At 40.9% G+C, this 115,343-nt stretch carries 104 protein-coding genes and 1 tRNA gene (1 of these 105 running past the window's edge); 57 read left to right on the forward strand and 48 right to left on the reverse strand.

All coding sequences use genetic code 11. From position 1 onward, the window contains the following. Position 1: 1 nt before the first annotated feature. Positions 2-75: transfer RNA gene (locus HCZ11_RS06805), tRNA-Pro, on the reverse strand. Positions 76-416: 341 nt separating this feature from the next. On the opposite strand from HCZ11_RS06805, the gene folD reads away from it, so the two are divergent. Next, a complete protein-coding gene (folD, locus tag HCZ11_RS06810; protein WP_130050991.1) occupies positions 417-1,271 on the forward strand; it encodes a bifunctional methylenetetrahydrofolate dehydrogenase/methenyltetrahydrofolate cyclohydrolase FolD in 855 nt (284 codons plus the stop codon). Between the two features lie 47 nt (positions 1,272-1,318). On the opposite strand, the gene HCZ11_RS06815 is transcribed toward folD, so the two are convergent. Both HCZ11_RS06815 and cysS read right to left on the reverse strand, forming a co-directional pair. Continuing rightward, positions 1,319-2,203, reverse strand: a complete 885-nt coding sequence (locus HCZ11_RS06815) for a DMT family transporter (RefSeq protein ID WP_167657985.1) — start codon at positions 2,201-2,203, stop codon at positions 1,319-1,321. 134 nt (positions 2,204-2,337) lie between these two features. Then, a complete protein-coding gene (gene cysS, locus HCZ11_RS06820) occupies positions 2,338-3,717 on the reverse strand; it encodes a cysteine--tRNA ligase (protein ID WP_167657986.1) in 1,380 nt (459 codons plus the stop codon). Between the two features lie 152 nt (positions 3,718-3,869). Between cysS and HCZ11_RS06825 the strand changes: the two genes are divergently transcribed. The 3 genes from HCZ11_RS06825 to HCZ11_RS06835 are packed head-to-tail and all read left to right on the forward strand — an operon-like array spanning position 3,870 to position 5,997. Then, entirely contained in the window at positions 3,870-4,361 is a 492-nt protein-coding gene (locus HCZ11_RS06825; RefSeq protein WP_062569843.1) for a peptidylprolyl isomerase, read from the forward strand. A gap of 54 nt (positions 4,362-4,415) precedes the next feature. Next, positions 4,416-5,162 (forward strand): UDP-2,3-diacylglucosamine diphosphatase, encoded by a 747-nt coding sequence (locus HCZ11_RS06830; protein ID WP_167657987.1) that lies wholly within the window; start codon positions 4,416-4,418, stop codon positions 5,160-5,162. Positions 5,163-5,211: 49 nt separating this feature from the next. Further along, complete coding sequence (locus HCZ11_RS06835; RefSeq protein WP_167657988.1) at positions 5,212-5,997, forward strand: ABC transporter substrate-binding protein; 786 nt, start codon at positions 5,212-5,214, stop codon at positions 5,995-5,997. Here HCZ11_RS06835 and HCZ11_RS06840 read toward each other — a convergent pair. The 3 genes from HCZ11_RS06840 to miaE all read right to left on the reverse strand — a co-directional run bounded on the left by HCZ11_RS06840 (position 5,990) and on the right by miaE (position 11,115). Then, positions 5,990-7,891 carry a sensor histidine kinase gene (locus tag HCZ11_RS06840; RefSeq protein WP_167657989.1) on the reverse strand — a complete coding sequence of 634 codons (1,902 nt, stop codon included), beginning with the start codon at positions 7,889-7,891 and terminating at the stop codon, positions 5,990-5,992. The two genes, HCZ11_RS06835 and HCZ11_RS06840, sit on opposite strands and share 8 nt — an antisense overlap. A gap of 5 nt (positions 7,892-7,896) precedes the next feature. Then, the gene (locus HCZ11_RS06845) at positions 7,897-10,119 is read right to left on the reverse strand and encodes an EAL domain-containing protein (RefSeq protein ID WP_167657990.1); all 2,223 of its coding nucleotides are present in this window, start codon (positions 10,117-10,119) and stop codon (positions 7,897-7,899) included. Between the two features lie 237 nt (positions 10,120-10,356). Continuing rightward, positions 10,357-11,115, reverse strand: coding sequence for a tRNA isopentenyl-2-thiomethyl-A-37 hydroxylase MiaE (miaE, locus tag HCZ11_RS06850; RefSeq protein WP_167658126.1), 759 nt, complete (start codon positions 11,113-11,115; stop codon positions 10,357-10,359). Between the two features lie 230 nt (positions 11,116-11,345). Here miaE and HCZ11_RS06855 point away from each other — a divergent pair, with 230 nt between their 5' ends. After that, positions 11,346-11,945 (forward strand): Yip1 family protein, encoded by a 600-nt coding sequence (locus HCZ11_RS06855; RefSeq protein ID WP_130050971.1) that lies wholly within the window; start codon positions 11,346-11,348, stop codon positions 11,943-11,945. Between the two features lie 55 nt (positions 11,946-12,000). Here the strand turns inward: HCZ11_RS06855 and HCZ11_RS06860 are convergent, their stop codons facing one another. Further along, positions 12,001-12,873: a mechanosensitive ion channel family protein gene (locus HCZ11_RS06860; protein WP_167657991.1), complete on the reverse strand. Its 873-nt coding sequence runs from the start codon at positions 12,871-12,873 to the stop codon at positions 12,001-12,003. A gap of 197 nt (positions 12,874-13,070) precedes the next feature. Between HCZ11_RS06860 and HCZ11_RS06865 the strand changes: the two genes are divergently transcribed. The 5 genes from HCZ11_RS06865 to HCZ11_RS06885 all read left to right on the forward strand — a co-directional run bounded on the left by HCZ11_RS06865 (position 13,071) and on the right by HCZ11_RS06885 (position 18,665). Next, positions 13,071-13,280 carry a hypothetical protein gene (locus HCZ11_RS06865; protein WP_054561957.1) on the forward strand — a complete coding sequence of 70 codons (210 nt, stop codon included), beginning with the start codon at positions 13,071-13,073 and terminating at the stop codon, positions 13,278-13,280. Between the two features lie 217 nt (positions 13,281-13,497). After that, positions 13,498-15,636, forward strand: a complete 2,139-nt coding sequence (locus HCZ11_RS06870) for a M3 family metallopeptidase (protein ID WP_167657992.1) — start codon at positions 13,498-13,500, stop codon at positions 15,634-15,636. Positions 15,637-15,725: 89 nt separating this feature from the next. Next, the gene (locus HCZ11_RS06875; protein WP_130050968.1) at positions 15,726-16,583 is read left to right on the forward strand and encodes a carboxylate/amino acid/amine transporter; all 858 of its coding nucleotides are present in this window, start codon (positions 15,726-15,728) and stop codon (positions 16,581-16,583) included. A 35-nt stretch (positions 16,584-16,618) separates the two neighbouring features. After that, positions 16,619-17,842 carry a glycerophosphodiester phosphodiesterase family protein gene (locus HCZ11_RS06880; protein ID WP_167657993.1) on the forward strand — a complete coding sequence of 408 codons (1,224 nt, stop codon included), beginning with the start codon at positions 16,619-16,621 and terminating at the stop codon, positions 17,840-17,842. 85 nt (positions 17,843-17,927) lie between these two features. After that, entirely contained in the window at positions 17,928-18,665 is a 738-nt protein-coding gene (locus HCZ11_RS06885; RefSeq protein ID WP_167657994.1) for a dienelactone hydrolase family protein, read from the forward strand. On the opposite strand, the gene HCZ11_RS06890 is transcribed toward HCZ11_RS06885, so the two are convergent. After that, positions 18,662-19,573 carry a LysR family transcriptional regulator gene (locus tag HCZ11_RS06890; protein WP_167657995.1) on the reverse strand — a complete coding sequence of 304 codons (912 nt, stop codon included), beginning with the start codon at positions 19,571-19,573 and terminating at the stop codon, positions 18,662-18,664. The genes HCZ11_RS06885 and HCZ11_RS06890 overlap by 4 nt on opposite strands. 134 nt (positions 19,574-19,707) lie before the next feature. Between HCZ11_RS06890 and HCZ11_RS06895 the strand changes: the two genes are divergently transcribed. Further along, entirely contained in the window at positions 19,708-20,394 is a 687-nt protein-coding gene (locus HCZ11_RS06895) for a type 1 glutamine amidotransferase domain-containing protein (RefSeq protein WP_167657996.1), read from the forward strand. A 98-nt stretch (positions 20,395-20,492) separates the two neighbouring features. Beyond that, on the forward strand, positions 20,493-21,083 hold the full coding sequence (locus HCZ11_RS06900) for a rhomboid family intramembrane serine protease (RefSeq protein WP_167657997.1): 591 nt from the start codon (positions 20,493-20,495) through the stop codon (positions 21,081-21,083). Positions 21,084-21,101: 18 nt separating this feature from the next. Here the strand turns inward: HCZ11_RS06900 and HCZ11_RS06905 are convergent, their stop codons facing one another. Then, positions 21,102-22,121 (reverse strand): endonuclease/exonuclease/phosphatase family protein, encoded by a 1,020-nt coding sequence (locus HCZ11_RS06905; RefSeq protein ID WP_167657998.1) that lies wholly within the window; start codon positions 22,119-22,121, stop codon positions 21,102-21,104. Between the two features lie 8 nt (positions 22,122-22,129). Further along, complete coding sequence (locus tag HCZ11_RS06910) at positions 22,130-22,504, reverse strand: STAS/SEC14 domain-containing protein (RefSeq protein ID WP_130050961.1); 375 nt, start codon at positions 22,502-22,504, stop codon at positions 22,130-22,132. A gap of 111 nt (positions 22,505-22,615) precedes the next feature. Between HCZ11_RS06910 and yghU the strand changes: the two genes are divergently transcribed. From yghU to HCZ11_RS06925, 3 genes are read left to right on the forward strand one after another with little or no spacing between them, the layout of a single operon-like run. Further along, the gene (yghU, locus tag HCZ11_RS06915; protein ID WP_130050960.1) at positions 22,616-23,455 is read left to right on the forward strand and encodes a glutathione-dependent disulfide-bond oxidoreductase; all 840 of its coding nucleotides are present in this window, start codon (positions 22,616-22,618) and stop codon (positions 23,453-23,455) included. Positions 23,456-23,491: 36 nt separating this feature from the next. Next, on the forward strand, positions 23,492-24,790 hold the full coding sequence (locus HCZ11_RS06920) for an MFS transporter (RefSeq protein ID WP_167657999.1): 1,299 nt from the start codon (positions 23,492-23,494) through the stop codon (positions 24,788-24,790). A 60-nt stretch (positions 24,791-24,850) separates the two neighbouring features. Continuing rightward, complete coding sequence (locus tag HCZ11_RS06925; protein ID WP_130050958.1) at positions 24,851-25,237, forward strand: hypothetical protein; 387 nt, start codon at positions 24,851-24,853, stop codon at positions 25,235-25,237. 53 nt (positions 25,238-25,290) lie between these two features. Here the strand turns inward: HCZ11_RS06925 and HCZ11_RS06930 are convergent, their stop codons facing one another. Next, positions 25,291-27,213 (reverse strand): S9 family peptidase, encoded by a 1,923-nt coding sequence (locus HCZ11_RS06930; RefSeq protein ID WP_167658000.1) that lies wholly within the window; start codon positions 27,211-27,213, stop codon positions 25,291-25,293. Positions 27,214-27,394: 181 nt separating this feature from the next. Here HCZ11_RS06930 and HCZ11_RS06935 point away from each other — a divergent pair, with 181 nt between their 5' ends. The 5 genes from HCZ11_RS06935 (at position 27,395) to HCZ11_RS06955 (ending at position 31,243) form a co-directional block, all read left to right on the forward strand. Beyond that, positions 27,395-27,994 carry an FMN-dependent NADH-azoreductase gene (locus HCZ11_RS06935; protein ID WP_167658001.1) on the forward strand — a complete coding sequence of 200 codons (600 nt, stop codon included), beginning with the start codon at positions 27,395-27,397 and terminating at the stop codon, positions 27,992-27,994. Between the two features lie 133 nt (positions 27,995-28,127). After that, complete coding sequence (locus HCZ11_RS06940) at positions 28,128-29,624, forward strand: cryptochrome/deoxyribodipyrimidine photo-lyase family protein (RefSeq protein ID WP_167658002.1); 1,497 nt, start codon at positions 28,128-28,130, stop codon at positions 29,622-29,624. After that, entirely contained in the window at positions 29,614-29,766 is a 153-nt protein-coding gene (locus HCZ11_RS06945; protein WP_167658003.1) for a DUF2256 domain-containing protein, read from the forward strand. The genes HCZ11_RS06940 and HCZ11_RS06945 overlap by 11 nt, the downstream gene beginning before the upstream one ends. Before the next feature lie 89 nt (positions 29,767-29,855). Then, on the forward strand, positions 29,856-30,284 hold the full coding sequence (locus tag HCZ11_RS06950) for an OsmC family protein (protein ID WP_167658004.1): 429 nt from the start codon (positions 29,856-29,858) through the stop codon (positions 30,282-30,284). A gap of 167 nt (positions 30,285-30,451) precedes the next feature. Beyond that, positions 30,452-31,243, forward strand: a complete 792-nt coding sequence (locus tag HCZ11_RS06955) for a putative porin (protein ID WP_167658005.1) — start codon at positions 30,452-30,454, stop codon at positions 31,241-31,243. A 67-nt stretch (positions 31,244-31,310) separates the two neighbouring features. Here the strand turns inward: HCZ11_RS06955 and HCZ11_RS06960 are convergent, their stop codons facing one another. After that, complete coding sequence (locus HCZ11_RS06960; RefSeq protein ID WP_130050952.1) at positions 31,311-32,801, reverse strand: dipeptidase; 1,491 nt, start codon at positions 32,799-32,801, stop codon at positions 31,311-31,313. A gap of 156 nt (positions 32,802-32,957) precedes the next feature. Here HCZ11_RS06960 and HCZ11_RS06965 point away from each other — a divergent pair, with 156 nt between their 5' ends. Further along, a complete protein-coding gene (locus HCZ11_RS06965) occupies positions 32,958-33,104 on the forward strand; it encodes a DUF2986 domain-containing protein (RefSeq protein WP_167658006.1) in 147 nt (48 codons plus the stop codon). Between the two features lie 511 nt (positions 33,105-33,615). Beyond that, positions 33,616-34,473: a GyrI-like domain-containing protein gene (locus HCZ11_RS06970; protein ID WP_167658007.1), complete on the forward strand. Its 858-nt coding sequence runs from the start codon at positions 33,616-33,618 to the stop codon at positions 34,471-34,473. A 325-nt stretch (positions 34,474-34,798) separates the two neighbouring features. On the opposite strand, the gene HCZ11_RS06975 is transcribed toward HCZ11_RS06970, so the two are convergent. Together HCZ11_RS06975 and HCZ11_RS06980 are read right to left on the reverse strand one after the other, a co-directional pair. Further along, positions 34,799-36,931 (reverse strand): TonB-dependent receptor, encoded by a 2,133-nt coding sequence (locus HCZ11_RS06975; protein ID WP_167658008.1) that lies wholly within the window; start codon positions 36,929-36,931, stop codon positions 34,799-34,801. A gap of 104 nt (positions 36,932-37,035) precedes the next feature. Next, positions 37,036-37,887, reverse strand: coding sequence for a universal stress protein (locus tag HCZ11_RS06980; protein ID WP_130050948.1), 852 nt, complete (start codon positions 37,885-37,887; stop codon positions 37,036-37,038). 268 nt (positions 37,888-38,155) lie between these two features. On the opposite strand from HCZ11_RS06980, the gene HCZ11_RS06985 reads away from it, so the two are divergent. Beyond that, a complete protein-coding gene (locus tag HCZ11_RS06985; RefSeq protein ID WP_167658009.1) occupies positions 38,156-39,346 on the forward strand; it encodes an MFS transporter in 1,191 nt (396 codons plus the stop codon). Positions 39,347-39,448: 102 nt separating this feature from the next. Here the strand turns inward: HCZ11_RS06985 and HCZ11_RS06990 are convergent, their stop codons facing one another. Both HCZ11_RS06990 and HCZ11_RS06995 read right to left on the reverse strand, forming a co-directional pair. Then, the gene (locus HCZ11_RS06990; RefSeq protein WP_054551820.1) at positions 39,449-39,640 is read right to left on the reverse strand and encodes a helix-turn-helix transcriptional regulator; all 192 of its coding nucleotides are present in this window, start codon (positions 39,638-39,640) and stop codon (positions 39,449-39,451) included. Then, positions 39,637-40,065, reverse strand: a complete 429-nt coding sequence (locus HCZ11_RS06995) for a hypothetical protein (protein WP_167658010.1) — start codon at positions 40,063-40,065, stop codon at positions 39,637-39,639. The genes HCZ11_RS06990 and HCZ11_RS06995 overlap by 4 nt, the downstream gene beginning before the upstream one ends. Before the next feature lie 238 nt (positions 40,066-40,303). Between HCZ11_RS06995 and HCZ11_RS07000 the strand changes: the two genes are divergently transcribed. From HCZ11_RS07000 to HCZ11_RS07020, 5 genes are all read left to right on the forward strand, one after another. After that, positions 40,304-43,558: a winged helix-turn-helix domain-containing protein gene (locus HCZ11_RS07000; RefSeq protein ID WP_167658011.1), complete on the forward strand. Its 3,255-nt coding sequence runs from the start codon at positions 40,304-40,306 to the stop codon at positions 43,556-43,558. Between the two features lie 23 nt (positions 43,559-43,581). Continuing rightward, positions 43,582-43,959 (forward strand): DP-EP family protein, encoded by a 378-nt coding sequence (locus tag HCZ11_RS07005; protein ID WP_167658012.1) that lies wholly within the window; start codon positions 43,582-43,584, stop codon positions 43,957-43,959. Between the two features lie 150 nt (positions 43,960-44,109). Then, positions 44,110-45,090, forward strand: a complete 981-nt coding sequence (locus tag HCZ11_RS07010; protein WP_244926727.1) for a sensor domain-containing diguanylate cyclase — start codon at positions 44,110-44,112, stop codon at positions 45,088-45,090. A 136-nt stretch (positions 45,091-45,226) separates the two neighbouring features. After that, positions 45,227-47,746, forward strand: a complete 2,520-nt coding sequence (locus HCZ11_RS07015) for a TonB-dependent siderophore receptor (RefSeq protein ID WP_167658013.1) — start codon at positions 45,227-45,229, stop codon at positions 47,744-47,746. Between the two features lie 142 nt (positions 47,747-47,888). Next, entirely contained in the window at positions 47,889-48,437 is a 549-nt protein-coding gene (locus HCZ11_RS07020; protein WP_167658014.1) for a hypothetical protein, read from the forward strand. Here HCZ11_RS07020 and HCZ11_RS07025 read toward each other — a convergent pair. From HCZ11_RS07025 to HCZ11_RS07035, 3 genes are all read right to left on the reverse strand, one after another. Further along, positions 48,434-49,339 carry a lipopolysaccharide assembly protein LapB gene (locus HCZ11_RS07025; protein ID WP_167658015.1) on the reverse strand — a complete coding sequence of 302 codons (906 nt, stop codon included), beginning with the start codon at positions 49,337-49,339 and terminating at the stop codon, positions 48,434-48,436. The genes HCZ11_RS07020 and HCZ11_RS07025 overlap by 4 nt on opposite strands. A 67-nt stretch (positions 49,340-49,406) precedes the next feature. Next, positions 49,407-49,583, reverse strand: coding sequence for a hypothetical protein (locus HCZ11_RS07030; RefSeq protein WP_167658016.1), 177 nt, complete (start codon positions 49,581-49,583; stop codon positions 49,407-49,409). Between the two features lie 128 nt (positions 49,584-49,711). Next, the gene (locus tag HCZ11_RS07035; protein ID WP_167658017.1) at positions 49,712-51,355 is read right to left on the reverse strand and encodes an amidohydrolase family protein; all 1,644 of its coding nucleotides are present in this window, start codon (positions 51,353-51,355) and stop codon (positions 49,712-49,714) included. Positions 51,356-51,462: 107 nt separating this feature from the next. Here HCZ11_RS07035 and HCZ11_RS07040 point away from each other — a divergent pair, with 107 nt between their 5' ends. Further along, positions 51,463-52,362 carry a LysR family transcriptional regulator gene (locus tag HCZ11_RS07040; RefSeq protein ID WP_167658018.1) on the forward strand — a complete coding sequence of 300 codons (900 nt, stop codon included), beginning with the start codon at positions 51,463-51,465 and terminating at the stop codon, positions 52,360-52,362. On the opposite strand, the gene HCZ11_RS07045 is transcribed toward HCZ11_RS07040, so the two are convergent. The 3 genes from HCZ11_RS07045 to HCZ11_RS07055 form a co-directional block, all read right to left on the reverse strand. Beyond that, on the reverse strand, positions 52,359-53,711 hold the full coding sequence (locus tag HCZ11_RS07045) for a magnesium transporter (RefSeq protein WP_167658019.1): 1,353 nt from the start codon (positions 53,709-53,711) through the stop codon (positions 52,359-52,361). The two genes, HCZ11_RS07040 and HCZ11_RS07045, sit on opposite strands and share 4 nt — an antisense overlap. A gap of 150 nt (positions 53,712-53,861) precedes the next feature. After that, positions 53,862-54,860 (reverse strand): AraC family transcriptional regulator, encoded by a 999-nt coding sequence (locus HCZ11_RS07050; protein ID WP_130050936.1) that lies wholly within the window; start codon positions 54,858-54,860, stop codon positions 53,862-53,864. Then, positions 54,844-55,761: a GGDEF domain-containing protein gene (locus HCZ11_RS07055; protein ID WP_167658020.1), complete on the reverse strand. Its 918-nt coding sequence runs from the start codon at positions 55,759-55,761 to the stop codon at positions 54,844-54,846. Before HCZ11_RS07055 ends, HCZ11_RS07050 begins: the two co-directional genes overlap by 17 nt. A 284-nt stretch (positions 55,762-56,045) precedes the next feature. Between HCZ11_RS07055 and HCZ11_RS07060 the strand changes: the two genes are divergently transcribed. Continuing rightward, the gene (locus HCZ11_RS07060; protein WP_167658021.1) at positions 56,046-58,346 is read left to right on the forward strand and encodes a TonB-dependent siderophore receptor; all 2,301 of its coding nucleotides are present in this window, start codon (positions 56,046-56,048) and stop codon (positions 58,344-58,346) included. A 58-nt stretch (positions 58,347-58,404) separates the two neighbouring features. Continuing rightward, positions 58,405-60,345, forward strand: a complete 1,941-nt coding sequence (locus HCZ11_RS07065) for a phytase (protein ID WP_167658022.1) — start codon at positions 58,405-58,407, stop codon at positions 60,343-60,345. Positions 60,346-60,403: 58 nt separating this feature from the next. Here the strand turns inward: HCZ11_RS07065 and HCZ11_RS07070 are convergent, their stop codons facing one another. From HCZ11_RS07070 to HCZ11_RS07080, 3 genes are all read right to left on the reverse strand, one after another. Beyond that, a complete protein-coding gene (locus tag HCZ11_RS07070; protein WP_167658023.1) occupies positions 60,404-61,990 on the reverse strand; it encodes an L-lactate permease in 1,587 nt (528 codons plus the stop codon). Positions 61,991-62,084: 94 nt separating this feature from the next. Then, complete coding sequence (locus tag HCZ11_RS07075; RefSeq protein WP_130050931.1) at positions 62,085-62,669, reverse strand: YqaA family protein; 585 nt, start codon at positions 62,667-62,669, stop codon at positions 62,085-62,087. 59 nt (positions 62,670-62,728) lie between these two features. Beyond that, on the reverse strand, positions 62,729-63,637 hold the full coding sequence (locus HCZ11_RS07080) for a GGDEF domain-containing protein (RefSeq protein ID WP_167658024.1): 909 nt from the start codon (positions 63,635-63,637) through the stop codon (positions 62,729-62,731). A gap of 239 nt (positions 63,638-63,876) precedes the next feature. Between HCZ11_RS07080 and HCZ11_RS07085 the strand changes: the two genes are divergently transcribed. Together HCZ11_RS07085 and HCZ11_RS07090 are read left to right on the forward strand one after the other, a co-directional pair. Further along, entirely contained in the window at positions 63,877-65,109 is a 1,233-nt protein-coding gene (locus HCZ11_RS07085; protein ID WP_167658025.1) for a TMEM143 family protein, read from the forward strand. Between the two features lie 141 nt (positions 65,110-65,250). Further along, entirely contained in the window at positions 65,251-67,290 is a 2,040-nt protein-coding gene (locus HCZ11_RS07090; RefSeq protein WP_167658026.1) for a S9 family peptidase, read from the forward strand. Between the two features lie 33 nt (positions 67,291-67,323). Here the strand turns inward: HCZ11_RS07090 and HCZ11_RS07095 are convergent, their stop codons facing one another. Then, positions 67,324-68,454 carry an ROK family transcriptional regulator gene (locus HCZ11_RS07095; RefSeq protein ID WP_167658027.1) on the reverse strand — a complete coding sequence of 377 codons (1,131 nt, stop codon included), beginning with the start codon at positions 68,452-68,454 and terminating at the stop codon, positions 67,324-67,326. Positions 68,455-68,608: 154 nt separating this feature from the next. On the opposite strand from HCZ11_RS07095, the gene fucP reads away from it, so the two are divergent. The 7 genes from fucP to HCZ11_RS07130 all read left to right on the forward strand — a co-directional run bounded on the left by fucP (position 68,609) and on the right by HCZ11_RS07130 (position 76,147). Then, positions 68,609-69,922: an L-fucose:H+ symporter permease gene (gene fucP / locus HCZ11_RS07100; RefSeq protein WP_130050926.1), complete on the forward strand. Its 1,314-nt coding sequence runs from the start codon at positions 68,609-68,611 to the stop codon at positions 69,920-69,922. 59 nt (positions 69,923-69,981) lie between these two features. After that, positions 69,982-70,353: a hypothetical protein gene (locus HCZ11_RS07105; protein WP_175580399.1), complete on the forward strand. Its 372-nt coding sequence runs from the start codon at positions 69,982-69,984 to the stop codon at positions 70,351-70,353. Continuing rightward, positions 70,353-70,733, forward strand: a complete 381-nt coding sequence (locus HCZ11_RS07110; RefSeq protein WP_167658028.1) for a hypothetical protein — start codon at positions 70,353-70,355, stop codon at positions 70,731-70,733. The genes HCZ11_RS07105 and HCZ11_RS07110 overlap by 1 nt, the downstream gene beginning before the upstream one ends. An 84-nt stretch (positions 70,734-70,817) precedes the next feature. Further along, on the forward strand, positions 70,818-71,588 hold the full coding sequence (locus HCZ11_RS07115; RefSeq protein WP_167658029.1) for an ABC transporter substrate-binding protein: 771 nt from the start codon (positions 70,818-70,820) through the stop codon (positions 71,586-71,588). Between the two features lie 211 nt (positions 71,589-71,799). After that, positions 71,800-73,683 (forward strand): acetate--CoA ligase, encoded by a 1,884-nt coding sequence (locus HCZ11_RS07120; protein WP_167658030.1) that lies wholly within the window; start codon positions 71,800-71,802, stop codon positions 73,681-73,683. Between the two features lie 106 nt (positions 73,684-73,789). After that, on the forward strand, positions 73,790-75,457 hold the full coding sequence (locus tag HCZ11_RS07125; RefSeq protein ID WP_167658031.1) for an asparagine synthase-related protein: 1,668 nt from the start codon (positions 73,790-73,792) through the stop codon (positions 75,455-75,457). Between the two features lie 120 nt (positions 75,458-75,577). Continuing rightward, positions 75,578-76,147 (forward strand): DUF2799 domain-containing protein, encoded by a 570-nt coding sequence (locus HCZ11_RS07130; RefSeq protein WP_167658032.1) that lies wholly within the window; start codon positions 75,578-75,580, stop codon positions 76,145-76,147. Here HCZ11_RS07130 and HCZ11_RS07135 read toward each other — a convergent pair. Both HCZ11_RS07135 and HCZ11_RS07140 read right to left on the reverse strand, forming a co-directional pair. After that, entirely contained in the window at positions 76,133-77,815 is a 1,683-nt protein-coding gene (locus tag HCZ11_RS07135) for a sensor domain-containing diguanylate cyclase (protein ID WP_167658033.1), read from the reverse strand. The two genes, HCZ11_RS07130 and HCZ11_RS07135, sit on opposite strands and share 15 nt — an antisense overlap. 111 nt (positions 77,816-77,926) lie before the next feature. Beyond that, complete coding sequence (locus HCZ11_RS07140) at positions 77,927-79,243, reverse strand: DASH family cryptochrome (RefSeq protein ID WP_167658034.1); 1,317 nt, start codon at positions 79,241-79,243, stop codon at positions 77,927-77,929. Positions 79,244-79,481: 238 nt separating this feature from the next. Between HCZ11_RS07140 and HCZ11_RS07145 the strand changes: the two genes are divergently transcribed. Next, entirely contained in the window at positions 79,482-81,119 is a 1,638-nt protein-coding gene (locus HCZ11_RS07145) for a hypothetical protein (RefSeq protein WP_167658035.1), read from the forward strand. On the opposite strand, the gene HCZ11_RS07150 is transcribed toward HCZ11_RS07145, so the two are convergent. Both HCZ11_RS07150 and HCZ11_RS07155 read right to left on the reverse strand, forming a co-directional pair. After that, positions 81,116-81,589, reverse strand: a complete 474-nt coding sequence (locus tag HCZ11_RS07150; RefSeq protein ID WP_130050917.1) for a VOC family protein — start codon at positions 81,587-81,589, stop codon at positions 81,116-81,118. The two genes, HCZ11_RS07145 and HCZ11_RS07150, sit on opposite strands and share 4 nt — an antisense overlap. Before the next feature lie 68 nt (positions 81,590-81,657). Then, a complete protein-coding gene (locus HCZ11_RS07155) occupies positions 81,658-82,914 on the reverse strand; it encodes an MFS transporter (protein ID WP_167658036.1) in 1,257 nt (418 codons plus the stop codon). 247 nt (positions 82,915-83,161) lie between these two features. On the opposite strand from HCZ11_RS07155, the gene HCZ11_RS07160 reads away from it, so the two are divergent. Together HCZ11_RS07160 and HCZ11_RS07165 are read left to right on the forward strand one after the other, a co-directional pair. Further along, positions 83,162-85,531: a TonB-dependent receptor gene (locus HCZ11_RS07160; protein ID WP_167658037.1), complete on the forward strand. Its 2,370-nt coding sequence runs from the start codon at positions 83,162-83,164 to the stop codon at positions 85,529-85,531. Between the two features lie 119 nt (positions 85,532-85,650). Continuing rightward, on the forward strand, positions 85,651-86,583 hold the full coding sequence (locus tag HCZ11_RS07165) for an alpha/beta fold hydrolase (RefSeq protein WP_130050914.1): 933 nt from the start codon (positions 85,651-85,653) through the stop codon (positions 86,581-86,583). Positions 86,584-86,704: 121 nt separating this feature from the next. Here the strand turns inward: HCZ11_RS07165 and HCZ11_RS07170 are convergent, their stop codons facing one another. After that, positions 86,705-88,072: an alkaline phosphatase PhoX gene (locus tag HCZ11_RS07170; RefSeq protein WP_167658038.1), complete on the reverse strand. Its 1,368-nt coding sequence runs from the start codon at positions 88,070-88,072 to the stop codon at positions 86,705-86,707. 255 nt (positions 88,073-88,327) lie between these two features. Here HCZ11_RS07170 and HCZ11_RS07175 point away from each other — a divergent pair, with 255 nt between their 5' ends. From HCZ11_RS07175 to HCZ11_RS07205, 7 genes are all read left to right on the forward strand, one after another. Beyond that, positions 88,328-88,798 carry a DUF4920 domain-containing protein gene (locus HCZ11_RS07175; RefSeq protein ID WP_167658039.1) on the forward strand — a complete coding sequence of 157 codons (471 nt, stop codon included), beginning with the start codon at positions 88,328-88,330 and terminating at the stop codon, positions 88,796-88,798. After that, a complete protein-coding gene (locus HCZ11_RS07180) occupies positions 88,791-89,360 on the forward strand; it encodes a PepSY-associated TM helix domain-containing protein (protein WP_167658040.1) in 570 nt (189 codons plus the stop codon). The genes HCZ11_RS07175 and HCZ11_RS07180 overlap by 8 nt, the downstream gene beginning before the upstream one ends. Positions 89,361-89,827: 467 nt before the next feature. Continuing rightward, entirely contained in the window at positions 89,828-91,372 is a 1,545-nt protein-coding gene (locus HCZ11_RS07185) for an aspartate aminotransferase family protein (protein ID WP_217702828.1), read from the forward strand. Beyond that, positions 91,365-92,657: a lysine N(6)-hydroxylase/L-ornithine N(5)-oxygenase family protein gene (locus HCZ11_RS07190; protein WP_167658041.1), complete on the forward strand. Its 1,293-nt coding sequence runs from the start codon at positions 91,365-91,367 to the stop codon at positions 92,655-92,657. Before HCZ11_RS07185 ends, HCZ11_RS07190 begins: the two co-directional genes overlap by 8 nt. After that, positions 92,654-93,841 (forward strand): MFS transporter, encoded by a 1,188-nt coding sequence (locus HCZ11_RS07195; protein ID WP_167658042.1) that lies wholly within the window; start codon positions 92,654-92,656, stop codon positions 93,839-93,841. The genes HCZ11_RS07190 and HCZ11_RS07195 overlap by 4 nt, the downstream gene beginning before the upstream one ends. A gap of 19 nt (positions 93,842-93,860) precedes the next feature. After that, entirely contained in the window at positions 93,861-96,260 is a 2,400-nt protein-coding gene (locus tag HCZ11_RS07200) for a GNAT family N-acetyltransferase (protein WP_167658043.1), read from the forward strand. Continuing rightward, the gene (locus tag HCZ11_RS07205; protein WP_167658044.1) at positions 96,235-96,936 is read left to right on the forward strand and encodes a (2Fe-2S)-binding protein; all 702 of its coding nucleotides are present in this window, start codon (positions 96,235-96,237) and stop codon (positions 96,934-96,936) included. The genes HCZ11_RS07200 and HCZ11_RS07205 overlap by 26 nt, the downstream gene beginning before the upstream one ends. A 24-nt stretch (positions 96,937-96,960) precedes the next feature. Here HCZ11_RS07205 and HCZ11_RS07210 read toward each other — a convergent pair whose 3' ends face one another. Together HCZ11_RS07210 and HCZ11_RS07215 are read right to left on the reverse strand one after the other, a co-directional pair. Next, on the reverse strand, positions 96,961-97,770 hold the full coding sequence (locus tag HCZ11_RS07210) for a hypothetical protein (RefSeq protein ID WP_167658045.1): 810 nt from the start codon (positions 97,768-97,770) through the stop codon (positions 96,961-96,963). 97 nt (positions 97,771-97,867) lie between these two features. Beyond that, positions 97,868-98,317: an Lrp/AsnC family transcriptional regulator gene (locus tag HCZ11_RS07215; RefSeq protein WP_167658046.1), complete on the reverse strand. Its 450-nt coding sequence runs from the start codon at positions 98,315-98,317 to the stop codon at positions 97,868-97,870. Between the two features lie 99 nt (positions 98,318-98,416). Between HCZ11_RS07215 and HCZ11_RS07220 the strand changes: the two genes are divergently transcribed. Next, positions 98,417-99,007: a LysE family translocator gene (locus HCZ11_RS07220; RefSeq protein WP_167658047.1), complete on the forward strand. Its 591-nt coding sequence runs from the start codon at positions 98,417-98,419 to the stop codon at positions 99,005-99,007. Positions 99,008-99,066: 59 nt separating this feature from the next. Here the strand turns inward: HCZ11_RS07220 and HCZ11_RS07225 are convergent, their stop codons facing one another. The 5 genes from HCZ11_RS07225 to HCZ11_RS07240 all read right to left on the reverse strand — a co-directional run bounded on the left by HCZ11_RS07225 (position 99,067) and on the right by HCZ11_RS07240 (position 102,616). Then, the gene (locus tag HCZ11_RS07225) at positions 99,067-100,248 is read right to left on the reverse strand and encodes a hypothetical protein (RefSeq protein WP_167658048.1); all 1,182 of its coding nucleotides are present in this window, start codon (positions 100,246-100,248) and stop codon (positions 99,067-99,069) included. Between the two features lie 255 nt (positions 100,249-100,503). Then, positions 100,504-100,806: a hypothetical protein gene (locus HCZ11_RS19620; protein ID WP_254869126.1), complete on the reverse strand. Its 303-nt coding sequence runs from the start codon at positions 100,804-100,806 to the stop codon at positions 100,504-100,506. Then, positions 100,713-101,105, reverse strand: coding sequence for a penicillin-insensitive murein endopeptidase (locus tag HCZ11_RS19625; protein WP_368484044.1), 393 nt, complete (start codon positions 101,103-101,105; stop codon positions 100,713-100,715). Before HCZ11_RS19625 ends, HCZ11_RS19620 begins: the two co-directional genes overlap by 94 nt. A 103-nt stretch (positions 101,106-101,208) precedes the next feature. Then, complete coding sequence (locus HCZ11_RS07235; protein ID WP_167658049.1) at positions 101,209-101,730, reverse strand: cytochrome b; 522 nt, start codon at positions 101,728-101,730, stop codon at positions 101,209-101,211. An 82-nt stretch (positions 101,731-101,812) separates the two neighbouring features. Further along, positions 101,813-102,616 carry a LytTR family DNA-binding domain-containing protein gene (locus tag HCZ11_RS07240; protein WP_167658050.1) on the reverse strand — a complete coding sequence of 268 codons (804 nt, stop codon included), beginning with the start codon at positions 102,614-102,616 and terminating at the stop codon, positions 101,813-101,815. A gap of 167 nt (positions 102,617-102,783) precedes the next feature. Here HCZ11_RS07240 and HCZ11_RS07245 point away from each other — a divergent pair, with 167 nt between their 5' ends. The 3 genes from HCZ11_RS07245 to dps all read left to right on the forward strand — a co-directional run bounded on the left by HCZ11_RS07245 (position 102,784) and on the right by dps (position 105,045). Beyond that, a complete protein-coding gene (locus HCZ11_RS07245; protein ID WP_167658051.1) occupies positions 102,784-103,794 on the forward strand; it encodes a substrate-binding domain-containing protein in 1,011 nt (336 codons plus the stop codon). A 79-nt stretch (positions 103,795-103,873) separates the two neighbouring features. Further along, complete coding sequence (locus tag HCZ11_RS07250) at positions 103,874-104,293, forward strand: HPP family protein (RefSeq protein ID WP_130050904.1); 420 nt, start codon at positions 103,874-103,876, stop codon at positions 104,291-104,293. Positions 104,294-104,526: 233 nt separating this feature from the next. After that, complete coding sequence (dps, locus tag HCZ11_RS07255) at positions 104,527-105,045, forward strand: DNA starvation/stationary phase protection protein Dps (RefSeq protein ID WP_130050903.1); 519 nt, start codon at positions 104,527-104,529, stop codon at positions 105,043-105,045. 223 nt (positions 105,046-105,268) lie between these two features. On the opposite strand, the gene corA is transcribed toward dps, so the two are convergent. The 5 genes from corA to HCZ11_RS07280 form a co-directional block, all read right to left on the reverse strand. Next, on the reverse strand, positions 105,269-106,225 hold the full coding sequence (gene corA, locus HCZ11_RS07260; protein ID WP_130050902.1) for a magnesium/cobalt transporter CorA: 957 nt from the start codon (positions 106,223-106,225) through the stop codon (positions 105,269-105,271). Between the two features lie 121 nt (positions 106,226-106,346). Further along, positions 106,347-107,576 carry a serine hydrolase gene (locus tag HCZ11_RS07265; protein ID WP_167658052.1) on the reverse strand — a complete coding sequence of 410 codons (1,230 nt, stop codon included), beginning with the start codon at positions 107,574-107,576 and terminating at the stop codon, positions 106,347-106,349. Between the two features lie 27 nt (positions 107,577-107,603). Further along, positions 107,604-108,218 carry a hypothetical protein gene (locus HCZ11_RS07270; protein WP_130050900.1) on the reverse strand — a complete coding sequence of 205 codons (615 nt, stop codon included), beginning with the start codon at positions 108,216-108,218 and terminating at the stop codon, positions 107,604-107,606. A 31-nt stretch (positions 108,219-108,249) separates the two neighbouring features. After that, the gene (locus HCZ11_RS07275) at positions 108,250-108,462 is read right to left on the reverse strand and encodes a helix-turn-helix transcriptional regulator (RefSeq protein WP_130050899.1); all 213 of its coding nucleotides are present in this window, start codon (positions 108,460-108,462) and stop codon (positions 108,250-108,252) included. 174 nt (positions 108,463-108,636) lie between these two features. Next, positions 108,637-109,020 carry a hypothetical protein gene (locus HCZ11_RS07280; RefSeq protein WP_167658053.1) on the reverse strand — a complete coding sequence of 128 codons (384 nt, stop codon included), beginning with the start codon at positions 109,018-109,020 and terminating at the stop codon, positions 108,637-108,639. A 182-nt stretch (positions 109,021-109,202) separates the two neighbouring features. On the opposite strand from HCZ11_RS07280, the gene HCZ11_RS07285 reads away from it, so the two are divergent. Further along, on the forward strand, positions 109,203-109,853 hold the full coding sequence (locus tag HCZ11_RS07285; protein ID WP_167658054.1) for a tellurite resistance TerB family protein: 651 nt from the start codon (positions 109,203-109,205) through the stop codon (positions 109,851-109,853). A 45-nt stretch (positions 109,854-109,898) separates the two neighbouring features. Here the strand turns inward: HCZ11_RS07285 and HCZ11_RS07290 are convergent, their stop codons facing one another. Further along, positions 109,899-110,147, reverse strand: a complete 249-nt coding sequence (locus HCZ11_RS07290; protein WP_130050896.1) for a hypothetical protein — start codon at positions 110,145-110,147, stop codon at positions 109,899-109,901. 156 nt (positions 110,148-110,303) lie between these two features. Here HCZ11_RS07290 and HCZ11_RS07295 point away from each other — a divergent pair, with 156 nt between their 5' ends. After that, positions 110,304-111,074: an AraC family transcriptional regulator gene (locus HCZ11_RS07295; RefSeq protein WP_167658055.1), complete on the forward strand. Its 771-nt coding sequence runs from the start codon at positions 110,304-110,306 to the stop codon at positions 111,072-111,074. Here HCZ11_RS07295 and HCZ11_RS07300 read toward each other — a convergent pair. Genes HCZ11_RS07300 through HCZ11_RS07310 form a run of 3 tightly spaced genes read right to left on the reverse strand, consistent with a single transcriptional unit; the run spans position 111,071 to position 112,685 of the window. After that, positions 111,071-111,277: a helix-turn-helix transcriptional regulator gene (locus tag HCZ11_RS07300; RefSeq protein ID WP_130050894.1), complete on the reverse strand. Its 207-nt coding sequence runs from the start codon at positions 111,275-111,277 to the stop codon at positions 111,071-111,073. The genes HCZ11_RS07295 and HCZ11_RS07300 overlap by 4 nt on opposite strands. Then, a complete protein-coding gene (locus HCZ11_RS07305; protein ID WP_130050893.1) occupies positions 111,277-111,834 on the reverse strand; it encodes a DUF2975 domain-containing protein in 558 nt (185 codons plus the stop codon). Before HCZ11_RS07305 ends, HCZ11_RS07300 begins: the two co-directional genes overlap by 1 nt. After that, entirely contained in the window at positions 111,831-112,685 is an 855-nt protein-coding gene (locus tag HCZ11_RS07310) for an alpha/beta hydrolase (protein WP_167658056.1), read from the reverse strand. Before HCZ11_RS07310 ends, HCZ11_RS07305 begins: the two co-directional genes overlap by 4 nt. Positions 112,686-112,948: 263 nt before the next feature. Between HCZ11_RS07310 and HCZ11_RS07315 the strand changes: the two genes are divergently transcribed. Then, on the forward strand, positions 112,949-114,097 hold the full coding sequence (locus HCZ11_RS07315) for a hypothetical protein (protein WP_167658057.1): 1,149 nt from the start codon (positions 112,949-112,951) through the stop codon (positions 114,095-114,097). A gap of 22 nt (positions 114,098-114,119) precedes the next feature. Here the strand turns inward: HCZ11_RS07315 and HCZ11_RS07320 are convergent, their stop codons facing one another. Continuing rightward, positions 114,120-115,343, reverse strand: the 3' portion of a protein-coding gene (locus HCZ11_RS07320; RefSeq protein WP_167658058.1) for a diguanylate cyclase. Its footprint extends 396 nt past the window's final position; 1,224 of the gene's 1,620 nt are visible here — the last part of the coding sequence; its start codon lies off the right edge, out of view; it ends in the stop codon at positions 114,120-114,122.

The following is a 115,343-nucleotide window of genomic DNA, read 5'->3' on the forward strand; positions in this document are numbered from 1 at the left end:
GTCGGCGATGCAGGATTTGAACCTGCGACCCCTTGGACCCAAACCAAGTGCGCTACCAAACTGCGCTAATCGCCGATGCTTACTATTGTTTGCGAGTTACCTCGTTAACAACGGGGTGCATAATAGTGATTTGACCGAGTTAGGTCAAACATTTTTTTAAGAAAATAATTCAATCGGTCACTTTTAGTTCATAATGGTTAAATATTGCAAATATAAGCTAAAATTTGAACTCTTTTTTATAAAGTAGCGCTTTATATAAGATTGCATCTTGGCGCTATGATGCTTTTCTGCGAAAATACGCAATATAAATAAATATGATCAAACAAACATGATTTGTGTATCCACGCCCCCTTCATTGGATAATCATATTTAGATGTATCAGTATCAAGTTAACTAACCCCAATTAAAGGTCACCCATGACGGCAAACATCATCGATGGTAAGGCAATAGCTAAACAAGTACGCAGCAATGTAGCAGAGCGAGTTGCAGAGCGTGTAGCGAATGGATTACGCGCTCCAGGACTAGCAGTTGTGTTAGTTGGTCAAGATCCGGCTAGCCAAGTGTATGTTGGTTCTAAACGTAAAGCATGTGAAGAAGTCGGCTTTATATCTAAGTCTTACGATTTACCTGGCGACACGACTGAGCAAGACTTACTTGCATTAATAGATCAACTAAACGAAGACAAAGAAGTAGACGGTATATTAGTACAATTGCCTTTACCGCAAGGTCTTGATGCTGAAAAAATTCTTGAGCGCATCACACCACATAAAGATGTTGATGGGTTTCACCCTTATAACATTGGTCGCTTAGCTCAGCGTATGCCGGCACTTCGTCCATGTACTCCAAAGGGGATTATTACCCTACTCGACTCTACCGGTGTTCGCTACAAAGGTATGCATGCAGTCGTTGTTGGTGCGTCTAACATTGTTGGTCGCCCTATGTCACTTGAGCTATTACTTGCTGGCTGTACAACCACGGTATGTCATAAGTTTACTCAAGATTTAGAAACGCATGTTCGCCGCGCTGATTTATTAGTTGTTGCGGTTGGTAAACCTGAGTTCATTCCGGGTGATTGGATTAAAGAAGGTGCTATCGTAATCGATGTGGGCATTAACCGTCTTGAATCTGGCAAGCTTGTTGGTGATGTTGAATACGATATTGCTGAACAAAAAGCACATTTCATTACACCAGTACCTGGTGGTGTTGGCCCGATGACAGTGGCAAGCTTAATCGAAAACACGCTTGAAGCTTGTGAAAATTATCACAGCTAAGAAAAATTACTTTAGTAAAAGGGCTGCCAATTGGCAGCCCTTTTTTATTAGCTTGTTTGTTGCTTTAACAATCTTAGCTTTAACATCTGAGGTAGCACTGAAAATATGATCATCAAAAACATCAGTAGGTATTGCCAGTCTTGATACTGTTCGTTTATGAGCACAACAGCACACACTATTCCCGCTATTGGGTTGGCAATGGTGCCAAATGAAAACTCAGCTACACTCATGCGCCCTAATAACCAAACATACAGAGTATAGGCAATGGCTGTATTGGGAACGATTAACCAAAATAGCGCAGTATATTGAAGCGCTGAAATAGGCTCAAATACTACTTGGTATTGCTCTGGGTTTAGCACACTTCCATCAATAAAAGCAGCAAGCAATAATAGGCTGCCTCCAATGATTAATTGCCAAGTAAGTACGACCCACCAATGTATATGCACAGACAAGCTTTGTACTAAGGTACTACCAATTACAATAGTAAGTAAGGCACCAAATAAAGCCGCAACTCCTAATACATTCAATGCCACATAAGCGGGATCAAATAATAGCCATGCAAGCACGACCAATGCCATAGCGCAGAATGCTTGAACTTTTGCTGGGCGCTGCCCTTTAGCAAGCCATGCATATAATAAAGCGACAACAGGCACTGAAACCATTCCCACACCTGCAATTGCTGCTGGAAGGTTGACTGCCATAATAAAAATAAAGGCAAAAAACAGCGCTATATTCACAGCACCTAAAGTCAGTAAACTGGGCCACTGCGAACGAGTCGGCAAACTAGGCTTAAGCAATAAAAGTAATAATCCTGCAGGTAAAGCACGCAATGCGCCTAATAAAAGTGGCGGCCAATCAGGTGTGGCATATTTGGTCACTGCATAGGTGGTGCCCCATAAGAAGGCGGGGATCATGGCAAGTATAATATTCAAAGTCTGTCCTTGTTAATACGAAGAGATGCCAATGTAAAACCTCAAGCAAAGTTGAGGTCAATAGCTATACCATCTAAAAACAAAAAAGGTTGCCACGTTGGCAACCTTTTGATGGGTAATGTCTCAATTGAGGCTTATGCTTTACGCCATGTTGTTTTACCAGCAGAATCTTCTAGTACAACACCAAGCGCATTAAGAGCATCGCGCGCTTCATCAGCAGCCGCCCAATCCTTGCTAGCACGGGCTTCATTACGTTTTGCAATTAACGCTTCGATGTGTGCAACTTCGTCATCAGCTTGACCACCTTGTAAAAAGGCTTCTGGATCTTGTTGTGCCACACCTAGTACCTCTGCAACACTGCGCAATACATAAGCAAGTTTTCCTGCTTGCTCTGCATCGCTATCTTTCACACGATTTAGCTCTTTTGCTAATTCAAATAACACTGGTAGCGCTTCTGGTGTGTTAAAGTCATCATCCATCGCTTTTCTGAATTTAGCCACATATTCATTGCTGGCTAAATCACACTCAATTGGTGCTACGCCACGCAGTGCAGTGTAAATTCGCTCAAGAGAAGAGCGCGCTTGCTCAAGGTTTTCTTGTGAATAGTTAAGCTGACTACGGTAGTGGCCTGAAATTAAGAAGTAACGAACTGACTCAGCATCGTACTCTTTTAATACGTCACGTACGGTAAAGAAGTTGTTTAATGACTTAGACATCTTCTCTTTATTAACCTGAACCATACCTGTGTGGATCCACGTATTTACGTACTTGCCGTTATTTGCACAGCATGACTGAGCAATTTCGTTTTCATGGTGCGGGAACTGTAAATCTGAACCTCCACCATGAATATCAAAGTGTTCGCCTAAGTGCTTAGAGCTCATTGCCGAGCATTCAATATGCCAACCAGGACGACCCTCACCCCAAGGAGATGACCATGAAGGCTCACCTGGCTTAGCTTTTTTCCAAAGCACGAAATCAAGTGGGTCTTGCTTATCTTGAGCAACTTCAACACGTGACCCTGCTTGTAGCATAGTTAGGTCTTGTTGTGACAAAGCACCATATTGCTCAAATGTAGAAACATCAAACAATACATCACCATCTGCAGCAACATAGGCATGGCCTTTAGCAATTAAACGCTCAACCATAGCGATGATTTCATCCATATGGTTTGTCACTGTTGGCTCAACATCAGGACGCAGCATATTTAAGCTGTCGAAATCTTCATGCATCGCTTTAGTCATACGAGTCGTTAAATCATTAATTGACTCGCCATTTTCGTTAGCACGCTTAATGATTTTATCGTCAACATCGGTGATGTTACGTACATATTTTAAATCGTAGCCAATGTGACGTAGGTAACGAACAATCACGTCAAAACCTACAAAAGTGCGAGCATGACCGATGTGACAGTAATCATAAATAGTGATACCACACACGTACATGTCGATTTTGCCATCAACAAGGGGTTTAAACTGCTCTTTTTGTCGCGTAAGTGTGTTGTAAATTTGTACCATTTATAAAATGTCCTTAACGGTGTTTCGAGATTCTCTATGGTAACACTTGCAAAGCCGCCGCTCTAGCGCTTTATCAACTGAATAAGCACTTTGTTAATCCAAGGCAACTACTATAAAATAGCCCCATTATTAAACCAGATATAGGAAACCTCATGGTTGTACTACACACAAACTTTGGTGACATCACTATCAAGATGCACGAAAGCGATGCACCAAACACAGTTAAAAACTTCTTAGAGTATGCAAACTCTGGCTTTTACAACGGTACTATCTTCCACCGTGTAATTGATGGTTTCATGGTACAAGGCGGTGGTTTTGAGCCAGGTATGGTGCAAAAAGAAGTGAACAACCCTATCGAAAATGAAGCAAATAATGGCCTTGCTAATAAAGTAGGTACATTAGCAATGGCACGTACGCCGGATCCACATTCAGCGACTGCGCAGTTCTTCATTAACGTTAACGACAACGACTTCTTAAACTTCAGCAGTGAAACATCACAAGGCTGGGGCTACTGCGTGTTTGCAGAAGTTGTTGAAGGTATGGACGTGGTTAACAAAATTAAAGGTGTTGCTACAGGTAGCGCTGGTTTCCACCAAGACGTACCTCTTGAAGATGTAATCATCGAAAAAGTAACGGTTAGCTAATTTAATCGTTTAGTCATTTTAAGCGGGCCATTGCCCGCTTTTTTGCGAGTAACCATGAAACAAAGTTATTTTATTGCCGATCTCCATTTAACAGAAAACCGCCCAGACATTACTGCGGCATTTTTTAATTTTCTTGATAGTAAGATTATTAATGATGACGTTGATGCGCTGTATATTTTGGGTGACTTTTTTGAAGTATGGGTCGGTGATGACTATCAAACTGAGCTTTCAAAGATTGTTGCCGCACGTTTACGCCAAGTAAGCAAAAGTGGTACTGAGGTGTTTTTTATTCATGGCAACCGCGATTTCATAATGCGCGAAGACTATGCAAAAAGCGCGAGTATGACTTTATTACCTGAGCAGGTTGTTATTGATCTATACGGGACGCCCACAGTTATCCTGCACGGTGATGAAATGTGTACTCAAGATGTTGAGTACCAAAAGTTTCGTAAAAAAAGTCGTGGTTGGTGGTGGCCAAAATTAATGCTCGCTATGCCGCTTTGGTATCGCAAGAAAATTGCCCGCAACGCCCGAGAAAAATCAAAACAAAGCCAAGCTGGCAAAGCGTTAGAAATTCTAGATGTTACTGAGGATGCGGTATTAGCCATGTTCGAAAAACATCAAGTTACGAATATGATCCACGGTCATACCCACCGCCCAAATGTGCACCATTATAATCTAGCCGATAAAACTTTGACGCGCACCGTCTTAGGTGACTGGTATGAGCAAGGTTCATATTTAAGAGTTACGCCCGAGCAACAAAAACTAGTCCACACTCCCTTTAAATCGCTGACATTTTAACTATGCTTTAACTATTATTGTAAAAAACGCATTATCTATGATTAGTCGGTTGAGCCTTTTTTTTTGCTGTTTACTATTTAGTTTTTCAATCAATTGTCAAACTTGGCAATTGGTAACAGAGCCTTATCCTCCTTATTTTATTGATAACTCAAGTAAGCCTGGCTGGCTTCACGAAGTTATAATTGCAGCGCTTAAAACCCAAAAACAAAAAGCCACCATTGAACACACCCATTGGGCTCGGGCATTAAAACTCGCAAAGCGCCATAAACGAGTAGCGGTGCTGGGGGCATTTTATACCGAGCAACGTGCAAGAAATTTTACATATTCGCAATCCTTGGCAACTGCACATACCGTTTTATTCAAGCGTGTTGATAACAAAGTAACCTACACAGGTTCACTATATTCATTAAAGCCTTATACAATTAGTAAAGGTGAAGACTATGTAGTTAGTGAAGAGTTTGAACATCACCCAGAATTGAGTGTGACAACAACAGGAAGCTTAATTGAAAGCTTATTATTATTGAAGCATGGTCGTGTTGATTTAGTAGCAGGCACTAAAGAAGTTGCCTTGTATTGGCTCGAGAATAGCGAACGCTTAAAGCAAGCAAAGCCAACAGAGTTAGAAATAATCACTCCTTACCTTGCAACTCAACAATTGCATGTAATCACCGAAAAAAAACACCCTCAAGGGGAGCTTTTTCAACAAAGTTTATATTTAGGCCTAAAAGCGATTATGGCGTCTGGTAAACTTTTAGAGATACTGGAGCGATATGAGCTGAATGAAAGTGAAATGAGTCATATTACGCAACTATACGAGCAAGCCTACTCTAACTAATCGTGCTCTTCTGCACGATTGGCAAAGTGATTTTAAACTTCGTTGCTATACCCTCAGGTAAGTCAGTATTTGCAACTAGCTGGATTTTTCCGTTTAGAACACTCGTAACCCACTCATGTACAAGGTACAAACCTAACCCTGTGTGGCCATGCTTTCGAGATGTTGTAACAAAGGGATCAAATAAGTTGCTACGTAATGAGTCATCAATACCACAGCCATTATCAGAAATAGTAATACAAACGTCACCTTGTTGATTTAAATAAACATGTAATTGAATCAGTTTGTCATCAAGCTCGTTAAAAGCGTGAGAAACTGCATTAACGATTAAACTCTCGATAACCTGCGAGATAACTCCAGGACGACTCGTGATATCTTTTTTGACATCGATGTAAGTTTCTATTGTTACTTGTGAGGCTTTAAAGCGAGACTTTAAACCAAGTAATAGATCACTGATGACTTTTTCGATATTAAAACTAACGAGCTGATCATTTGAGCGGTCATGTGCCATTTCCTTAAAGCTTTTAACATGAGAGATAGCTTTATCTAAATTAACCCTTGATATCAATAGGTTGTCGTCAATTTTTTCAACGCTAGACTCTAAGAACTGCTTAGTGAAGCCTTCATCTATTTTATCTTTGAGTTGTTGATTAATTAATTGCGCATTCGATAATGAAATTGCAGCACCACCGAGTGGCGTATTCATTTCATGAGCTACACCTGCCACCATTAAACCAAGTGATGACAACCTTTGCGCTTCAATAAGCTCACCTTGTAATTGATGTTGCTGCTTTATATAACGTTGTAATTTGGTATTGGCAGCTAACAGTTCTTGCTGCTCTTGCTCTAGGTGTGATCTGGCTTTTATAATTTTACGCTGATCTCGATAACTACGTTTCAGATACAAACCAGAAATTGATATTAAGGTAACAGCACAAGCTAACGCTATAATAAAAGATCGTAAAATAATCTCGTTTTGCACCGAATCATCAGCCTCTACTAGGACAACAATATCGTTTGTGCCAGCTGCGTTTTTATTGCCTAAATTCATTTTTAAAAAGCTAGTTGCATGACTATGTGATGCAATAAGCTCCTGAGATTTAGGCAGCTGGGTAATTGCTTGCCATAATTGGCTATCTTCATTACCTAATGTCAGCATTGATTTTTCTCGCATGAACCCCCACTCTTTTTCTTTCTGAGGGTGTAATAACCAATAACCTTCACCATTAATTAATTGTATTTGTGCTTGTAAGGTACTGAGTGACTTTATTTGCTGTAAGGTTTTCGATAAGTCAAAGTTGACAACCACTAGCCCATCTAATACAAAGTTATCGCTTGTGGTTCGATAAGATGCTCGCAATGTCGGCTCATGGGGTGTAACAACAGCCCCGCGCTCTACATTTAAATCTATTGGGGAGATATAAACTTCACCCTGACTGTGCTCCATTCCCTCGGTAAAATAATAACGGCTACTTTTATTTTGTAACTGTTGTTTTGGTACTAGCTCTGCTTGCCCTGTTTTAAAGTTAACCCGAACCTTTTCTTGGCCTTTTCTATCTAACCAACGTATTTGCGAAATGTTTTCTGCTGCTAAACCAAAGTTCACAAAATGGATTTGTATCTGTTCCTCAAGTAATGCGATTTCATCACTTTGCTTTAATATGTCATCGGCTACCAGCAACTGAACCACTTTACGTACATCACCAAGCTCACGGCTTAAGGTGTTGTGAGCGGCAAGTAAGGTGTTATCTTGCAAAAGCGTGACACTACTTTTTTGTATTTGATATTGAATTACATAAACCATCAAGCTTAATAATAAGCTAACAGCAGCCATGACCATAAATTTAAAAATCAGACTCTTTTTCAGTGACTTATATTGGCTTGTTACTTCTACCATACTAGTTATTTAGACCTGCCCTTTAGCCATTGCAATGCATCATCATAAAACATGGGTTTTGCATAATAGTAGCCCTGCCCTATGTTACACCCAGCTTCAATAAGCCAGTTATGCTCGGCTTCTGTTTCAATGCCCTCTGCCGTTACTTCAAAGCCAAATTTATCTGCCAACAACATAATCATTTCGATAATGTGTTGGTTGGATTTTGACTCTTGGATGTTAGTCACAAAACAGCGATCTATTTTTATTATTTGCGCAGGTATTTCACTAATATGGGCAAGCGACGAATAGCCAGTACCAAAATCATCAATACTAATTTTTATACCTAACCCCGCAAAACGACATAAGCATGCGTTAATTTTTTCATAGTCAAAAATCGCTTGAGTCTCTGTTACTTCAAGCTCTAATAACGAAGGCGATATATCATACTCTTCAATGCGTGCGGCAATCTCAACAAAGTAATCATCGGCTAACAAATCAAACGTAGATGCATTAAACGCAATTGGCAGGCTAATGCCCTGCTCTGCAAATTGCTTAATCGTTTGCATTATCTTATCGAAAATAAGCTTATCCAACTCACTAATAAGTCCCGCAGTTTCGGCAAGTTCGATAAACTCATCGGGCCTAACAAATGTTCCATCGTCTCTTTGCCATCGCGCCAGTGCTTCAAAACCAACCACTTCATTTGTGGTTAAATTAACCTTGGGTTGTAGCGCTACTTGGAGCTCTTTGCTACGAATTGCGGTGCGCAACTCTTGCATCAATTCATAGCGCCGTGTAATAGCTTTAGTATTGTCTAATGTATAATAAAGAAGTTCAGCTCTCTGTGTGTTTTCTTCGTTAAGGGTGGATTCTGCAAGGTTAAAAATTTGCTCAGCATTATGTTGTTCAAAGGCGATTAGTTGCATAACTAAAATACGCACATCTAAAAACTGCCTTACTCCATCAATTTCAAAAGATTGACGTTTTAAAGAGTCAACAATACTCTCATCTTCAAATGCATGACTTGAAACTAAAACACCTAAACTATCACTTTTAAATACGGCAATACGAGGGTGATACGGCGCCAATGCTTGCAAAATATTCTCGAGCATTTTGAGATGTGTTTTTTTACAAAATTCATGACCAAACCGAAAAGACTTTTCGTCAAACTGGAGTATCTCAAATACCACTAGCTGAGTTTCAGACTGTTCGTATTTGTTCATATTATCGATTTCGCGCTGTAACCAGTTTCTATTGGGTATATTTAGCGTTATGTCGGTATATGCAAGCTCAGTAAGGCGGTTCATCAGTGCGATATTCGAAAAGCCCGTACTGACATTTTCACTAAAAACTTTGAGTAAAAATACATTATGCTCATCAATTGGCGTATCTGATTTTACAATCGTGATGTAGAAGCTAATATCAACATCACTGGTATCAAAGTAAAAAACACTATAATGCTCAGAGAAAACGTGTTCTTTTTTTTCTCTGGCTAAAATATAGGATTGTTGTGCTTCTTCACTGAGCAAATCTGTGCTGAGGTCTTTACCATCAAGCCCCCTAAAGCAGCCGATACTAGTAAGAACTTTAGGATGTTTATCAAAGTGCTTTTCATTACCAACACATAACACGCCGCCTCCCTTAGATAGGTGCAAAATTTTACCTATCTCATCTAGCACCGCATGGGAAAACGCACGTATATCGTGTTTACTATTAATGCTTCTTGCTGCATCGAGTACTAGCTGAAGCCCTTGTTTAGCATTTGAGATTTGCGAAATGTATTGATAAGTACGAAGGTGGCTACTAACGATAGATTTAAGCTTATCTACCGTCATGTCTGACTTATTCCAATACTCGTCGATGTCAAGCGATTGCATGACTTGTGGTTCAGGGGCAAAGCTTGGCTGCCCTGTTAATAGCACTATGCGTATATCGTTGTTACCTAATACATGGCGAATGGTATTCACAAGCCGTAGGCCTGAATCATCTTCTTCCATCACCACATCAAGAAATACAATAGCGATGTCTTTATGTCGGGATAATACAGATGATGCCTCTGACACTGAATTCGCGGTCAGTACCTCCAGTGACTGATTGTCATCGAAAGATATAGCATTAAAACTATTTAATAATGCTTGTTGATAGTTTAGGTCGTCTTCAACCGTTAATATTTTCCATTTTTTTTGAGTATGCGTTTGTTCAGAAGCACTCTCTTTAAACTCGAAAAACTCATTAGAATCACGCATAACGTCTCCTTTTGACAACTTATGATTCTATTTTACGAACATTAATAGATATCTAGGTCAAACGTAGTACAAAATATTTAAAGGTACAAATATTTCCCTGAAGATAAAAATAAGTAAGTCTCGGAAAAGTAATAAAAATTATAAACTACGACAAGGATAAGGCTTAATTATTAAGAAAACGGATTGTATAAGGTAGGATGAAGCAAAAGAGCGCCAAGAAAGCGCTCTTGGTTATTTTTACGCAGGCACACCGCTATGGAACTTAAAATCTTCATCTGGGGTTGAAATAAGATCGGCTTCAAGCTGACCAAAAAATTCAACACGCTCTGTAATATCAAATTCACTGATTTCTTGAGCAAGGGTTAAATAGTCTTGGTAATGGCGGGCTTCAGAGCGCAGTAGTGAAATATAAAAATCACCTAAACGCTTATCTACATGTGGCGCTAATTTAGCAAAGCGCTCACATGAGCGGGCTTCGATATAGGCACCAATAATTAACTTATCAACTAAAGCATCTGGCTCGTAAGTTTTTACATGGCGCAGCATACCTTTTGCATAACGACATGGGGTAATACTTTTATATTCAACACCGTACTCATCCATGATCTCAAGTACTTGATAAAAGTGATGCAGCTCTTCTTTAATCAACATAACCATTTTATCGATGAGGTCTTGCCCATAAGGTGAGTTCGATTTTGGAATCATTGATTTAGTTAGCTTGTTTTTATCTGCAAGCTCACGCCAATCCCCTTCTCGCTTATAAATAAGCGTCTCAAATGGTTTTAGCCACTCAAGTAAAGCGTCACTACTTTGCTTATCAACCGCGTACTTACGAATTAAAAACATCGCACTTTGCGCGGCCTTTAATTCACAAATTAAGTGGTCAATTAGAACTATATCTAAGTTTTCTTTTTTAGTTGCCGCAGCAATCCACTCATCGGGTGTTTCACACTTTAGAAAAGAATGAATGGGTGCTAACAAATCAGAATAAGGCACAGAATAACTTCTCATCAAAAATCTTGGTTTGATTTTACCACATAAATAAGTCCGCATTCCATGACCCACATCAGTGCAAAGTAATTTTCTATATGCACTAAAGAGTTACATTTAATCGACTATTTCGTCTATTTCAGCTTCTTGACAAGACTTAATTACTGAACCATAACTTAATCAAAGCTGTACAAAAATAAAACAGCTCATATTCCTTTTTTACAGGGGCAATAATTATGATTCTAAACCACTTATGGGGCTTGTACGCTCACCCACTCGAAGAATGGCAGACAATTGATAACCGTCACGAAAGCTTGCGCTATAGCTTATCGCATATATTATTAATTGCCTGTATCCCTTCTATTATGGGCTACTATTCATCAGTTTATTTGGGCTGGAGTATCGGTTCAGGTGAGGCAGTATACCTCACCCATGATAGTGCATTACTTATCGCAGTTGCGATGTACTTTGCACTGATTGCGGGCGTTTTTGCTCTTGCTTATTTAGCACATTGGATGGCTGTGACCTTTGGTGCAAAACCTACGTTTACACAAACTCTAGAGCTTGCAGCTTACACAGCAACGCCGGTGTTTATGTCTTCATTTGCCGCATTTTTACCTGAGCTATGGTTTGTGGTATGTGTTGGTCTTGTTGCTTTAGCTTACTCTGTTTACTTGCTTTACACTGGAGTGCCAATTTTAATGCACATTCCTGAAGAGCGAGGCTTCATTTATGCCAGTTCAGTAGTCACTTGTGGGCTAATATTACTGGTAATTATTTTAGCTGCGACGGCTATTTTATGGACTAACGGAATTGTCCACCCTATGTTTACTTAGTTTCATTGTTACTATTCATTCTTTCGATAACAAAAAAGCGGCTGAGCCGCTTTTTTTATTTTTGGCTGTTGCGTCTCGTTAACGCTATCTCGCCATCGATATGAATATCTCTCTGAGGGAAAGCAATGGTAATGTTATTTTCTGCAAATAGTTTATAAATGCTAAAACGCAGCTCACTTCGCACTTGACGAAGCGGCGCTTCTGATTCAGCACACACCCAGAAAATAGCGCTAAAGGTTAGAGAACTATCGGCAAAGTCATCAAATAACACTGACGATGCTGGCGTTTTTAAAATAGCTGGATGCTCATCAAGAATTTGTTTCATTAGCTTCTCAACCAACACAACATCTGAACCATAAGCAACACCAACGTTCACAAAAGAACGTGCATTACGGTCAATCAATGTCCAGTTTGTCACCGTGTTCTCTAATAAGTGACTATTTGGTACAAGCATATGCACGCCATCATTACGGCGGATACGAGTTGAACGAGTATTAATTGTCTCGACGACTCCTTTTGCATTGCCCACTTCTAAAAAGTCGCCAATACGGATTGGTCGTTCCCACATTAGTATCCAACCACTGATAAAATTGTTGATAATGTTTTGCGCACCAAATCCGACGCCTATTGCAATTGCACCAGAAACAAATGCAAAAGCTGTTAGAGGAATATTAAGTACTTCCAGCGAAGTAAAAACGAGAACGGCTATGGTAACGACCAGGTAAATGCGGGTGAATAGATGAACCGTGTCAGGACCTAAGTTTTTTGCCAGTAACGCTTTTTTAATTAATCGACCAATCCAGGTGACCACAAACCACATTAAAAACAGCGCCAAAGGGACTTGAATTACTTTAAGCACAGTAATTTGCACATCATTGTAGGTGAACAAAACAAACGATAGTGCAGATTGCAGATCAGCAAGGGTCATAAATTAACATTCCTAGTAAAAATCAGTTTGGTTCAGTTGTGACTAAGTTTAGCACGGCATAATAGGTGAAAACTTGGTAAATACTAAGTTCTTTATGCGCAATATGCGCTAATTATTAACTATTTTAGTCTACAGCTGCTATATACATAGAGAGAGCTTGAGGTTTCACAGGCTTTGAATAGCACGAGGAGAGCACAATGTCACAAATGACACTCACACAAAAACTTGCCACTTTACAACCTTTGGTTGATCTAAACTTATTTGAATCAAGTTTAGAGTACCGTAACCGCATCTTAAACTTACTTGCTGAGCAAGAGCACTCACTGAATTTAATAAACAAAGAGTTTGGCAACGCCATGCCAGAAAGCTTTGGCTCAGAGAAAAAGTTTGTGTTGGGTTACAACTAACCTATGGTGATGTATTACCAACAAGATTTAAATTGGCAGCTAGTGCCACTTTTTACTTAAGTGAGCCATTAATAAACAATTGATGGCTTTTTACACACCTTTATCCCTTCATTGTCATTATTTGCGTTCAAATTCCCCAATAAAACGACAAACTTGATTGTTTCTAGCCAAAAATTTGATAAGTTAGAAAAGATTTATCCACATTTTTGGAGCTCTCATGCGTAAGACCTTAGTAGCAACTACAATTGCTAGTGTGTTTTTATTATCTGCTTGTAGTTCACAGCAAGCTGACACTCAAACTCAAGTTGAAACTGCCGCTGAAACACAAACAGCCAATGTTGCAAACGTTCTTTTCAAGCCAAGCCCTTTACAATACATGGCCCCTGAGTTTGATAAAATTTCAACCAAAGATTACGAGCCAGCGTTTGAAGCAGGCATCGCACAGCAAAAAGCTGAAATTGCAAAGATTGCAAACAACCCAGAGCCTGCAACATTCGAAAATACCCTTGTTGCAATGGAGTTTTCTGGTGAGTTATTAGACCGTACTTCTGCGGCATTCTTTAACTTATCAGGTTTAATCTCTGACAGTGAGTACCAACGTATCGCCGCGAAAATGGCGCCGATTATGTCAGCTCACACTGATGACATTTACTTAAACAAAGCTTTATTTGCTCGCGTACAAAGCATTTACGACAACAAAGCATCTTTAAATGCTGAAGATCAACGCCTTGTTGATTACTACTACAAAAAGTTCGTTAACGCGGGTGCAAAACTAACTGAAGCTGAAAAAGCAAAAATGCGTGAAATCAATGCAGAACTTGCCAAGCTTTCAACTGAGTTTTCACAAAACATCTTAAAATCATTCAAAGAAGATGTAATTTTAGTTAAAGATAAAAGTGAATTAGCAGGTTTATCTGAAGGTGAAATCGCAAGCCTAGCTGCCGCTGCAAAAAAAGCAGGTAAAGAAGGTTACATGATCACCCTTGTGAACACGACTCGCCAACCTATCTTACAAAGCCTTGAAAACCGTAAGTTACGTGAAAAGATTTGGACTACCTCTTCAACGCGCGCCCAAGCAACAAACGGCCCTATCATCATTAAAGAAACTAAGCTACGTGCGGAAAAAGCCGCATTACTTGGTTATAAAGATTGGGCTTCGTATGTAATGACTAATCGTATGGCGCAAACAACTGAAAATGTTTACGGCATTCTTGATGACTTAGCACCGAAAGCGGTTGCTAAAGCAGAAGCAGAAGCAGAGCAAATCCAACAAGTTATCAAAAAGTCAGGTGAAACTTTTGCACTACAGCCTTGGGACTGGGCGTTTTACGCTGAAAAAGTTCGCCAAGAGAAGTACGACTTAGACCCAGCTTTAGTTAAGCCTTACTTTGAAATGCAGTCAGTGATCCACGACGGCCTATTTTTTGCGATGAATAAACTTTACGGTATTACCTTTAAAGAGCGTAAAGACCTACCTGTTTATCACGAAGACGTAATGGTGTTTGAAGTATTTAACGAAGATGGCAGCGCTATCGGCCTATTCTACATGGACCCTTATGCACGTGAAGGTAAACGTGGTGGTGCGTGGATGAGTGCCTATGTTAGCCAAAGCGGTCTAAAAGACACCATGCCTGTGATCTACAATGCACAGAATATTCCTAAGCCAGCTGAAGGTCAGCCAACATTGATGACTTTCTCTGAAGTAACTACGATGTTCCATGAGTTTGGTCATGCTGCACATGGTCTATTCTCTAATGTAAAATACCCAAGTTTAGCGGGCACAGCAACAGCACGCGATTTCGTTGAATTCCCTTCACAAGCAAATGAAGACTGGAATATTGAACCCACAGTACTTGCAAACTATGCCAAGCACTACAAAACAGGTGAACCGATTCCAAAAGCGTTACTTGCAAAAGTACTAGAATCACAAAAGTTCAACCAAGGCTTCGATACAACTGAATATTTAGCCGCGGCACTACTTGATATGGAATGGCACTCATTTGGTGTTGATGCTGACATTACAGACGTACAAAAGTTTGAACATGATGCGTTAGACAAGCACGGTATTGCTTACTACCCGGTACCACCTCGTTATAAGTCTTGCTACTTTAGCCACACATTTGCCGGCGGTTACTCTGCAGGGTACTACGCTTATCTTTGGACTGAAGTGTTCGCAGCTGATGCGTTTGCACACATGACTGAAGAAGGTGGTTTAACACGTGAAAACGGTGATAATTTCCGTAAAGAGATTTTATCAAAAGGTAACAGCCGCGACTTAATGCAAAGCTACATTGAGTTCCGTGGTCAAAAACCAACAACAGATGCGTTATTAAAGCGTCGAGGTTTGGTTGAATAACCTAAAATTATTCGCAAAATGATGAAAGCCCGCAATTAACGCGGGCTTTTTGTTATAGTGCAATTTTTAAAATTACAAATTAATCAAACATGACCTACTTATTTGCTGTTACCCTGCTTTGGGCCTTTTCGTTTAGTCTTATTGGCGTTTATTTAGCAGGCCAAGTGGATGCATGGTTTAGTGTGTTAATGCGAATTGGCTTGGCAACTTGCGTATTTTTACCATTTTTACAATGGCGTAAGACCCCTAAGGCCCTAGCACTCAAGCTCATGGCAATAGGCGCGGTACAACTTGGTGTGATGTACAGCTTCTACTACCATTCGTTTTTGTACCTCAGTGTGCCCGAGGTACTGCTATTCACGGTAATGACGCCACTTTACATCACTTTGTTAAACGATTTGCTTGAAAAGCGTTTTAATGCCAAGTTTTTATTCGCCGCAATGCTAGCTATTTTGGGCGCCGTCGCTATTCGTTACGAAGGGGTTGATGAGAACTACCTCATTGGTATGTTAATGGTGCAGGCAGCCAATATTTGCTTTGCTACCGGGCAAGTAACCTACAAACGTTTAATGCAAGATGAGCAATTACCTCACTCTCGGGTGTTTGCTTGGTTCTTTATTGGCGCGTTAATTGTCGCACTGATTTGTTACGGTTTATTTGGCAATACTAGTAAGCTACCCACCACAACGACGCAATGGGGCGTGTTAATTTACTTAGGCACGATTGCTTCAGGGCTTGGTTATTTCGCGTGGAATAAGGGCGCGACTATTGTCAATGTAGGTGCCTTGGCTGTAATGAATAACCTACTGATCCCAGCTGGGATCATCGTTAACATTGTGATTTGGAATCGTGATGCCGATATCATCAAGCTTGCCATCGGCGCAGCGATTATCTTATTAGCACTTATTATAAATCAGAAACTTAATAAAACTGCCACGCAGACATGATAGGCTAAACTCTATTCGATTAGAGGAATGCTGATATGCGCGCACTGGTTTTATGTTGTTTAGTTTTCGTTATTCAAGGCTGTAAGAGTCTGCCTGTGGAGCAGGCTGTTCAAGTTGGCGCGCGGCCTTATTATTTAATCGACAATATGGCAGATGGGCCCTTAAAGCAGCAACTTGCGACATGTGGCAATGGCCCTTTTTACAAAACTGACTTTGTAATTGGTCATCGCGGCGCACCCATGCAGTTTCCTGAGCATAGTAAAGAGTCATATTTAGCCGCTGCGAGAATGGGCGCTGGCGTACTTGAATGTGACGTTGCCTTTACTAAAGACAAACAACTCGTGTGCCGTCATTCACAGTGTGATTTACACACCACTACCAACATTTTAGCGATTCCTGAGCTGGCAGCAAAATGCAGCCAACCTTTTACCCCGGCCAAAGACGGCCAACCAGCTCAGGCTAAATGCTGCACCAGCGATATCACTGAAGCTGAATTTTTAACCTTAAAAGCTAAAATGGATGGCTCCAACCCAAATGCCAAAACGGTCGCAGAGTATTTGCAAGGAACACCAAACTGGCGCACTGATTTATACGCAAACAGTGGTACCGTAATGACCCACCAGCAAAGTATTGAGTTATTCAAATCACTGGGTGTAAAAATGACACCCGAGCTAAAAAGCCCAGAAGTCAGCATGCCATTTAACGGTTTTAGCCAGCAAGATTATGCACAAAAAATGCTTGATGAGTATCAGGCCTTAGGGGTGAATAGCCAAGATGTTTATCCACAATCATTTAACCTTGAAGATGTGAAGTATTGGCTAAACAATCATCCAGAATTTGCAAACAACAGTATTTACCTTGATGGCCGAGATGAGCAAGCACACTTTGATGCCATGGATGAAACAACTTGGCAGCCTTCAATGCAGACTCTATATAACGACGGAATACGCATTATCGCACCACCAATGTGGATGCTTTTGAGCCTTGATGAATCAGGTAAAATCGTGCCCTCGCTTTATGCAATTAAAGCTAAACAAGCCGGGCTGAACATTATTACATGGAGTTTGGAGCGCTCTGGGCCATTAAATAATGGCGGTGGTTATTATTATCAGTCGATTGCCAGCGTAATTAAACAAGATGGGCAAATGATGAATGTGATAGATGTTCTTGCTAAGCAAGTGGGTGTGATGGCTATTTTCTCAGACTGGCCTGCTACTCTCACTTATTACGCAAGCTGTATGCAGTACCCTGCTAGCTGAGCATCAATAAATTTCAAGGGCTTTTGCTCGTCCAAAAGGTGGGGCTGAGGTATTATTAACTAAACCGTTTTTTACAAGGATTAACATGATTATTCAGCACCATAGCCACGACATAGCGACTAAAACAGGCGCAATGCGCACCAGTATTTATCGCCCTGTAGAAGAAGGTAAATACCCGTGTGTTATTTTCTATTCTGAGATTTTCCAAGAAACAGCACCGATTGCGCGCTCTGCGGCAATACTTGCTGGTCATGGTTTTGTTGTGTTAGTGCCAGAAGTTTTTCATGAGTTAAATCCTATTGGGACGGTACTCGCCTATGATGATGCAGGTAAAGATAAAGGCAACGCCGACAAATGGGCTAAGCCTCTTGAGAGTCATGACTCAGATACTGAAGCTTTAATTGCATTTGCGGCTCAGCAAGATTACTGCACGGGAAATGTTGGTGCTATGGGCGTATGTATTGGTGGTCACCTTGCGTACCGTGCTGCTTTAAACCCAAATATCAAGGCCGCTTTTTGTTTATATGCGACAGATATACACAGCGATACCTTACCAGCACAAAAGGGGAATAACTCATTTGAGCGCATGGCAGATATCCAAGGTGAGATTCACTTTATTTGGGGCAAGCAAGATCCACATGTACCAAAGGAAGGCCGCCTTAAAATTTACCAACAAGCTGTTGCAACAGGAATTAATTACCAGTGGCAAGAAGTTAACGCACAACATGCCTTTATGCGTGATGAAGGTGAGCGATACGATCCAGCTCTTGCAATAACTATGTATCAACAAGCCGTTGCTTTATTTAATCGAACGCTTATTTAAACCGTCAGTGTGGCAACTTGATTAGTAAAATAATCCTTTAGGTAATCTAATAATACACGCAATTTTTTGCTTCCCGCTGCTCCTGGCGGGAACACCCCATAAAGCTCAATATCAGCAGTCTTGTAATCATCTAATATTGTGCGTAGTAATCCCGCTTTGATCCTTGGCAATGCATCATAAACAGGGATCTTCGCTAAACCATGCCCAGCTTCAACAAAGGCAGTTCGCGCAGCAGCGTTATTTGTACTTATGCCACCACTAACAGCCACCTCAAAGCGGCGTTTATCTTTTTCGAGCGTGACAACAGCACTACTTGGTTGATACACCACCCATGTATGCTCTGCTAAATCGGCAATGCTCTTTGGTATAGGGTATTTTGTAAAGTAATCGACTGAGCCGCATAAGCAGGTCGCCATACTTGCTAGTTTAGTCGCTTGTAAGTTTGAGCTTTCAAGGGCTACGCCTCTAATCGCTAAGTCATAGCCCTCTTTGATGATATCAACCACATCGTCACTGAGCTGTAAATCGATATCAATTTTCGGATACAAACACCTAAACTGAGCAAGTGCAGGTACCACAAGCTGCAAACCAACATTTACCGGACAACTTAGCTTAATAACCCCAACCGGTTCACTCTTTAAGTTCTCAAGATGTAAGTTAGCAGCCTCAGCGTGCTCGGTGATAGCCTGACAACGTTCATAATAAGCTATACCCGCTTCGGTAAGGGTCATGGTACGCGTTGAGCGATTAAGTAACGTAAGCTTTAGTTGTTGCTCTAATTTCTTTAAGTGGTAGCTGACAACAGCCCTTGATAAACCTAGTTGTTGAGCTGCTTTAGTTAAGCTGCCTTGCTGCACAATATGGGCAAACACCACCATGCTTTTTAATTGCTCGAACGATACTTTCATACAGACTCCTAATCTAACCTGAATCATTGTATCAATTATTAAACCAATGAAGTCAAATTTATCTGCGTTGTTTAACTCTATTTTCGCCCCTATAGTGTTATTAACGATATTTAATAAGCAAAAAGGGATTCACTATGTCAGCTAAGAAAATTTTAATGGTACTTACTTCTCATGATGAGCTTGGCGATACCGGCCATAAAACAGGCTTTTGGGTGGAAGAGTTTGCAGCCCCCTACTACGCCTTTATTGATGCCGGGGCAGAGGTAACTTTAGCATCTGTTAAAGGTGGCCAACCACCAGTTGATCCAAATAGCGCAGCGCCTGATGCTGCAACTGATGCGACTAAACGCTTTGAACAAGACAGCGCAGCACAAACATTAATGGCAAATACTAAACCATTAAATGAAGTAAAAGCCGGTGATTTTGATGCCGTTTTCTACCCAGGTGGCCACGGCCCTTTATGGGATTTAGTTGATAACCAAGATTCGATTAACTTAATTGAGCAATTTCTTAACTCAGACAAGCCAGTGGGTGCCGTGTGTCACGCCAGTGCAGTACTGCTTAATGCGAAAAATTCAGCTGGTAAATCTGTAGTATTTGATAAAAAAGTCACAGGCTTTAGTAACTCTGAAGAAGATGCCGTACAGCTTACCAATGTCGTACCATTATTGGTTGAAGATGAGCTCAAAAAGCAAGGCGGGCAATATCAAAAAACCGATGATTGGGGTGTACTAGCCATTGAAGATGGCCTTTTAATCACAGGGCAAAACCCAGCAAGTTCTGAGCTTGCTGCGAAAAAACTGCTTACCAAATTAGGTTAGCCCTAAACCTTAGGTAAATACCTTGTACGTCAAGGTGTTTACCTTCACTTTTAATAAGTTATACTCATTCGGTCAAATTGATTTAAGAGCTTCTCATCATGACTGAAAAAAAAGTTGCCAAACTTCCTCCTATCAGTAGTAAGCGATTCGCAATTTTAGGCATTATGCTTGTGTCCCTTGTACTGCAAATAATTAATAGCCTACCCGGCATAAACTTAAACGGTTTAGGTATTTTGCCACGACAAATGTCAGGCCTATCAGGGGTGTTTTTTGCGCCATTTTTACATGGTGGTTGGGCACATCTTTTCAGTAATCTAGTGCCATTTGCTATTCTCGGGTGGCTAGTTTGCCAATTTAGCGTTAAACGTTTCTGGCTGGTGTTTGCCGGTACAGCAATTATTGGCGGTTTATTAGTTTGGCTATTTGGTCGCAGCAATATTCATGTTGGACTAAGTGGTGTTATTTACGGTTTATGGGGCTACTTAATTTGCTATGGCATTATGCACCGCTCATTCAAAGCCATTTTAATTAGTATTGCGGTTGTAGTGTTATACAGCGGCCTGATTTGGGGTGTCTTCCCGCAGCGCATTCATATTTCATTCGAAAGCCATTTATTCGGCGCAATTAGCGGCGCATTCATCGGTTATATTATGGCAAAGCGTGATAAACAAAAGTACCCTAAGCTTTAAACTGAAAGCTGAGAGCTTCTAGTCTCGCAACTTCATTGTCACCATCACGACACCATGATCCGTACTCTGATCATCATAGGCAAACTGGGGGTTGATTAAATGCTGATCATAGGTGTGATAATCAAATACCTCAAAAAAGCTGCCCTGAAATCCGGCATCAAACTCACGGGATAACAGAATATAATCAAATACTGAGCTGCTACTGCCAAAATAGTGGGTGGCTTCTCTATCGTTCTCGGTGACAACATGGCGCTGATAGAGTTGCCAACTATCTTGTAGTTTGAACTCTGAACGAGATGGGCTATTTTGCCTATGACCGCTAAAACGAAGGTGGTCAGCGATTAAATGGTTAAGCACACCATCGTGTAACTCATTATTAAAGTCCCCCATCACAATCACAGGGTTATTGGTGTGCGCTCTGCGCTTAATAATTTCAACGAGTAACAGCGCTGCTTCACTGCCACGCTGCATACTTGATGCCCAGCGCCCAAGGGCTTGCGATTTTAACTGCATAACTAAGTTTTGCTGTTCGCTGTGGCTTTCATCATCTTGGTGATGGAGCATGCTGCGCTTTGATTTAAAGTGCACCACATAGCAATCGACCTGTCCTAAGTGAGGTACCTCAAGTGTTGCGCGAATAATGCTGCGGCTAAAGTTAAAACGAGCACTCAAGCCCATAGCTAAAACATCGTCTTGTTCTGCCTCAACCTGACTTACATCAACAATTTTATACCGCGAGGCAATGGCAACGACCGGATCGCGATAAATAAAGTCATCAATCACAGTCGGTTCATCAACTACCGCAAAATAGGGATAACCTTGTGCGTTAACTTGCTGTTTAAGTTCATTAATACTGAACACTTCTTGAAAGCCAATAATATCTGGCTGCTGGTTTTTAAGGTAATCGGCCAACCAGCGCTGCTTTTTAGCCCATTGCTCAGCGCTATAAATTCGCTGAAAATCATAAAATGCGTCAGGTGGCGCTAAATAATTATATAAATTAAACGTCGCGACCTTTAATTGATAGTTTTCTATCACACAATTCCTTATTCGTCTAACCACTGTGTGGCAATAATTGGATCTTCAAAATATTTCACTTCGCCACTAATAAACCAGTTGCCCACTTTACTTGCCACTTGTTGCCAGTTTTTGTTGCCAAGCACTGCAATACGGCAAAATTCTTTGTTGTGTTTAAGCCCCAATTTGAAGTCATCCCAAGCGGCTTGCAACTCCCAGCCTTCTAGTTCAGTAATATCAACATAGGCTCTTATTTTTGCACCTGGGACTGCGGCTACTGCATTATCAATGAGAGGGGTGAGGGTTTTGTAATCGTCGTGCGTTAACTTACCCACCACTTTAATAGTGAGATAAAAAGTCGTACCTGTTCGCTCAAGCCCTATAGCTAAACCATGCTTTTTCATGTCATCCTCCTTATTATTCATAATTAATAACTGTACTTCCCTTGATCTATCTGATCAACTAGGATGGTAGTCTCGTAATGACATTCATTAAAGCACAATTTAGGAGTTTCAATGAGTAATACCGACAGTTATACGCCACCTAAAGTGTGGCAATGGGATGCAGAAAACGGTGGTGAATGGGCGAAGACGAATCGTCCGGTCTCAGGTGCGACCCACGAGCAAGACTTGCCCGTTGGTAAACATGATCTTCAACTCTACTCTCTTGCGACACCGAATGGCCAAAAAGTGACTATCATGCTCGAAGAGCTATTAGAGCTTGGTATTGATGAAGCCGACTACGATGCATTTTTAATTAAAATTGGCGATGGTGATCAATTCTCTTCAGGGTTTGTGAGTGTTAACCCTAATTCAAAAATTCCAGCCTTAATGGATCACAGTACTACACCCGTTACGCGCGTGTTTGAGTCAGGCGCAATTTTACAATACCTGGCAGAAAAGTTTGATTCTCTAATACCAAGCGATCATGCCAGTAAAACAGAATGTCGTAATTGGTTATTTTGGCAAATGGGTTCTGCCCCCTATTTAGGCGGTGGCTTCGGTCACTTTTATAGTTACGCGCCTTTCAAAATGCAGTACCCGATAGATCGCTTTACTATGGAAGTTAAACGCCAGTTAGATGTACTAAACCGTCATTTGAGCGACCATGACTACATGGCAGGTAGCGAATATTCGATTGCTGATATAGCGATTTGGCCTTGGTATGGCAATTTAGTGCTTGGTAACCTATATGATGCAGCTGAGTTCTTAGATGTTGAGTCATACAGCCATGTTCTTCGCTGGGCGAAACAAATTGAGCGTCGCCCTGCGGTAAAACGTGGTCGCAGAGTCAATAAAACATGGGGTGATGAAACTGAGCAACTAGCTGAGCGTCACTCTAAGGATGATTTTTAAGGGCTTTACTAGCCCTTTTTTATAACTTTAAACCACATGAATAAACTCAGCAAAGAAGACATTTACCAACGCCTCAGTAACACTGAAGATGCCCGTGCTTGTAAGGCAATTGATGAAGCAGCTTGTAAGGTAGTACCCGGCAATTTTATTACCTTATTAGTTAGCCAGCTATTCAGTAAATTTGCCGATGCTCTATTAAACCCAAAAGTAACCCTGCCCTGGCTTTTACAAAGCATTAATGTACCAACTAGTTTTATAGCATGGCTTGTGCCTATCCGTGAGTCTGGTTCAATGCTGCCACAACTGGCAATTGCAAGTTTAATTCGTCAGCTATCGGTCAGAAAGTGGGTGTGGGTGATTGGTGCGATTGTGCAAGCTTTATGTATTGTTGGCATGCTAGTTTGTGCTTTGACCTTACAAGGCGCAAGTGCTGGTTTTGCTATCATTGCTATTTTGATTGTCTTTAGCCTCGCTCGCGGCTTTAACTCGATTGCCGCAAAAGATGTACTGGGCAAGGTTATTCCTAAACAACAACGCGGCAGCATTAGTGGTCTTGCTGCCAGTTTTGCCGGGTTTGCGACGCTCACCTTTGGTCTTGGTCTGTGGTACCTACAAAGCCTTGGCTATGAAAATGGGGTTTATGTCGCATTAATGTTGGCTGCTTTGATGTGGTTGTTTGCAGCACTCAGTTATAGTCGTATTCAAGAATACAAAGGCGCAACCGAAGGCGCTGAAAACGGCTTATTACATGCCTTATCAAAATTAAAACTGCTTTATCAAGATAAGCAATTTGCACATTTTATTGTCACGCGAGCATTGTTGTTATGCTCTGCTTTGAGTGCACCTTTTTATATTGTCCTTGCCAGTGAACAAGCTTTCGACTTTTCATTGCTTGCTACGTTTATGGCACTTTCTGGGCTTGCCAGTTTAGTCTCTGCGCCTATTTGGGGTCGACTAAGTGATTTATCGAGCCGTAAAGTATTAATGTTTGCTGCTATGCTTGTTACTGTTAATGGCTTCGCGGTGTATTTAGTTGCTTATTTCAGCCCACAAACGCTCAATGAGTTCTGGCTATTACCACTATGTTATTTTTTACTCACAGTAGCTCATCAAGGGGTTCGACTTGGGCGTAAAACCTACCTTGTTGATATGGCTGAAGGTAACAAGCGTACTGACTATGTTTCCGTCAGTAATACGGTGATTGGGGTTATATTATTATTACTGGGTAGTGTCGGCTTACTAAATAGCTATTTAACAACTGCTGAGTTGATTTTTTTCTACAGTATCTTAGGCTTAGTTGGTGCTATCAGTGCGTGGTTTTTGCCTGATGTCTAGATCCTGCCTTAAAAAAAGCGCATAATCGCGCTAATTTTGTTCCCATAAAAAGGATTTACTATGAAAAAGGCAGCTTTTGCACTTCTTACGCTACTTACACTTTCTGCTTGTAGCACCAGTGTGCCTATTCGTAACTTTGACGCTAACCCTGTACCGCAAATGGCCTCTGGCCAACATGACCTTGAAAGTATCAAAACCAATATTTTAAAAGCATGCATGAAACTAGGCTGGACATGTCGTTCAAATGCCGAAGGTCAAATCTTAGGTAAACTTGATATTCGTAAACATCAATTACGTGTTGATATTACGTTTAACGAGCAAGAATACTCTATTGATTACAAAGATTCGATAAACCTTGATTACAATGGTGAAAAGATTCACCGCCAATACATTAACTGGGTTACCAACTTAATGCGCAATATTGACGCTGAATTAGCCTATAAATAAAATTGACGCAGAATCAGTAATTAAAAAAGGCGACCTAGGTCGCCTTTTCTCTGCTAGTTTTTCAAGTTCTTATCGAAGAATTCTAAAAACGCTTTCAATGTTTTAATTCTATATGGCTGGTGCGATAAGTAATGGTCGCCATCTTCGAGCTCAATATAAGTAACATCTTTGCCTTCGTCTTTAAGTTCATCATCCATTTCACGGCTATGATAAACAGGCACCACATTATCATCAGAGCCATGAACCAATAGCACCGGACGATTAATTTGCTTTGCAAAATTAACAGGCGACACTTTTTCTAGTTTGTCGCCATCAGTCCCAAACTGCTTACGCACAATTTCTTTATTAGTGAAATAACGCGCTTTACTAACAATACGCTCAAGATCAGTAACGCCAGCAAAGCTTGCTGCACATTTGAATGTTTCTGGGTGCTTAACCACCGCCATCAATGCGGCATAACCACCATAACTTGCCCCACCAATACAGATTTTATCTTCATTAGCGATACCTTCTTCAACAAGCCAATTCGCCGCATCTTGCAAATCATCTTGCATTTCTTTACCAAAACCTTGAACTGCAGCCATCTCAAATTCATGCCCATAGCCACTTGAACCACGAAAGTTTGGTTGTAGTACTGCATAACCATTATAAGCAAGTAACGCAGTCCAATAGTCAAAACCAGCGTAATCACGAGCCATAGGCCCGCCATGCGGGAACACAATTGTTGGTAATTTATCACCTTCTTTGTAGCCCACAGGCAAAGTTAAATACCCTTCAATAGTTAAGCCATCACGGGCTTTATAACTGATTTTCTTTTTACCGCTGTAAACTGTGTCATCAATATCTGGAAATGCCGAGGCAAATGCAGTTAATTCGTTAGAATCTCGGTCACCCAACATATAGGTACCAGGGATTTGATCACCTGAAACGTAAACCACGTATTGACGCTGTTCTTTACTGGTATCAATAATATCAATATCAAACTTATCTGCTGGCAATACAGCGCGTAAGCCATTATAAAGGTTGTTTAAATCTTCATCCCAGTAACGGATCCCCTCATCTAATTGAGAGTGCGTAAACCCTGCTACTTCACCAGTAAGTGAAGAATAAAAAATATGACCGTCGAAGTCATAATTATCATCGCTGAACACTAACTCTTTCTTCATGGTCGTTAGGTCCATTTTATAAAGCGCATCATAGCCATCTTTAAGAGCTTTGAAATAAAGAATATTAGGGTCTTTATCGAAGCCCAAAACAGTCACTACATCAGGGCTAAATGCTTTATATTTGAATAACGTATTACGGTTATCTCGATCTTCGTCATAAAGAATATATTCAAATTCGTCTTCATCCATTTTAAGGGCAATACGCACATTACCTTGGCGGTCTGCTGTCCAATCAATAACTTTACTGCGTGAGCGCTGAATTTTTTTCTTACGAAGTGTACTTAAATCAAGTTCATACACGCCAGGGGCATTGGCAACATCAAAGTCACCTTGAACTAAAATTTTATCTTTTTTATCGGGTAAAAAGCTGATGACCTGATCACCAAATTGCGGTTGGCGTTCATCACGATTAAAGTTAGGCTTTATAGCCAGTTTCGCCTTTCCATCACCACCAATTTTATATGCATATAAACGCGTAGAGGTATATTTAGGGCCGCCAAATTGGCGTTGAATATAGCGGGCACCTAAAAGTAGTACCTCATCATTTGCCCATTCATACCAATCGAAGAAAATAGTGTGATTATCTGAACGAATAATAGAATCAGCTTCTTTAGTTTTACGGTTATAAACCATTAAAACCAGCTCACCATTTACATTTCGAATAAACGATAAATTTTTACCATTTGGCGAAAATTTTACTTGGCTAAAAGCGCGTAAAGAGGCAAAAGATTCTACAGGGAGTTGTGTGTTTTCAGCAGCACGGGGCATTAAGCTGAGCACTGCAAAAAATGTAAGCAGTAAGTACTTCATAGTAAAGTCCATTTTTATTGTTCCTACAATAATAACATTAAATTACAAAAGATGACCAGCGGGCATATTTAGGCACAGTTTCATTCGTTTAAAACGAATAAACCACTCGATTAATAGCATTATTAATTTATTTATTGCTAATTATAATGACTGCACAACTTCAGTTTTCTTAGGTGACATGATGAAAAAAGTACTTGTGTTAAATTCATCTTTAAATGGTGAACAAGGTAATTCAACCAAGCTTAGCCAACAATTTGTTGAGCAGCTTGCTAACAACCAACAAATTTCAGTAACAACTCGCGATTTAAGCGACAATGCGATTGCCCACTTAACGCAGACAGAAATGGCTGCTTGGATGACTGATGCAAACGAACGTAGCGATGAGCAAAAAGCCCTTGCTGCAATTTCTGACGATTTAATCGCGGAACTTAACGACAACGAACTTATCGTTATTGGTATGCCAATGTATAACTTTGGTATTCCATCAACATTTAAAGCTTGGATTGATCGTATTGCTCGTGCTGGTATTACATTTAAATACACTGAGCAAGGACCTGTGGGTTTAATTAAAGACAAAAAAGTCGTAGTACTTGCAGCGCGTGGTGGTATCTATCAAGGCACCGACATGGATACCCAAACTAAATACTTAAAAGATGTACTTGGTTTTGTGGGTATGACAGATGTTAACTTTATTTATGCTGAAGGCTTAGCGATGCCGGGCGCAGAGGAAAGCTTAGAAACGGCGGCAAATGAGATTAAATCTTTCGCTGCTTCAATCTAAAACGCCAATACCTTAAAGCTAAGCAATAAAGCGGTCATCATGACCGCTTTATTATTATCTGTACTCAACTCTTAGTAATCTAAAACGCTTTATAACCCGTATTGCTGCTCAGAAGTTAAAAGTAGCAATAGTCATGAGTAATTTAAAAAAACAAGCAATTAATATAGTGTGGTTCAAGCGTGATTTAAGGTTTTCTGATCACACACCTCTTGCCAAAGCAGTACAATCTGATCTCCCTTGCTTGTTAGTTTATAACTTCGAGCCTTTGCTGATTGAAGACCCTCATTACAGCTTAAGACATTGGCGCTTTGTTTATCAGTCATTAGTCGATATGAATAAACAACTTAAAAAGTATCAGACTCAAGTTGCTATTTATAATCAAGAAATGATCAGTTTATTTAAAACACTTAATGATGAATTTGAAATAAAGACCGTATACAGTCATCAAGAAATTGGCCTACTAAACACCTACAACAGAGACAAAGATGTTAGGCATTGGCTTGAAAAAAGAGCAATTACATGGAATGAAACACCTCTGGGCGGTGTAATTAGAGCTCGTCCCAAACAATGTGACTGGCAAGATCACTGGCACACAGTGATGAATGAATCCCTTGATAACCCTGACTGGCTCAAGTTTAAAGCAATACTACCTAAAAAATATCAAATACCGAACTACATAAATAAATTAGTATCCCATGATAAATATTTTCAATATGGCGGACCTCATGCTGCTAGAGCTACCCTGAGGAGTTTTATCGAAAGTCGTGCTGCAGGTTATCAAAAAGGAATTTCCAGCCCATCACAAAGTAGGTATGCATGCTCTAGGCTCTCTCCTTATTTAGCATGGGGAAATTTAAGTCTGAGACAAGTTTATCAGACATTAAAGTATTACCTCCCCAAGCAACCAAGAAGCTGGCGTCGTTCATTACATGCTTTTGAGTCTAGGCTTCATTGGCATTGTCATTTTATGCAAAAGTTCGAAACTCAATGCAGTATGGAGTTTGCACCGCAAAATGCAGGCTACCTGCGTTACCCTTATCGCGATGATGAACTCGTTGCAGAGCACTTAAAGCGCTTTGAGCAAGGTCAAACAGGTATTCCTATTATTGATGCTTGCATGCGCTGTCTAGCAGCAACGGGTTACATTAACTTTCGAATGCGCGCTATGTTAGTGAGTTTTATGACCCATCATATGAATATCCATTGGCAATCAGTCAGCTTTATTTTATCGCGTTATTTTTTAGATTTTGAGCCGGGTATTCACTACCCACAAATCCAAATGCAAGCATCGGTCACAGGAACTAACACTATTCGTTTATATAACCCAATTAAGCAATCAAAAGACAAAGATCCTGATGGCTTTTTTATTAAAACCTGGTGCCCTGAGCTTAAAGAATTACCCATAGAGGATCTCCACCAGCCATGGCAACAGCCACCAATGGAAGCCGTGTTTAATAATTTTAAACTCGGCGAGGACTACCCAGAGCCCATGGTCGATATAGAACGCGCTGCCAAGGATGCTCGTGAGCGATTATGGTCATTTCGAGAGCGTGATGATGTGAAGCGTGGCACAAAAGCCGTACTACGCCAGCATATTACAAGCCTTAAAAAGCAACAGCATGGTTCATAAAAAGCTTAATTTACCCAGCAAAACTTGCCCAGTTTGTGACAGGCCATTTATATGGCGTAAAAAGTGGCAGCGTGACTGGGAGCATGTTAAATACTGCTCTGAGCGTTGCAAGCGCGAAGCGAAAAGAAATATTGGCGTTTAAGTTGCACTTATATCGTTAACTCACAGTTTTCGGCACAAAACCCTGAAAGCCTTTCACGGTAGCCGAAAAAATTTACAAAGGAGATGACAATGACGATTAAAAAATCTGCACATACGAGTTGGTCTGGTGATATTAAATCTGGCAAAGGCTATATTTCTAGTCAAAGCGGTGCGCTTGATAAACAGCCATTTGGTTTTAATACTCGCTTTGAAGATAAGCCAGGTACTAACCCTGAAGAACTGGTTGCAGCGGCACACAGTAGCTGTTTTAGCATGGCGCTATCGCTGGCATTAACAGAAGCAGGCTTTGTCGCTGACGACATAACTACCAAAGCAACAGTGAGCCTTGATGAAGTTGATGACGGCTTCGAAGTGAGCCACATTGCACTTGATGTCAGCGCGAAAATAACTGAAATTTCGACCGAAAAGTTTGAGCAACTTTGCGAGCAAACCAAGCAGGGCTGCCCTATTTCTAAACTGATGAATGCCGAAATATCACTCACCACAAAGCTTAATTAATCACACTTGGCCAAGCGTTGCTTGGCCTTTTCATACCAATATGCTTAATTAAGTATTATGGCGATTAGTTATGCGACTCTTACAAACCCACAACACTTTATTACAATGTAAATACCAGCTTGTTGTATTATGTTTCTGAAACAAAACCAAATACAACAAGGATATGTATGTTTAAACAACTAGCCCCTATTGCTCTTGCAACACTTGCTTATTCAAGCTGCTCAATCGCAACAGAACAACAAGTAAATAAACAATGGTTCAATAGTATCGACTATACGCACATCGAGAATAACAGATATAGTTTTAATGCTTACCAATTAGTGAGCCATTACTACTTTGAGGAGCAGCAGAGCTCGGGTGTGCTCGATGATTATGGCTACCTAGATACAGATTCAAACATCCGAGTGAATTACTTTAATAGCGATTACACTGATTATCTTGGCATGTTTGGTGAAGGTTATTATAAAAATTGGTTTGTTACAGGTGAAATTTACGATGTTGATGATACTGATGACTATACCTTAGGAATAGGCTACTTATTTATTGATGCCTTAAAAGTCTCTGTAAATAGGGATGTGCGTGAATATGGTGATGATTATTTTCGCTTAAAAGCCCAGTATAACCTCCAAATCAACGATAAGGATTACCTTGGTTTTAGCGCAGAAACAGATGATGAACTCGACGTTTGGAATGTCTCTGCCAGATACTTTAATCATTTAAGCGGCAGCCATTACATTACCGTCGATGTTGGCCACCAAGACAGCCTTTATGAATCAGCAAGCAATGCCATGATCAGCTACTACTTCGGCGATCACTATGCCATAGGTGCAGGGTTGGATGACTCTGAACTCGTTTTACAAGGTAAGTACTTTATTAACGATCGCTATTATTTAACCGCGAATTACACTGAAAGCGGCTCTGCTGAACTTTATAACCTTAAGTTTGTTGCCCAATTCTAAATAGGAATGAGTCACCAGTTTTAAACAAAAACGCCACTTTAAAAGTGGCGTTTATTAGTATGTAGAATTACATATTACCTAGCTTCATCATCATTGCAGTGTACATCTTTAAGTTCAGTGCTAACTGCTCTTCAGTAATAAACTCATGCTCTGAGTGGCCTGTGTACTTTTTACCTGGCATTGATGGACCGAATGACACCGCATTATCAAATAGCTTAGCATTTGTGCCACCACCGATTGATACAAAGCCCGCGTCTTTATCGCCGGTAAAGTGCTTAAAGATATCGAGTAGCGCTTCTGCATGAGGCGCACCATCTAATAGCATTGGCGTACCAATTACCACTTTAGTGTCTTTTAACGTAACATTATTCGTGGTTTGCCAAGCACTAAGCGCTTCATTAATTTGCTGCCTAAGCACGGTTTCTTGTTTACCCACTGGACGACGCATATTAATCGACAGTTTAATGTCGTTACCGTCGCGGCTTAATAAAGTTGGCGAAACGGTCATCGGACCCATAAAGTCATGCTTGTAACCGATTTCACCGAATTGCGCGCCATATAAATCAAGACCAATTAGCTGATTGATAAACTCAATTGCTTGACCATCGCTATTGTTCTCAAGATCGATGCCTTTGAAGATTTCAGCAAGGTGAGCAATCGCATTTTCACCCGCTTCTGGCTCAGAAGAATGCGCTGAAATCCCCTTCACTTTCACTAACAAACCATTTGCTTGCTCAGTCATCGCCACTTTGACGTTTTTAAGCTTAGCGACATTATCGTGTAATTTAGCCACAGTCGCCGCATCAGCGTTATGCACTAACACACTGGCATCTTCAGGGATTTGGCTAACAAAGGCGCCGCCTTTTAAGTCACTGACATATAAACCTGTTTGTGCTGAGGTTGCTGAGAAAGTCGGCGCAATTAAGCTCCAGCCTTTTTCTGCAACAACCACAGGGTATGAAGCATCAATAGTGACAGCATATTTAGGTTGCTGATAGGTTTTCATGAACTCTTCGAGTGGTGCCCAATCTGATTCTTCAGCAAGGTAAACCATTAATTCAATACGGTTATTTAAAGTAATGCCGTTGTCTTTAATCGCCTTCATTGCATGCAATGCAGTCGCAATAGCACCTTTGTCATCTTCTGTCCCACGGGCTATTAGCTTTCCTGGCTCAGAGGTTTTATCCATTTTAAATGGACTTTGCTGCCATTTACTGGCATCTGCTGGCTGCACATCACCATGGGTTACTATGGTTACTTTGTCAGCTTGGTTACCCATGCCAATTAATACTGTGTAGCCTAAATCTTGGTAATCAAAACCAAACTGCGCCGCTTTCATTTTTAAGAACGACTTAAAGCCAATGAAATCAGGGTTATCAGGAGTCGCTAGACCTTCTTTATTCACTGTTGGGTACGAAACTAAATTCTCTAAGGTATGAATTTGCGCTTGTTGATATTGCTCTACCGCGTAGTTAGCCAGCTTTTCACTTTGCTCAGACACAGCTGCCTGACTAGAGAAAGCACTTAATAAAAATGCAGCAAGTAATGAATGTTTCAAGATAAGCTCCAGAGTTTAAGAAGGTTTTTAGAAAGTCGCCTTGATTGTAACGCTTATAACGCCGACATAACATCTCTAATTCAAGCAAAATAGATCGCTTAAAAATACCAACAAGGTACAATAGCCACTCACCCTATTAATTCGTTTGTTAGACTCATGAACCGCAGAAAAAAGATCTTCACTAAACTTAAGCAAAAAGATAAGCGCGCCAATGCAAAATTGCATAAAAGCAATAAACCGGCATACATCTCAAAAGCAGAACGCGATAAATTAGCACAGCAAGAAACTGAGCAGGAAAGTTAAAATACCTAGCGGTCAGCGGTAAGATTGTAGGCGCGATTTTACATCGCGCAACACGCGAAATAAACTTCACGCTTCTTCAAGACATTTTTTTGCACAAAGAGGTTAAGAGGCGCTGCGCTTTAGAGAAAATAACAAGTAATCAATTGTTTCCCCTCATTATCTTCTCATTCACTTCTCATTCACTTCTCATTGTGCAATTTGTTTTAACGCGAAATAAATTTCACGTCTACATCAAAGATACTTATTGCACAAAGAGGTTAAGAGGCGCTTCGCGCTACACAAAGAAATACTAAACCCCATAAAGAGAATAAGAAGCGCTGCGCTCTAGATAAAAAAGTATTTATTCAATTATCTTACCCTGATTTCTTCAAGGAGCTTCTAACGCTTTCTCTGACTTAAAAGCAGCTGCTACAATTCGTGAATGTTAAGCAAAATGCGCAATTTCAATCAGGTAACGACTTAGGGGCCATGGCAAACTGGCCTCACTTCTGAAAAGCATTAACGAGTAACTATGAAAACGAGGCAACAACAACGCATTGAGCTAGTCTGTGACTATATTAGTCAGCATCTTGATGAACCTTTATCACTGGAGACACTGAGTGAGGTGGCATGTTGCTCGAAATATCATTTTCATCGTTTATTTGTCGCGGGGGTTGGCCTAAGTGTCACCAAATATGCGCAACTTGCGCGCTTAAAGCGGGCCTCATTTCGAATTGCATTTGAGCATCAACTTAAAGTTATTGATATTGCATTAGAAGCGCAATTTGATAGCCCAGAAGCATTTAGCCGTGCTTTTAAGCGCACATTTAAGCAGTCTCCAAGCGAATTCAGAAGCAAACCAAACTGGCCTAATTGGCACTCACAGTTTGAATTTTCATTACCCGATAAAAAGGTTTGCCCTATGAACGTAAACATTGTTGATTTTAAAGCACAGCCTGTGGCGTTACTTACCCACCAAGGCGCTGCAAATACCCTTATGAATACCGCTGCACAATTTATTGAGTGGCGCAAAGAGTCAGGCTTTTCACCCGTTAAAACGAGTAATACTTATGGGATCCCATATAGCGATCCGGCAACGACTGAAGACCATGCATTTCGTTTTGACTTTGCAGGCAGTATCACCTCACCGATTACTGAAAACCCGCAAGGCGTGCGTAATGGTGAAATCCCAGCAGGACGCTGTGCAGTAGTACGTCATAATGGTTCTCATGACACCATTAGCGATACAGTTTACTACTTATACCGTGAATGGCTGGTGCAAAGTGGCGAAGAGGTCCGAGACTTCCCTTGCTTTTTTCATTACCTCAACCTCATCCATGAGGTAGATGAATGTGACCTGCAAACGGATATATATTTGCCGATAAAATGATTGCGAGTTGCGAGTTGCGAGTTGCGAGTTGCGAGATATTGTAGGCGCGATTTTATATCGCGCAATATAAAAAGATAACGCGCGAAATAAATTTCACGCCTACGACAGCTTATTTCACATTTTTATCGGACACGTGACCTGACTCGCTAACTATACTCTCGTAACTAGAAACTCTGGTTTTTAATCTGAAAGCTGACGGCTCGTCATTATCTTTGTGAAGATATTTTCGGCACTAAAGTACCTCCTACGAGCAAGGCATTTGGTAAAGGCCTGTAAGCAACACCGTTCAGCTTCAAACTGACAGCTGAAAGCTGATAGCTTTCCCCTAAAACCTATAACTCACACTGGCATTATACGAGCGGCCTTGTCCGGCAAGTTGCTCAAAGCCATTGCTCATATCTTGCTTGTAATTAGCAATACTTACACCGCCAAGTGGCTGTTGGTAGTATTCATCAAGTAAGTTAGTAATTGCCAACTTAAAGGTTAAATTTTGCCACGTTTTCTGACTTGAGATAGCCAATAGCTGATAGCTGTCGGTTTGGTTTTCTAAACGACGCTCATCAACATTAGTTTTACTATCAACCCACTGCCAGCTCAGTGCGTTTTGCCAGCCTTTGTATTCGTGCTCTAGGCTCAGCTCAGTGCGCAGTGGCATAATTTGATATAAGTCTTCATTGCTATCATCACGCTCGCCATGTGTACTGGTTAGTGAGCCTTTTAACTGCCACTTTCCTGCTTGCTTTGTATTGTAAAGCTCTACCAAGCCTGCCAGTTTTGCACCGTAAAGAGTGGCATCTAGATTCGTAAAGGTAAGAATATTACGCTTGGTATGCGCCATGTCAGTGCGATTAAAACTCTTAGTAACTTCAGCATCAATATAATCATTTACTTGCGTGTACCAAACATTTGTGGTTATTTGCCAGCTATCGTCTTTGGCTAATTTGGTGTAGCTAGAGCTTAATGTGTGGGCTGTTTCGGCTTCTAAATCTGGGTTACCAATATAACCGTTACCATCGCCAAACCAACCAATCATGGTGGTTGCCATCGTGCCGACACCCCAGCTATAACGCTCATATAAATTGGGTGCGCGGTTTTTACGAGCTAAACCAAATTGCAGCTCATCGTTGTTCGATAATTGATAGCGAGCAAGTAAGCTAATATCAACTAAAGTGTCGTCACGTTTACGGTCTAATTGGTTAAACTCCATCGCAGCTTGGGCATCGGTTTTTGACATATCCATCATCGATCCCATATGACCCATGCCGCCCATACCACCTTCGTTATAAGCCTGCACTTCGCCAGTATCTGTGGTTACTTGCTCAACACGAACACCTGCCGATACCCACCATGCTTGGTTTACTTGGTTTTGATACTCAGCAAATGCCGCAAGGCGGTCACGTTTGCCATCATTAATGTTTACGTATTCATTTGGGCCCATCATCATTGACCCTGCAACCGCTGGCCACCAATCATCAATTCGATAACCGTAATATTCTTGCCCTATCATTAGTGACGACTGTTTTGATAAATCAGTGCGCCAGTGAATTTGATAACTGTAATCTTGTGCATCGGTATTCATTGGCATCATGCCGGTTTTCTCATTACTGAAAAAACCCATTTCGTGTTTTACATCATGCGCATTCACTTGCACCTGCAAATCACCATTTTCAAGCTCACGTTGATACTGAGCAACGAAACCATAGCTGGTGTTATCGGTCATATCCATGTATTGATTAGGAAAGCCTTGGTAAGGAATCTTTTGATGCGTCAGTTTAACTACAAGCTGTTGCTTCTCATCACGAATAGCGCCTGTTAAAGCATGATTTTGCACTCGATATAAGGTATCAAGTACACGCTCACCATGCCCATCATCATAGCTGTTAGCATCTTCAAAGCTACCTTGGTAAGACAAGCTAAACTGTTTGCTAGCAAGGCTTGCACCTAGGGCGTATGCTTGGCTGTCGTTAACGCTCTTATACTGGGCAGTAACATAGCCAGCACGCCAGTTAACTGAGTCTGTATCACTAAATTCAGGGGCAATCGTATTTACCCTGATAACACCAGCAATATTATCACCGCCACTGCTTACCGGTGATACACCAGCAACAACACTATAAGAGGCAATTTGGTTTGCCGACACATAAGAGAGTGGCGGGTTCATTTGGTTAGCACACGCTGCTGTGACATCAGCACCATCAACTAAAACTTTAACTCTATCTCCCATCATGCCGTTCATCACCGGCAAGTTAGACACACCTCCGGCTGCTGAAAAATCAACACCTAAATCTTTCAGTAATGAGTCAGCAGAGCCAACTAATTGATGGTTGTTTTGGGCATGACCTTGCACTTCTATCACTTCAATAGAATCATCAGCAAAGGCAGAAATACTTAAAACACAGCTAAGTGCTGCAGCAATTTTAGAAAATAAAAAACCAGGGCGAGAAGATTGTGTGTTCATAACTCTTTTAAAATCAAAGCAAATAATTAATGACGCCGATTATAAAACTCATTAATTAGTCTGAACACGTGACATATTGTCGCACCCTGTCACAGGTAAATAACTTAGCGCAGCACCACTAAAGGAATACGGCTATCTTCAATCATTTTTAAGGTCGTGCTGCCTAAAAAGAATTGCCGCCATTTAGAATGACCAAATGCGCCCATCACCATTAAGTCAACGGCATGGTCACTTTTATATCGCCACAAAGCTTGGTAAACATCGCCATCGAGCATGCGCGCTCTGACATTAAAGCCGTTTTCAGCCAGCCTTGCTGAGGCGGTATCAAGTTTGTCTTGGCTGTGACCATCTTGTTTATCCACCATCACCAAGTGGCAATCTAAGCCAGATAAAATGCCACCATTGATAATTTGTGTAATCGCTTTGTCGGTACTTTCGCTGCCATCATAAGCCAGCATAAAATTTGTAGGCTCATGAAATTGCGGCGGCACAATCGCAACCGGGGTATGCACCTGACGGATCAGCGTTTCAATATGCGAGCCCAGTACTTTAAAATCATCGTAATGGCCTTTACCTGAGCGGCCAATAATCATCACGCGGGCATTGTCTTCATGTTCAAGTAAGGCATCAACAAGACTCATTGAAAGCTGCTGTTGCTCAATCTCGGTTAGGCCTGCATGCTCGGCTTTTTTCATTGCTTCATCAAGCAATAATTGACCATGCTGCGACGCTACTTTGTTGCGCTCTTGTTCAAGTTTTGCCAATTGCTCTAACAATGAGGTTTGCGAGCCTAAACCAATAATTGCGGTTAAATCATCACTGCCCTGCGGCAAAGGTGGCTCTAAAGCATGCAGAAAATTTATCGGATGGCTGGAGCGCTTAGAAATCCAAATAGCCGCTTCTGTCACCGCATCGGTCATGCATGAACCGTCGATACAGGCAAATATCTTTTTCATTGCGCTCTCCTTTAAACCAATTTAATTAACCAAGTATAGTTGGCTTTTCATCTGTATTTAATTTGAACAGCAAAGACTTAAGAAGTTCAGGTTATTTTCTTATAGCAAACAAATATAGAACGTTCCAAAAAGTACTGTATCAACCCCGTTAATTTGTATTACAATAGCGCTGGGCACACATCTCTACTCCAGAACAAAGTATTTGTTACTGGCATTTTCAATTATCAAAAATCTATTTTGTTTTTAAATTTATTTTTAAAGGAATTACATGACTAACGTAGCCAACCCCCAAGGCAACGCAAGCACGTTTACCATTCTGATAGTATTGGCTTTAGGCACATTCATTTTAGGCCTATCAGAGTTTTCTATGATGCCAATGTTGCCCTTGATCAGCGAAACATTTTCGTCTACGCCAGCGCAAAGTGGTTATGCCATCAGTGCTTACGCAATAGGCGTAGTCGTCGGTGCCCCACTCTTTATGATCACAACCGCCAACATGCGTAAGCGCAATGCACTGTTGATGTTTGTCAGTATGATGTTTTTATTCAATGGTTTAAGTGCTTTTGCAAACTCACTTGAGCAACTTATTTTATTTCGCTTTTTAAGTGGTTTACCACACGGTGCCTACTTCGCCGCTGCTATTTTATTAGCCGCCGATATCGCCCCTGCCGATAAACGGGCAAGCTTTATGTCAAAAGTATTTATGGGTTTAACCATTGCTACTATCGTTGGCGTGCCCATGGTCACCCTTGTGGGTCAAAACTTTAGCTGGCGTTATTGTTTGGCGGGCACCGCTGTACTTGCGTTAGTTGCCTTGGTATTGATTGTGAAATACGTACCTAACGTAAAAAATACCGCACCAACATCGATTCTCGATGAGTTAAGTGTATTAAAGAACAAGCTCGTATGGACCATTCTAGGTATCATCATTATTGGTTTTGGTGGTGTATTTTGTGTTTACACTTACATTGCTGACACTATTTTAGAAGTCACCCATACCCCTGCTTACACTATCTCTATTGCCATGATCATGTTTGGTATTGGCTGTACTTTAGGTAACTACGTATTAGGTAAAGCCGCCGACCACTCACCGCTGAAAACAACAGGCGCAGCGCTAATTGGTGCTATAGTATTTGCTGCCAGTTATGTAAGCGCCAGCCACAATATTTGGCTGTTATATGCGGTTATTTTCTTTATTGGCTTTAGCGTGGGTTTAGGTACTGTGATCCAATCGCTATTAATGGATGTATCACCACAAGGCCACGCCATGATAGGCGCACTTGTGCAATGTGCGTTTAATACAGCCAATGCCATTGGCCCTTGGCTTGGCGGCATGGCTATTGCCGAAGGCGCACTGCCAAGTCAAACAGGCTATGTTTCGGCGGCACTATTCTTAGGTGGCTTTTTAATGTGGTCGTTAAGTGCGATGCAGATGAAAAGACAAAGCTGTAAGCCTTAAGCTCTCAAAAATGTAGCAGCGATTTTATATCGCGTAGGATAAGTGGCGTTTAACCTGAATGATTTAACATTCGGCGTTAAAACGCCTCCTACGCTATCAGACTTACTCATCCTGAAATATCTCTTCGATACTCAGGTTAAATAAACGCGCGGCTTTAAATGCTAATGGCAAACTTGGGTCAAATTTACCTTTTTCAATCGCATTAATGGTTTGCCTAGACACATCCAAAAGCTCTGCGAGTTTCGCTTGGGTGTAGTTGTGCTCAGCACGAAGCACTTTCAAGCGGTTTTTCATTCTTCGCCCTCGTCGTTTAACTGCTTATTCATCATTAAAAGACTCACTAAATAGGTTAAGCTCATAAAGATTACGAGGTGCGATATATCTTCTTTAAAGCTTATTAAACCGCTTGATTGCACCACCGAATAAGCTAAACCAAATACCAAGCTTGCACCCAAAGTAATGGCCATTGCATTAAGGTGCACACGCTGCTGAAGCTCATCCATTCCTTGTAGTTGTCGCTTGTTCGATAAAATCATCATGATGCCAACTACGACATTAATTAAGATTGCTACAACACTAAAAACAGCCTGCTCTTGCCATAAAAAATGTGGTCCAAATGAGGCAATTGCTAAAGTAATCACCCATGCTGATGTCCATTTAGCGAGGTTTAGCGTGTTCTGCTTATTACGCTGTTTAAAGGTTAATCCTGTTTGATTCATTATTCTCACCTTAAAAGTAAAGTAAACTTGACTAAAGATTAATCTAGCAACACAAAAAGTCAAACAAACTTTACAAAAAGTTTTATATACACGACATCAATATGATTTTTTAATGTCAGAAAAGGCAAGGTGCTTGCTGTTAATCTCATAATATTGTATTAATCAAAGTATCGCGTAGTCTTATAAAAAATCGGTCCAATCGGACTGCGTTTCTAACAATAACAATGAAGATAACACTATGAATACGGCACTGTTTTTCGTTGGAGAATGGCAAGTTACCCCGGCTACCAACTCAATCCGACGCGGTGAGCAAACAAAGCATCTTGAACCCAAGGCGATGGATGTATTACTGCTGCTATGCGAAAAACAAGGTGAGCTACTAACAAGTGAAGAAATTATCAGCCATTGCTGGCCAAATGTAGCGCTGGGTGACAACCCCCTGCATAAAGTGATCACCCAATTACGTAAAGCCTTTGACGATAAAGCAAGCGATCCGCATTACATAGAAACCATTCGTAAACGCGGTTATCGAGTAATTGCCGAAATCAACTTTCCACTCAACGAAGAACAAAAAGCCAACCAAACCAGTTGGCAAGGTGATTCTCCCTTTGTTGGCTTAAGTGCGTTTGCACCAGAGCAAGCCGATGTATTTTTTGGTCGTAACAAACAAATTGCCACCTTGTTACAGCGAGTGTCGGCTCAAATTGAGTTTGGTCGCGCATTTTGCTTAATTTTGGGAGCCAGTGGTTCAGGTAAATCGTCGTTAGTTAACGCAGGTGTATTGCCCGCTTTAATGTCGAGTAATGGCTACGATGGCATTAGAGTACACAGTTACTGCCAACTCGACTTTGCCGATGTTAGTAAAGAGCGCTTACTGCTTGATTTAGCCTCAACCTTGCTCGATTTAGAAATAAACGACGCACCTGTACTTAGCGATATAAGCGCCGATGCGTTGGCTGAATTGTTATTAACAGATCCAGAACAGGTTATTTCCCGCTGTAAAGCAGCACTTGTAGCGCTAAATGCAGAGCGCACTACGCCCTATCTATTTTTATTTATCGACCGGCTCGAAGTGCTATTGTCATCGCCGCTATTTAGCGATGACGAGCGCAACCAGCTGTTAGCACTTATTGAGCGCCTAGCAACAAGTGGCTGCATGATCATTTTTAGTGCCTGTCGTAATGACTTTTACCCGCAAGTAGTGAGTCAACCAAGTTTAATGGCAGGCAAAGCCAATGGCGCACATTTTGATTTATTAGCGCCAACTCGCTCTGAGCTTAAGCAAATGATCCGTTTGCCAGCACTTGCAGCAGACTTAAGTTGGCAACATCACCCAGAGCATCACACACCGCTTGATGAACAACTTTGTAACGATACTGCCAATAACCCTGATGCATTGCCGATGCTGCAATACACCTTGCAGCAGCTTTATTTACAGCGCAGCCCAGACAACGAATTATTGTTTTCTGAATACCAAGCCCTAGGCACCATCGAAGGAGCCATCGGCAAAAAAGCCGAACAGGTATTTTGCCAATTACCCAAAGACCAACAAACTGAACTTGCCGCAGTCCTTTCTAAGCTGATCACTTTAAGCCCAGATGGCGAAACACTCACTAGCCGTGCAGCGCGTTGGAGCGAATTAACCAGCCCTGCTGCGACCAAGCTTGTTCAGGCCATGGTCGACAGCCGCTTGTTTGTATCGCACCTTAAAAATGAGCAAGCCTGCTTTAGCCTTGCCCACGAAGCGCTGCTACGCCATTGGCAACGCGCCATAGATTGGGTGCAAGAGCACCAACAAAGCTTAGCAATTCAAAGCCGTGTGCAACTAGCTACCGAGCGCTGGCTGACTGAGCATAAACACAGCGACTTTTTATTAGCGCAAGGCAAACCGCTACAAGAAGCACAAAGCCTAGTTAAAAACCCTATGTTTAGCTTATCGAGTGACGAACAAGCGTTAATTAAAGCTTCTAACAACAAAGCCAAACGTAAAAAACGCGTGTTACAAATAACAGCGGCTGCACTTGTGTGCTTAACCTTTATTGCCACATTTATGAGCGTACGCAGCTATCACGCCGAACAAATAGCAAAACAAAAACGCCAAGAGGCCGAAAGTTTATTGGGTTTTATGGTTGGTGAATTTGCCGACAAACTCAGAAGCGTTGAACGTATGGATTTACTTGATGGTATTAGCAATAAAGCCCTTGAGTATTTTACCAACCAAGACGAAGAAACAGCGTCACTGTTTGACTTTAGCGATAAACAAGCCCAGTTTAATAACCGTTTTCAATACGCTCAAACCTTAGAGGCCATGGGCGAAGTGGCGTACTCTCGCGGCAAAACCGACGAAGCCCTCACCGCCTTTGAAAATGCGCGAACGCGCCTAGAATCTTTACTAAAAGTTCAACCCAACAACCTTGATTTACTAATGCTCGCAGGGGCCAATGCCTTCTGGCTTGGTAATTTAACTTATGAGCAAAGTAATTATTTAGCGACTGAGCCAATGTTCAAACGATACTTGGCTTACAGCGAAATGATGTATCAGCTTGCCCCTAATGACTTTAATTCAATTATGGAGCTATCTTACTCACACAATTCACTTGGCTCGCTGTATTTAAAACAGTTTAATTACGCACTTGCAAAACAAAGCTTTACTGAATCCTTAAAACTTAAAAACCAAGCTCTTGAGCTTAAACCTAATAACAAAAATTTATTACGCGATAAGACAGATACTATCAGCTGGATTGCAACCACAGAAGAAAGGCTCGGTAATTTAAACGCTGCACTCGAAATGCTTGAACAAGCTTCTCAACAGCTAGTCAACATGCTTAAAACGTCACCGAATGATGCAAGTTTGCAAAGTCATTTAGCAAACACTTATATGCAGCAAAGCTTTTTATTGAGCTACTTCCCAAGTAAGAGAGCGGCATTTTTAAAAGCAGAAAAAGCAACTAATGCGATTAATCAAGCAAGAATACAAGATCCAAAAAATCAAAACTTTCAACGCACCTTTTATAGAACGCTTGCATACCAATTAATGCTGTTAGATAAAAATAAAACTAGTGAAAGGGTAAAAGATGTTTTGAGTTACATTGATAATCAAGGGTTTTCAAATACAACTTTAATAAACATTCAAATAAGTGTCATTCATTATTTAATAAATAGAAATCTTTTAAGTGAAGCCGAAGTCCATTTATTAAAATTAGAAAGAAACTCAGACTTTATTGAGAGATTGTCTGATACTAAAAAAATAGAAAACAACTCTATTCTAATAAGGGTTAACTTAATTAAAGCAAAGCTTGCTGAAGACAAGATAGCAAGACAACAAGCATGCCAAGAAGCTATTAATGCAATTGAAGAAAATAATAACGGCGATAAAAGTATAAAAAGAACTTACCCACTTATTCAAGCCTACACCTGTTTAAACAAGGAAAGTGAGGTAGGCACAATTAAAAGTAAACTAATAGAGTTAGGTATTACTAACTTTGTTCTATAAAAAACAACTAGAAGGTAATAACAATGAGCGAAAGTCAAACTTACAACTTTACAGTGAATGTTACACTTAACACTGAAAATGAAGCTTTATTCACATACTTCCAAGACGGTCAGCAAGTTTCTGGTGGCGGTACTGTCAATGAAAGAAACAGCCTAGGTATTTATACACTTGATGACGCAACTGTTGATGCTGGCTTTCAATTTACAGGTGCTAAATTTGCAAACCTTGAGGGTGATTGCGAGCAAGACTTTAGCTTTAAAGTCACTAATAATGGTCAAACAATTGAAATAGCGGATACTGATGAAAATAGCGGCACTGCGTGTATGATTTTCATCGTGGAGTGCAATGGCACAAGCTATGAAAGTGCCGACCCGCAAGTAAAAAATGATAAAGAAGACTAAAGACCTCTCGTAAAAAGCTCCTTCTTAGGAGCTTTTTTACATTACAAAACAACAAATTAAAACCAGAAGATTACCAGAAGGTTAATTTGCACTTTTTTAAGTAACTTTATAGACACCAAAATCGTTTGCATCGGCAAAAAGGAAACGAACGTGTCTACTAATAAAAATGAACAACCAAGCACTGCAAAACCAGAAGCGAAAAACGCACTACCGCAGTCTATCAATTCAGAGCAACTTGCACTGATTGCCCAAATGTTTCAGAACATTCCTGAGGGAGTGTTTATCATTAATGGTCAAGGCACGTTTGAATTTGCAAATCCGATGGCGGCACAGCTTTTAGGTGACAATCAAGAAGCGTTAATCGGGCAAAACATTTTACATTACCTACACGACACCGATCGTGATAAATACATGTATACCCTACTCAGTTGGTTAGACCATAAAGACTCGCCGATAAGTCTTGGGCCAAACGAAGTTAAAATAAACCGCGCTGATAATAAAACCCTTGAGGCGGATTTATGTATATCGAGCCTGCCAAAAAACATTGCCGTTGCAGAAAATTTATTTATTTGTGTATTACATGATTTATCATCACATAAAGAACAATATAATCGTTTAATTAAACAGGCTACCACTGACCATTTAACCGGCCTTGCAAATAGATTAACTCTTGAGGAATCATTAAAAGAGCATTGGCAAGAAAGCGTACAAACCAACCAAGCCATTAGCACTATATTAATCGACATCGATTACTTTAAATTATTCAACGACCGATTTGGTCATGTAAAAGGCGATAAATGCTTACAAAAAGTAGCAAGTATAATCGCAGAATCACTCCCTTCTCGCGATTGTTTAGCAGCCCGTTATGGTGGTGAAGAATTCGCCATTATATTACCCCGCTGTCAAAAAGACACGGCCGCCGCCATTGCTAAACATATTCAAATAAAAGTAAATAACATGCCATTTACTGATATAGGTTTACCGAGTGATTTTAGAATAAGTGTAAGCCAAGGAATTGCCTGTGAGTTTAATAATCAATATCGTACTTCAGAGGCATTAATTTGTGCAGCAGATACTGCTTTATACCGAGCAAAAACAGAAGGTAGAAATAAAATAAGCATTAGCGCGTAAACACATAATTAACAACATGAAAAACTAATTAACAAGTCGCGTTAGTTACACATATACTATACTTTTATGTTATTTGTTTGTTCCCATTATGCGTTTTACACTGCGCTAAAATAGATAAGTCAGATGGGAATCAAAAATGGCATTATTCAAAAAATTACCTTTGCAACTTGCAATCGCAAGTACGCTTGCTGCATCAGTGACTGCAATCGCTGCTGAGCAACCTGCTGAAAATACAGCAAAAGATATTGAAGTTATTTCAGTGACGGGCACACGTCGTAGTTTACGTAGCCTATCTGAAAGTACTGTTCCGGTTGATTTATTAACAAGCCGCGATTTAGCAAGCACAGGTCAGCTTGAAATTAGCCAAGTACTTGCCTCTCAATTACCTAGTTTTAACTACCCTAGCGCCACCATTGCTGATGGTACTGACCACGCAAAACCTGCCGTATTACGTGGCCTTGCCCCTGATCACACACTGGTATTAGTCAACGGTAAACGCCGCCATGCGGGTGCCCTATTAAATTTAGGTGGCACAGTGGGTCGTGGCTCAACGGCGGTTGATTTAAATAATATTCCTACCTCAGCAATTAAGCGCGTAGAAGTACTGCGTGATGGCGCTGCCGCGCAATATGGTTCTGACGCGATTGCTGGTGTAATTAACATTGTACTAAAAGATGCCGATGAAGGCGGTAGTGTAAGCTACACATACGGTGAGTACGACACTCAAATGGCAGGCTCTCCTCAGCTACTAAACACTACAACTGATAGCGAAGGCAACCTAAGCTTTGAAACTGGCAGCGACCGTGAAGTAAACGACGGCATTTCGCGCACAGCAAGTGCTAATGCGGGCTTTGCGCTGGGCGATAACGGTTTTATTAACGTGTCGATTGAGTCACGCAATAACGAGCCAACAAACCGCTCTGGTTTTGATGCACGTGAGCAATATAGCCGTGATGAGAATGGCAACTTAGATTCGCGCGAATTTGACTTTGACCGCTATAACCACCGCTTTGGTAAAGCCGCTATCGAAGACTTCGCGCTTTTTTATAACTTAGGTTATGAGTTTGATAACTCACTATCGCTTTACTCATTTGCAAGTTACTCAAACCGTAAAGGTAATTCAGGTGGTTTTTATCGTCGTGCGAAAGACTCTCGTAACTTACCTGAAGTATATCCTGACGGTTTCTTACCACAAATTGATACCGACGTAGATGACTACTCATTTGCGATTGGTCTAAATGGCGAAACTAATGATTGGGCTTGGGATGTAAGCACTAATTATGGTCGTAATGACTTTGGTTTAGGTGTTAGCAATAGTTTAAACACTTCAATGGGCGTAAATAGCCCAACAGAGTTTGATAACGGTGCGCTTGTGTACGAGCAATACCTAGTGAACATGGATGCTAGCAACACGCTAGACTTAGGTTTACCTGATGATGTGTTTGTCACCATTGGTGCTGAGTATCGTCACGAAAACTACCAAATTAAAGCAGGTGAAACAGCCTCTTACCTAACTGTATTAGATGACGATGGCAACCCTGTTGCTGCCGGTGGTGCACAAGTTTTAGCAGGCTTTTCACCTGACAGTGCAACCGATAAAAGCCGCCATAATGTCGCTATTTTTGCTGAGTTTGATACCTACCTTACAAGCGACTGGAATGTGGTTCTCGCTGGCCGCTTTGAAGATTACAGTGACTTTGGTAGTACTTTTACATCAAAACTGGCTTCTCGTTACAGCGTGAATGAATCATTGTCTCTACGTGGTGCTATTAGTACTGGATTTAGAGCGCCATCACTTGCACAAACGTCTTACAAATCGGTAAGCACGGTATTTGAAAATGGTATTCCAAGTGAAGTTGGTTTGTTCCCTGTTGATGAACCTGCGGCGCGTGCACTGGGTGCTCGTGACCTTGATGCAGAAGAATCAGTCAACATGACTGCGGGCTTTATCTTTACCCAAGGTGGTTTTAGCTTAACCCTTGATGCATATCGCATTGAAATAGACGACCGTATTGTATTATCTGAAAACTTAAGTGGCCCAGAAGTTGAAGCGATTTTAGCCGAAGCAGGCGAAGTAAATACACAGCGTGTTCGTTACTTTACTAATGCCATTGATTCACGTACACAAGGTGTTGATATTGTTGCGACTTACTCATTAGGCTTAGAAAGCTATGGTGATTTACGCTTAAGTGCAGCGGTTAACTTTAACGACACCGAAGTGACGAATGTTAAAGAAAATCCAGCAGAGCTAGAAGCCCTTGGTGATAGCTACGAGTATTTCTCTCGTCGCGAAATCACCCGCTTTGAAAAAGGCACACCAGCCGATAAATGGAACCTATCTGCAACATGGGATTATGAAAACTTCCAAACTACATTACGAGCAACTCGTTATGGTGAAGTGGTGGATACATCAAGCACACCTGAAGGTGATGAAGTACTTGATGCTAAATGGATTGCTGACTTAGAAGTGGCTTACCGCCCTGATGAGCAGTGGAAGTTCGCATTAGGCGCTAATAACCTGTTTGATCAGTATCCTCAAGATACTGTAAGTAATATTGGTTATAGCGATTTCAACCAAATTTTCCCTTATAGTGGCTTTGCGCCATACAGCTTAGATGGCCGTTTTATTTACGGTAACATCACTTATAGCTTCTAAAAAAAAGCGGTGATGACCTAGGTCATCACCGCTAGCTTCTGAAACTATAATCTCAAAAATAATTAAAAAAATTTTCGGATAGATAAACTATATGCAAACTTGTTGCGACTAACTAAATAACATAACCCATTAGGACATCATTATGAATTTAGTACGCATCAGCGCAAGTGCACTCTTAATCACAGCCACTACTGCCTGTATTGGCCTCTCAAATGCCAGTACAACAAGCAACCAAAACGATTATCGTGTTATTACTTTTAAAGATTGCAAAAAGGTAAGCGAAAGCACCCTCAATAACGAACAGATTGCTGCATACCTAGAGCTTGAACGTGAGCAGGTAAAACTAGAAGCGCTAGAACAACCAATTAGTGACATAGAACTACAAGTCACTGAGTACTCTGAGCAAATAGAAGCGATCACCGAAGAAGCAGTTATTGAAGACGAGAACCACCTGCGAATTAATAAAAGCTTATTAAAAGAGCAAGATAAGCTGGCTAAAGAACTAAATAAACTTATGGCCGCTCATGATGCTGATTTTAAAGCACTAGAACAGCAAGCAAAGTTAATCGAACATGCCGCTAAACAATTTGATAAAACAATGAAGCCTTTGATGGAACAAGGTGAGTCAACCCATCTACAAATTTTAGCGCCGGGTGAAGACGAAAAACCTGGGTGTTTTTACAATATCTAAAGTACATTAGCGAGATGTGCATAAAGTTTCGCATGTGATTGCCGAATGTCTTCTTTATGCACTTGCTTAAACCATTTTAATGCTTGATCTTGCTTTCCTGCTTGCCAATTGATTTCAGCTAAGCGTAACTTATAAATAGCTATCACATTTCGATCTGAGTCTGAATTCATGTACTTAAGAGACTGTACATAAACTTCATCTGCTTGAGCATAATTCGCCAAAAGTTGATGGGTGCGAGCTAAGTTACCTAAAGCCACAGAGATTTTGCGGTTATGATTGGTTTTTAAAATCCAATCGGCTGCGATTTTTCGGTTTGCAAGCGCACCGTCTACATCACCTAATGAGTGAAAAACATTCGCTTTATTCGACGCAAGTTCAAAGTGAAAAATAGGATCTTTGCTTTTGCCAAAGCGGCGCTCTGCCCTATCAAGAATTTGCAGTGCTGTTTCCTTGTTACCAAACACATATTGCAAATTAGCCAGCTCGACCATGCGCATAGGGTTACCAAAGGAGTCGAAGATTGCTTGCAGTTTTTCAAATGCTTTTTTGGCATATTTACGGCCTGTTTCAAAGTCGCCTAAATAATGCATTGATTTTGCGTAGTAAAAGTAAACTTGAACTTGAAAAACGACTGGTAACTCTTCACTCGCAACAAAAGGCTCAGTGCTATCTTTCAAAATCTCATATTCCATCTTATCGTAGAAATAATCAAACTGATAAGATTTAATCTCATACCAATGCGCAGAGCCAAGCTCACTGCTTGCAAGCTGTTGGTTAATGTAATCTAAGCAACTAATTTGTGACTGTTGCCCACAAAACATTTCATGATCACTAAAGTTTTCAGAGGCGCTGGCATTAAGACTAGATAATCCTAGTAATAACAAAGCTAACTTTTTCTTCATTCACAACTTTCTCAGTGATAATTCACTCAGAAAACTAACAAAATTTAATACTTTATAACAGTATTTTTTAATTAAATTGATAATTGTAACCAAATACTAGGTTTTGATCTGAGCCATAATCACTGTCTTCTGTTGCGGCAAATACCTTGAAACTTTGTTTTTTATCAAATTGATAACTTGCACCAATGGCAGCGAAATAACCTGAATAATCATTAGAGCCTACAGAATAAGCTGCGGCTGCCATTACTGTCCATTTTTCGGACAATGATCTTTAATTAGTAAAGCCTCTTTACCTAACTCTGCATTCCTTTTATCTAACTACAATCAGGTATATAAAGTTAGGTTAAGAGTATATAGTTTTCCTGTGCATCACTACAACGCAGCGATACACTCCACCTCAACCTTTGCGCCCAGTGCTAAGCCACTGGCTGCAAATGCGCTTCTAGCAGGTAATTTAGTAAAAAATGGCGTGTAGGCTTGATTGGCTAAAGGCCAGTCTTGTATATCTGCCAACATAAGGGTGCATTTAACAACATCGTTAAAATCTAAATTGTGATCTTGCAAAACAAAGCCAATGTTTTTCATCGCCTGCGTCATTTGGGTGCTGATGTCATTGCCAGCCAAAGCCATAGTGGTTGGCAAGTTGCCTAATTGCCCCGATAAAAATAATAACCCCGCCGCTTCACGGGCCATCACAAACGGTAATTTTTCATTATCACCCAAGTGGATAAATTGACCATTTTTAATAACATGAACAATGTTTTGGCTATTGGTAATCTCGTTACTTGGATCTCTGCTAAGCACTACAAGATTCGCCGTTTTACCTGCCTTTATCGAACCTGTTTTTTTCTCAATGCCAATCACTTTTGCACCATTAATGGTTGCAGCCTGTAGAGCTTCTAAAGGCGTTAAACCTGCCCGTTCAACTAATAACTGCATTTCATGGTGGACCATAGGCGTTTCAGTATTAAACCTGTCACTAGTCACATCGGTACCTGCTGCTATAGCCACACCTGCTTGATGAGCCAACTGTGTAAACAGCCCGCCCCACTCATTGAGCAATAACCCTTTTTCACCACGAGAGGCTTTGGTTTTATCAAATACCGTTAGGGTCGAGTCTAGAATAGTGCCCTTTTTTTTCATCTGCTTTATTAATGTTTGATAAGCTTCTAGTTGCTTTGCATCGCTTTTTTGCTGTTCTGTTAAGGCAACATTTTTACGGCGCATATCATAGAAATTTTCAATAACTTGCGCAGCAAAATCAGCAGCATGCGAAATTGTTTCAACCCCACCATTAACCGCTTCAAGCGGAGTTGCTGGGCCAATAAAAGCATGCGACCACACCTTAAGGCCATGTTTTTTAGCAGCTTTTGATAACTTTGCTACCACTGACCCTGGCACATTTGCATAAATTTTGATGCCGGTTGCCCCCAGCCCTTTGCTACGCAGCATAATGGCATCAAAGTCACTGTTTTCATCAACGGCTCGCATCCAATCCACAGTGCCCGGGATTTCACCTTTTGCAGAGGCGACTGTGCGGGGGTCAGAAAAGAACGCTTTACCACCAATAATCACAGAATAATAAATATCCGGTGATTGAATAATATCGTTATCGGCTCGTCTTTTAAGTGAGCTCAAAGCGCGGGTATCGCCGCCCATATCGCGCACACTTGTCACACCACCCTGTAAAAGCTGACGCAAGCGAGTGCGCGTGATTTCATCGTTATCTGAATCATCAGGTGATGTAGCATGGTGCACATGCGTATCGATTAAACCGGGTATTACATACTTACCTGCTAAATCGATTTTAATGACATCGTCGGCAAAGCGACGATAGCTTGCAGGAACAATTTGTTTGATTTTGTCATCTTCTATGATGATGGTTTGTGCTTCATTAACCGACAGTGCTTCCACGTCGATTAGATTAACATTTTGTAATGCAATGGTTTGAGCCACCACCGACGACGATAAACCCAATGCAATGCTGGCAAGTAATGTGTTGATACCCGATTTCATGATCACCTCTTATTCTTGTTTTAGCTATCAACTTACACCTGAATTGCTTGGTTTTACATCTCACAAAAGTTTATAGTGTATAAACTTATAGTTTAAAAATAATAACAATGAACAAACTAGAAGCCGTCAGAGCCTTGTGCTTAGTCGCTGAATATCAGAGCTTTACTCAAGCTGCTAAGCAAATGCAGCTCTCTACCACCATGGTTAGCCGCTATGTAAAACAGTTAGAGCAAAACTTAGGCTGCTTGCTGTTAAAGCGGAACACCCGCAAAGTGTGTTTAACCGATGCAGGCCAGAGTTATGTACTGCAAATGAAGCCTTTACTTAATAAATTTAATGAAGTTGATGAAGAGCTTAGTGCGCTTAGCCAAGTGCCTAGCGGCAAGCTTGCTATTTCAACTAGTATAGAGTTTGGCTGTCAATATTTAGCACCTTTAGTCAGTCAATATCAGTGCGCTTTTCCCGGTGTGAAATTAGATATTGTACTGTCTAATACGCCTGTTGATTTATTTGATAGCCAAATTGACTTAGCATTTAGAATTGCCCCTTCATTACCAGATGCCAGCCACATAGCGCAAACTGTTTGCCACTCATCATTATCTTTGTGGGCAAGCCCTGCATATTTAAAAAACCATGGCGCTCCAAAAGATATAGCAGCCTTATCTGAGCATAGATTACTGTTTTTCAACCATCATATTCGTAATGAACAATGGATATTTTGGGTAGATGGCCAGCATGTTTGCCGCAAGTTTAATTGGGCAATGACCTCAAATAATGGTCGATTTTTAAATGAAGCAGCGGCGGCCGGTGATGGGATAATTCAAGCACCCCGTTATTCAGTAGCCCCGTTTATAAAATCAGGTCAATTAGTTGAAGTGTTAGCAGAGCACACTTTAAAACCATTAACGATTGCTGCGGTTTATCCACATAGGTATGCGCTGTCAAATCGAGTTAAAACATTTGTTGAGCTGGCTAAACAGTATTTTAGCCAGCATCCGATCCCTTAAAGAAGTAGCAAGCTACCTAAACCTAGGAAGGTGACAAAGCCGACGATGTCGGTGACTGTGGTAAGGATCACAGAGCCAGAAAGGGCTGGATCGATTTTAAGCTTATCTAAAATCGATGGGATCACTACTCCTGATAACGAAGCAGCAACTAAGTTAAGTAAGATAGCGATAGTAATGGTCACACTTAACATGCCATCGTTGAACCAGAAATAAGTGAGTACACCAATTACAAAGGCCCAAACACAGCCATTTAGCGCGCCCACTCTAAGCTCTTTTTTCAACAGCGCTCTACGGTTGGAGTCGGTAACCTGACCAAGCGCTAAACCGCGCACAATCACCGTTAACGTCTGACTACCCGCAATACCTCCCATAGAAGCGACAACAGGCATTAGTACCGCCAGCGCAACCACTTGTTCGATAGTTGCACCAAACAAACCGATAAACCAAGAGGCTAAAAATGCCGTTGCTAGGTTAATACCAAGCCAAATACCGCGGTTTTTTGCCGACTTAGTGACGCTTGAGAACAGATCCTCGTCTTCACGTAGACCACCGGCTTTTGCAGCGGCTTCGTCGGTGACTTCTTGACGCAATTCATAAGCTGATGACACTGATAATCGGCCTAATAGTTTGTTGTCGGCATTCACAACTGGCATCGCCATTTGTTCACTATGAATAACCACTTCAGCCGCTTCGTATAGGTCGTCATCAGCATGCAATGCCGACACATCAAGGTTCGCGTAATCCAGCAGGCTGTCGCTATCATTGGCTTTAAATAACGCATTAATTGCCACTTCACCAATGAGAGTGCCCTTACGGCTGACTAGATAAATCACCTCGGTATACTGCGGTAAACCTTTTTGAAAAATTTTACGCGCGCCAGCCACGGTGAGTTTTTCTGACACTTTTAGCGCATCAAAATCGAGCCAGTGACCTAACTGCTCTGGATTATATTGCTGTGCAAGGTCGTACTGCTTTGTTTGAACTTCATCAAGTTGTCTGCGTGCATAATCAACAAAGCGCTCAGGAATAATTTCTTCAAGTTCAAGTAGCTCTTCTACACTGACTTCGTCAAGTAGCTTAAAGCCAGCGGCTTCTTCTAGACTTTGCAATAACCAGCGGCAACTATCCCCCCCTAAGTTAATGAAGATTTCATGCTGGGTATCTTCATCAAGTAATTGCCAAATTTCTAAGCGCTGCTCTTTGGGTAACGCTTCAAACAATAACGATAAATGCTCGGTAGAAAGCTTTTCTTTAGCATCAGCAAGTAACTTATTTTTGCGCGTTGTGGTGTCACACTGAAGCAAGTCATCAATTAACTGGGGAAGTTGGTCAACAGGATACTCAATCATTTGAGACCTCGGTTAATTACATCAATAACAATAGTCTAACGCAGCTTGAGAAAAATAACTGCCTAGGAATTGATATATTTTTATCTACACTTCATCCGTAATAAAGATGTACATAAAACCTTTTCTCCCTAAGTAGAGAATAAAAAATAATTACCCCTTTAATTGACTTGGCGTAAGCCCAGTCCAGCGTTTAAACGCTCGTCTGAAATTAGCAATATCATAAAATGATAAGCGCATGGCGACTTGCTCATTGCACTGCTCACGCATGGCAAGCAGGTAAATCGCTTTACGCTTACTTTGCTCATCATACAAAGTAGAAAAACGCACGCCATGAGCTTTTAGTTTACGCTTGAAAGTTGCGGGGCTCATGGCAAATTGACTGGCTACTTGTTCTAAATTTAAGGCCGGATTTTGATAAATTAACCGGCTTACTGCTTCCACAAAAGTGCTGTTGGCAGAACTTAATGCCGCTAGTTGCGAGTTAATTTGTGAAAACCTAAAGCTACTAAACGCCGGATTAGTAAGCCTAAGCGCTTGTTTATTCAAAATCCAACGAGTTATTGGCTTTTCAAAGGCGACTTTAAGGCCTAAATGTTGTTCGTATTCTTGGCTATGTCTGGCTCGTTTGTAGGCAAATTCGAACTGACAAGGTACCCGCTCACCCGCCACTTTTTTAAGGATTTGATAAAAAGCGGCGCTGTAAATCTCCATAACATACTGGCTTATTTCATCATCCAAACCTACTGCGTTTTGCAGCACAATGTAATACTGCTCGTTATGTACATAACTATAACTAAATAACAAAGGTGCCAGTTGCATGCGCAAATTGTGTAACTGCTTTAAAGCTTGCCCAATATGCTCTGCATGTAACACGCCTTGGGCGGCAACAGAGGTATCGTTTGCTAGTTGACTGCCTAATAAAAAGCCGCTGTCGGCTGATTTCATCAATTGCTTAAACTGCGTTAATAAGCGCACTTGCTGCGAGATACTAAACTGATGCTGCACACTCATTAAGTCTTGCTCAAACACCCCTGTGCCTCTGAGTAACTTATGCAGTGCAATGCCGCGGCTTAAGGCCAGCTCCACCAGCGTGGTGATCAGTCCCTGTGCGGTGAGGTATTTGTCATCTTGATTAAGATACGGCTTCACAATGGCTGACTCTTTGTTGTTTTTGTTGTTGTAACTTAGCGTGTAAACGCGAGCTTAAACTTTGTGGCGTATCGCCTTGAACACTACCTACTAAGGCCGCTGTTACATCTTGAAACTTAGCGTTTTTTTCGCCTTCGACCTTAAATGCACAATGGTTCAGCGCCGAGGTAATTTGCGCCAGCAGTTCTTTCGCTTGTACTGCGCTGGTATTTGGCATCAGCACCATAAAGCAGTCTCCCGCGTAGCGGCACACTACATCGGTAAGACGGCAATTCATCAATAAAAGCTCGCTCACTTCACCTAGTAAGCGGTCGCCTTCGATAAAGCCAAATTCAGCGTTAAAATCAGCAAAACCGCGAATATCAATGGCGGCCAATTGCAACGGTTGTGGTTCATTTAACTGCTCTTTTAATACCGCTTGTAAATAATCAGCCTTATAAAGTCCGGTGATTGAGCACACTAATTCATGCTCGCGATGCTGTGCTTCACGGCGCTTTAACTGCCTGTTAAGTACGTATTGTTCTTGGTGCCATTGATACAAGCCAAGGCTTGTGAAAATCATGCCAATCGGCGCAGGCAATGATTCTATCCATGTGAGCCATGTATTGGTGGGTTGATGTAACCACTCATCAAATAAATCGAGGGAAGCTGAAAACATAAAAAGCCCAAGCCCAAGCACTAAAAAGCTTGTTACTTTCCCAGGCGGTCTTGAAATAAGCAGTGCAGCTATCCAAGTGAGTGTCATCAGTACAATGCCACCCTCGCCTAAAATATCTAACCAAGCTATATCCGCAAGAGGCTTTAATTCTCCTGCTTGCGCGCTTAGCAAAAACGCAATCACAAACAGAGCAATGACTGCATTGGTTAAAAATCGATGATGAGTAAAAGGGTTAAATCGCATTTTAGATACCTAACAATAATTCACGCTGCCATGCTAACCCGTTAGCGTTTTAAGCAGCAGGGTCATATTAGCTCAATGATGTGACAGCAAAACGACAGTCAAACCTTATTAAACCCCTTAAGCACTGTATTTACCTTAAAAAGATAGGGTTATTGCAGCTCAAAAGTGTTTTTAAAACCCTCTAATCACTTGTTTTTACTACCTGTTAGCGATTTTCTGTCACATTTGCGTCATTTAAGCTGCGTACTTTGCTCGTCAAACCAAGGACAATCAGGAGCAACCCCATGAAACAATTTAAAACGAAGGCGTTAGTTAGCGCCCTCGCCTTATGTCAATTTGCCGCTTACGCACAAGATGAGCAAAGCAGCGAAGAGAAAAAAGTAAAAGTCTCTGAAGAGCTTGTTGTATATGGCGAAATCGGTTATCGCAACCGCTCACAAGAGCTGGCACCGACGCTTGAATATTCACAAGAATACTTTCAACGCTTTGAACCACTTACTGCCGGTGATGCATTAAAACGTGTACCCAGTGTGACGTTTTTATCAGATGTTTTAGAGTCTGATGGCGCGCGTATGCGCGGCTTAAGCCCCGCTTACACAAAGGTCCTTATTAATGGTGAAGAAGTACCTGGTGCTGGTGCTGACCGCTCATTTTTTGTTGACCGTATTCCTGCTGAGCTAATTGAGCGTGTTGAAATTATTCGTGCTTCAAGTGCAAACCGCTCTGCAGATGCCATTGCCGGTACTCTAAACATTGTATTGCGTGACGGTTACAGCCTAGATGGTGGTTACCTTCGTGCGGGTGGCCTGCGTTATGACGATGGCGAATTAAAAGAAAGCTTTGCCGGTGTTTACGGCACTGAGTTTGCTGGTGGCCGTTTGTTACTTGGCGCTAACTTACAAGGTCGTTATAACCCAAAACAGAAATCAAGCTTACGCTATGGCGACAGCCCTGAAAATAACGCCAATTACAAAACCGAAGAATTCGATAACCGCGAAGATCAATCAGATACTCGTGACGGTGACGATACTTCGCTAAATGCCAGCTACGAAATAGCCTTTGATGATGGCAGCAAGTTCGATATCAGCGCAATTTGGGTTGATACCGACCGAACTGAAGATGAGCGCTCATTCGAATATGATGACCCAACAGCAATCAATAACTCGATTGTTGAAGGCGGTAATCTTGAAACAGACAACGCCAATGTATCTTTCATCGATCAAACCAACTACAACATCAACTCGGGTTATGAGTTACCCCTTTTTGGTGGCACCAGTAAATTCAAGCTTGGTTTTGCAAGCTTTGAAGAGTCTGTTTACGAGCAAGAAGTAGAAATCGATACTTCTGAGCTGCCTATGGTGTTTGAGGAAGAAGAAGAAACCGTAGACCTTGATGACAAAGAATGGTCATTACAATGGCAACACAGCCTATTTGCAGGCGAGAACAAAACGATTCAATTCGGTGCCTTTGTACAAGGTAAAGAGCGAGATACCGCCGTCTATCAAGCCGAAGATGAAAGCGAACAAAGCTTTACAAGCTGGGATCAGTTCAGCAAAACACCACTGTCATTGGCAGGCTTTAACAACGAGTTTGAAGCAGCCGCTGGTGGTGTAAATAAACTCGAAGAAGACCGCCTCGATGTATTTGCATTAGTTAAGCACGAAGACCAAGACTTCTCGTGGGAGTTAGGTGTACGCTATGAAACAACCGACTCAACCATTACTGACAAAGCAGAAGGTGTGAGCGCTAAAAACGATTATGACTTTTTCTTGCCATCGGCACACTTACGCTACAACGTCTCAGAAAACGGCCGTGTGAGTGCCTCTGTAGCGCGTAGCTTACGTCGCCCTGATTTTGACTACATCACCCCCGCTCTACTTGAAAAAGAACTAGGCGATAACGACTTTTTAGGTAACCCAGACCTACAACCAGAATCATCGTGGGGTATGGACTTAGGTTATGAGTATCGCTTAGGTAAAAGCGGCGTCGTGGGTATCAATGTGTTCTACCGTGATGTTACTGACCTTATCGAAATTGCCAATACAGGCCAGCAAGGGTCAGAAGGTGATGGTACTTATATTTTGCAACCTCGTAACACCGGTGATGGCAATGTTCAAGGTATCGAACTTGATTTATCAACCCCGTTAAGCGCTATTAGAATGCCAAACACAGGAGTATTCTTTAACTACTCATGGCTCGATTCAGAAGTAGATGACACCTTTGGTAGCCGTAAATTCAACGACCAATCTGACTACGTATTTAACGTTGGTTTTATTCAAGACCTGCCTGATTTAGGCGCTTCATTCGGTGCAACTTACCGTAAACAAGGTGATGCTTATGGCCGCATCGTAGGTGAAGAAGTAACCACACACTACGGCGCAGACCTTGAAGTATTCGTAGAAAAACGCTGGCAAGACGTCACGCTTCGTTTAGTAGGTTCAAACCTACTAGATGCAAGTAAAGACGAAACCTTTAACAAGTTCGACACCGTTGATGACCAAATCAACCGCGACTTTGACGAGTATGAACTGGAGTCTGAAGAAGCAGGCCCGGTTATTCAGTTAATGCTGCGCTACGCATTTTAATACACAAAAGAGTTTTTAAGGCAGCGCATTGCTGCCTTGTTTTATATTTGGGGATCCCATGAATTTTACAAAACCACTTAACCTTGTAGCCAGTGCAGTGATGCTAAGCACCCTAGCAGCCTGTAGCCAAACAACAGCGACCGAGGCGCCAAGTAAAAACCAATTAACAGCCTTTGGCACAACTGAAAATATGCAAGGCTCACAAGCAGCAGCCCTTGCTGATGACGCTTGGTTATTGAGCTCACAAAGCCAAGGCTTACAACTCATTGATGCCACAGGTAAACAGCACGCATTACAAAAAGGTAATTTCGAAGCGCTCTCTGTTAAAGCAATCAACAAAAATAGTTACCTTGTTGCCAGCATCGATAACGAAGCTGACCAAGCAGTCATTTTTAGCTTACAAAAAGCACCAAAATGGCAGTTAACCGAAATTAGCCGTATCAGCCCACCTAAAGCAAAACCTGAGGCTGTGTGCTTATTTGCTAACCCGACAACTCAAGCTGTGTCGGCATTTGTGGCTGATGCCCGCGGCCTTATCCGCGAGACTTTAGTGTTTGATATTGCAAACAAACGCGCATTAAACCTTGAATTACGCGAGTTTGCCGGTGTAAGTGAAACATCAGGCTGCGCGGTTGATGATAACAGCAAAACCCTTTACCTAAGTGAAGGTGAGCTAGGCATTTGGCAAATTAACGCAGATGCCGAATCTCGGGCTGATAAAAAGCCCATTGCTATGATGTCGCCATTTGGCAGCTTAGCGCCTGAAGTTGGCGGTTTAAGCACATCAGATGATGGCAGCTTATGGTTCACCACTTCTGAAGATAACCAATTACATCGCTACGAAAGCAATACTAAACGTTTTAGCAGCTGGCAATTTGCTGGAGAACTGGCAATTGAATCTGCCGCAGTGCGCTTTAATAATAATCAAGCTGACATCGTGTTATACGATGATGAATCTGGTCATTATGTAAAAGGTCAAATCGAGGGCCAAACCCAGAGACAAGCTAAGCTAAAAAATAGCGCTAAAACAACTGCTGTTACTTACATTAATGCACAAGCGCAAACCGATGCAGTACGTGCTTTTGGTGATGCCGCCGATGATCCTGCAATTTGGGTAAACCCAAGCAATGCAGCAAAAAGCCTGATTTTAGGCACCGATAAACGTCGTGGTTTAATGGTGTATGACCTTACTGGCAAAGAGCTACAAGCGCTAGAAACTGGCCGTTTAAATAATGTTGATGTGCGCCAACATGCAAGTATCAACAACGCAACGAATACCTGGATTGCTGGCAGTAACCGTACTCATAACAGCATCAGTGTTTACAGCGTCGATACTCACAATCAGGTGCAACATATTGCAGAGCTGCCAACGACTCTAAAAGAAATTTACGGTATGTGTATGTACTCATCAAACACAGGCAACTATGTGTTTATGAATGATAAGTCAGGTCTGTTTCAGCAATACAAACTAATCGGTAATAATGAGAGCGTATCAGCACAACTAGTGCGCGAATTTAGTGTTCCGAGCCAACCTGAAGGTTGCAGTGCAGATGATAAAACCGCACAGCTATTTTTAGGTGAAGAAGACGAAGGTATTTGGTTTATTGGTGCTGAGCCTACAGCAGAAAATAAACCTGTAATGCTACAAACCGTGAACGATATGCTGGTGGATGATGTAGAAGGCATGGAAATCTATCACGCTAAAGATGCCCGTTATTTAGTGGTTTCTAGCCAAGGTGATTACAGCTATGTGCTTTATAAAATTATCGATGGCAATCCCCCTAGCCTTGAGTTTGCAGGTAAATTTGCAATCAGCAATAACCTAGAGTTAGCAATCGATGGCGTATCAGAAACCGATGGCCTAACGGTGACACCGGCTGCGCTACCAGGCTACCCTGAAGGGGTGCTAATTGTGCAAGATGGTTACAACCGTATGCCACAGGCACCGCAAAACTTTAAGATTATTGACTGGCGCGAAGTAAAAAAAGCCATTCAATAAATTACTCCATAAAGGTGCTCGGTTTATCTGGGCACCTTTTTTATCTGAACATGTTTAATCAGTAAAATAGATAACTAAAGCCCCCTACTATTGCACCGTAAATTAGCATAGGCAAAAAGCTTTTCTTAAGCACAGGCCCTTCTTGGTTATTAACTCCAACAATACTGGCTACAGCAATAATATTGCTAATGCAGATCATGTTCCCCATCGCCGCACCCGTTGATTGCAACGCAAGCACTAAAGTTTCTGATAAGCCCACTTGCTCTGCTATGCCATATTGAATACCGCCAAAGGTAAGATTAGACACCGTTGCCGAGCCCGAAAAGAAAGTCCCGAGCGCCCCCAAATATGAGGCAAATAATACCCAATGTTCACCACTTACATTAGCAAAGGTGCTCGCCATATAAAATATGGGCGCATTATGGCCACCTTGCATTAAAACATTAACCATCACCAGCGCCCCAATTAAGGCAATACATGGCAGAGCAATACGCCCTAAGGTATCGGTGCACATCTGTTTAACTTGTAGCTTGCTCATTTTAAGTAACGGTACACAGATCAGCACAACCAATACAAACGGGATCAAGGCCGGTACAAATAAGGTTTTATACGACCACCCTACTGACGTACCAAATATTTCGTGTAATGAAAGGATTAGGGCTTTACTTAATTCAAATTGAGCGAAGCCCAAATGCATGCTCATCCAGAGTGTTTCGTCGTTAAGCAATGCTTTAATGCCTAGCTGATGAATACGGGTTATGACCAGCACAACAATTAACAGTAATAACGGGAATAAAGCTAAAAACAGCGCTTTTGGTGTGAGCTCAACCTTGCCTTTCATGCTTTGTATATTTACAGCTGAGTTATCTAACCCCACTCCCTTATTCGCTAAAAAGATAGTGAGCAATAGCCCCACTGCACCGCCAATCAGTGATGGAAACTCATAATTCCACTGGGCAAACAACCAATAAGGTAAGACACATGAAAACACACTTAAATAAATGAACACACTATTTTTACGAACCGTTTTCAGTGGCTGCACAATACACAGCGCAATCATAGGAATTACCAAAGCAGCAACAACATGACAAAGCGCCGTCCATCTTGAGATAGCGAGCACTTGTTCATCATCTAATTGTAGCGCCGAGAAACCAAACCAAGTAGGCGTGCCAACAGCCCCAAAAGACACGGGAATCGAGTTTAGAATCAAAGTAAAAACAATCACTTTAAAAGGCGAGAAACCAAGTCCGACCAAAATAGGTGCAGCGATGGCCGCTGGCGTACCAAACCCCGATGCGCCTTCGAGCATAAATGCAAATGCCCAACCTATGATCATCAACTGTGCAACCTGATTACTGCTAATAGATTCGAGCCAATGTTTAATCGTGGTTTCGGCTCCTGATATTGCCAACATGCGATTAAGTAAAATAGCCCCAGCAATAATCGAAATAGGCGTCATGACAGACAATACACCGGCAAACGAATTTGCAAGCAATAGCCGTAAATCAGCTTGAAAGTAAAACAGTTGAAGTAAAGCAGCGAGTAGCGCCGTTATTGGTAAGGCAATATAAGAAGCGATGGGGCTGCGTTTTACCATCATCCAGATCAGCACCAAAATAGGTAGTGCAGCCACTAGGGTATTCATGGGTCATCCTGTTGTTTTTATTAAGCGCTTTCCTTAATTCAAAGTATAGACAGGATAATCATAATCAGTATTTTTTATTTGTTAAATGAGTGTATTAAATAAGTGTACTGAGCCACCAAAGTAACAGTACTAACACAGAAATAGCGACTAACGCTTTGGTTTTGTGCTTTTGAATAATTCGCTCAGCCTGATTACCCGCGTAATACACAACCGCGGCAAGGGCAAAGTACCGGATTGAACGAGCAATGACCGTTGCCAGTAAAAATAGAAAAATTGAATATTTGGTTGCCCCAGCTGCAAGCATGGCAATTTGAAATGGAATAGGAACGATGCCGAGCGTCAGTACAAACCAAAAGCCTTGTGCTTGCATTTTTTGTTTAACTTGCTCAAATTGCTCTGGGTTTGAGAAGGTATTAATAACCCAATCCCCAACCACATCAAATAGATAATAGCCGAGGGCATAACCAAAAATAGCGCCGACAATACAGCCAATCGTCGCCATTAATGCAATTAACCAAAGCTTTTCACGACGGGCTTGCATTAACGGAACAAGTACAGCTTCAAGAGGTATTGGCACTATGGTTGACTCTAAAAATGATGCCACCGTAATCGATTTAAGCATATGTTTTGAGTCGATAAACTGCCGTGTTTTTTGCTTAAGCTTTTTAGCAATCGCCATTATTCATCCTTAATTTTTTTGTTGCGTTTTAGATTACAACAAAAACCCTTAACCGTACCTTACGGATTATGAATATAACGGCTACGACCTTGGTTTTTAGCCAAATAAAGCGCCTGATCGGCACGCTTCATAGTATTGCTAAACGTTTCTGTAGTACGTTTAATTGCTGACCCCACACTTACGCTGAGCGTTTTACTAGGAGTAACCAAAACGTTACTTGCCATACATAGCAGTTGTTGACAGGTCTGGCTCAATATTACGCGATCATCAGTTGGTACGTATAAAGCAAACTCTTCTCCACCTATACGTGCAAATAAAATAGTTTGCTCTAATGCCTTGTGGCACTGCAGCACAAAATCAACCAGTACCTGATCACCCACATCATGGCCGTACTCATCATTTATCGCTTTAAAATGATCAATATCTACAATCACAATACTAAATGGTCGGTCTTGATTCTGTTGTACATACTGATAAAAATATCGGCGGTTATAAGCCTTAGTAAGCACATCGGTTTTAAGCTCTTCCTCTAGCTGTTCACGAGTTTTTGCTAAATCTGACAATACTAAAAACAAACCAAAACCAGTGACCAACATACCAATCGTTCGACTAATATCTTCAATATAAATCCCAACCCAGATAGGTTGGAACACTAGCTCATCAAGAAAGTCAAAAGTCAGCCCAACACTCCACAAAAAAATACCAATACTTAAAAATATATAGCTTCTTTTTGCAACTACCGATGTTTGTACAAAAGCGAACATACATATGAGGATCAGTAAATTAATCGCATCTGTTAATACGCCATTGAGGTAGATATCATTTTCTAATCGATAAAAATGGTAGAGGTATATCACCACAATCATTAGTAATGACATAATAAACACGCTGATAAATAACTGCTTTATAACTAGCGGTACTGAACTTAACTCAGCTTTCACTTTGATTGTTGGGGGTTGTTTACTCATAAGAGATCACGACAACTTACTGCAATTGAACCAACATTAGCAAAGCGTGTTTAAAAGTACATGGCAAAGCGCCTGTGAATTTCAAAAACCAGCATTTTGACTGAAGAACTCAGCCTAAAAACAACCCCTTTTGCTCAGTAAAAAGCTCTACATTTACGCTATTTTCTGATAAATATCGCATTTCTGGCATCATTTTTTTATCATCTATGCGGATTCTGTTTAATACATTTACTAGCATAATGACTAACACACGATTTATTCCTTTTCGAAAACACGACATTATTAATCTTTGCCAAGTCTACTTGGGCGAACGGCAGAAAGCGTCATTTATAGAGTTTTGTGTATTACTACAAAGCGTGACACATTATCAATATCACGAGCTGTTGGAATCATTAAAAGATAATTACGCGCCATTTGACCCAAATAGCGACACCCGCACACTAAAACCGATTACCAACAAGCAACGTGCCTGCTATCAATCTGCGTTTGCAAAAGATTTTGCCACGGTACTCAATGCTGCCAACTTTGAAACCATTACCAATCAAGACTTACAAGACGCGCTTAATGAAGAGTCATTATTTAAAGTGCGTTTGGCCGTTGAGTTTGATGATTTTGCTGAAGTGGTATTTTACCGTCGTGGCGAATCGCAAAAAACCGAGACTTTGCGAAGCTTCTGGGGGCTTAAGAAAAAGCAAATTCAGTTTACTAACTACGACCGCGTTGCCGTATTCATCCGCTTTAAAGACGAGCAGTATTTTTTAAAAAAAGGCAAAATGCCGCTAGGCTTTGAGCCAAACTCAACTATCGTCAAACTATTCCAGAATGTACCAAAAGCCGATTTAGAAATGCTGTTTCCCAATAGTGAAGTAAAAATGCGCCCTATAGATAAACTCATTATTGGCTCATCAGCACTAATTGGTGGTGCTGTAGTTTTAGTAACAAAATTAGGCGCCTCAATTCTACTTCTTATTGCTATGATTGCTTTTTGGGGTGGTTGGCGTAGTGAAGAAGTGCACATGAGTCAGCAGCACTTTATAACCTTTGCAATCGGCATGGGAGTGTTTGGCAGCTTTATCTTTAAAGAGTGGAGTAAATTTAAAAACCGTAAAATTCGCTTTATGAAAGCACTGGCCGACAACTTATATTTTAAAAACTTGGATAACAATGCTGGTGTTTTTCATACCCTTGTCGACGCAGCTGAAGAAGAGGATGTTAAAGAAGCTCTGCTTGCCTACACCTTTTTATTAAAAGCCAACACAGCAATGAGCGCAGAACAATTAGATAAGAGAATTGAGCAGTGGTTCAACGAACAACACAATTGCCAACTCGATTTCGAAATTGATGATGCCTTAAACAAGCTCGTAAAGCTTGAGCTGGTTAATCAGCAAGATGACGTTTATACAGCAGTTGATTTAGATAAGGCCAAACAGCGCTTAGATACGCGTTGGGATGACTATTTTAAGTTTTCCTAAGCCTTTAAAATCAGCTACTAGCACGCACAAATAGACTTTGCGTTAATTCAACTGGGGTAAATGCAACTTTATCTCAATGTGCTTGCGCACAGAATGCTCTGCTTTTAGGATAAAATTTTACGGCTAAAAAAAGACCATTCCATGCAATTAAAAAAAACAATCCTCATTGGAGCCAGTTTGCTATGCGCAGCAACGACGGCTCAGGTATATGCTAACGACAAGTTTGTCTCAGAAGATATTTTTCAACTTGAATACGCAGGTGACCCACAAATAAGTCCAGACGGTAAAAAAATCGTTTATGTGCGCAGCGGCTACGACATCATGAAAGATGGCAACAAGCGTAGCTTTTGGCTGTACGATATAAAATCTGGCCAACACACACCGCTTTTCTCTGATGAGCATAACTATAGCCAACCTACTTGGTCTCCAGATAGCAAGAAAATTGCTTTTACCAGTAACTCAAGCGGCTCAAATCAACTTCACGTTTATTGGTTAGCGCAAGACAAACAAGCATTATTAACGCAACTGCCAAAATCAGTACGTAACTTAACCTGGTCGAATGACTCTGAGCAAATTGCTTTCACTATGAGCATTCCTGAAGGTAAATCTGCGTTCGCTAAATCAGTAAAACTACCGAAGAAACCAAAAGGTGCCGAGTGGTCAAAACCTGTTAGAGTTTTTGAAAAGGCACGCTATCAAGCTGATGGCGCTGGCTTTTTAGAGCCTTCATATCGTCACGTTTTTGTTATTCCGGTTTCGGGTGGCACACCGCGTCAGTTAACATCGGGTGATTATCAGCATTATGGCCCACTAGCATGGGATCCAAGTAACACAAAACTGGCTTTTTCTGCTGATCGCAATGATGAGTGGGAGTACCGCACAACTGAGTCAGACCTTTATGAAATTAATGTAAAATCAGGTGAGCTTACGCAGCTAACTGATTTGCCTGGCCGTGAAACTAAGCCTCGTTACGCTAAAGACGGTGATGAACTTGCCTTTGTTGCCCGTGACAACGCGCCTGTGCCTTATATTAACTCAACACTATCTATGCTCGATTTAGATGATAAATCAATCAAGCATATTACTGAAAAATTAGACCGTTCAGTTGCTGATTATAAGTGGTCAGGCGATGGCGACTTTGTTATTCAGTACGATGATTTTGGTAAGCGTAAGCTCGCTAAAGTAAACAGCCGCGGTAAGGTAACTGATTTAACTGATACCGTGTCGGGCACTTCAATTGGTCGTCCGTATATCAGTGGTAGTTTCAGCATGGCCAATAATGGCGCTATTGCGTACACCACAGGCAGTGAATACCGCCCAGCTGATTTAGGCTACCTTTACAAAGGTAAAAAGAAAACGCTCACTTCATTAAACGAAGATGTGTTAGGTCATAAAAAGCTTGGTAAAGTGCACGAGCTGAATGTTAAATCGCAGTTCGATGGCCAAGCAATTCAAGGTTGGTACATCACACCACCTGATTTTGATGAAAGCAAGCAATATCCATTAATGGTTGAAATTCACGGCGGCCCACACCTGGCCTATGGCCCAAGCTTTACTGCTGAATTACAACGTTATGCCGCTGAAGGTTACGTGGTTGTGTATGTTAATTACCGTGGTTCAACAAGTTACGGTAAAGACTTTGCATTACTGCTAGACGGTAAATACAGCTCTGAAGAGGACTTTGCCGATCATAACTCTGCGGTTGATGCGATGATTGCTAAAGGCTTTATCGACAAAGATAACTTATTTATTGCTGGTGGCTCAGCAGGTGGTATTGCAACGGCTTATGCTGTTGGTTTAACAAACCGCTTCAACGCGGCTGCGATTACCAAACCGGTGATCAACTGGTTAAGTAAAACTCTTTCAGCTGACAGCTACATTGGTCAAATTCGTAACCAGTTCCCTGGCATGCCTTGGGATAATGTTGAGCATTACTGGAAACGTTCGCCGCTTTCATTAGTAGGTAACGTAACCACGCCATCATTGATCATGACAGGTGAAGAAGACCGCCGTACGCCAATTTCAGAATCAGAGCAATTCTACCAAGCACTAAAACTGCAAAAAGTAGATACCGTACTTATTCGTGTACCAGGCTCGCCACATGGTATTGCAGGTCGTCCATCACGCATGATTTCTAAAATTGAATACACGCTTGCGTGGTTCAAACAATATCAGAAGTAATAATTTAAACAGGAGTGAGCTGCTCACTCCTGTTTAAAAATAATGACGACTAAGCGCGAGTTGAGCAGAACCTATCGACTGCGCTTTTTCCCGGCACACGCCTAAGCTTACTTCACAGCTACGTAGTCCACGACTATCTAAACGTGCAAATGCTGCAATTGATAACTGCTTTAGCTGTTCAAGCGCTTTACTCGGTAACGGCGAATCAATAATCACAGCTTGCATATCTAATAAACTCAAACTGTTATGCATGGCAATACTGATAGCCTCAGCAGCTTTTTCAAGCCAAGGCTGAACTAGTCGTTTATGCTCTGTAAACTGACTGTCAGTTAGCTCGTACACTGAAATGCTAAGTTGCTGCTTATCAAACTCGCTTTGCAATGATAGTAATGAACATTGACTAAGTAACTGCTCCCGATCAGCGTTTAGCATTGAGCCTATAGCACCGGCATTACCACTTTTACCTTCGAGAAGTTGGTGGTTAATCACCACAGCCCCACCTAAAAAAGCCCCCAAATAAACATACAAAAAATCGCTGTAGTTATTAGGGTTACCAAGGCTTAGTTCTGCACAGCAGGCAGCGTTATTATCGTTACTAATATAAACCGGTAAATTAAACTGACTTTCTAAGTAACCTTTTAAGTCGAAATTTTGCCATTGACTAAGGGTATTTGTTGCAGTGTCTGAAGCGGCTTGCCATTGCCAAATATCAAACGGCATAGCGACCCCTAGCCCACACACATGTGAGCGCAGTTCAGGTTCTAATTGACTGATTAATTGTGGGATATGTGTTTCTAAGAATGATTTAAGCTCATCGACCGATGCTTCATTCACCTCAACAGATACCGATGCTCTTTGCGTGCTTTGTAAATCAACGAGTATCAGGTCGAAGCGTCGTCGACCAATTTTCAAACCAAAACTAAATGCGCCATCTGGGTTGAGTCTAAACGGCACGCTAGGCTGCCCTACTCGTCCCTTTAAAGGTGCTCCTCGCAGTAATAAGTTGTCTTCTTCTAGCTTATTAATATTTACCATCGCAGCTTGAGCAGATAAAGATAGCGCCTTAGCTATTTGCGCTTTAGGCATACTTTCATGCTGCCTAATTAAGCTTAAGATCGCACGTTCGTTACAGCTTCTCACTGTTGGGTTTAGACTGCGATTCATAACATCCTTCATAGTAAAGTCTCATGAGCGGCCTATTAGACCTGTTTGTCATACTATCTGCCACTATAAATAATAAATCAACCTAGTTGATTTATTATTTATAGTCGTGAATACTGTCGCTTACAACAATATGAACACATTAAACTGGTGAGCTATGCAAACACAGTCCGCTATTGTATCGCGCCAAATGCTTTGGCCTTTTATTCTACTTACAATTTGCTTTGCAGCTTGGGGCACTGCAGCCAATATGACAGACCCATTAGTTAAAGTTTTTAGCAAAACATTTTCGATGAGTGCGCTGCAATCTGCCTTAGTGCAATTTAGTTATTATGGCGCTTACTTTTGCTTGGCTTTACCCGCTGCAATGATTAACAGACGGTTTAATTACAAAACTGGGTTGCTAGTTGGTTTAGCCATGGCCGCATGTGGAGCATTACTGTTTTATCCCGCCAGCCAAACCATGCTCTATAGTCACTTTTTATTAGCCTTGTTTATTCTTGCGGGCGGTTTGTCTATTTTAGAAACCTCTGCAAATCCTTATGTTATGCAGCTTGGATGCGAACAAACAGCAACTCGCAGGCTCAACCTAGCCCAAGCCTTCAATCCTGTGGGTACTAATATAGGTGTTTTTTTGGCGGCTACTTTAATCTTGCCAAACTTAAATCAAGCAGATAGTGCTGGCCGCGCCCTAATGAGTGAGGCGCAATTAAAAACAGTTGTGAGTGCTGAACTGAATGCCGTAATGGTGCCGTATGTCGGTATGGCGTGTTGTTTAATCTTGCTGTGGCTATGTATCTTTTGTAGCCGATCGCCTGCAACAGTAGCAAAAGCGGCAACACCAGCTCGAAAGCTTAAAAAAACCTTTCAACATTTGTACCAAAATAAGCATTATCGATTTGGTGTGTTAGCACAGTTTTTTAATGTTGGAGCCCAAACTTGTGTGTGGACTTACACCATCGGCTATACGATGGAAGCTCTTAACACAACTGAAGTTACGGGCGGCCAAGTCTTACAGTATTCTATGTTGGTGTTTTTAGTGTCACGCTTCGTTATGACTTGGCTAATGCGCTTTATAAACGCGGCTAAATTGCTCCGTTTTATGGCCTTAGGTGCAGCCGTACTTTGTTTTGTTGTTGCAACCCAAGTTAATTTAGCTGGTGTGATAGCACTCGTTGCTATTTCAAGTTGTCTCTCTTTGATGTTTCCAACTATTTACGGGACGGCACTTGAGGGTTTAGGCGATGATGCAAAGGTCGGCGCGGCAGGCTTAGTTATGGCGATTTTAGGAGGAGCATTTTTACCCCTGATCCAAGCCGCAACTATCGATGCATTTAACACTGCTGTGTCATTTGTTGTTCCGCTCATTTGCTTTTTGGTTGTAGCTTTATATGGTCACCACAGCAAAGTAGCAGCTCACTTCGTTAAGCAAACTGATATAAAACTCCACGCAGGGCAGTTGCAGGACTAAACGCATCAATGAGATAATGCACCTCGTTTACCTACTTAAGCGAGGTGTATCATCAATTAATGGCACATATTACATTTTTCTTGGTCAAATTTTTGGCCTTTTCTGTTGGCTGTTTTGCCTGCTTTTTACTTCATGACCAAGCCAATGTTGCCCTTGTTTTATCTGCCGCTGTTACCGGTTTAGTTGGCACATTTATTCCTTTCCCGGCTCGTTTTGGAAATCACCCTTATGCAGCTATTTACGCAGGAAGCTTTGCCGGCATGTGCTCATCAAGTTTAATTGATAGTTACTGGGAACTAAGTTTTATTTCTTTGATCGGTGCCTGTCTTTATATGCTAACTATGAATCTATTTGCAGGTTTTGGTGGTCGCCTTGGTAGTGTTGCCTTTGCCAGTGTTGCTCTGTTTATGATGGCTAAAGGAGTCTTATAGTGGATATATTTATAGCACTAACCGCTTTAGCAGGTGCATTATCTACCTACCTAATAGCACATCATAATCGCTTTGATGCCATTCGAGCATCTGCTGCCTCAAGCATTATTGCTTATGGCATTTTGAGCTTATTACCAGTAAATTTAGCGCTTTACTCTGTGGTATTTTTTGGCGGGACGTTTATTGGTATGAGCGCACCAAAGCGCTTTGGATTCTTCACGTTAACTATTTCTTCTTTACTATTTTCTATCTTATTTGAATACTTAGTCCCTCTATTGGATGGCTATGGTGGTGCACTAGGCTTGAGTGCCTTTTTATCGGTCTGTATTTGCCACATGGGCATTTTAATGGGCGCACCACGCAGTAAGAAAAGCAATTAAATATTCCAGGCCTTTTAAAAGCCTATACCTTTGCATTAAGATTTATTAGTATGTTAATTGTTTATTTATAAATAATGGATATTTATGCCGTTTCGCTCATTACTGATTGCTATCATGCTTCTGTGCATCAGTTGTGCAACTGCTGCGGATAATTTGACCTTTATTGCTGAAGACTTGCCTCCATACCACTTTATTAATCAGCAAGGCGAAGCAGATGGCGCACTTATAGAAGTTATTGAAGCTACTTTAGCGCAGGCAGATCTAGCGGGTGAGTTTAGAATAATGCCGATGGCTCGGGCTTTTCATGAGCTTGAAAACAATCCAAACATACTAATGATCTCGCTTTTAAAAAACCCAGCTCGTGAAGCTAAATTTAAATGGCTGGGGCAAACGTATTTCTCTGATGCTTATTTAGTTGATCTGGCTTCTCAAAGTCAAAACCATGAAGTAAAAAGCCTAAAACAAGCTGAGAAATACCGCGTTGCGACTATACGTGGTTATTCCAGCGAACATTATTTAAAGCAAGCAGGATTTAGTGAAGATAAAAACTTAGTGTTAGTAAGTCATTATCATCAGCTGTGGCAGATGCTTGAAAAAGAACGAATCGATTTTGTACTAACCAATACACTCACCCTGCAAAATGAACTTGTTTTATCAAATGTAGAAGCTAAAAAAATTCATAAAAGCCTTCACTTAGATGACTTTCCTTCAGAGCTTTATTTAGCTGCAAACTTGAATTTAAATCCTGAAACGGCAATGAGGTTAAGCATTGCACTTTCGACACTTAAAGAAACAGGTCAATACCAAGCCATTTTAGAAAAGTGGCAGCTCCCTCTACCCACAGCCCCTAAATAACGCAAATTTGAAATCATTTTTTAATTCGAGAATAAGCATATCTTCCCGAAAGTTGATTGATTTTGTAGCTAAATTTCAATAACACCAGCTATCTTTCCAAGAATAAATGAAGCTGATGCCGACCAAGGTCGCATATTATTTAATCAAAATCCCCCTTATATTTTTTTATACGTTGTACAAATCTCTCACTAAAAAGTATAGGAGCCTCATTATGGCGGGCGAATATCAACAACAATATCAACAATTTCAGCGCAATCCGGGCCAATTTTGGCTTGAACAAAGTAAACGGGTTCCTTGGTTTAAAGAACCTAGTACACCCTATCAATATGACGATAATGATTTTTATCACTGGTTTGCTGATGGTCAGCTAAACACTAGTTACCTAGCCCTCGACCAACACGTCGAAGCAGGTTTTGCAGATCAAATCGCTCTGATTTACGACTCCCCTGTTACCAATACTAAACAACAATACAGCTATGGCGAGTTACAAACTCAAGTTGCCAAATTTGCGGGACTTATGCAGTCCCTTGGCGTAAGTAAAGGTGACCGTGTCGTTATTTATATGCCAATGATCCCACAAGCCGTTATTGGTATGCTGGCATGTGCGCGTCTTGGTGCCATTCACTCAGTCGTATTTGGTGGTTTTGCACCGCACGAGTTAGCAGTTCGTATTGATGATGCAAAACCTAAGCTTGTGCTTACAGCGTCTTGCGGGGTTGAAATCAACCATGTCATTGAATATAAGCCTTTGCTTGATGAAGCTCTCGAAAACGCCAAGCATGTAGTTGAACACTGTGTTGTATTTCAGCGTGAACAAGCTATTGCCGAGATGCAAGATGGCAGAGACATCGATTGGCAATCAGCCTCAGATGCAGCGAGCGAAGTGGGTGCAGTGCCAGTGGCAGGTGATGATCCGCTTTATATCCTTTATACCTCAGGTACGACAGGGACACCTAAAGGAGTGGTTCGAGAAAATGGGGGTCATGCTGTCGCAATGCATTACAGCATGGAAACTGTGTATGGTATGAAACCCGGCGAAGTATTTTGGGCCGCCTCTGACATCGGTTGGGTCGTTGGTCACTCTTACATTGTTTACGCGCCACTTATTTATCGCTGCACTACAATACTATATGAAGGCAAACCAATTAGAACACCTGATGCTAGTGCCTTTTGGCGAGTGGTTGAAGATTACAAGGTCACCGCATTATTCAGTGCCCCTACTGCGTTTCGCGCAATTAAAAAAGAGGACCCTACAGCCGAGGGCTTCAAACAATACGATACCTCTAGTTTAAAACGCTTATTCCTTGCTGGTGAGCGCTTAGATCCACCAACTTATGAGTGGCTCAAAGACAACACAGGCTTGCCAGTGCTCGACCACTGGTGGCAAACAGAAACAGGTTGGGCTATCGCTTGTAATCCAATTGGTATCGAGCAACTTGCAACTAAACCGGGCAGCTCAACGGTACCGACACCGGGCTTTGATGTACAAATTCTTGATATGAATGGTGAGCAGTGCGCTGCAAACGAAAGTGGTGCTGTGGTCATTAAACTGCCCTTACCACCTGGCTGTTTACCAACAATTTGGCAAAACAATGAACGTTTTCAAGCGGGCTATTTAAACGAATATCCAGGTTATTATCTCTCTGGTGACGGTGGCTATATTGATGATGATGGTTATCTGTTTATTATGGGCCGTACAGACGATGTTATTAATGTCGCAGGTCACCGCTTATCAACAGGTGAAATGGAAGAAATTGTGGCTGCTCACCCAGCTGTTGCTGAATGCGCAGTGTTTGGTGTTAACGACGCACTAAAAGGCCAATTACCGATGGCGATGATTGTACTCAAAGACGACTACCTCGGTGATAGCAAAGAGGTGGAGCAAGAGCTTATCCACACAGTCAGGCATCAAATTGGCGCTATTGCCTGTTTGAAAACAATCGTTCATGTTGAGCGCTTACCAAAAACCCGCTCAGGGAAAATACTCAGAAAGAACTTACGCCAACTGGTCGATGGTGAAGAACTACAAATTCCATCCACCATTGATGACGCGAGTATTTTTGATGAGATCAACCAACAACTTAACAATCGCTGATCAGCTTTTGTAATGTTACCCAAAGGCCTTGTTGTAAGGCCTTTATTCGTTTTGGCCTACGCCTTGCAACTTCACTAGTAAGTTAGCAAACGAAAAGGTAGTTAACATGGCTGTTATCGCAGGTTATATCCAATTCAATGAATTAGGCAAAACAGAATTTCATTATATTAATCAACTATCTGATGCATTTAATCGCTATAAAAAAACAGATGTTAAGCGCTTTGATTGTGAGAATGGAGCTATTTTTCACTATGATTTCGATGCATACCAACAAGCAAGTTGGTTGCAAACTGAGTCGCAAATTGCAACGCTGATTGGCCATCCTTTACTCAGCAGCTCCCGTAGTGATGATTTAAAGGCCATGGCAAATGCAACCTCACTCAACACCTGTTTACAGCAGTGTGAAGGGGTTTTTAGCTTTTGCCAGTTTAATAGCCAATTAGGCTGCTTAGTACTTGCTACTGATCCACTTGGGTTAAAACCATTTTATACCTTAAAAACTGCACATGGCTTACTATTTTCGACCAACTTAGGCTTATTTAAACAGTTGAGTATTGAGCTTGAAAGCGATGCAGAAGCCCTCACTGAGCTTGCTGTGCTTGGCTACCCGCTTCTTGACCACACACCTTATAAAAACATTAAATGCTCATATCCAGGCGAAATATTACGGTTTGATGTCAGCCATGGCGTGGTAAAACAACGTTACTTTGACTGGGTCGCCCTTGCCAAACAAAACCATGAGGTGACAGATGCAATTGATGGAGTCACTCAGGCTTTTCGCAGTGTTGTTACAAAAGCGATGCACACCGATAAAAAAGTGCTGAGCACCCTCTCTGGAGGTCTAGATTCGCGACTAATTAATTGTGAACTGTTACGCCAAGGGGTTGAGCTCAAATCGTTTAATTTTTCAAAGTCAGATAGCCAAGATCTCTATTGCGCAAAACAATATGCTTCGCAAAACGCCCTTAAGCTTGAAGTAGTGCAAGTACGAGATACGCAAAAGCTTTCTGTTGAACAGCGGCTTGGTAAATACTGGCGTAAGGCGCATCACAATGAATATAAAACCGTTACAAGACCACAGATCAGTTGGTCAGGTAATGGCGGCAGTGTTGGCTTAGGTGCCGTATTTTATGGCGACGATATTTATGCAGCAGCAAAAGAAAACAATCTTGATAAACTCATTCAAGCTTATTTAGATCAGCAGTACGCTTATTTGCCAAAGTCAGTAGTTCATAATGCGGCTATGCTGCAACAAAAATTAATAGATAACCTAAAAGTTAGTTTTAAACCCTTGGCTGAATTACCACTCGAAAAAGCATTTCAGCTATTTTTACTTCTCAATGATCAACACCATCATTTGAGCATTCCAAATGAGCAAGTATGCGACTTTAAAATGGAGTTCTTCCATCCATTCTATTCGTGGAAAGTACTGCAATATCCTCTAGCTGTCCCTGTTGAATATGTACGTAAACACCGCTTTTATCAGCGCTGGCTGAAAACCAGTTATCCACGAGCTATGCTTGCACCATGGCAAGCATACCCAGGTCATATGCCTTGCCCAATTAAAGTAAACTACCAATCACAATGGCAATTTAACAATAACAACCTGATGCGTTTTGGCGAGCTATTTAAGTTGTGGTACGAGATTATGCGCTTTGACCGCCATCAATTGATCAAACGCAGTCACTTTACTGCGTTATGCTTATTACAATTAGCACACTTAAAAAATGCACAGTCAAATATTCGCATTGCTCAGCGGTTCTGTCAGTGGTAATTAAAATCGTGTAATGCCCTCAACTGAGGGCATTGTTACGAAATACAAAAACTACTTTCTAAAAAAATACATTACAGGCTAGAATCTAGTCAGTTATTAATAATTTAAGCCGAGACTTTAATGAGAAAATGGACACTTCCTCTGCTGTCATTAATCGTATTAGCAGGCTGTACCTCTGTCAGCAAAGATGAATGTTTGCAAGCCAATTGGCAAGGTATAGGTTATAAACATGGTGCTGATGGAACGGAATATCACGATGGGCTAGATGCATTATCGCAATGCGGCGAATATGGCGTTAGTGCTGATATTGATGAATATAAAGAGGGGTACGATCTGGGTCTGGCTGTATATTGTGAGCCCGAAAATGGTTTTACCCTTGGCATACAAGGGGTCTCTTACAATGGGGTATGTAACAGCACCGCTTTTCGTAAAGCATGGCAAGAAGGAAACGACAGATATCAAGTACAGCAAAGGCTGGCATACATAGATGACCGAATTGACGATATTGACCGGCGCTTAAAAGATATTCGCGCTGAGCTTAATAGCAATCAGCTCGATAATGGCCAACAAAAAGAGTTGTATAGAGAACGTAAAGATTTAGAACATGAACGCAAAGATTTACGCAAAGAGCGCGCATTGTTACCTCTTTTAAATAAACTACCTAGTGTCGAAATATCATCCCAGTGGTGAGGCTTTATGTTTAAGCTTCATCTGATACATTTGCTCGTCAGCATTGGCGAGTAACTCTTTCGCGTTTTTACCATTCTCTGGGTAAAGCGCGATTCCAAAACTAGCACTGACAGGCACTTTGGTTGCGTAGCGCTTTGCTACGTCCTCAACCGCTTTTTTGCAACGCTCAGCAATGTCTTGGCAAACCAAATGTTTCGATAAATTCGGCAATAAAATGACAAACTCATCGCCCCCAATGCGGGCTAATATATCCTTATCACGTAGCTGAAGTGAAAGCTGCTCACTGATTTCAAGAAGTAGATTATCGCCCTGCTCGTGACCAAAGGTATCGTTCACCAGTTTAAAGTTATCAAGGTCTACATAAATCAATGAAAACCAATTTTCTTCACTTGTCGCACTAAGAGTAAGTGAATGCAACTGGATATCTAAACCACGACGATTTAAAAGCTTAGTGAGTGGGTCTTGATTAACTAATTGAGCAAGTAGCTGGCGCTTTTCTACAGCTTGCGAAATATCATCAAATGCCCCAATGAAATGACTAATATGGCCATGTTCATCATACAATGCATCGATAGTTAACAGTTCAGGAAATACTTCACCCGTTTTACGCTTGTTCCATACTTCACCTTGCCAGCGGCCACTCTTTAAGAGAACTTCCCACATCTGTACATAGAACTCTTTTGGCTGCTGATTAGCTGAAAATACGGATGGATTTTTTCCGATGACATCCGATTTTTTAAACCCGGTTATCTGCTCGAATGCAGGATTAACATCCACAATTTTAGGCTCTGCCGTTGTAATCAAAATACCGCGACTAGTTGTTGAAAAAACCGCTGTAAGCAGTTGTATTTTCTCGTTCCTTTTTACTTCTTCTGAAACATCTTCGATATAGCCATTCCATTCAACGCTTCCATTCACACGGGCAATGGGTGATGATTTTCCTTCAACCCAAATCACACCTTTTTTTGGGTGATTAACTCGGTATATCTCGTGCCAATCACATAATTCTACTCGTGATTTTTCAATGCTTTTAACAACTCGGGCTAAGTCATCAGGGTGAATAATCTGCATAATTAAATCTGCAGATTTTTTTATTTCATAAGCAGTACAGCCATAGATATCAAAGACTTTTGAACTAGCAAAAGGAAAACATGCCTTACCGTTTTTATCGACTACATACTGATAAACAAACCCGGGTAAGTTATCAGTAAATTTTTGCAACTTGGCATGTAAAAAATCAATTTCACGCTCTTTTAACCACTGCTCAGTAATATCGATATGAACACCAAGCATCCACTCTGGATTACCATCTTCATCCCAACTGTGCACCTTTCCTTTATCGAGCACCTTAACCCAATGTCCCTGTTTGTGTTTCATGCGCGCTTCACAGATATAGCGCTCTGACTCCCCTTTGAAGTGAGCATGTAAAAGTTGTTCTGATTTTGGCAAGTCGCCTGGATGAGCAAAGCTGAGCCAGGTTTCAATTGAAATTGGCGATAACTCTTTCAGTGTATAGCCGATAATGTTCGCCCATTTATCATTGAAAACAGTTTCGCCTGTTTTTACATTCCAAAGCCAAATTCCCGCATCACTACTGTCGAGAATTAGCTGAGATAGGTCAAAACCAAGCTGCGATTTTATCGCATCATACCCTTCACTAAATACCATAATTAGCCTTGTTAACTAGGCCTTTCAAAATTAAAGCAAGCCTTAATTATTATTCTAGTTAACAAAATAAAAAATACTAAAAATCCGTGAAGAATATTGATCTAACACAGGCTATGAAGATATAGGCCAATCCACCTCATTGACACTATCCACACTGTTTGTAATTGTTTGCTCTCCTTGCCATATATCAATATAACGAGCCAAGGGGTCATATAGCGCTGTTTGCTTATTGATATGAAAATGCCGCCCGCCTCTAGGATCAACACCGACGCCCGCAATATATTGCCAATTCCCCCAGTTCGCAGCCACATCATAATCTATGAGTTGTTGTTCGAAATAGGCCGCGCCATAACGCCAGTCAAGAGCAAACTCATTAACCAAACAGCTTGCCGCAATTTGCCGCGAACGGTTAGAAATATAGCCTGTAGCGTTTAGCTCATGCATTATTGCATTTACCAAAGCAAATGGTGTGCACCCTTGGCACCACGCATTAAAACGGTGACTGTTAAAAGTGGTCAGTGGCGCACTGTGCTTTAGCCCGTTAAAGTGGAAAAGTTTTGCGCCAATTTGCATTGCGTGCCATTTAAAGTATTCGCGCCAAAGCAATTCAAACTTTATCCAATAACTAGATTCATTAGCACCGTTTTGCAATTCATATATTTCAACTTCTCTGTACAGCTGTTTTGCGCTAATTTCGCCACCAGCAAGCCATATACTAAATTTAGTACTATTGCTAAAACCGTCTAACTCATTACGTGTTTCTTTATAACTGCTCGGCGCTTTTGACGAAAAGTACTGACGACAATGTTGTTGGGCAGCAATTAAACCACCTTTAAAACTACCTGACCTAGTTGGAGCATCATCAACAGTGTTCTCAGGGCATAGTTGTACGGGATGAGGTAAGTAACTTACAGGCTGCAGCGGCGCTGCTATAAATGTTGACTCTGCTTCTACCTTTTTACGAAAGGTTGTAAAGTTTTTAGGTAGGTTATCAAGTTGGAATGGCAAGTCACTTGCTTTAAACAAGGTATCTTGCTGATAGGTTTTCACTGTTACTTGAGGGCATAATGCTTTGATTTTGCCAAGCTGTTTTTGCTCATAAGTACCAACCTGCTCAGTACAAACCAATGCTTCAATTTCATATTTTCGCAAACGCTGAGTTATAACTTGCTCTGGCTCTCCGGTGATCACATGTAGAGTTTGCCCAAGCTTCTCAAGCTCTTTTGCAAATGCAGCTAGACTCTCAAGTAAAAAGTTGTACTTGTGCGTGCCATACGGTTTTGACTGAAAGTTAGTTTGCCTAAACCAGCGTGGTTCAATCACATACACTAAATCTAGCTCGCCGTTAAACTCAGCTAATTCAGATAAAATTTCATTGTCGACCAAACGTAAGTCATTTTGCAGCCAGTATAAAACACGCTTTTTCATTATTTACTCTACTAGAAACTTTAAAAACACATACGTAAGCCGACCATTTAAAGATTAACTTCGCCATAATGAGTTAGCACACGGCTTATTAATCAATACCTTATAATATTCAATAAAGTTTAAGTTTTAGTTAAGTTTTTCTTAAGTTAGTGATTTTATGCTGAGAACTGTAAAGAATTTAAAAGGTTGATAAAGCAAACAAGCTGCGTCTCCTTCGTATTTAGTAGGCATAATAAAGATGAATAAAATAACACCTGTTTTATTATTAACATGCACTGCTACAGGGACAGTATACGCAAATGAACCTTTAAGCTTAGACGTCGTCTGTGAAGTAAAAAGTAAACCAACTGCTGAGTTAAGCGAAGACAAAGATATCACTGTTGATAAACTCAACATTGATACTCATACGATTTTTGATCCAAATGATCCTGAAACAACCGCTCTACATCGCTTTATAAACTGGCTGCACATAGATACCAAAAACAAAGTTGTCAGTGAGCAAATTACCTTTAAAGAAGGCGATCTAGTCAGTGAGCGTCAACTGCAAGAAGCAGAGCGTATTCTACGCAGCAAAAAGTACTTAAGAGATGCCAAAGTTAGCTATACAAAAGACTGCCTTGAAGATGAACCACGCGTGGTACAAATAGATACGTGGGACACGTGGAGTTTATTACCAACTATTAATTTTGGCCGTAGTAGCGGCAATAACAAATACAGCTTAGGCTTTAAAGAAGAGAACTTTTTGGGGTACGGGATCCGCGCATCATTAAAGTATAAATCAGATCACGAACGCTCAGGCTATCACTCTGTGCTGCAAATGCCGGTTCCTTGGCAGCCTCATGCGACCCTCACTTTACAAGCTGATGACTACGATGACGGGCAAGTCTTTTTAGTGGATTATCATCAGCCTTTTTATCAACGTAGTAGTGACGCACTGATGCGCTACTTTGCCAAGTCACAAAAACAAAAAAGCTATATTTATCAAAATGGACTGACTCGTTCAGAATTTTTCACTGATGAATTAATCGCACAGTTCGCCTATGGTGGAATTTTGTCACAGGACAGAAAGCAAACCTTTCACTGGCTAGCTGGGATTGATTACGAAGATGTTAGTTACCGCCCTTTCGATACAAAACCTTTACCCGCAGGTCTTAGCGATTACAGTATTGCTGCGCCGTGGGTCGGATTACATTGGTTAGAAGACAACTATACTGTTTTACAGGATATTGACCTCATAAACCACAACGAAGACGTTAACCTAGGCTGGGAGCTAAACTCAAAGCTTGCTATAGATACCGTTAATTTGGGGCAAGGATTTTTGTTTGATACTAATCTCACCAAAGCTTGGTTTAACAATAACACTTTGTATCGCTTTGCCACGGGTATCAAGGGCAATGTAGGTACTGAGCTTGATGACCGCTTTGCTATATATTCAAAAGCACAAATGAACTATCGCTGGTCAGATGCATTTGCCTTTTATGCTCATGTAAATGGTCATTGGCAAAACCATGAGTTTGCAGAGAAACCGCTGGCTGTTGGCGGTGAAGAAGGCATGCGAGGCTTTCCAGAAAGTTACCAACATGGTACTTCAAGCTTACAAGCAACTGCTGAGCTAAGAATGTACCCAAACATCAATCTATATCAGTTTGTGGATGTTGGCTTTGTCGGTTTTGTCGATGTAGGGCAAGCATTCGGCAGCACTGAAACGGCGAATATTTCAGATTCAATGCTAACCAGTGCTGGTGTGGGTATTCGTCTATATTCATCGCGTTCAAGTAACGATAACGTTATACATATCGACTTTAGTTCGCCTCTTGGCAGTTATCAAGATGTTGATTCGTGGCAAATAGGAATGTCAGTAGAAACAACCTTTTAAGCATCTTGTTCTTTACTCATGAGTTCCCCCATGCGCTCGATTAGCTCTTGCTCTGTGAGGTCTTCTTTATGCGTTGCAATATTCCAGATATGACCAAATGGATCGGCTAAAGTCCCCAATCTGTCACCATAAAACTGATCATGTACCGGACGTAACTCTTTTGCACCTAACGACAACGCTTTAGCAAAGACAGCATCGACATCCTCAACATAAAGCATCATATTTACAGGGGTGCCACCAAGCTGCTGTGGAGATTTATATTCCATTTCAGGGTAAGCATCAGAAAGCATGATGTAGGAGTCACCTATTATTATCTCGGCATGTGCAACCCCTCCGTCAGGCATAGGCATTTGCATTACTAGCTCAGCAGCAAACGCCTCTTTGTAAAATTCAATAGCTTTAGAAGCGCCTTCAATAATCAAATACGGGGTGACCGCATGAAAACCTTTAGGAATTGCAGAAACAGCCATGTTAAACCTCAATGTTTAATGTTTGAGCTATAAAGGTAGCAGCTGTTCTGCATTTTCACTTTATATATTTACTTAGATAATGGATTTGCAAAATCAGGTCTAGGTAGCTTTTCAAGAATGGCGTATAAATAAATCACGACTAGGCATAACCCTCCCGCAACAAAGAACAAGGTTGGACCACCGTAATAATCTAAAATTAAGCCACCACCGAGCGGTGCAAAAGCAAAACCTAAATCATAAAACGAAGCTGCGCCAAAGTACGCACCACGAAGGTGTGATGGCGCGAGTCTATCAAGGTGAACATTCATAGTCGGAAATAAAATAGTCTCAGCCAAGCTCATGACCACTATCGCACCTATCCAGCCCCAGAACAGGTCTATCGGATTGAGTGCCAACCAAAATTGCGACCCCATTAAAAGTACCAAACCGATTTGAATACGCACTGTTAAGTTAAATCGCGCCATCATTCTCAATAGCAAAAATTGACTTGAAATAATCACCATCGCATTGGTAAAAATCAGCGCAGAAATCAATGCAAGTAAATCAGGAGCTTCTGCACGAGTCAGGTATTGTATTAGTGAACTATCCATTTGCGCGTAAATAAACATGCACAAAATATTGGCTAAAATTAAACATTGCAACAGCTTATCAGCAAACAAAATGCGCAATAATTGCTGGCCCTCTATTTCTGGACTTTTAGTTTCAACCTCGTCGGCTGCGGCGCTGTTTTTTGACGCTTTATCACTAACATTGAAACCCCAAACAAGTAGTACTAACAAGATAGCAAATGCGCCTGCGGTAATATAAAAACTTGACTGCTCGCCTGTTAAACCCAGCCATACGCCTGCTAATGGACCAACCGCACAACCCACATTAACAATAAAATACAGCGATTGCATGGCAAGCTCACGAGTTGCAGCATCGTCAATAATATCACCAATTGCAGCGCTGGTTAATGGCCGCCAAAGCGCGGTAGCAATCGAACATAAGGTCATCACAATCACATAGCCTGCCACTGTTTCAACCTCAGCCAACAACGAGAAAGAAATGATATACAACACGCCTGTAATATACATCAGTGTATGACGACCGACTTTATCTGAAAGGCTGCTGCCAATAAAGCTGGTGAACACTGAAATTATGGCAGCACTGGAAAGCACCAAACCGACCTCTGTCGCCGTTAAAGCAAATTTTTCGTACAAGATAACTGCTAGAAATGGCCAAACCATATAATAGCTGCCACGGGTAATAAACGAGCCGAATAAGAAGATCCACATAAGAGAAGGAAACTGCTTAAAGCGCGCTAAAGAGATATCCGAATTCATTGTTTTAATTTTTATATTAATAATTAAAACACTATACAGGAGGTGAACCTGTCATGGGTATTTAATCTAAATCTAGTTTGTAACACCGTATTTACTGGCTAAAAACTCAACTTAATCATAAATACTGTAAATTGAACCCGAAACACCTTAATCTAAATAAGAATAATTATTGATTGTATTTTTAATTTCTGTAGTATACCCGTCGTTCCTTAAAAGGATAACCAACAAAAAGAACTGGAAATCTACAATGAAATCAATAAAACCAAGTTTACTGGCCCTTGCCATAGCAACACATTTTTCAGCCTCAGCTGACGACGCTAAGCCTAAACAAGATATGGAACGCTTAGTTATTACAGCAACCGGCTTTGAGCAAAAAGTTACTGAAGCACCTGCAAGTATTTCAATTATCACTAATGAAGATATTAAGTCTCACGCCTTCACCTCAGTGCTTGATGCTGTGCAGTATTTAGAAGGTATCGACATTGGCACAACCCGTGATAAAACAGGCCAAGGCAGTGTGAGTATGCGTGGTTTAACAGGCGAGTACACCCTGTTACTTATTGATGGTAAACGCCAAAATAATCATGGCGATATTTACCCAAACAATTTTGGAGGCAACGCGTTTAACCACGTACCGCCTGTCGATGCCATTGAGCGTGTCGAAGTTATCCGCGGCCCTGCATCAACCCTTTATGGTGCTGATGCGCTTGGCGGTGTAATTAATATCATCACTAAAAAGCATACTGATAGCTGGAGCGGTGCTGTTTCATTTAGCCGCTCATTACAACAAAACGATGATTTTGGTGATGACATTACCACTGACTTTAGTGTGATGGGGCCGCTGATCAAAGACGTATTAAGCTTAGGCGTACGCGGTAGTGTTTACGAGCAACAGGCATCATCACCGACATTTGAACCAGCTACCGACCCTAATGGCGTTGTTCATGTTCGCTCTTTAGGTTTTGGTAGTGGTGGGCGTACTGTTGATAACACTAATGAGCAGTATGGTATTACCCTAACTTATACCCCGTTTGATTCTCATCATTTACGCTTTGATTATGATAACTCAAGTCAAGTGTACGACAACACACCAAGCTACAACATTGAATCAGGCACCATTACTTACCCGCTTGGTACTAAAGATAACATTGAATCTATTTGGCAAGATCGTCGTGGCCAAGTAAACCCGCGCGCAGGCTATGCTGCAGACCAAGAGTTTGATCGTGAATGGTGGTCACTAAGTTACGATGGAGAGCTTAACTGGGCAACGGTGAAGGCCTCTGTTTCATATGTTGATACGCAAAACAATGGCCGTACTTTACCGCTAAGTGTAAGCGAACGATTAGAGCTGCAAGCTATGTACGATGGTACTGGCGAATACGAGGGAATGGACGAGCAAGCACGTAAAGACTTAGCTGAAGAAACTTTCTTACCACGCCCTACTCGCCCGCTAGAAAGCAGCCAATATACGTATGATTTACGCTTTGATATTCCTATCACTGGCAGCTTTGGTAGCCATAACCTTGCAATTGGTGGTCAGCTTATCGATGGTGAGTTAAAAGACGGTGTATTTGGCCTTGAAAGTGACCAAGCAGGTCAAGTGCAAGAGCAAAACATGTACTCGCTATTTGCCGAAGATAACTGGATGGCAACTGACAACTTTACCTTTACATTAGGCGCTCGTTACGATGACCATGATGTATTTGGCAGCCAAGTATCACCACGCGTTTATGGTGTATACAACATATCAGACACTTGGACGATAAAAGGGGGTGTCAGTACGGGTTATAAAACACCTCAAACAACTGACCTTTACGACGGTATCACAGGATTTGGTGGTCAAGGCACAAGCCCATTTGCGGGTAACCCAGATTTAGAACCTGAAACAAGTGTGAACTCAGAAGTTGCACTTTACTGGACTTCGCTTGATGGTGATCACAACATTAATGTGACTTACTACAACACCAAGTTTGAAGACAAAATTGCCCGCGGCGATACTATTTTAAGCTGTGAGCAAACTAATGATGTGCGCCCATGTGTGAACCTAGGTCAGTACGATCAGCTTGGCTACGATAGCTACAGCCAAAAGATCAATATCGACGAAGTAGACTTGCAAGGTGTTGAAATTGCAGGTCAATACACTATCACTAAAACAGTGTCTGTTAACGGTAACTACACGTGGACTGATAGCGAACAAAAGAGCGGTCCTGAAGAAGGTCAACCATTAACTAACTCAGCTGAGCACATGGCAAACCTTACCCTAAACTGGGAAGCGACTGACTTTATGAACTTATACCTACAAGGTGTATATCGTTCAGACCGTTACCGCGGTTGGGATAACGTGCACGACAAAGCGCTATATTACAAAAACTACAACCTACTTAATTTAGGTGCGCAGTTTTATGTAAATGAGTACGTGCAAATCAATGCCCGTGTAAACAACCTATTAGACGAAGATTTCACCTCATATAGCACGAGCTATACCGACCTAAATGGCGATGGTGAGTACGAATACCTAACAGGTCGTGGTGTAGTTAGCGAAGTCACATTCACAGACGACTACAACGTTAAAGATAAAGGCCGTAATTTCTGGATTGGCGTTACCGCTTACTTCTAAGAAAACTCCCTGAAAATAGGCAGCACGTAGTTAGATGCTGTCTATTTTTCCTACTGTCACTAAACTGCCAACTTCACCTACTATGCTTATGATACCTGCGTAAGCTTATTTGTCAGCCTATGGAACATACCCTTACAGCCAGCGGTATCAGTATTAGTTATCAAGATGAAGGCGATAAAAATGCGCCGGTGATCATCTTAATTATTGGCTTAGGTGCTCAATTTACCGTTTGGCCAGAGTCGCTTTACTTTGGCTTGGTCGAAAAAGGCTTTCGGGTTATTCGTTTTGATAATCGCGATGCAGGGCTATCCACATCGTTAGATGAGTTAGGTAAGCCAAGTCTTGTAAAGCACTGGCTTAGCCGCCGATTACCCATTCGTGCAAAGCTGCCCTATTCGCTCGATGATATGGCTCGCGACGTAAAAGAGTTAATGGATGCTCTTAATATCAAAAAAGCACATTTAGTGGGTGCTTCTATGGGTGGTATGATTGCCCAAATTGCCGCAGCAAAATATAAAAAGCGCGTGCTGAGCTTAACCTCTATTATGTCAAGTAGTTCGCCCTTATCGTTTTCGGGTTCAAACATAAACCTACTAGTAAAGCTCGCAAAAATACGCCCCCGAAGCAGTAATAAGGAAGCCGCGATTGATTACAATGTTAGGCTAAACCAACTCATTGGCAGCCCAGCCTACCCACAAGATGAACACGCTTTATACGCCAACGCCGAGCGTTATATAGCGCGTGCCCACACTAATCAAACAGGTTTTAAACGTCAGCTTGCAGCCATTGCCGCAACACCCTATCGCGAGCAACTTTTAAAGAAGATTAAAGCCCCGACGTTAGTGATCCACGGCAGTGCTGATCCTGTCATGCCATTGTCTGCTGGTATCAACACCGCACTGTTAATAAAGCGCAGCAAATTAAGAGTTGTGCCCGGTATGGGCCATGACTTTCCACCCGCTTTAATGAAAAAAATGACTAAATGGATTGCTAAACACGCACATAAAGTCAGTGCCAAAAAAGCCGCTAAAAATAAAGCTCTCAATACTTAAAGTCGCTAATTTTGGCTATGCTGATGAGCACTTACTCATATAGGGTTTTCTATTATTCATTAATGATAAATTAGAGTCATAAAAAAGCCACTTTGCAGTGGCTTTTCAAAATAGGCTTTAACTAAACACTAAACTGATGCCATGGGCCTGTTATAGCGAGTGTTTTTGAAGGTGAGTAAACATTCACAAACAAAGTGCTACCATCTGGTGAGAAACAGGCACCTGCCAGCTCGGTTTGCGCAACTAAACGGGCAAAATTATAAACTTGGCCTTGCGGTGTAACACCACGAAGATGATTATCAACCACATCAGTGTATTGGTCTTCACACACAATTAAATGACCATTAGGTGACACAGTAAGGTTATCGCCAAAGTTGTAGAAGGTTTTGCTGGTACTTTCGACAAACAACGAGATTTTACCTGGTTGCTCTGCTTCTTTTGCCGTGCCTTCAAACTCTGATGGCTGATATTTCATAACCTGACCAAGTTGCTTTTTACCGCCATTGGTACAGCAAAAATAAAGCTCTTTATCACCCCAGTGAATACCTTCACCACGGGCAAATAATGCCGCACCTTGTTTGTAACCGCGTAGGCGTAAGTCATCCTTCGGGCTTTCTGGGTTATCTAGATTGACCCACTCAACCTCTAGTTCTTGATGTAACACCATGGCTTTGTTATTCCAGTTACGGCTATCAAATTGTGGCTTACCTTTCACCATCATAGCCTGTAATTGCCCGCCTTTGTGTAGCTTGCCATATTCATTTGGAATAAATCGATAAAAGACGCTATCACCTTTGTCTTCGGTTAGATAAACAATACCTGTGCGCGGATCAACAGCAGCCGCTTCATGGTTAAATCGACCCATGGCTTTTAATGGCTCAGGTTTGATTAAGCCTTTGCTATTTGCGGGTACTTCAAAAATATAACCATGGTCTTGGTTAAATCCATCAGCTTTAGTATCAGTGGTTTCTTCACAGGTAAGCCACGAACCCCACGGCGTGATACCACCAGAGCAGTTACGAATTGTGCCGACCAATGACAGATATTCTTGCTCTTTTTGATGGGTTTTTAAGTTATAAACTATATGACTTGTACCACCCGGTAACGCCACACCATCACTGTTGGTATCAAAAGCCAAGGGCGTTTTATGGTTGGCAATACTTGCTTCGGCTTTCGCTAAATCTTTTGGTTTTAACTCATGGTTTCGCACTAATGCGACGCGGTCATTACCAAGTGCTAGGCAGCCCATACCATCAGCTTTATCAGGTACCGTAAATCCATCAGACATTTTCTCACCGAGGCTTGAAACGACTTGATAACTAAAGCCCTCTGGTAAATCGAGCAATTTATCTGGATCAGGAATTAATGGGCCAAAGCCGACAGCCGTTGTTTTTAAATCTCCTAACGACACCTTACCTATGGCACTTTTTGATAATCCTAAAAAGGCTATTGTGCCCGCCCCTACTAAAAACTCTCGACGTGAAACCATGTTAACTCCAAGCTAAAAACCAGCTTTATCATACAAATAAAAAAGGCATTATAAAGCAATGAAACGATAAAAAGTTACATTATCACAATATTCACGAAATTGTCATAAAGCTTCTTATACCTGATAGTACCCCGCAGCATTAAAAACAATTGATCTACGCTTGATATAATTGCGAATAATTTATAATCTCATGATGCTTTTATCATACAAGTAAACCGCTTAAACTAAGACTTAATGTATTTCTAAGAAACAACTATGTTACTAAAATCAAAAACATTTATTGCATTCTCATTGGCGCTTTTAAGCTTTAGCCAACACGCCTTTAGCTTGCAGTTTGGCAGTAAAGTCGACAGTGACAAACTCATTAAAATTTCGACGGTTATGGCCACGCCAGACGATTACCTAGCAAGTCCAATTACTGTAGAAGGGACTATCACAGGGGTTTGCGAAAAACGTGGTTGCTGGATGACGCTTGCATCAGACAAACGCTTTGAAAACTTACGTATCAAAGTTGAAGATGGCGACATGGTATTCCCGATGACGGCTAAAGGTAGTAAAGCTATCGTAACCGGTAAGCTCGATAAAATTCAGCTTAGTCTAGGCCGCACTAAAGCGCTACTTGCTCACAAAGCGCAGCAAGCCGGCGAAAGCTTTAATGCAAATTCAGTGACTGAAGCCATTGCTATTTATCAGCTCGTTCCGAGCGGAGTTGAAATCATTGAGTAACAAATCAAGTATCAACTGGTTTAAGTTAAACAGAAACTTACACCGCGATATTGGTTATTTTTGTGTTGGTTTAGTGATTATCTTTGCGGTTTCTGGCATTGCAGTAAACCACAAAGATGATTGGAACCCAAACTACCAAGTAAGCCACCAGCAAATCAATGTGAGCGATGAAACTTGGCAATTAGATAATGACGAGTTGCTGATTGAACAAATTATTTCCCATGCTGATGTAAGCGAGCCGGTAAAGGCTTCTTATTGGGCGTCGCCGCAAGAATTTAAAGTGTTTTTAAAAAACGGTAACAACCTCAGCCTGAAACTCAATAAAGATATCATAAGCTATGAAGCCATTGAGCCTCGTCATGTGATTCAAGCATTTAACCGCTTACACTTAAACGAGACAAACGCTTCGTGGGTTATTTTTTCTGATATTTTTGCTGGGCTGCTGCTGTTTTTAGCGATCAGCGGCTTGTTTATGATCAAAGGTAAAAATAGCCCATGGGGCAGCCGCTCAGTATTAGTCATCAGCGGTATGCTGCTCCCAGCAGCTTATGTTTTTTTATAAACTAAAGTTCCTGTTGCCATTCTAGCAAACAGCGATGGCAACATTATTTTCAATTAATTTAATCCTCACCCACTTTTTGACACAGCTTTTTTAAAATAACTATTCGCAGAATCCTCACTTTGCTTAAGCATTTTATAGCAGCTCAAAGTGTGTTTACTTAGCTCTTAAGACCTCTCACCTACCTATTATAGTTTTCTTAAATGATGGCTTTATTGCTTTTATTTGTGAGCATTTTCATCGAAAAAGCAAAAGAACGCTGCTAAATAGAACCTAAAAAAGGGACTAATTTAGTTATAATTTATGACTTAATTACAATTATTTATTACTAGATAAACTTAAAAAACAAAACACCTTTAACCTATAAAAGGTAATTAAATTGTAAAGTAAATTAATGATTTATTATTATTGATATTGAGAATCACTATCATTACGATCCCGATTCGAATTAACCGAGAAGGAATTGAGTCGTGAATCAATTAGCCCCCGTGCTTAATGCTCATTCATCAATAAACGTTGATGAACAGCCCCATGCGTTTATTTTTAACGAAAATAATTTACTCAAATATGAGATGGCTTCAATGCAAACAATGTCGCTCATCCATCAAGCGCTGCGTTCTGCAAAACAAGTTCATTCTGGCGTCTGCCACAAAGAGCTCAGTAAACAAATAGCCAGAGTAGAACTAAATCAACCTCTCAATAACGTTGAGCAAGCGCTAAATGAAGTAAAATCGTTGTATTTAGATCATGCTGTCTACTTTCATCATCCAAAATATGTTGCCCATCTAAACTGCCCCGTTGCTTACCCCGCGGTGATAGCCGAACAGTTATTAACTGCTATAAATTCTTCGTTAGACACCTGGGACCAAAGTGCTGGCGGGACGCTCATTGAGCAAAAGTTAATTGACTGGAGTATCGAACGCATTGGCTTAAGTGCTGCTGCCGATGGCATATTCACAAGTGGCGGCAGTCAATCTAATTTAATGGCATTGTTACTTGCTAGAGACCATGCAGCAGAGCGCTTATCAGGGCACCTTATTCGCGATTTTGGTTTAGGTCCAGATGCTCATCGCTACCGTATTTTTTGCTCTGAAGTCAGCCATTTTAGTATTCAAAAGTCAGCCGCTTTACTGGGCCTTGGCTATAACGCGGTTGTTCCTGTTGCTGTTGATAAAGAGTTTAAAATAGACCTAGCCGCACTTGATGCAGCAATTGATGAATGCAAAGCACAAGGCAATATTCCTATAGCGCTTGTTGCTACCGCAGGCACAACTGACTTTGGTTCAATAGACCCTATCGATAAGCTAAAAACGCGTTGCACAGCTGATAATTTATGGCTTCATGTCGATGCAGCTTATGGCTGTGGACTACTTGCCGCTGATGATCACCGTCACTTACTCAATGGCATTGAGCAGGCTGACTCGGTGACGTTAGATTACCACAAATCATTCTTACAATCTGTCAGTAGCAGTGCATTTATTGTTGCTGATAAAAAACAATTTAAACATTTAACTCATCATGCTGATTATTTAAATCCGTTTAACGACAACCCACAAGCAGCGCCAAACCTTGTTGATAAAAGCATTCAAACTACTCGCCGTTTTGATGCCTTAAAACTTTGGCTAACTTTACGCATTATGGGCCACGAACAGATTGGCAAAGTGTTTTCTTCTGTTATGGCATTAGCCCGTAGTAGTTATGTGGCACTCAAACAAGACTCTGAATTTGAGCTAATTCATCAACCTGAACTGAGTACCTTAGTGTTTCGCTTTAACGATCAAAACCTCAGTGATGAGCAATTAAACCTGCTTAATTATCAAATTAAAGATGAGCTATTCAAACAAGGTGAGTGTGCCATTGCTCGCACCAAATTCAGAGGCATCAACTACTTAAAGTTCACGTTACTTAACCCAAATACACAGATTGAAGACATTAAAAGTATTGCAGCTGATATTAAAGCCTGCGCCTACAGCATCAAGGCACGTCTAAAAGTAGAGGAAACTAGCTATGAATAAAGTATACGATTTAATTGCTGTAGGTCTTGGTCCGTTTAACCTCAGTTTGGCATGTTTAGCTGAGCCAATTGAAAAACTTGATTCGTTATTTTTAGAACAACGTGATGAATTTAATTGGCATCCAGGGCTGATGCTCGATGGCGTTACATTACAAACACCGTTTATGTCAGATTTAGTTACATTGGCAGATCCCACTAATCCATACAGCTTTTTAAACTATGCGAAACAACAAGGTAAGCTGTATCAGTTTTATATTCGAGAAAGTTTCTTTTTACTGCGCGAGCAATACAACCAGTATTGCCAATGGGCAGCAAGCCAATTAAGTAACATACAATTTGGTCATAAAGTCATTCATAGCCAATTTGATCACACCAAGCAGCTCTATGTACTCACTGTCGAATCAGCAAAGCAAACTAAAACGCTTTATTGTCGTCACTTGGTACTGGGCACGGGTCCCTCGCCTTATTATCCACCCGCTGTTCAGGCTGAAGATACACAGCTCTGCCATGCCACTGAATATTTGTATAAACGGGATGAATTAGTAAATAGCAAGAGCATCACTGTGATTGGCTCAGGGCAAAGTGCTGCTGAAGTATTTTATGATTTGTTGTGTGACATTAAACAGCATAACTACCAACTCAATTGGGTAACGCGAGCGCCGCGTTTCTTTCCTCTTGAATACACGAAACTCACGCTAGAAATGACCTCTCCTGAATATGTTGATTACTTTTATAACCTAGAACAGACCACCAAACAGGAGTTACTAGCCAAGCAACGTAATTTATACAAAGGCATCAACTCAGAGTTAATTAATCAGATTTATGATCAGCTCTATCAACTTGATATTCAAGGGGTAAACCGCGCAAGGTTATTGACCAACAGCGAGTTCATTAAAAAACAAGGCAGTAAGTTAGTTTTTAGACACAGTGAACAGCAGGCTGAATTTAGCTTACATAGTAATCAGGTCATCATGGCTACGGGCTTTAGTTATCAGCTACCCGATTTTCTAAGTGGCTTAATGAGCGAAATAAATTGGCTAGATAACGGGTGCTTTGCTGTTGAGCGAAATTATAGTATCGACAAACTGCAAAGGTTGTTTGTACAAAATGCTGAGCTACACAGTCATGGTTTTGTAACGCCAGATCTAGGCATGGCCTGCTATAGAAACAGCCATATTCTGCGCTCAATCTTAGGTTATGCCCCCTACCCTGTTGAAACGCAAATTGCCTTTCAAGAGTTTGGTTTACCCGATGTTGTCAACGAAAAACAGAAGCAAATAGCATGAAACGACCCGCATTAAAATCAAGCTTAGTGCTGCTGACGATTATTTCTGTTGTTTGCGACACCATGATTTTGCCCTTTTACCCGCAGTTCTTTAGTGCCCAATTTGGTTTGCAATCAAGTAATCACATTGGTGCCTATATCGCTGTTTGCTGCATCACCGTGATGTGTGCTTTCCCTGTATGGGCGAAAATAGCGCAGCACGTGCACGAACTGTATTTATGGGTGATCACCCAAATAATTGCAGGGCTATTGGGTGTTGCGTGCTTTTACAGCGAAAACGTATGGAGCTTTTGGCTGCTATCACAGCTCATGCTGATATTTAAAGCAAGTTACCTGCTTATTTATCCCTTTGTTCTAAGTATCGAAGAAAAACAACAGCACCTCGGTGTCGTTGCTTTATTTAGCGTGCTTTTACACTTTGGCGGTATTGGCGGTGCTTTATTAGGTGGCTTGATCATCCAAAGTATTGAGCCGCGCTTTTTATATTTAGTGATGGCTGCAGGTGACTGCTTACAGGTTATGCTCTGCTTGTATTTAATTTACTTATTGAATGTAAGCTACAAGCCACGGGAATTAACCGCATCATCAGTAAAACGACAGCGTTTCCCTAGCTACATTATTCGCTTAGGGGTTATATCTATGGGCGTGTACTTCAGCATGTTCTTAGCAACGCCATACTTTACGTTACTTTGGCAACAAGTAAGCGAATTCAGTAATGCACTTTTAGCTGGTGCTGTGTTTGCAATCCCTGCTTGGGTTGCGCTTGTCATTTTGATTACAACCAAAAACAAAGCCGCAACCAATAAGCACAGTAAAACAATCGCATATGCACTTGTATTAAGCAGTATCGGCCTATTTATACAACTTAGCTCACACTGGCAATTGCTTGTGTTCGGCCGTGTTGTATTTGCTATTGGGCTATTTTTACTGACCGTACGTCTACAAGTCATGTTGTTTGCAATGAGCGAACCACGTTTTTACTCAAGCGACTTTGCCAAGCTTCATTTTATGCAAAATATCGGCGTCATCTGCGCCTCATTTTTAGCGGGAGATTTAGTATCTCGCTTTGAACTTAACACGCCACTACTGACGGGCTCTGTCGGCTTTGCCATCACTTTATGTTTGTTTTATCTGCTTTTTTTACGCAACAAACATACCTCAACAGACCCTATTCACAGTTATTAATTTTTAAGAGAACACGACTATGAAAAACATCATTGAAACTCATATCAAGCATGCTTTGCTTGGTGATGTAAAAATCAGAACATTAAGCCCTGAACACGATCTAACAACGATTACCCCTTGGCTTAAACATTCTCAAGCTCAGTTTTGGGGAGCAATGGAACATTCACCCGAAGAAATTTTAGAATTTTATACAACACTCAATAAAGATGAGGCTCAACAAGCCTATTTGCTTGAAATAAACCAAACACCGATTGCTTTAATTGAGATTTACAAACCACAAATACTAAAACTTGAGAACCACCTAGCGCTTAAAAATGGCGATTTAGGCATGCATATTTTACTCGCTCCAAAGCAGTTCTCTGTGGCGGGGTTTAGCCTTGCTGTTATGCAGTCGGTGTTAGAGTTTATCTTTAATACTCTCTCATGTGAGCGAGTGATTGTGGAGCCAGATATAGCCAATCATAAAATTCACCACCTTAACTTAAAGGCAGGTTTCAGCCATCATAAAGTTATAAATTTAGGTGAGAAAACCGCATTACTTGGTAGTTTAGAAAAAGATCACTTTAATTACTTACAGCACCTTTCGTCTCGCTTCGACACTTCACAGCAAGGTCCCGCAGTGCAACAAGCAACGCCATCTTGCAGTAGCTCACATCTAGACCAACAAGCGTGGCAATACGCAAACCGTTTACTGATTGCCAAAATGCTCAGTGAGTTTTATCACGAACGACTATTTAGCTACGACAGTGAAAAACCAAACCATTACGTGTTGCATACCATGGGTGGGCAAAGCTATCAGTTTAAAGGTGAATCAATGCTGCTTAATCACCTACAAGTAGATCCAAATAGCATTACTAAAATGGCGCTTAACCACAGCCAGCCATTAGACGCTATCGCGTTTGTACTTGAGTGTAATGACAAGTTAAACATAGACAAATCAATGCTTGGCACCTATCTCGAAGAACTCGCGAGCACACTCAGTGGATTTGCATTTAAGTTTAAAAATAATCGCTATAACGCTCAGCAATTAGCAGACGCAGATTTTCAGCTGATCGAAACCCAAATGACCATGGGTCACCCAAGCTTTATTGCCAACAATGGCCGCATTGGTTTTAACTCACAAGATTTTCACCAATATACCCCAGAAGCCGCAAACCCATTTCAAATAATATGGCTTGCGTGCCACAAACAGCATACCACCTTTAAAAGTACCGATGATTATAAATACGAGAGCTTGATAGCCGATGAGCTTGATGTAGCTGAGCGTTTGCGCTTTGAAAAAGCACTAACTGAGCAAGGTTTAAAGCCAAGTGACTATCTGTTATTTCCTATGCACCCATGGCAGTGGTTCAACAAATTAGTCCATGTTTATAGCTATCATATCTCGCAAAAACACATTGTGTGCTTAGGCTACTCGCAAGATAGTTATTTACCGCAGCAATCAATTCGTACCCTATATAACATCAGCAAACCACACAAATGCTATGTTAAAACCGCCTTATCGATTTTAAATATGGGCTTTATGCGGGGCTTATCGAGCGCCTATATGAAAGTAACTCCGGCAATAAATCAATGGTTGTTCGACTTAGTAAACCAAGATAGCTATTTAAAATCACTGAAGTTTCAACCTTTAAGAGAAGTCGCAACCCTTGGCTTTGATGAGCAGTATTACACTCATCCTGAGCTTGGCGATAACCCTTATAAGAAAATGATGGCGGCTCTTTGGCGTGAAAATCCCGCTCAATACATGGACGAGAATGAAAGCCTTGCCACTATGGCAAGTCTGCTTCATATCGATAGCGAAGGCCGATCATTTGTGAGTGCTAAAATTGCCAAATCGGGGCTAAGTGCTGAGCAGTGGCTAGCCCACTACTTACAGGCTTATATGACACCATTGCTACATTGTTTTTATCAGTATGATTTAGTCTTTATGCCACATGGTGAAAACCTCATAGTTCGATTTAACAATCATGTTCCGGTAGGCGTATTCATTAAAGACATTGGTGAAGAAATTGCCTTATTAAATAGTAACATTGAGCTGAATGATGAAATAAAGCGGATTAAGGTAACCATTCCAGAAGGCGTTGCCGTGTTGTCTATTTTTACTGACATTTTCGATTGCTTCTTCCGCTACCTTTCGGCAATTTTAGTAACTGATGGCCTACTGACCGAACAACAATTTTGGCAAGCCGTCGCCGATACAATTGTTCAGTATCAGGCGAATCATCCTTCACTCAAAGACAAGTTTGCTGAGCATGATTTATTTGCTGAGTCATTCCCATTGTCTTGCTTAAACCGCTTACAGCTGCGTAACAATCAACAAATGGTTGATATTACCGACCCAGCTTCAAGCTTGCAGTATGCAGGTGATTTGCAAAACCCTTTGGCGCAATATGCACTTACAAACACAACAGCATAATAATCTTGAGTTAGCCTTACGTCAGCAGTGCTCACTGCTGACGTTCTTAACTCCAACAAACGATGAACAATGGTTTAGCAGTCAATGTTTAACTAGCAAGCAATTAACCTATTTGGCTAACGCTATAAAATTAAGAGGAGCAAATGTTACTGAGGGATATGTCGCAATCAATCTCTACTTACAACTGAACTGGCAAGTTATTTACTTATTAGTAGCCTGTGTAGAGCACCTTGGTTGCATTCCTGATCTGGTCAATATTAAGCAGCGGATAACGGGCTCACATATTTATGGTTTGGCTAATTTAAATATCATGGCTCAACAAGACCCTTTTAATAATGCAGATTTGATTGAACTGGCAGCCAATCACTTAATTGACCACCAGCAAGCTTGGTATAATAACGTGCCATTGCAGTACAGGCTAAATGAAGGATTATTAAAACGTTTACAAAGTGATACTTTCCACGCAGCATTAATAGCTTGCTGGCCAGACAAATCGATAAAATTTATAGCAAAGCGTTTTCAAACTTGGCAAAAGCTATGTGGTAAACATCGCTTTAGTGATCAAAACAATAAGCTAACATTTATGCGTAAAACCTGCTGCTTACACTACCAACTTGTAGCCGCAGATTATTGCGCTAACTGCCCGTTAAACAAAAAAGGCACTAGCCATTGCTAATGCCTTTTTCTCGAACAGCCGAACCTAGAACCTAAATTCAAAGTTTACATTTGCTGCAGTCTCACTTTCACTACGATCAAACCAATTCATCGATTTATAGACCGCCTCACCTGTAATGGCGAACCAATGTGTGAATGCATACTCAAGAGCAATGCTGACACCGGCATTGTGGCCGTCGTAATCAGCGCTAAAATCAAGGCATTGCTCTGGCGTATCACTACATGCTCGAGTTAACATAGCCCCTTCTTCGCTGGCAAGATAATACATCTGCGTATAATCAACATCGATAGAGCCTTTTTGATAAAAGACACTGCCATATAACAAGGCTTTTGAACTTAAACGGTAACCTGAAATAAGTGCAATATCATAAGTATCGTGCGACAAATCCCAATCATAGGTATCGTCATCATAATTACCCGCTAATAGTGGACCATACCCCGCATCTTTACTGCGAATATAGCCAAGGCTAACCGCCATAGAGAGGTTTTTCTCGGCGGCAGACTCTAAAGGGCTGCCATAAAACTGATGCTTAATAGCGTATTTTTCATAATCATGATCGCCGCCAATACCTGCACCTAGGCTAAGCTCCGTCGAATAACCTAAGGTCATACTCATCGAAGTAGTTAACGCGGTACTCGTTGATGTGCTCTCACTGGTATCTTTAGCAATAATCTTGCTTGTATCAGAACCAACGGTTGCACGAAAATGAAAGGGGTCACTGTTGATCTCGGGGCTCTCAAAGCGGGCCATCGATACACCTGTTTCGGTTGTAGATTGACAGCCAGCTAATAAACCTAAAGCTATAAACGCCAAAAGAGGCTTTAACGTTTTCACTTAATTTCCTTATAAATTATTATTTTAACGCGAAGATTCTAGTCTAAGGCCTGGTAGCTCGCAATAAATTAATAACAAAAAAGGTACAAACTCTATATTAAGCGCGTTCATCCTTGGGTGATTCCATCACGACATGAGTTGTAATGGTTCTTACTTGTGGGATAGAGCCAAGTACATCAGCATGAAACGCTTTATAGGACTTAAGATCTGCTGTTTCAATTCTCAGCAAATATTCAAACGAGCCAGTTACATTGTGGCACTCTTTTACTTCATCAATAAACTCAAGAGCTTGTTCGAATGCTCGCTGAGATATTGTTGAGTGCTCATTTAAACCAACCCCAACATAAGCGATAAATCCTAGGCCAACGGCCTGATTATTAATAACCGCTCGATACCCCGCAATAACCCCAAGCTTTTCTAATTCTTGCACTCTACGAAGGCATGCTGATGGCGATAAACCCACTTTTTCTGCCAGCTCTGCATTGGCAATTCGGCCATTGCGCTTAAGCTCGCGCAATATTCTATCGTTAATTTTGTCTTTTTTCATTCTTGATTGTGAATTTCAAATATCAATAACAACATTAAGCGCAATAATTGTGCATATTACAACTTATAATTGCATCATAATTTAAATGGAGAAATAGTAATGAGTTTTGAAATTTTAACAGCCTTGGCATTATTTGCGTTGGTGTCATCAATTACCCCAGGACCGAATAACTTAATGTTGATGAGCTCAGGTGCTAACTTTGGCTTTAAAAGAACCATGCCACACTTACTTGGCGTGAAGTTTGGCTTTATGTTTATGCTGGTTTTGGTGGGCCTTGGCATCATGCAGCTATTTGATTTGTTTCCACCAAGCTATTTGATATTAAAAGTATTTTGCATTGCTTACTTACTCTATCTGGCGTTTAAAATTGCCACAAGTAATGCACAACAAAAAGCCAGTAGTGAAAGTAAGCCACTTACTTTTATTCAGGCTGCACTATTTCAATGGGTGAACCCAAAAGCGTGGGCAATGGCGTTAAGCGCGGTTAGTTTGTATGCCCCAGACAAAAACCTCACCTCAGTGTTAATCGTAAGCCTCGTATTTGGCTTAATTAACCTGCCATGTGTCAGCTCGTGGACTTTACTTGGCGAAAAGCTGCAACACTGGCTTGCCAGCCCAAAGCGCTTAAAAGCATTTAACTACCTAATGGCAATACTATTAATTGCTTCAGTGATGTTTAGTTTGTTTTAAGTGATTATTATGATTGAAATACCAATTCACTTGATTAAGTGAATTGGCTTGGATCTAAACTACATAAATTCAAACTGTTCAACAGTTGCGAGCTTTAATTTGTCTATGTCTTTTTTGGCCGCTTTACAATGACGACGTAACTTTGAAGGAACATCTTTATCTGCAACAAGGCTTTTTAGCATAGCTTGGTAACGCATCGTTTGTGCATTGGCAATAATTTTACAATAGTACGCGACACCATCTAACATACGCCCATCGACAGTATATTTATTTTGCCAGAGTTTATTCGCTAATGCGTCTAGGTATTGCTCTTTGTAAACACCGATATTATAAAATTTCTTACCAAGGATTTGAGTTTCGGTACCATCAGCTTGGTTCACTACATCAACAAACTGGTAATGCTCTTGGCTATTAACATTATAAGTTAACTTTGAGTAAAACTGCCCATCAGCAGGTGACTTAACCATTTGAACACTACCAAGATCTGTGAAATGAAATATTTGTATTTCAGGCTTGTTATTAAAAAAGCCTTTTTCAATATAACGAATATGATCAGGCTCACCTAACTTCTTAATTATAGCTTCCGCGCTTAGCCCCTGTTCAAGAAAAAACAATGGGTTATCAAATGACTCTGTTGTGATAGCAACCTGCTTTTTAATAGTCGCTTGCGTTTTTGGCGGCTCGGGAAGTACAACTTTACCCTTAACTAATTTGGCGATTATAGCTGCATTCTTATCAGGATCACCTTTTAAAACCACAGCATCAGATACTTGCTCACCAGCGCTATTTACAAGCCAAACAGAAGAAAAGTCACTACTCAAATACCCCTTTACTAGATAGCTTTGCCCTGCTTCTGGAATAAAAGATACATCACCTGTAACAATGTAATTCGTTCCTGAATTAAACATATAGTTAATAGGTGCGGCATGATGGACCTGCGCTACTAGTGTTAGTGTCATTTCCTCTGCAGGTACTTTTCGACTAAACCCAACAGGTGACAGAACCATACCTTGCCCATAAGTTGCTTGGTTTGTTGCCCTAATAGCATTATTGACATCTTTACCATTCACTTTACTCAAGTAAAAGAACCGTCCTGTACTAGTTGCCATGGTTCTGAAGGTGTCATCTATAGTTGCAGTTTCGCCCTGATATCCTTGAGGAACAGGGTTATAAGTTGTCATACAAGCAGCTAAAGTTGATACAAAGAATAAAATAGCAAAGATTTGTATTAATTTTTTCATATTTTTAAATTCTATATTTAATAGTTAATTCTAAATTAAAATGCTTAAGCTATGTGCACAGTGAGGCTTTAAGCATGTTAAATATAAACGGAGGCATGATTCTATTTTTTCTTAAAGAAAACGTGGGGGACTTACTTAAAAGTGGCACAAGTAGAAACATCCATGTTTTGCGCAACGTACTTTATCAGCTATCAGTTGCTTGTTCACTAAAACCGTATAATCTAATAAACAAATCTAACCGTAATGAATTGAAGACTATTTTTCACACGGTACTAAAAAATCAACGTGGTAATGCTCATCATGTCGCACCCAAGATGGTTTAGTAGAAAACTGAATATGCTCTAGTAAATAGTTAGCATATTTGGTTTTATAAAGCCCAGCTTGCAGGGTTGGGTCAAAGATCACGCGCCAAAGATCGTAACCTTTTGCTGTTGCCGATGTATGCAGCTCAAAAATATGAGCTGCTAAAGCGGTGTAATCAATCTTGAACTGTTCAAACTGGGCTTGTTCATAAAATTCAATGTCGTAGCCAAAACGATTGAAAACGAGAGTTGGCAAATGAACTGATTGCCCTTTTCGTCAACAACAGGTGTCATAAAATCAACCGACAAGCCATTTTGATGGGTTTTATGCGGGCTAAATTTCCCGCCATTTACTAAGCCCGTTTCAGCATATTTGTATCGTTTATCTGGATGGGATTTCTGGAGCGCTTGGTAGGCATCAACAATGGTGTTTTTTACCTGCGAATGAACATACCTACGCCCTGCCAGCTCAGCCACTTTGCTGTAGCTGGTAAAGTTATCACCCTTGCTGGGTAGCTTTACTGCATTACGTACATAGCCATTGGCAGTAACCACATAAACTGTTAGCCATAGCCGACTGAGAGCTAATTAATAAGACTACAACTAAACACGTTTATGCGGCAAAAAATAATTGTCGAAACCAAATTAAAATAAACGCTTAAAGCATACTCTTTAAGGTCGCGTCTTTATCTATGAAATGATGCTTAAGCGCCGCTAAAATATGGATTGAAAGGGCCGCTGATAACAAATAGCCAGATAAAATATGAATTTGCCAGCCAAAATCGCTTAACCAAGCATTAAACGCAACGGCCTGACCCGTTTCATTGTAATTACTAGCAATTAATTGCCACGAAAAAACAGCAATACCAAAACCGCCAAAACCACTATAAAAAGCACCTGACAGTAACATTACAGCTAGCAAGATTAGCAAGCCCCAATGATAAAAATGAAGCCACTTAGTTAAGCTCGTTTGTATGGCAGATTGAAACGGCTGATAGAGCCTATAAACTATCCTTAATAACCAGATGATAGCAATGATCACCGCGATTGATTTATGCCAATGATACAAGCTGTAATCAGTCACCCAGGTCATGTAGTAACCCAACACAAGTACGCTCAGAATTAATATCGCACTTAGCCAGTGCAAAATCTTATGTGTTTTCTGTGTCTTTTTTGTCATGAACTTTATCCTTAAAAACTATATTCATGACTTAATAGTAAAGATTAAGCTTTTGTTTTAAATAAGATTGTGACGAAAGCCATCATTCTGTGACGAATGCACTCGACTCACTTAATACATTTGCTAGAGCAGGCTTAAAAGTTTTGCTAACAGGAATGCTAAACCCTAGTTTCATCTGTAAAGTTGCATTTGCTTTATGAAGATTAAAATCTTCAATGTGGGCTAAGTTTACAAGGTAGCTGCGATGCACTTGCTTGAATTCATAGCAAGGCAAGTGAGCTTGGCTGTTTTTGATGGTATCTCTTTTTAAAAAGCATTCAGATAATGTTTGTATTTCGACATAGTTGCCTGCAGCTTTAATAAATAATATTGATTCTGGAGAAAGTCTCTTAACAACCCCTTTGTGGTTTATTTCAATATACTTAGGTGGACCTTTCTCTGGCTTATCTTGCTTCGCTTGTGGCAAAAACGACATGCTGCATAATCGCCACAACGCCAAAACTAAGCAACACGCTATTAAGTACTTTGGTAAAAGCTGGATAAATGACGCTGCAATTGCATAACCATAAAAAGAGTAATCAATAAAAATACGTAAGATCACCAATGAACAAATAGCAACTGTGCACGCGATAATAAAAACAAATACGTTATTACGGACTCTGCCTTTTAAATCAACAAAAGCCACCAATGCAATATTTAAAGCACATAAAGCCCCCCACTCTTTGAACCAAAAAACCTGTGAGTCCATAAACTGATATTGGCCTCCTGCAGTTAAATGGCGCCAAAAAAAGCAGTATGCATTAAATAAAATAAAAAAAGCCCCCCATAAAAAAGCCGCTTTTTGCCAAAGTTTTGTTAATTGCTGCCAGTATTTATAAATAATCATAGCCACTCCATTTGAATCATAAAAGATAGCAAAAATAAGTACTTCCTTATAAAGGCTTTTTAATTATATGTTAAAGCTTGTTAGTTCATACAATAGCTCTCTGGTAAATTCTAGCTAGGCCACTATAATTAGTTCGAGCTTATAATAAAATTGCAATATGTAGTGCTATGTCTTTAAAAGTATTATTAAATTTTAAATTAAACTGGGTGTTTTTGTGCGCCTGTTTTTGGCTTTTTGCTCTGCCAATTCAGGCCAAATATGTGGTGGCTGTTGTGGGTAAAACCAAGAACGATAGCTTTTATCAGCAAGCCTTTCGTGGTTGTGAGCAATTTGCAAAACAACATCTCGATTTTGAATGTATTTACGACGGCCCTAAAGACTTTCAAGATATTCGCACCCAAGTGTTAGTGATCACCGACCTCATTCGTAGAAACAATATTAGTGGTTTATTAATCGCAACCACAGACTCTAATTATCTTGTTGCAAGAGCTCTTAAACAGCTTAAAGATAACAACATTCCTGTAATTACCTTTGACTCTGATCTGCTCGAAGAAGATCAGCAATATCGTTTAGCCTATGTAGGTACTAATAATTTTGATTATGGTGTTGCGTTAGGCAACGAATTAAAAAAATTTACTAACAAAACAACCAACCAAGTGTGTATTCAGTCAGGGCATTCAACGACACCTAATTTAAACAAGCGTATTGAAGGTGTGCGCTATGCATTATCAGGGCAAAAAGATAAACGTTTAAGTGGTGAAAATGGCTGGAGTGAGTTTGATCGCTGCCCTTTGTATAGCTTAGGCAAGCGAGAGGTATCCCTCGGCCAGCTCGACAAACTTCTTAACCTCGAAAATCCACCACTATTTTTAGCTGTAGCAGGTTTTGCCCAATTTAACCCTAACTATGCAAACGTAATTGCTAAACATAAACAGCGCATTGCCAATAAAGACGTGGTGATTGTTTCTGCCGATACAGAGCAAATGCAATTAGACGTATTACAGCAAGGATTATCATCGGCTAACATTGGTCAAAACCCATTTGAAATGGGCCGTCTGTCTGCTGAATTGATGTATCAGTACCTAACTAAAGGTGAGCGACCCGCTAAGTCTCACTATTATTTAGACTTTCACTATTGCCAGCAAAGTAATGCTGGTACTTGCACCGTTAATCACTAAAACTTTGATCTCACTAAAGTGCAATTAACTAGATAAGGACTAGACTTACAACAACTTGATTAATTGAAAGGATTTAGCAATGACACACCTAGTTAGTGATTTGATGACGCCAGACCCGTTTGCTATTAGTGCACAAAATACACTGCATGACGCTCATAACCTAATGAAAGAGAAGAATGTCCGTCATATCCCAGTGATCAATGAGCACGGTGGTTTAGTTGGCATGTTAACGCAAAAAATCATGATTGCTCAGGTAATGAATATCATGGCTAATTACAGCGCCAGCGCCCTTGAACGCAAAGAAAAACAAACCAAAGTAGTTGATATCATGGCTACCGATTTTACCAGTATCTCGCCAGAGCAACCGTTGCATGACGTCGCTAAGTTCTTTGTCGAAAATCGCCACGGCTGCATGCCTGTAGTTGATAAAGATAACAACTTAGTGGGAATTCTAACCTCATCTGACTTTGTTCGCTTAGCAGCAGCATTACTCTCTTAAGCCGTTAAATTTAAACTTATATCTGCACACTGAATTTTTTACATTCGGTGTGCAGAGTTTTCATACTCCACCTTAGCCATAGCTACTGCAACAAAACACAAAAAAAATCTAACCAAATAAATTCAACAACTTAACCACAAATCTCTTTTAGGCATAACGTTTGCTTCTATCTAACTAAACATGCTTTTAAAACTAAAAGCGAAAGGAAATTAATAGATAATCTCGGAGGAGTAATGAGTAATTCATCATCAAAAGTCGCAGAATTTACAGCACCGGGTGTTAAAGACCAAGCTGCAGCAGACACAATTGCTATTTTAGACCAGCGTATGGTCGCTTTAATCGATTTACACCTCACTTTAAAACACATTCACTGGAATGTTGTTGGACCTAATTTTATTGGTGTACACGAAATGCTCGACCCGCAAGTAAGCGCAGTCCAAGAGATGACTGATACGATTGCAGAGCGTATTGCAACTATGGGTGGCGTACCTGTTGGCACACCACAATCAATTGTAGATCGCCGTACATGGGAAGACTATTCAATTGGTAAAGGTTTAGTGACTGACCATCTATCTTCACTTGATAAAGTGTACAACGGCGTCAATAAAGACCACCGTGCAGCTATCGAAAAGCTTGGTGAGCTAGACCCAGTTTCTGAAGATATGATCACCGGCCAACTGGCCGATTTAGAACAATTCCAATGGTTTGTTCGTGCGCATATTGAATCGTCTACCGGCGAATTGAAAGGCTAAACCCCCTAGGTCTATCCGAAGACCCCTTGCCCAGCATTTGCTGGGCTTTTTTATGCTTTGTTATACCAACCCGCTTAATTAAGTAGTCTATTTTGAGGCAATAAAACCTCGTTGATAACAAGGCAAAAATTTCGTTATTTAGTTGTTCTAAATGAGAAATTTTTAACGCAGTTAGCGACAGGTTTAATCCCTCAAAATGATTAAGTATTATTGCGGGTTGGTATTACAACCAACCTTTATGTTTAAAGAACAAGTAAGGTGCAAAGCCAGACAGCAACATAATGCCAATTGCAAACGGGTAACCCCATGCCCATTGCAGTTCTGGCATGCTGTTAAAATTCATCCCATAGATACTGGCGACGACGGTCGGCGGTAGAAACACCACAGAGGCAATTGAGAAGGTTTTGATAATTTGGTTTTGTTCGATGTTTATAAAACCCTGAGTCGAGTCCATTAAAAAGTTCACTTTATCAAACAAGAAGGTACAGTGAGACATAAGGGTATCAATATCGAGCACAATTTCACGCAGTGATTCGCGGTCTTCTGTTGGTGCTCCTAAGTAGCGCAGTAAAAACGAGATATTCCGACGCGTATCCATCAAACATAAACGCACCTTGCCGTTGTTATCTTCAAGACGAGAGATTCGGCTGACGGCTTCTTCTAAATCTGAGTCGTCTTCTTCAAGTACATAAGCACTGAGTTTTTCTAATTGATGGTGCATGTCTTCAAGCATATCTGCGTGGTTTTCGACTTTTTGGTCAAACAAAGTTACTAAAAGTTGCTTGGGATTATCACACGCCACTTGCCCTTTTCGAGCACGAAGTCGTAATAAACGGAAATCGGCTAATTCATCATCACGGATTGTCAGCAAACAGTTGTCTTGTAACAAACAAGCCACTGTCACCGTATTAAAGCGCCCTTCATTTGGTGACATAAAAAGCGCATGCACATGCAAGCCTTCATGGTCGATAAAACACCGGGAAGACGCCTCGATTTCTTCAACATCATCAGCACCGGGTAAGGTAATATTGAGGGTGCCTGCCAGTGCTTGTCGTTCTTCTTCTGTTGGATTTATGGTATCAATCCAGTGGGCATTTTTAATAGAAGTGACAAGAGGCGTATCAGCAGCTGGTTCGGTTTCTGTAATTACACCTTGGTCTATAGAAAAAAATCGTAACATGCGCCCTATCCTGATAAATCAATTTAAAGCAAATACTATAGCTGTTCACGTTAATGAACAATGACAATGCTACTAATTCCCGGGTAAAGCAGAAAAATAATTTAAACTTAACATCAATTACTTATTTCGCTTTTTTGAAACGCACAATAATCATACCTATCAAGATGATACCAAGGCCTATTAAGCAAGGTACAAAAGCGCTTTGCAGGGCAATATCAAAGGCTAAAAAGTCAGGGGAACCCGTTTGCCAAAGCGTCCATTCATAACCAAGTTTTGATGCAATATGTTCACCGCCGCTGCTAAGTACGATGATTGCATCATTGTTATCGGGGTTAATGCGAAGCGTGCTATTTATTGCCGGCTCATTTGCACCATCGTGGCCAAACACAAAATCTCCCGACGCTGTTGGTGCGTAAAGCATGGTACCAAGCCCCCAGATTGGTGCTCCTAAGCTAAATCCTAATGGCTCTCGCATGGTGGTGATCATTTGCGGGCTTAACTGCCCTGTTTGAGGTGATGTTAATGCTTGCACTAAAGCGATTAAGTCATGGCTACTTGCAAATAAACCTGTGGCCGCTGCCGATGCGTATTGAAAGTGCTGGGAAGCTTGCCCACTTTTATCGTACGCAGGTGCTATGTTGTCTAACTCAGTTAGTACATCATAACTGGCATCAGTCATGTTGACTGGCTTAAAGACATTATCATTCATCCAAGTTGCAAAGCGTTGATTCGTCTTTTCTTCTACCAGTAGCTCTAGCATCAGATAGCCGCCACCAGAGTATTGAAAATCGCCCGGTGGTTTCGTGGCTTTAATTTCTCGCACACCCGTTGATGAAAGCGGGTTATCAAGCGACTCAAGTAAACTTGGTACCGTTTCACTTAGAGGAATATCAGCAAACCCCAAACCATCACTAAGCCCAGCAGTATGAGATAACAGATGAGCAAGGCTGACCTTTTGATTATCAAACTCTGAATCAGGTAATTGCCAAACTGTTAGTTGTTCATGTATTGCTTTAGCTAGGTCAACTTTCTGCTGCTCTGCCAAAATCATCACGCCATAAGCAGTAATAAACTTGCTAAGTGATGCCACAGGGAACAACGTATTTGCGGTTATTTCATCTTTGCTTTTCGAGTAATCTTGAAAAATCACTTCGCCACTTTCAATCAAAACATAAGCTATGTTCGCTTGGTTTTCAGAAATCAACGCCTTGCTGTTGGCAATAAATTGCTCAGTGTTACCAGTCTCAGCAATTGGCTTTAAAAACCAACCACTGACACCACCATACAAACAGGTCGCAGCCCAAGCAGATGAAAAAAATAGCGTTAACAAAATCGTTTTAAACCAGTTCATACCCTACTCCTTGCTGTGCAAACCGAACTAAACTACTTCGATCTGTTCAGGTTTTTTGATAAAGAAAACCATTAAAATTAATAAAGCTGCAGGGAATAAAAATAAATTCAAATAAGCAAAAATCACCGTTAACTGTAGGATACATATTAGTAGCAGTAGAATAGAAAACACCGTAAGTAGTGACGAAATACCATGGCGCTTAGTCAGTAATAAAGCCGCTGTGATTAAACCAACTAACGCATACAAGCCTAAACTCCCAGCCGATACCACCATGGCAATAACCAAAATACTATCAATCACGTCGTTCGATGCTTTATCGCCGACAACAGCAAGGTAAACATCACAAAGAACGGTAGCATGAAAAGCCAATACCAGCACCGCTAATACACATAACAAGATGCGAACGCCTTCTACATCAAACATATCTTTAAGAGCCTTGCGTAAGCTCAAGTACACATATATCTCAAGTGCACCTATGAATACAAAAATAAGGTCTGAAAAGCTTAAACTTTGTAGGTCAAGCTTAAGTGCTTCTCCTAAGCCATCAAGTGTTTCACCAAAAACTGAAATCCAGTACAAGGGAAATATGACAGCAAGTAACCCCGCTGCAATGCCTGGTATTAAATAGTCACGGTTGAACATATGCCCTCCAAAATCCTGTTGCGTTGTTAAGTTATTCGCTATCACGTTCGTACACCAAAATATCGCCCGGTTGGCAATTGAGCTCTTCACAAATAGCCTCTAGCGTACTAAAGCGGATCGCTTTCACTTTTCCGTTTTTAAGTAATGATAAATTGGTCATAGAAATACCTATGCGCTGCGATAGCTCCTTCAGCTGCATTTTGTTCTTTGCCAATTCTATATCTAGGTTGATTCGTATTTTCATAGTCTAAAAAGTACGCAGCTGGTTTATGATTGTCAAACTTTATTTTACGATTATCATAAAATAAAGAATGAAAAACATAATCGCCATATGTGGAATTAAATCTGTTGTTTGAATTTCAGATATAAAAAAAGCCAGTAAATACTGACTCTTATACCGATTCGCTTTGTTTATAATTTAGGCATTAGCCTGAATGGCAGGTATTAATATTGCCGATAGAATACCCAATAAAAATATGCCACCAATGATCAATACGCCCCAAAATGACCATTGTTTTTGAACTCGTTGAAAATGCTCAACACTATCCCAACGTTTATTCTGCCAAGCCATTTCTCGGCCTTTAAAGCCCAAATATATCGACACAATAAAACCAACATAAGGCACTAAGGCTAATAAACCAATCCATGTGCTGTTGCCAATTGCCCAAATCCAACTTAGCAAAAAAGCGCCCCAACTAAAGCCTTTAATACCCTCGGGTAAATTGTCTACCTTTCCCTGCCCTGAGTTATTTTCAGATACCATTTCAAGACTTGCTTCGGGTGGAGTGTAATTATCTGCCATGAGTTTTTCCTTATTAATAAGCAAACAGAAATCCTAACTTATAGTATTGAGTGTATTTTAAGCAAGCTGAAAGTTAGCACCTAAAACAGATAATTGTTACCTGATGTGTTTTGTAACATTTATCTCGTTTCCTTTTAATTTCAAATCGCCTAATCTGGGCACATATCTGCAAGGAGAGAACAATGAAAGACTTACAAAAGTTAGTGGGTAATTTAAATAAATCAGGTGCGCTGAGTGGTTTTTTAGGGGGTGTTGCTGGCGGCGGGCTAACTAGTTTAATGGGCGGAAAAAGTAAAAAGAACAGTAAAAAAGCCGTTAAATATGGTGCGCTAGCTGCTGTAGGTGGGCTTGCCTGGAAAGCCTATAAACAATATTCAGAACAAAAAGCGGCTCCTGTGCAGCAAACGAGCTCGCGTGGTTTTGATTTTACTCCAGCCACACTGCCTGAGCAGTCATTTAGTGATGCAATCGACGATAATCATAGTGATGGGCAACTATTATTAATGCGCGCTATGATTGCAGCCGCCTATGCTGATGGCCACATTGATGAAACAGAAAGACAAAAAATCTTCACACAAGTTGAGACAATGCAATTGTCTGTGCAAGAAAAGGCCATGCTGTTCGATGAATTGAGAAAACCAATGCAACTATCCGAGTTAGTTGACGCTGTGCCAAACGCACAAATGGGTATTGAAGTATATGCAGCCAGTGCCAGTGCGATTGATTTAAACCAAGCAATTTCTAAACACTACTTAGACACATTGGCAAGTCAGTTATGTATTCCTAGCGAACTGGTGTTAAGTATTCACAGAGAACTTGCCCTATACCAATAAAAATGGGGCATCTTCGCCCCACTTTAACTAGTGCCTCAGTGATGATTAATGAGGTTTTTTAGTGCCATAACGCACCATATCTTTGCCATTTTCATACACATCATTGCTTACGTAACGACCCAGTAGTAGCTGATGTCTATCATCAAGTACTGCAACAAATGGGCGACCATCGCTATTATTTGTTGCAAGCGCAACACCAGCTACATTCTCAAGCCCTAAACCGCCATTTTCAACTAGGCGTAAAAATGTTTCTAACTCATCTAATGTTTCGATTACATCGTTATCGTTAATCATCTCAAATACTCAGTGATTGCTAATGGGCGTAGCATAGCAGGATTAAAAAAATGGTGCGAATAACAGCCCATAAAGCAACTTAGACTTGGACTAAAAATTGACACAACGGCATACAATTGAAGATACTTCCACTATCGACAGAGACAGTAAAGTTTAATGAGTAACCATTTAACGCTCGAATTAATGACCCCACAGGGCTATCTTGCCGATAGCATACAAGCTATTTGGTATGCCTCAGCGCACTCTCAAGGTGAACAATGGCTTGCCTGCGACGGTGCAACAGGGCTTGTGTTTCCTGTTACTGGTGAGGTTTTACTGGATGACAAGCCGCTTGCTGCCCCTTATGCAATACAAGAAACATCAACTCAAGCATCCAAAGTCACATTTTCATACGACGCGCAGTTTTGCGGAATTCGCTTTAACCCAACCGTATTGTCTGAACTTAAGCGAAACGCACATCCACTCCTTGCTGAGCAATCGCTGTGTGAAATTGCCGAAGGCCTACAAGATAATGCCAGCTTAGAAGCGTTTGTTGCGTTTATTTGCCGCCACTTTACTGATAATAAAAATATTAACCACAGTAACAGGCACTCAAAACACTTAATCCGCTACCTTATTGAGTTAACGCCACTCGAAACCGCTTATCAACTTGCCCCACTCAGTCAACGCCAGCTCGAAAGGCAAGTAAAGGAGCAATGCGGTGTCACCCCTAAGTATTTTGAGCGTATATACCGGGTAAAGCTTGCTAAACAAGCAATTAAAGTTAACCCTGAAATGAGTTTTGCAGATATTGCATTAGATTGTGGCTTTACCGATCAGCCTCATTTAATCAAAGAATTCAAAGCAATAATGCACATCACGCCAGCAAAATACCGCAAGTTATTAAAAGACTCTCAAACTAAACAAACAAAGCTTATTTTGCGCTAATCATCTTCAAAACGCAGAATATCACCTGGCTGACAACTTAAGTGCTTACAAATTGCATCTAAGGTTGTAAAGCGTACAGCTTTAGCTCGCCCAGCCCTCAGAACTGATAAGTTCTGTGGCGTAATACCTATCGCTTCAGCTAATTCTGCAGACTTCATTTTTCGCTTAGCTAACACAACATCTAAATCAATAATAATCGCCATTAAATCACTAACTCTTGCTCTTCTTGTAGCTGCTGTGCTTGACCCATGATCCAACCAATAACATAAATAATTAAACCCATCACTAAACCTATAATATCAGTATCTTGTATAACCACGACTCTTCCCAAATCAGTATCTGTTGCAAAGTTTAGAAGAGTAATAAGTAGTGGTGGATAGCATACAACTAGCGCAAATTGCGCCAATAATACGCCACCTAACCATTTAAAACATTGAATATTTTCAATAGCGAAGAAAGACCCACGTCGGTAGAGCAAAAATAACCGAATCAAAATTATATTGATAAGAATAAATGGCAGCAATTGCACAAGACCAAGCCATAAAACACTATCAAAATCACTCTCACTCAATGTTTGCGCTATTCCCTGCCAAGATCCGCTGACTTCAAGACCAATCCACATATGCGCACCATTACTTTGAGTAAAGCTTAAAACATCATTGTCACTAAAAAGCACAATAATGCTTGTAACTAACAAACTAAGGAGCGTAAAAACTAGCAAGCTTAGGATCAGCGTACTCATCCAAACAATTTTTTTCATGACGATTTACTCAATGTTATTTGTTTTAAAAGTTGCTCATAATGAGTCGCTAATTGCTTACCTGTTAGCGCATCTGAATGATGCTTCCCCTTTGCGATGTAAATCTGCTTTTGCTGAGATTTTGCGTGTTGATATAAAGCTCTCGCTAACTCAGGTGGAGTTTGTGTGTCTTTTTCACCTGTGATTATTAATAGCGGTGCTTGGTAAACTTGTAACGCTTTTAAATTATCGACTTGGTTAATCTCTTCACTAAACTCAAGCCTAACAAACGGTTTAGCAAACCACGGAATTCGTGCTGCTGTCATCTGTTCAACATTTGTCACACTACCTTCGAGTACCAGAGCATCAACATTGCGCTGACTGGCAACATAACCTGCGATCATACTTCCTAAAGAATGGCCATGGATCACAACAGGCAAGTGATTTAAGTCAGCTCTGCCTTTTACATAATCAAACACCTGTAATGCATCAGCTTGTAGATTAGCCACGCTGGGTACTCCTGAACTAAGCCCATAACCACGATGATCCATCATTAAAATATTTACCTGAAAAGGTAAAATTAGCTTGGCAGGTTCTCCACCAGCGACACTAACGCGAAACTGGTTACCACCAAAGTAAATTACAGTGGCGCGAGCATCTGCAACTTTAATAAGGGTACCTTTAAGGCTGATGCCATCATAGGTAGTTAAAGTTACCTTTTGCGTTATGGCAGTACCATCAACACTTTGTATTTCCTGCATTGTTATTTTTTTATCGGGGTATAAAAAATGAGACTCCTCAATTTTAATTGTTGTACAACCAGTTAATAACATCACAATCAGCGAAACCACTGCAATAGAACCAAATTTCATGTTCACGATCCTTCTAGTAAAAAAACACTATGGCACTATCAAACTTAAAAAACAAACATTAATTACCGAAAAACGATAACTAATTACTCTTTTTCACACATCAAAAGCCTTCCCTTTGAGAAATGATTTTGATCAAAACCGCTATCTCCATTAATTAATTTTTATTCCAGTTCTGTATTGAGCGATTTTATTTGCGCTGGGCTTTTATCCATAGGATAGTTAACTCAAGCCTACTAAACGTGCTGTAACTAAATAGGATTATCATGAAAAAAGTTTTACTTGCCACCAGCTTAATCGCCTCGTCATTTTCTGCATTTGCAGCCGATTTAACCGTTGAAGAACTGCGTATTGAAAAAGCCAGCAAAGCCATGCCAAAGGTGTTGAATGCTTTTGCTGATGAAGTAAACCAATTTGAAAAACAGTGGCAAGCTACCACAAGTTACCAGCAGGCGAGTGACCTTATCGATGACTACGCCAAGCAATTATGGCGAGATGCGAAAGCCCGCATTATTAAAACTAACAGTTTCGACGACCGCGAACTGTATTGGGCACGTTTACTTTCAAGCAAGATTATTCGCACCAGCAAACCAAAGTTTGCAATGACAGACAGTGAACAAACCGCATTATTAACAAGGCTTGAAAATGGCAGCCGAGGCCGAACAGAGCTTGATTACAGTAAAAAAACCGATAAACGTATTTTGATTACAGGTTTTGATCCTTTCTTATTGGATAAAAATATTAATCAAAGCAACCCGTCAGGTGTCGCAGCCCTGTTACTTGATGGCCAAATTATAAATTACAAAGGCATAAGCGCTGAGATTAATACAGTGATGGTGCCAGTACGCTATGAAGACTTTGATCAAGGTATCATCGAATCATTATTTGCACCTTATTACGCACTTAATAATGTCGATATGATCGCCACTATCAGTATGGGCAGGGAAGACTTTGATCTTGAACGCTTCCCAGGTAAGCGTCGCAGTGTAACAGCGCCAGATAACGCCAATATAATCTATGGTGGCACGGCCACTGCCCCAAAGGTTTCAAGCCTTAATGACCGCCCACTACCTGGTAACGAATTTGTGTTATTCAGCTTACCAGTTAAGCAAATGCAACAAGCTAAAGGGCCATTCATAATTAACGACAACTACAAAGTCGTTACACTTGAAAAAGCATTTGAGCCAAAATCAATTAAAGAATTAGAAGGTGCGATTGCGGTAAAAGGCGGTGGCGGCGGCTACTTATCCAATGAAATTTCGTACCGTAGTATTCGCCTGCGTGATGAGCTTAATTCAGACATCCCTACAGGGCATATTCACACCCCACGTATTCAACAATTTGAGCCAGAAACAGAAGCTAAAATTGTTAAGCAAATTAAAGCAATGCTTGAGCAAAGCTTAGTTGCAATTTAAAAAATAAAGCTCAGCTATTAGACTATAGCTGAGCTTTATCACCAGCAACACAGCAATTGCGCCCCTGCTTTTTGGCTTTATATAGCGCATTATCAGCTATTTTAAATAAACTATCTGAATCAAACGCCTCATTAGTGACTTTACTGGCAACGCCAATCGATAAAGTAACATAGCTTAAGTCTTCTCGACCTTGGTGGGTAATGTGAGCTGATTCAACAGCATTACGCAGGGTTTCTGCCACTTTGAGTGCCTCCTGCTTATCAGTATTACTGAGCACAATTACAAATTCTTCGCCGCCATATCGAGCAACAAAGTGATTGTCTGGGTTGGTATTATCTTTAAGGAGATTGGCAACCTCACATAGCGCTTTGTCACCTTGATCATGCCCATAAAAGTCATTGTAGAGTTTAAAGTGATCGATATCAGCTACGATCAATGAAATAGGCTGTTTAGCTGATACAGCATCACTGGCAAGCTTTGCAAAGTGTTTATCTAGAGCCCTACGATTAGCAAGCTCCGTCATTGAGTCTGTATTACTGATATGGTTTAACTTCTCATGGCGAAGAAATATTTCTTCACGTTGGTTTTCAATCAGAGTAAATAACTCATTCATTCCCCTTCCGAGCTGGTGTAATTCGTTATCACCGTAATACTCGTCTCTAGCACTAAAATCGTTATTGCTTATTGCTGAATTTACTAATGTATAAAGCTTTCTAAGTGGTTTCAAAACCTGTTGATTTATATATAAATAAAACAAAACAAACACTGAGCCAGAAATAAATAACCCAGTGATTAAAGAGCTATCAAACAAACTTCGATCGTAAGTACGCTCACGCGATTTAATAGAAAGTACAAATAACAAGTTACCCTTTTGGTCATTAACTCCTAAGTAAAGACGCCGATTATGTTGGGAAGCACCCATTACGCTACGATTATCACCAAATACTCTGGTTAAATGATCTTTATATTTAAACACTTCGTCCGTGCCATAAAAGCGAATATCATTTGCTAACCCTGGGGTTAAATTTTCTACAAAACCTTCATCAATAAAGCTCCACAGCAGCAAAGTCCCTACAAATTTACCCGAGCCATCAGACTTCGTTACATTGTAAGCAATTGTCAGAACTGGAGATTTGTCTATCGTGATAAATCGGACTTTATGAACTAACGCTGATTGGCTATTAGCTATATCATCAGATAAGACTATTAAGTCGTTTTCTTTCAACAAATGGGAGGTTTCTAAGAT

The organism is Pseudoalteromonas sp. HF66 (genome assembly GCF_011806445.1).
GTDB classification, from domain to species: Bacteria; Pseudomonadota; Gammaproteobacteria; order Enterobacterales; family Alteromonadaceae; genus Pseudoalteromonas; species Pseudoalteromonas apostichopi.

Coding starts and splice junctions, on each gene's coding strand:
- HCZ11_RS07060 (WP_167658021.1), top strand. CDS start 56,046: ATGAAACAATTTAAAACGAAGGCGTTAGTTAGCGCCCTCGCCTTATGT.
- corA (WP_130050902.1), bottom strand. CDS start 106,225: ATGTTACGATTTTTTTCTATAGACCAAGGTGTAATTACAGAAACCGAA.
- HCZ11_RS06840 (WP_167657989.1), bottom strand. CDS start 7,891: ATGGTAGAAGTAACAAGCCAATATAAGTCACTGAAAAAGAGTCTGATT.
- HCZ11_RS07285 (WP_167658054.1), top strand. CDS start 109,203: ATGAAAGACTTACAAAAGTTAGTGGGTAATTTAAATAAATCAGGTGCG.
- HCZ11_RS06880 (WP_167657993.1), top strand. CDS start 16,619: ATGCGCGCACTGGTTTTATGTTGTTTAGTTTTCGTTATTCAAGGCTGT.
- HCZ11_RS07000 (WP_167658011.1), top strand. CDS start 40,304: ATGAATACGGCACTGTTTTTCGTTGGAGAATGGCAAGTTACCCCGGCT.
- HCZ11_RS06970 (WP_167658007.1), top strand. CDS start 33,616: ATGAAAACGAGGCAACAACAACGCATTGAGCTAGTCTGTGACTATATT.
- HCZ11_RS07005 (WP_167658012.1), top strand. CDS start 43,582: ATGAGCGAAAGTCAAACTTACAACTTTACAGTGAATGTTACACTTAAC.
- HCZ11_RS06980 (WP_130050948.1), bottom strand. CDS start 37,887: ATGAAAAAGATATTTGCCTGTATCGACGGTTCATGCATGACCGATGCG.
- HCZ11_RS07315 (WP_167658057.1), top strand. CDS start 112,949: ATGAAAAAAGTTTTACTTGCCACCAGCTTAATCGCCTCGTCATTTTCT.
- fucP (WP_130050926.1), top strand. CDS start 68,609: ATGCAAACACAGTCCGCTATTGTATCGCGCCAAATGCTTTGGCCTTTT.
- HCZ11_RS07065 (WP_167658022.1), top strand. CDS start 58,405: ATGAATTTTACAAAACCACTTAACCTTGTAGCCAGTGCAGTGATGCTA.
- folD (WP_130050991.1), top strand. CDS start 417: ATGACGGCAAACATCATCGATGGTAAGGCAATAGCTAAACAAGTACGC.
- HCZ11_RS07125 (WP_167658031.1), top strand. CDS start 73,790: ATGGCTGTTATCGCAGGTTATATCCAATTCAATGAATTAGGCAAAACA.
- HCZ11_RS07225 (WP_167658048.1), bottom strand. CDS start 100,248: ATGAAAAAATTAATACAAATCTTTGCTATTTTATTCTTTGTATCAACT.
- HCZ11_RS07190 (WP_167658041.1), top strand. CDS start 91,365: ATGAATAAAGTATACGATTTAATTGCTGTAGGTCTTGGTCCGTTTAAC.
- HCZ11_RS07075 (WP_130050931.1), bottom strand. CDS start 62,669: ATGGCGATTGCTAAAAAGCTTAAGCAAAAAACACGGCAGTTTATCGAC.
- HCZ11_RS07300 (WP_130050894.1), bottom strand. CDS start 111,277: ATGGCGATTATTATTGATTTAGATGTTGTGTTAGCTAAGCGAAAAATG.
- HCZ11_RS06995 (WP_167658010.1), bottom strand. CDS start 40,065: ATGAATCAAACAGGATTAACCTTTAAACAGCGTAATAAGCAGAACACG.
- HCZ11_RS07205 (WP_167658044.1), top strand. CDS start 96,235: ATGCACTTACAAACACAACAGCATAATAATCTTGAGTTAGCCTTACGT.
- HCZ11_RS07155 (WP_167658036.1), bottom strand. CDS start 82,914: ATGAATTCGGATATCTCTTTAGCGCGCTTTAAGCAGTTTCCTTCTCTT.
- HCZ11_RS07290 (WP_130050896.1), bottom strand. CDS start 110,147: ATGATTAACGATAACGATGTAATCGAAACATTAGATGAGTTAGAAACA.
- HCZ11_RS07035 (WP_167658017.1), bottom strand. CDS start 51,355: ATGAAATCGGGTATCAACACATTACTTGCCAGCATTGCATTGGGTTTA.
- HCZ11_RS07145 (WP_167658035.1), top strand. CDS start 79,482: ATGAATAAAATAACACCTGTTTTATTATTAACATGCACTGCTACAGGG.
- HCZ11_RS07130 (WP_167658032.1), top strand. CDS start 75,578: ATGAGAAAATGGACACTTCCTCTGCTGTCATTAATCGTATTAGCAGGC.
- HCZ11_RS06885 (WP_167657994.1), top strand. CDS start 17,928: ATGATTATTCAGCACCATAGCCACGACATAGCGACTAAAACAGGCGCA.
- HCZ11_RS06870 (WP_167657992.1), top strand. CDS start 13,498: ATGCGTAAGACCTTAGTAGCAACTACAATTGCTAGTGTGTTTTTATTA.
- HCZ11_RS06910 (WP_130050961.1), bottom strand. CDS start 22,504: ATGAAAAAGCATGGTTTAGCTATAGGGCTTGAGCGAACAGGTACGACT.
- HCZ11_RS07245 (WP_167658051.1), top strand. CDS start 102,784: ATGTCTTTAAAAGTATTATTAAATTTTAAATTAAACTGGGTGTTTTTG.
- HCZ11_RS06945 (WP_167658003.1), top strand. CDS start 29,614: ATGGTTCATAAAAAGCTTAATTTACCCAGCAAAACTTGCCCAGTTTGT.
- HCZ11_RS06940 (WP_167658002.1), top strand. CDS start 28,128: ATGAGTAATTTAAAAAAACAAGCAATTAATATAGTGTGGTTCAAGCGT.
- HCZ11_RS07305 (WP_130050893.1), bottom strand. CDS start 111,834: ATGAAAAAAATTGTTTGGATGAGTACGCTGATCCTAAGCTTGCTAGTT.
- HCZ11_RS06930 (WP_167658000.1), bottom strand. CDS start 27,213: ATGAAGTACTTACTGCTTACATTTTTTGCAGTGCTCAGCTTAATGCCC.
- HCZ11_RS07175 (WP_167658039.1), top strand. CDS start 88,328: ATGTTACTAAAATCAAAAACATTTATTGCATTCTCATTGGCGCTTTTA.
- HCZ11_RS07195 (WP_167658042.1), top strand. CDS start 92,654: ATGAAACGACCCGCATTAAAATCAAGCTTAGTGCTGCTGACGATTATT.
- HCZ11_RS07085 (WP_167658025.1), top strand. CDS start 63,877: ATGACTAACACACGATTTATTCCTTTTCGAAAACACGACATTATTAAT.
- HCZ11_RS07265 (WP_167658052.1), bottom strand. CDS start 107,576: ATGAACTGGTTTAAAACGATTTTGTTAACGCTATTTTTTTCATCTGCT.
- HCZ11_RS06920 (WP_167657999.1), top strand. CDS start 23,492: ATGAATAAACTCAGCAAAGAAGACATTTACCAACGCCTCAGTAACACT.
- HCZ11_RS06975 (WP_167658008.1), bottom strand. CDS start 36,931: ATGAACACACAATCTTCTCGCCCTGGTTTTTTATTTTCTAAAATTGCT.
- HCZ11_RS07045 (WP_167658019.1), bottom strand. CDS start 53,711: ATGATTGAGTATCCTGTTGACCAACTTCCCCAGTTAATTGATGACTTG.
- HCZ11_RS06855 (WP_130050971.1), top strand. CDS start 11,346: ATGATTCTAAACCACTTATGGGGCTTGTACGCTCACCCACTCGAAGAA.
- HCZ11_RS07170 (WP_167658038.1), bottom strand. CDS start 88,072: ATGGTTTCACGTCGAGAGTTTTTAGTAGGGGCGGGCACAATAGCCTTT.
- HCZ11_RS06890 (WP_167657995.1), bottom strand. CDS start 19,573: ATGAAAGTATCGTTCGAGCAATTAAAAAGCATGGTGGTGTTTGCCCAT.
- HCZ11_RS07295 (WP_167658055.1), top strand. CDS start 110,304: ATGAGTAACCATTTAACGCTCGAATTAATGACCCCACAGGGCTATCTT.
- HCZ11_RS06830 (WP_167657987.1), top strand. CDS start 4,416: ATGAAACAAAGTTATTTTATTGCCGATCTCCATTTAACAGAAAACCGC.
- HCZ11_RS06845 (WP_167657990.1), bottom strand. CDS start 10,119: ATGCGTGATTCTAATGAGTTTTTCGAGTTTAAAGAGAGTGCTTCTGAA.
- HCZ11_RS07220 (WP_167658047.1), top strand. CDS start 98,417: ATGAGTTTTGAAATTTTAACAGCCTTGGCATTATTTGCGTTGGTGTCA.
- HCZ11_RS07240 (WP_167658050.1), bottom strand. CDS start 102,616: ATGATTATTTATAAATACTGGCAGCAATTAACAAAACTTTGGCAAAAA.
- HCZ11_RS07015 (WP_167658013.1), top strand. CDS start 45,227: ATGGCATTATTCAAAAAATTACCTTTGCAACTTGCAATCGCAAGTACG.
- HCZ11_RS06895 (WP_167657996.1), top strand. CDS start 19,708: ATGTCAGCTAAGAAAATTTTAATGGTACTTACTTCTCATGATGAGCTT.
- HCZ11_RS07025 (WP_167658015.1), bottom strand. CDS start 49,339: ATGAAGAAAAAGTTAGCTTTGTTATTACTAGGATTATCTAGTCTTAAT.
- HCZ11_RS06990 (WP_054551820.1), bottom strand. CDS start 39,640: ATGAAAAACCGCTTGAAAGTGCTTCGTGCTGAGCACAACTACACCCAA.
- HCZ11_RS06985 (WP_167658009.1), top strand. CDS start 38,156: ATGACTAACGTAGCCAACCCCCAAGGCAACGCAAGCACGTTTACCATT.
- HCZ11_RS06825 (WP_062569843.1), top strand. CDS start 3,870: ATGGTTGTACTACACACAAACTTTGGTGACATCACTATCAAGATGCAC.
- HCZ11_RS07055 (WP_167658020.1), bottom strand. CDS start 55,761: ATGCGATTTAACCCTTTTACTCATCATCGATTTTTAACCAATGCAGTC.
- HCZ11_RS07105 (WP_175580399.1), top strand. CDS start 69,982: ATGGCACATATTACATTTTTCTTGGTCAAATTTTTGGCCTTTTCTGTT.
- HCZ11_RS06900 (WP_167657997.1), top strand. CDS start 20,493: ATGACTGAAAAAAAAGTTGCCAAACTTCCTCCTATCAGTAGTAAGCGA.
- HCZ11_RS07090 (WP_167658026.1), top strand. CDS start 65,251: ATGCAATTAAAAAAAACAATCCTCATTGGAGCCAGTTTGCTATGCGCA.
- HCZ11_RS06965 (WP_167658006.1), top strand. CDS start 32,958: ATGAACCGCAGAAAAAAGATCTTCACTAAACTTAAGCAAAAAGATAAG.
- HCZ11_RS06935 (WP_167658001.1), top strand. CDS start 27,395: ATGAAAAAAGTACTTGTGTTAAATTCATCTTTAAATGGTGAACAAGGT.
- HCZ11_RS07030 (WP_167658016.1), bottom strand. CDS start 49,583: ATGGCAGCCGCAGCTTATTCTGTAGGCTCTAATGATTATTCAGGTTAT.
- HCZ11_RS06925 (WP_130050958.1), top strand. CDS start 24,851: ATGAAAAAGGCAGCTTTTGCACTTCTTACGCTACTTACACTTTCTGCT.
- HCZ11_RS07215 (WP_167658046.1), bottom strand. CDS start 98,317: ATGAAAAAAGACAAAATTAACGATAGAATATTGCGCGAGCTTAAGCGC.
- HCZ11_RS07135 (WP_167658033.1), bottom strand. CDS start 77,815: ATGGTATTTAGTGAAGGGTATGATGCGATAAAATCGCAGCTTGGTTTT.
- HCZ11_RS07250 (WP_130050904.1), top strand. CDS start 103,874: ATGACACACCTAGTTAGTGATTTGATGACGCCAGACCCGTTTGCTATT.
- HCZ11_RS07200 (WP_167658043.1), top strand. CDS start 93,861: ATGAAAAACATCATTGAAACTCATATCAAGCATGCTTTGCTTGGTGAT.
- HCZ11_RS06865 (WP_054561957.1), top strand. CDS start 13,071: ATGTCACAAATGACACTCACACAAAAACTTGCCACTTTACAACCTTTG.
- HCZ11_RS07040 (WP_167658018.1), top strand. CDS start 51,463: ATGAACAAACTAGAAGCCGTCAGAGCCTTGTGCTTAGTCGCTGAATAT.
- cysS (WP_167657986.1), bottom strand. CDS start 3,717: ATGGTACAAATTTACAACACACTTACGCGACAAAAAGAGCAGTTTAAA.
- HCZ11_RS06950 (WP_167658004.1), top strand. CDS start 29,856: ATGACGATTAAAAAATCTGCACATACGAGTTGGTCTGGTGATATTAAA.
- HCZ11_RS07235 (WP_167658049.1), bottom strand. CDS start 101,730: ATGACAAAAAAGACACAGAAAACACATAAGATTTTGCACTGGCTAAGT.
- HCZ11_RS06860 (WP_167657991.1), bottom strand. CDS start 12,873: ATGACCCTTGCTGATCTGCAATCTGCACTATCGTTTGTTTTGTTCACC.
- HCZ11_RS07160 (WP_167658037.1), top strand. CDS start 83,162: ATGAAATCAATAAAACCAAGTTTACTGGCCCTTGCCATAGCAACACAT.
- HCZ11_RS07150 (WP_130050917.1), bottom strand. CDS start 81,589: ATGGCTGTTTCTGCAATTCCTAAAGGTTTTCATGCGGTCACCCCGTAT.
- HCZ11_RS07070 (WP_167658023.1), bottom strand. CDS start 61,990: ATGAATACCCTAGTGGCTGCACTACCTATTTTGGTGCTGATCTGGATG.
- HCZ11_RS07310 (WP_167658056.1), bottom strand. CDS start 112,685: ATGAAATTTGGTTCTATTGCAGTGGTTTCGCTGATTGTGATGTTATTA.
- HCZ11_RS07165 (WP_130050914.1), top strand. CDS start 85,651: ATGGAACATACCCTTACAGCCAGCGGTATCAGTATTAGTTATCAAGAT.
- dps (WP_130050903.1), top strand. CDS start 104,527: ATGAGTAATTCATCATCAAAAGTCGCAGAATTTACAGCACCGGGTGTT.
- HCZ11_RS07020 (WP_167658014.1), top strand. CDS start 47,889: ATGAATTTAGTACGCATCAGCGCAAGTGCACTCTTAATCACAGCCACT.
- HCZ11_RS07270 (WP_130050900.1), bottom strand. CDS start 108,218: ATGTTCAACCGTGACTATTTAATACCAGGCATTGCAGCGGGGTTACTT.
- HCZ11_RS07280 (WP_167658053.1), bottom strand. CDS start 109,020: ATGGCAGATAATTACACTCCACCCGAAGCAAGTCTTGAAATGGTATCT.
- HCZ11_RS07115 (WP_167658029.1), top strand. CDS start 70,818: ATGCCGTTTCGCTCATTACTGATTGCTATCATGCTTCTGTGCATCAGT.
- HCZ11_RS07080 (WP_167658024.1), bottom strand. CDS start 63,637: ATGAGTAAACAACCCCCAACAATCAAAGTGAAAGCTGAGTTAAGTTCA.
- HCZ11_RS07120 (WP_167658030.1), top strand. CDS start 71,800: ATGGCGGGCGAATATCAACAACAATATCAACAATTTCAGCGCAATCCG.
- HCZ11_RS06955 (WP_167658005.1), top strand. CDS start 30,452: ATGTTTAAACAACTAGCCCCTATTGCTCTTGCAACACTTGCTTATTCA.
- HCZ11_RS07275 (WP_130050899.1), bottom strand. CDS start 108,462: ATGAAAATACGAATCAACCTAGATATAGAATTGGCAAAGAACAAAATG.
- HCZ11_RS06875 (WP_130050968.1), top strand. CDS start 15,726: ATGACCTACTTATTTGCTGTTACCCTGCTTTGGGCCTTTTCGTTTAGT.
- yghU (WP_130050960.1), top strand. CDS start 22,616: ATGAGTAATACCGACAGTTATACGCCACCTAAAGTGTGGCAATGGGAT.
- HCZ11_RS07140 (WP_167658034.1), bottom strand. CDS start 79,243: ATGAAAAAGCGTGTTTTATACTGGCTGCAAAATGACTTACGTTTGGTC.
- HCZ11_RS07095 (WP_167658027.1), bottom strand. CDS start 68,454: ATGAATCGCAGTCTAAACCCAACAGTGAGAAGCTGTAACGAACGTGCG.